At 68.3% G+C, this 115343-nt stretch carries 96 protein-coding genes, 5 tRNA genes and 1 pseudogene (1 of these 102 running past the window's edge); 65 read left to right on the top strand and 37 right to left on the bottom strand.

Features of this window, described 5'->3' with window-relative positions:
• Positions 1 to 115: 115 nt before the first annotated feature.
• The 6 genes from H9658_RS01735 to ykgO form a co-directional block, all read right to left on the bottom strand.
• The gene (locus H9658_RS01735; protein WP_191824130.1) at positions 116 to 1399 is read right to left on the bottom strand and encodes a TraB/GumN family protein; all 1284 of its coding nucleotides are present in this window, start codon (positions 1397 to 1399) and stop codon (positions 116 to 118) included.
• 4 nt (positions 1400 to 1403) lie between these two features.
• Positions 1404 to 1952, bottom strand: a complete 549-nt coding sequence (locus H9658_RS01740; RefSeq protein WP_225209665.1) for a GNAT family N-acetyltransferase — start codon at positions 1950 to 1952, stop codon at positions 1404 to 1406.
• Positions 1949 to 2851: a carbon-nitrogen hydrolase gene (locus H9658_RS01745; RefSeq protein ID WP_191824131.1), complete on the bottom strand. Its 903-nt coding sequence runs from the start codon at positions 2849 to 2851 to the stop codon at positions 1949 to 1951. Before H9658_RS01745 ends, H9658_RS01740 begins: the two co-directional genes overlap by 4 nt.
• A 314-nt stretch (positions 2852 to 3165) precedes the next feature.
• Positions 3166 to 4203, bottom strand: a complete 1038-nt coding sequence (locus H9658_RS01750) for an agmatine deiminase family protein (RefSeq protein ID WP_191824132.1) — start codon at positions 4201 to 4203, stop codon at positions 3166 to 3168.
• Positions 4204 to 4334: 131 nt separating this feature from the next.
• Positions 4335 to 4664, bottom strand: coding sequence for a hypothetical protein (locus H9658_RS01755; RefSeq protein WP_179564949.1), 330 nt, complete (start codon positions 4662 to 4664; stop codon positions 4335 to 4337).
• A gap of 128 nt (positions 4665 to 4792) precedes the next feature.
• Positions 4793 to 4918, bottom strand: coding sequence for a type B 50S ribosomal protein L36 (ykgO, locus tag H9658_RS01760; RefSeq protein WP_005913193.1), 126 nt, complete (start codon positions 4916 to 4918; stop codon positions 4793 to 4795).
• Between the two features lie 172 nt (positions 4919 to 5090).
• Between ykgO and cmk the strand changes: the two genes are divergently transcribed.
• The 8 genes from cmk to galU all read left to right on the top strand — a co-directional run bounded on the left by cmk (position 5091) and on the right by galU (position 13438).
• Complete coding sequence (gene cmk / locus H9658_RS01765) at positions 5091 to 5762, top strand: (d)CMP kinase (protein WP_179564948.1); 672 nt, start codon at positions 5091 to 5093, stop codon at positions 5760 to 5762.
• 237 nt (positions 5763 to 5999) lie between these two features.
• Entirely contained in the window at positions 6000 to 7679 is a 1680-nt protein-coding gene (gene rpsA / locus H9658_RS01770) for a 30S ribosomal protein S1 (protein ID WP_179564947.1), read from the top strand.
• Between the two features lie 78 nt (positions 7680 to 7757).
• Positions 7758 to 8063: an integration host factor subunit beta gene (locus H9658_RS01775; RefSeq protein ID WP_179564946.1), complete on the top strand. Its 306-nt coding sequence runs from the start codon at positions 7758 to 7760 to the stop codon at positions 8061 to 8063.
• Between the two features lie 91 nt (positions 8064 to 8154).
• Positions 8155 to 8454, top strand: a complete 300-nt coding sequence (locus H9658_RS01780) for a LapA family protein (protein ID WP_185816297.1) — start codon at positions 8155 to 8157, stop codon at positions 8452 to 8454.
• Between the two features lie 6 nt (positions 8455 to 8460).
• Positions 8461 to 9642: a lipopolysaccharide assembly protein LapB gene (gene lapB, locus H9658_RS01785; RefSeq protein WP_179564944.1), complete on the top strand. Its 1182-nt coding sequence runs from the start codon at positions 8461 to 8463 to the stop codon at positions 9640 to 9642.
• Positions 9643 to 10614: an MraY family glycosyltransferase gene (locus H9658_RS01790; protein WP_191824133.1), complete on the top strand. Its 972-nt coding sequence runs from the start codon at positions 9643 to 9645 to the stop codon at positions 10612 to 10614.
• Between the two features lie 17 nt (positions 10615 to 10631).
• A complete protein-coding gene (locus tag H9658_RS01795) occupies positions 10632 to 12542 on the top strand; it encodes a polysaccharide biosynthesis protein (RefSeq protein WP_191824134.1) in 1911 nt (636 codons plus the stop codon).
• The gene (gene galU, locus H9658_RS01800; protein ID WP_191824135.1) at positions 12542 to 13438 is read left to right on the top strand and encodes a UTP--glucose-1-phosphate uridylyltransferase GalU; all 897 of its coding nucleotides are present in this window, start codon (positions 12542 to 12544) and stop codon (positions 13436 to 13438) included. Before H9658_RS01795 ends, galU begins: the two co-directional genes overlap by 1 nt.
• A gap of 122 nt (positions 13439 to 13560) precedes the next feature.
• Here the strand turns inward: galU and H9658_RS01805 are convergent, their stop codons facing one another.
• From H9658_RS01805 to H9658_RS01815, 3 genes are all read right to left on the bottom strand, one after another.
• Positions 13561 to 14766 (bottom strand): acetyl-CoA C-acyltransferase, encoded by a 1206-nt coding sequence (locus H9658_RS01805; protein WP_179564937.1) that lies wholly within the window; start codon positions 14764 to 14766, stop codon positions 13561 to 13563.
• 161 nt (positions 14767 to 14927) lie between these two features.
• Positions 14928 to 17300 (bottom strand): 3-hydroxyacyl-CoA dehydrogenase/enoyl-CoA hydratase family protein, encoded by a 2373-nt coding sequence (locus tag H9658_RS01810; RefSeq protein WP_191824136.1) that lies wholly within the window; start codon positions 17298 to 17300, stop codon positions 14928 to 14930.
• Between the two features lie 59 nt (positions 17301 to 17359).
• On the bottom strand, positions 17360 to 17992 hold the full coding sequence (locus tag H9658_RS01815; RefSeq protein ID WP_179564933.1) for a TetR/AcrR family transcriptional regulator: 633 nt from the start codon (positions 17990 to 17992) through the stop codon (positions 17360 to 17362).
• Between the two features lie 222 nt (positions 17993 to 18214).
• Here H9658_RS01815 and ndk point away from each other — a divergent pair, with 222 nt between their 5' ends.
• The 11 genes from ndk (at position 18215) to H9658_RS01870 (ending at position 30588) form a co-directional block, all read left to right on the top strand.
• Positions 18215 to 18640, top strand: coding sequence for a nucleoside-diphosphate kinase (gene ndk, locus H9658_RS01820; protein WP_002812972.1), 426 nt, complete (start codon positions 18215 to 18217; stop codon positions 18638 to 18640).
• A 9-nt stretch (positions 18641 to 18649) separates the two neighbouring features.
• Positions 18650 to 19855, top strand: coding sequence for a 23S rRNA (adenine(2503)-C(2))-methyltransferase RlmN (gene rlmN / locus H9658_RS01825; protein ID WP_369916558.1), 1206 nt, complete (start codon positions 18650 to 18652; stop codon positions 19853 to 19855).
• A 22-nt stretch (positions 19856 to 19877) separates the two neighbouring features.
• A complete protein-coding gene (locus tag H9658_RS01830; RefSeq protein ID WP_191824272.1) occupies positions 19878 to 20660 on the top strand; it encodes a tetratricopeptide repeat protein in 783 nt (260 codons plus the stop codon).
• The gene (locus tag H9658_RS01835; RefSeq protein ID WP_179564931.1) at positions 20657 to 21520 is read left to right on the top strand and encodes a helix-turn-helix domain-containing protein; all 864 of its coding nucleotides are present in this window, start codon (positions 20657 to 20659) and stop codon (positions 21518 to 21520) included. Before H9658_RS01830 ends, H9658_RS01835 begins: the two co-directional genes overlap by 4 nt.
• A 64-nt stretch (positions 21521 to 21584) precedes the next feature.
• Complete coding sequence (locus tag H9658_RS01840; protein WP_179564929.1) at positions 21585 to 22223, top strand: YfgM family protein; 639 nt, start codon at positions 21585 to 21587, stop codon at positions 22221 to 22223.
• Positions 22223 to 23581: an outer membrane protein assembly factor BamB gene (bamB, locus tag H9658_RS01845; protein WP_406848091.1), complete on the top strand. Its 1359-nt coding sequence runs from the start codon at positions 22223 to 22225 to the stop codon at positions 23579 to 23581. The genes H9658_RS01840 and bamB overlap by 1 nt, the downstream gene beginning before the upstream one ends.
• Positions 23582 to 23597: 16 nt before the next feature.
• Positions 23598 to 24995, top strand: a complete 1398-nt coding sequence (gene der, locus H9658_RS01850) for a ribosome biogenesis GTPase Der (RefSeq protein WP_179564927.1) — start codon at positions 23598 to 23600, stop codon at positions 24993 to 24995.
• Between the two features lie 3 nt (positions 24996 to 24998).
• A complete protein-coding gene (gene mobA, locus H9658_RS01855; protein ID WP_179564925.1) occupies positions 24999 to 25604 on the top strand; it encodes a molybdenum cofactor guanylyltransferase in 606 nt (201 codons plus the stop codon).
• Positions 25601 to 26818, top strand: coding sequence for a molybdopterin molybdotransferase MoeA (locus H9658_RS01860; protein ID WP_191824137.1), 1218 nt, complete (start codon positions 25601 to 25603; stop codon positions 26816 to 26818). Before mobA ends, H9658_RS01860 begins: the two co-directional genes overlap by 4 nt.
• 394 nt (positions 26819 to 27212) lie before the next feature.
• The gene (gene moeB, locus H9658_RS01865) at positions 27213 to 28436 is read left to right on the top strand and encodes a molybdopterin-synthase adenylyltransferase MoeB (protein ID WP_406848092.1); all 1224 of its coding nucleotides are present in this window, start codon (positions 27213 to 27215) and stop codon (positions 28434 to 28436) included.
• 301 nt (positions 28437 to 28737) lie between these two features.
• Entirely contained in the window at positions 28738 to 30588 is a 1851-nt protein-coding gene (locus H9658_RS01870) for a monovalent cation:proton antiporter-2 (CPA2) family protein (RefSeq protein ID WP_179564919.1), read from the top strand.
• 119 nt (positions 30589 to 30707) lie between these two features.
• Here H9658_RS01870 and H9658_RS01875 read toward each other — a convergent pair whose 3' ends face one another.
• Together H9658_RS01875 and H9658_RS01880 are read right to left on the bottom strand one after the other, a co-directional pair.
• The gene (locus H9658_RS01875) at positions 30708 to 31481 is read right to left on the bottom strand and encodes an alpha/beta hydrolase (protein WP_191824139.1); all 774 of its coding nucleotides are present in this window, start codon (positions 31479 to 31481) and stop codon (positions 30708 to 30710) included.
• Positions 31482 to 31778: a DUF1244 domain-containing protein gene (locus H9658_RS01880; RefSeq protein ID WP_179564915.1), complete on the bottom strand. Its 297-nt coding sequence runs from the start codon at positions 31776 to 31778 to the stop codon at positions 31482 to 31484.
• A gap of 51 nt (positions 31779 to 31829) precedes the next feature.
• On the opposite strand from H9658_RS01880, the gene folD reads away from it, so the two are divergent.
• The 3 genes from folD to guaA all read left to right on the top strand — a co-directional run bounded on the left by folD (position 31830) and on the right by guaA (position 36084).
• Complete coding sequence (gene folD / locus H9658_RS01885; RefSeq protein ID WP_191824140.1) at positions 31830 to 32741, top strand: bifunctional methylenetetrahydrofolate dehydrogenase/methenyltetrahydrofolate cyclohydrolase FolD; 912 nt, start codon at positions 31830 to 31832, stop codon at positions 32739 to 32741.
• 189 nt (positions 32742 to 32930) lie between these two features.
• Positions 32931 to 34388 (top strand): IMP dehydrogenase, encoded by a 1458-nt coding sequence (guaB, locus tag H9658_RS01890; protein ID WP_191824141.1) that lies wholly within the window; start codon positions 32931 to 32933, stop codon positions 34386 to 34388.
• Positions 34389 to 34518: 130 nt separating this feature from the next.
• The gene (gene guaA, locus H9658_RS01895) at positions 34519 to 36084 is read left to right on the top strand and encodes a glutamine-hydrolyzing GMP synthase (protein WP_191824142.1); all 1566 of its coding nucleotides are present in this window, start codon (positions 34519 to 34521) and stop codon (positions 36082 to 36084) included.
• Positions 36085 to 36371: 287 nt separating this feature from the next.
• On the opposite strand, the gene H9658_RS01900 is transcribed toward guaA, so the two are convergent.
• Positions 36372 to 36839, bottom strand: coding sequence for a PaaI family thioesterase (locus tag H9658_RS01900; RefSeq protein ID WP_179564907.1), 468 nt, complete (start codon positions 36837 to 36839; stop codon positions 36372 to 36374).
• 138 nt (positions 36840 to 36977) lie between these two features.
• Between H9658_RS01900 and H9658_RS22810 the strand changes: the two genes are divergently transcribed.
• Positions 36978 to 37376, top strand: a complete 399-nt coding sequence (locus H9658_RS22810) for a hypothetical protein (protein WP_225209666.1) — start codon at positions 36978 to 36980, stop codon at positions 37374 to 37376.
• Here H9658_RS22810 and H9658_RS01910 read toward each other — a convergent pair whose 3' ends face one another.
• The 3 genes from H9658_RS01910 to H9658_RS01920 form a co-directional block, all read right to left on the bottom strand.
• Entirely contained in the window at positions 37377 to 40442 is a 3066-nt protein-coding gene (locus tag H9658_RS01910) for an efflux RND transporter permease subunit (RefSeq protein ID WP_191824143.1), read from the bottom strand.
• A complete protein-coding gene (locus H9658_RS01915; protein WP_191824144.1) occupies positions 40439 to 41545 on the bottom strand; it encodes an efflux RND transporter periplasmic adaptor subunit in 1107 nt (368 codons plus the stop codon). Before H9658_RS01915 ends, H9658_RS01910 begins: the two co-directional genes overlap by 4 nt.
• Positions 41546 to 41620: 75 nt before the next feature.
• Positions 41621 to 42238: a TetR/AcrR family transcriptional regulator gene (locus tag H9658_RS01920; protein WP_191824145.1), complete on the bottom strand. Its 618-nt coding sequence runs from the start codon at positions 42236 to 42238 to the stop codon at positions 41621 to 41623.
• A gap of 87 nt (positions 42239 to 42325) precedes the next feature.
• Here H9658_RS01920 and H9658_RS01925 point away from each other — a divergent pair, with 87 nt between their 5' ends.
• The 7 genes from H9658_RS01925 to H9658_RS01955 all read left to right on the top strand — a co-directional run bounded on the left by H9658_RS01925 (position 42326) and on the right by H9658_RS01955 (position 53724).
• Positions 42326 to 43792, top strand: a complete 1467-nt coding sequence (locus H9658_RS01925; protein WP_191824146.1) for an efflux transporter outer membrane subunit — start codon at positions 42326 to 42328, stop codon at positions 43790 to 43792.
• A 304-nt stretch (positions 43793 to 44096) separates the two neighbouring features.
• On the top strand, positions 44097 to 46940 hold the full coding sequence (locus H9658_RS01930; protein ID WP_191824147.1) for a glycoside hydrolase family 31 protein: 2844 nt from the start codon (positions 44097 to 44099) through the stop codon (positions 46938 to 46940).
• A 35-nt stretch (positions 46941 to 46975) separates the two neighbouring features.
• Complete coding sequence (locus tag H9658_RS01935; protein WP_191824148.1) at positions 46976 to 48361, top strand: glycoside hydrolase family 43 protein; 1386 nt, start codon at positions 46976 to 46978, stop codon at positions 48359 to 48361.
• 270 nt (positions 48362 to 48631) lie between these two features.
• Entirely contained in the window at positions 48632 to 49753 is a 1122-nt protein-coding gene (locus H9658_RS01940) for a PAS domain-containing sensor histidine kinase (RefSeq protein WP_191824149.1), read from the top strand.
• On the top strand, positions 49750 to 50109 hold the full coding sequence (locus H9658_RS01945; RefSeq protein WP_185823117.1) for a response regulator: 360 nt from the start codon (positions 49750 to 49752) through the stop codon (positions 50107 to 50109). Before H9658_RS01940 ends, H9658_RS01945 begins: the two co-directional genes overlap by 4 nt.
• Before the next feature lie 386 nt (positions 50110 to 50495).
• A complete protein-coding gene (locus H9658_RS01950) occupies positions 50496 to 52022 on the top strand; it encodes an ATPase domain-containing protein (RefSeq protein WP_179564894.1) in 1527 nt (508 codons plus the stop codon).
• Entirely contained in the window at positions 52009 to 53724 is a 1716-nt protein-coding gene (locus H9658_RS01955) for an ATP-binding protein (RefSeq protein ID WP_191824150.1), read from the top strand. The genes H9658_RS01950 and H9658_RS01955 overlap by 14 nt, the downstream gene beginning before the upstream one ends.
• Before the next feature lie 87 nt (positions 53725 to 53811).
• On the opposite strand, the gene H9658_RS01960 is transcribed toward H9658_RS01955, so the two are convergent.
• Entirely contained in the window at positions 53812 to 55164 is a 1353-nt protein-coding gene (locus tag H9658_RS01960) for an Nramp family divalent metal transporter (protein ID WP_225209667.1), read from the bottom strand.
• A gap of 148 nt (positions 55165 to 55312) precedes the next feature.
• Here H9658_RS01960 and mntR point away from each other — a divergent pair, with 148 nt between their 5' ends.
• The 3 genes from mntR (at position 55313) to orn (ending at position 56965) form a co-directional block, all read left to right on the top strand.
• Positions 55313 to 55777, top strand: coding sequence for a manganese-binding transcriptional regulator MntR (mntR, locus tag H9658_RS01965; RefSeq protein WP_191824151.1), 465 nt, complete (start codon positions 55313 to 55315; stop codon positions 55775 to 55777).
• Entirely contained in the window at positions 55774 to 56271 is a 498-nt protein-coding gene (gene tadA / locus H9658_RS01970) for a tRNA adenosine(34) deaminase TadA (protein WP_179564888.1), read from the top strand. Before mntR ends, tadA begins: the two co-directional genes overlap by 4 nt.
• Positions 56272 to 56386: 115 nt before the next feature.
• Entirely contained in the window at positions 56387 to 56965 is a 579-nt protein-coding gene (gene orn / locus H9658_RS01975) for an oligoribonuclease (RefSeq protein ID WP_179564886.1), read from the top strand.
• Between the two features lie 60 nt (positions 56966 to 57025).
• Here orn and H9658_RS01980 read toward each other — a convergent pair whose 3' ends face one another.
• Together H9658_RS01980 and ppsA are read right to left on the bottom strand one after the other, a co-directional pair.
• Complete coding sequence (locus H9658_RS01980) at positions 57026 to 57985, bottom strand: mechanosensitive ion channel family protein (RefSeq protein ID WP_191824152.1); 960 nt, start codon at positions 57983 to 57985, stop codon at positions 57026 to 57028.
• Positions 57985 to 60360, bottom strand: a complete 2376-nt coding sequence (gene ppsA / locus H9658_RS01985; RefSeq protein ID WP_191824153.1) for a phosphoenolpyruvate synthase — start codon at positions 60358 to 60360, stop codon at positions 57985 to 57987. The genes H9658_RS01980 and ppsA overlap by 1 nt, the downstream gene beginning before the upstream one ends.
• A 146-nt stretch (positions 60361 to 60506) precedes the next feature.
• On the opposite strand from ppsA, the gene ppsR reads away from it, so the two are divergent.
• The 3 genes from ppsR (at position 60507) to H9658_RS02000 (ending at position 62528) form a co-directional block, all read left to right on the top strand.
• On the top strand, positions 60507 to 61328 hold the full coding sequence (gene ppsR / locus H9658_RS01990; protein ID WP_003474590.1) for a posphoenolpyruvate synthetase regulatory kinase/phosphorylase PpsR: 822 nt from the start codon (positions 60507 to 60509) through the stop codon (positions 61326 to 61328).
• A 147-nt stretch (positions 61329 to 61475) separates the two neighbouring features.
• Positions 61476 to 61982, top strand: a complete 507-nt coding sequence (locus tag H9658_RS01995; RefSeq protein WP_191824154.1) for a DUF1249 domain-containing protein — start codon at positions 61476 to 61478, stop codon at positions 61980 to 61982.
• A 57-nt stretch (positions 61983 to 62039) separates the two neighbouring features.
• On the top strand, positions 62040 to 62528 hold the full coding sequence (locus tag H9658_RS02000) for an NUDIX hydrolase (protein ID WP_179564878.1): 489 nt from the start codon (positions 62040 to 62042) through the stop codon (positions 62526 to 62528).
• Positions 62529 to 62818: 290 nt separating this feature from the next.
• On the opposite strand, the gene H9658_RS02005 is transcribed toward H9658_RS02000, so the two are convergent.
• Positions 62819 to 63577 carry a 3-hydroxybutyrate dehydrogenase gene (locus H9658_RS02005; protein ID WP_191824155.1) on the bottom strand — a complete coding sequence of 253 codons (759 nt, stop codon included), beginning with the start codon at positions 63575 to 63577 and terminating at the stop codon, positions 62819 to 62821.
• A gap of 145 nt (positions 63578 to 63722) precedes the next feature.
• Here H9658_RS02005 and H9658_RS02010 point away from each other — a divergent pair, with 145 nt between their 5' ends.
• Genes H9658_RS02010 through H9658_RS02035 form a run of 6 tightly spaced genes read left to right on the top strand, consistent with a single transcriptional unit; the run spans position 63723 to position 67755 of the window.
• On the top strand, positions 63723 to 64337 hold the full coding sequence (locus H9658_RS02010) for a CDP-alcohol phosphatidyltransferase family protein (protein ID WP_191824156.1): 615 nt from the start codon (positions 63723 to 63725) through the stop codon (positions 64335 to 64337).
• A gap of 46 nt (positions 64338 to 64383) precedes the next feature.
• Positions 64384 to 65574: a class III poly(R)-hydroxyalkanoic acid synthase subunit PhaE gene (gene phaE, locus H9658_RS02015; protein ID WP_191824157.1), complete on the top strand. Its 1191-nt coding sequence runs from the start codon at positions 64384 to 64386 to the stop codon at positions 65572 to 65574.
• On the top strand, positions 65571 to 66647 hold the full coding sequence (locus H9658_RS02020) for a class III poly(R)-hydroxyalkanoic acid synthase subunit PhaC (protein ID WP_179564870.1): 1077 nt from the start codon (positions 65571 to 65573) through the stop codon (positions 66645 to 66647). Before phaE ends, H9658_RS02020 begins: the two co-directional genes overlap by 4 nt.
• A gap of 7 nt (positions 66648 to 66654) precedes the next feature.
• On the top strand, positions 66655 to 67071 hold the full coding sequence (locus H9658_RS02025) for a DUF5329 family protein (protein ID WP_191824275.1): 417 nt from the start codon (positions 66655 to 66657) through the stop codon (positions 67069 to 67071).
• Between the two features lie 28 nt (positions 67072 to 67099).
• The gene (locus H9658_RS02030; RefSeq protein ID WP_179564868.1) at positions 67100 to 67303 is read left to right on the top strand and encodes a PspC domain-containing protein; all 204 of its coding nucleotides are present in this window, start codon (positions 67100 to 67102) and stop codon (positions 67301 to 67303) included.
• Positions 67300 to 67755, top strand: coding sequence for a hypothetical protein (locus H9658_RS02035; protein ID WP_191824158.1), 456 nt, complete (start codon positions 67300 to 67302; stop codon positions 67753 to 67755). The genes H9658_RS02030 and H9658_RS02035 overlap by 4 nt, the downstream gene beginning before the upstream one ends.
• A gap of 3 nt (positions 67756 to 67758) precedes the next feature.
• Here the strand turns inward: H9658_RS02035 and H9658_RS02040 are convergent, their stop codons facing one another.
• A complete protein-coding gene (locus H9658_RS02040) occupies positions 67759 to 68970 on the bottom strand; it encodes an NAD(P)/FAD-dependent oxidoreductase (RefSeq protein WP_191824159.1) in 1212 nt (403 codons plus the stop codon).
• A 177-nt stretch (positions 68971 to 69147) separates the two neighbouring features.
• Between H9658_RS02040 and H9658_RS02045 the strand changes: the two genes are divergently transcribed.
• The 3 genes from H9658_RS02045 (at position 69148) to H9658_RS02055 (ending at position 73563) form a co-directional block, all read left to right on the top strand.
• Positions 69148 to 69363 carry a hypothetical protein gene (locus H9658_RS02045; RefSeq protein ID WP_179564862.1) on the top strand — a complete coding sequence of 72 codons (216 nt, stop codon included), beginning with the start codon at positions 69148 to 69150 and terminating at the stop codon, positions 69361 to 69363.
• Positions 69364 to 69438: 75 nt separating this feature from the next.
• Positions 69439 to 71067 (top strand): hybrid sensor histidine kinase/response regulator, encoded by a 1629-nt coding sequence (locus tag H9658_RS02050; protein ID WP_179564860.1) that lies wholly within the window; start codon positions 69439 to 69441, stop codon positions 71065 to 71067.
• 126 nt (positions 71068 to 71193) lie between these two features.
• Complete coding sequence (locus tag H9658_RS02055) at positions 71194 to 73563, top strand: Tex family protein (RefSeq protein ID WP_191824160.1); 2370 nt, start codon at positions 71194 to 71196, stop codon at positions 73561 to 73563.
• A gap of 57 nt (positions 73564 to 73620) precedes the next feature.
• Here H9658_RS02055 and H9658_RS02060 read toward each other — a convergent pair whose 3' ends face one another.
• Entirely contained in the window at positions 73621 to 77466 is a 3846-nt protein-coding gene (locus H9658_RS02060) for a PAS domain-containing protein (protein ID WP_191824161.1), read from the bottom strand.
• A gap of 115 nt (positions 77467 to 77581) precedes the next feature.
• Entirely contained in the window at positions 77582 to 77962 is a 381-nt protein-coding gene (locus tag H9658_RS02065) for a response regulator (protein ID WP_179564854.1), read from the bottom strand.
• Between the two features lie 134 nt (positions 77963 to 78096).
• Here H9658_RS02065 and H9658_RS02070 point away from each other — a divergent pair.
• From H9658_RS02070 to H9658_RS02090, 5 genes are all read left to right on the top strand, one after another.
• Positions 78097 to 78183, top strand: a tRNA-Leu gene (locus H9658_RS02070).
• Positions 78184 to 78717: 534 nt separating this feature from the next.
• Positions 78718 to 78793 (top strand) — tRNA-Ala (locus H9658_RS02075).
• A 48-nt stretch (positions 78794 to 78841) separates the two neighbouring features.
• Positions 78842 to 78917 (top strand) — tRNA-Glu (locus H9658_RS02080).
• 106 nt (positions 78918 to 79023) lie between these two features.
• Positions 79024 to 79099: transfer RNA gene (locus H9658_RS02085), tRNA-Ala, on the top strand.
• A 48-nt stretch (positions 79100 to 79147) separates the two neighbouring features.
• A tRNA-Glu gene (locus H9658_RS02090) sits at positions 79148 to 79223 on the top strand.
• A 97-nt stretch (positions 79224 to 79320) separates the two neighbouring features.
• Here H9658_RS02090 and H9658_RS02095 read toward each other — a convergent pair.
• From H9658_RS02095 to H9658_RS02115, 5 genes are read right to left on the bottom strand one after another with little or no spacing between them, the layout of a single operon-like run.
• Positions 79321 to 81201, bottom strand: a complete 1881-nt coding sequence (locus H9658_RS02095) for a lipase family alpha/beta hydrolase (RefSeq protein WP_225209669.1) — start codon at positions 81199 to 81201, stop codon at positions 79321 to 79323.
• Positions 81198 to 84287 carry an efflux RND transporter permease subunit gene (locus H9658_RS02100; protein ID WP_191824162.1) on the bottom strand — a complete coding sequence of 1030 codons (3090 nt, stop codon included), beginning with the start codon at positions 84285 to 84287 and terminating at the stop codon, positions 81198 to 81200. The genes H9658_RS02095 and H9658_RS02100 overlap by 4 nt, the downstream gene beginning before the upstream one ends.
• Positions 84284 to 85405, bottom strand: a complete 1122-nt coding sequence (locus H9658_RS02105) for an efflux RND transporter periplasmic adaptor subunit (protein ID WP_191824163.1) — start codon at positions 85403 to 85405, stop codon at positions 84284 to 84286. Before H9658_RS02105 ends, H9658_RS02100 begins: the two co-directional genes overlap by 4 nt.
• Before the next feature lie 13 nt (positions 85406 to 85418).
• Positions 85419 to 86222, bottom strand: a complete 804-nt coding sequence (locus H9658_RS02110) for a MipA/OmpV family protein (RefSeq protein ID WP_225209670.1) — start codon at positions 86220 to 86222, stop codon at positions 85419 to 85421.
• A gap of 25 nt (positions 86223 to 86247) precedes the next feature.
• Positions 86248 to 87705, bottom strand: a complete 1458-nt coding sequence (locus H9658_RS02115) for an efflux transporter outer membrane subunit (protein ID WP_191824164.1) — start codon at positions 87703 to 87705, stop codon at positions 86248 to 86250.
• 113 nt (positions 87706 to 87818) lie between these two features.
• Here H9658_RS02115 and H9658_RS02120 point away from each other — a divergent pair, with 113 nt between their 5' ends.
• The 5 genes from H9658_RS02120 (at position 87819) to H9658_RS02140 (ending at position 94738) form a co-directional block, all read left to right on the top strand.
• Positions 87819 to 88508 carry a response regulator gene (locus H9658_RS02120; protein WP_179564844.1) on the top strand — a complete coding sequence of 230 codons (690 nt, stop codon included), beginning with the start codon at positions 87819 to 87821 and terminating at the stop codon, positions 88506 to 88508.
• Positions 88505 to 89692, top strand: coding sequence for a sensor histidine kinase (locus H9658_RS02125; RefSeq protein ID WP_191824165.1), 1188 nt, complete (start codon positions 88505 to 88507; stop codon positions 89690 to 89692). The genes H9658_RS02120 and H9658_RS02125 overlap by 4 nt, the downstream gene beginning before the upstream one ends.
• A 107-nt stretch (positions 89693 to 89799) precedes the next feature.
• Entirely contained in the window at positions 89800 to 90489 is a 690-nt protein-coding gene (locus H9658_RS02130) for a TetR/AcrR family transcriptional regulator C-terminal domain-containing protein (RefSeq protein WP_191824166.1), read from the top strand.
• An 89-nt stretch (positions 90490 to 90578) separates the two neighbouring features.
• Complete coding sequence (locus H9658_RS02135) at positions 90579 to 91673, top strand: efflux RND transporter periplasmic adaptor subunit (RefSeq protein WP_191824167.1); 1095 nt, start codon at positions 90579 to 90581, stop codon at positions 91671 to 91673.
• Positions 91670 to 94738, top strand: coding sequence for an efflux RND transporter permease subunit (locus tag H9658_RS02140; RefSeq protein WP_179564836.1), 3069 nt, complete (start codon positions 91670 to 91672; stop codon positions 94736 to 94738). Before H9658_RS02135 ends, H9658_RS02140 begins: the two co-directional genes overlap by 4 nt.
• 497 nt (positions 94739 to 95235) lie before the next feature.
• On the opposite strand, the gene H9658_RS02145 is transcribed toward H9658_RS02140, so the two are convergent.
• The 4 genes from H9658_RS02145 to H9658_RS02160 all read right to left on the bottom strand — a co-directional run bounded on the left by H9658_RS02145 (position 95236) and on the right by H9658_RS02160 (position 98501).
• Positions 95236 to 95487, bottom strand: a complete 252-nt coding sequence (locus tag H9658_RS02145; protein ID WP_179564832.1) for a hypothetical protein — start codon at positions 95485 to 95487, stop codon at positions 95236 to 95238.
• Positions 95484 to 96821 (bottom strand): TFIIB-type zinc ribbon-containing protein, encoded by a 1338-nt coding sequence (locus tag H9658_RS02150; protein ID WP_191824168.1) that lies wholly within the window; start codon positions 96819 to 96821, stop codon positions 95484 to 95486. Before H9658_RS02150 ends, H9658_RS02145 begins: the two co-directional genes overlap by 4 nt.
• Positions 96822 to 96840: 19 nt before the next feature.
• Positions 96841 to 97992, bottom strand: coding sequence for an SPFH domain-containing protein (locus H9658_RS02155; protein ID WP_179564828.1), 1152 nt, complete (start codon positions 97990 to 97992; stop codon positions 96841 to 96843).
• Positions 97993 to 98225: 233 nt separating this feature from the next.
• Positions 98226 to 98501, bottom strand: a complete 276-nt coding sequence (locus tag H9658_RS02160) for a hypothetical protein (RefSeq protein WP_191824169.1) — start codon at positions 98499 to 98501, stop codon at positions 98226 to 98228.
• A gap of 520 nt (positions 98502 to 99021) precedes the next feature.
• Between H9658_RS02160 and H9658_RS23115 the strand changes: the two genes are divergently transcribed.
• The 6 genes from H9658_RS23115 (at position 99022) to H9658_RS02190 (ending at position 107749) form a co-directional block, all read left to right on the top strand.
• Positions 99022 to 100326, top strand: coding sequence for an SWIM zinc finger family protein (locus tag H9658_RS23115; RefSeq protein ID WP_318241163.1), 1305 nt, complete (start codon positions 99022 to 99024; stop codon positions 100324 to 100326).
• A complete protein-coding gene (locus H9658_RS02170; protein ID WP_191824171.1) occupies positions 100323 to 101849 on the top strand; it encodes a DUF5691 domain-containing protein in 1527 nt (508 codons plus the stop codon). Before H9658_RS23115 ends, H9658_RS02170 begins: the two co-directional genes overlap by 4 nt.
• 27 nt (positions 101850 to 101876) lie before the next feature.
• The gene (locus tag H9658_RS02175) at positions 101877 to 102959 is read left to right on the top strand and encodes an ATP-binding protein (RefSeq protein ID WP_191824172.1); all 1083 of its coding nucleotides are present in this window, start codon (positions 101877 to 101879) and stop codon (positions 102957 to 102959) included.
• A gap of 13 nt (positions 102960 to 102972) precedes the next feature.
• Positions 102973 to 105291, top strand: coding sequence for a DUF5682 family protein (locus H9658_RS02180; protein WP_191824173.1), 2319 nt, complete (start codon positions 102973 to 102975; stop codon positions 105289 to 105291).
• Complete coding sequence (locus H9658_RS02185; protein WP_191824174.1) at positions 105288 to 106469, top strand: vWA domain-containing protein; 1182 nt, start codon at positions 105288 to 105290, stop codon at positions 106467 to 106469. Before H9658_RS02180 ends, H9658_RS02185 begins: the two co-directional genes overlap by 4 nt.
• Before the next feature lie 488 nt (positions 106470 to 106957).
• Entirely contained in the window at positions 106958 to 107749 is a 792-nt protein-coding gene (locus H9658_RS02190; protein WP_191824175.1) for a CHAD domain-containing protein, read from the top strand.
• A 598-nt stretch (positions 107750 to 108347) separates the two neighbouring features.
• Here the strand turns inward: H9658_RS02190 and H9658_RS02195 are convergent.
• The 6 genes from H9658_RS02195 to H9658_RS02220 form a co-directional block, all read right to left on the bottom strand.
• The gene (locus H9658_RS02195; protein ID WP_191824176.1) at positions 108348 to 109628 is read right to left on the bottom strand and encodes a phospholipase D-like domain-containing protein; all 1281 of its coding nucleotides are present in this window, start codon (positions 109626 to 109628) and stop codon (positions 108348 to 108350) included.
• Between the two features lie 81 nt (positions 109629 to 109709).
• A complete protein-coding gene (locus H9658_RS02200; protein WP_191824177.1) occupies positions 109710 to 110699 on the bottom strand; it encodes a metal ABC transporter solute-binding protein, Zn/Mn family in 990 nt (329 codons plus the stop codon).
• A gap of 8 nt (positions 110700 to 110707) precedes the next feature.
• The gene (locus H9658_RS02205; RefSeq protein WP_191824178.1) at positions 110708 to 111565 is read right to left on the bottom strand and encodes a metal ABC transporter permease; all 858 of its coding nucleotides are present in this window, start codon (positions 111563 to 111565) and stop codon (positions 110708 to 110710) included.
• Positions 111562 to 112284: a metal ABC transporter ATP-binding protein gene (locus tag H9658_RS02210; RefSeq protein WP_191824179.1), complete on the bottom strand. Its 723-nt coding sequence runs from the start codon at positions 112282 to 112284 to the stop codon at positions 111562 to 111564. The genes H9658_RS02205 and H9658_RS02210 overlap by 4 nt, the downstream gene beginning before the upstream one ends.
• A complete protein-coding gene (locus H9658_RS02215; RefSeq protein WP_191824180.1) occupies positions 112281 to 112439 on the bottom strand; it encodes a hypothetical protein in 159 nt (52 codons plus the stop codon). The genes H9658_RS02210 and H9658_RS02215 overlap by 4 nt, the downstream gene beginning before the upstream one ends.
• The gene (locus tag H9658_RS02220) at positions 112436 to 112666 is read right to left on the bottom strand and encodes a hypothetical protein (protein WP_191824181.1); all 231 of its coding nucleotides are present in this window, start codon (positions 112664 to 112666) and stop codon (positions 112436 to 112438) included. The genes H9658_RS02215 and H9658_RS02220 overlap by 4 nt, the downstream gene beginning before the upstream one ends.
• A gap of 166 nt (positions 112667 to 112832) precedes the next feature.
• On the opposite strand from H9658_RS02220, the gene H9658_RS02225 reads away from it, so the two are divergent.
• The 4 genes and pseudogenes from H9658_RS02225 to H9658_RS02240 all read left to right on the top strand — a co-directional run.
• A complete protein-coding gene (locus tag H9658_RS02225) occupies positions 112833 to 113372 on the top strand; it encodes a ZrgA family zinc uptake protein (protein WP_225209671.1) in 540 nt (179 codons plus the stop codon).
• Positions 113369 to 114082: an ATP-binding cassette domain-containing protein gene (locus H9658_RS02230; RefSeq protein ID WP_191824182.1), complete on the top strand. Its 714-nt coding sequence runs from the start codon at positions 113369 to 113371 to the stop codon at positions 114080 to 114082. The genes H9658_RS02225 and H9658_RS02230 overlap by 4 nt, the downstream gene beginning before the upstream one ends.
• Before the next feature lie 2 nt (positions 114083 to 114084).
• Positions 114085 to 115337 (top strand): annotated as a pseudogene (locus H9658_RS23165) (ABC transporter permease).
• A gap of 2 nt (positions 115338 to 115339) precedes the next feature.
• On the top strand, positions 115340 to 115343 hold the beginning of the coding sequence (locus H9658_RS02240) for a DUF3299 domain-containing protein (RefSeq protein WP_191824183.1). Its footprint extends 566 nt past the window's final position; 4 of the gene's 570 nt are visible here — the first part of the coding sequence; the start codon lies at positions 115340 to 115342; the stop codon falls past the right edge of the window.

Consider the following 115343-nt stretch of genomic DNA (forward strand, 5'->3'; position numbering starts at 1 on the left):
CCGACGCCGTTATCGATAGCGCGTCGGGGCTGAAGCCCCTCCCACGACGGTTGACGACACGGCCGCCATACGCGATGGGGCAGGGCGCATGGCCCTGCCGCCGCGGCGCGCTAGCTCAACCGGCCAGCTTGCCGAAGATGCGGAATCCCGCCAGCCACACCCCGACCATGCTGCCGAGGTTGGTCAGCAGGAAGGTCAGCACCACCCGCGAGACGCGGTTGCGGTACCAGCCGCGCAGGTTCTGCGCGTCGTCGCGCAGCGCCAGGAAGTCGCCGTAGGCCGGCTTGCGCATGTGCACCTCGACCAGCGCGCTGAACGCACCGGCCGGCACGCCGGGCCGAAACGGCTTCAGCGGCGCGGCGATGGCGCCGGCGACGATGCTCAGCGGATGGCCGCCGGCCAGCAGGCAGCCGAGCCCGGCCAGGCCGCCGGTGAACAGCACCCACTGCAGCAGCAAGTCCGTGCCCAGCGCGAAGCCGCCGCGCCAGTAGCCCCAGGCCACGCCGCCCAGCACCAGCGCAGTCAGGGTCAGGGTGATCCACGGAACCTTTTTCTTGGTCGGCACGTCTTCCAGCGTCTTGCGCAGCGTGGCCGGATCGTCCTGATCGTCCTGCAGGTGCCTGGCCAGGCCGGCCAGATGACCGGCACCGACCACCGCCAGCACGTCGCGGATGCCGTCGGCACGTGCGCTGTCGAGATAGTCCAGGGTCGCGATCGGCGTCTGGCCGGGCGCGGCCCGCTGCGCGTGTTCCTCGCGCAGGCGGGTGGCCATGTAGCGGTCGCGCTCGGCGATGATGGTGTCGTACAGCGCCGGGCTTTCGCTGGCGAAGTCGCCGAAGCTGGCCTCGAGCATGTCGCCCTGCTTGAGCTTCTCGATCTCCGCCTCGCCGACCTCGTCGGAGGCGAACAGGCCGCCGAGCAGGCCGCTGCCGAGCTTGAGTTTGCCGAAGAAACCGAGCCGGCCGGAGGCGCGCTTGAAGGTCAGTCCGACCTCGCGGTCGATCAGGAACACCGGCAGCTGCCGCTCGCGCGCCAACAGCACTGCGCGCTTGAGTTCGGCGCCGGGTTCGATGCCCAACTGCTCGGCCAGGCGCCGCTGGTAGGCGGCCAGCGCCAGGTTCGCCGCGAACAGCGCCACCCGGCCCTTGCGGATCACCTGCACCAGGTCCAGCTTGGTCAGCGCGTCCGGGTCGGTCAGCGCCTGCAGCCGTTGCGGGTCCAGCTCCACCGCGACCGCATCGAAGCGGCCGCTGTCGATCGCCCGTTCCACGGCGGCGACGCTGGCCAGCGACACATGCGCGGTGCCGAGCAGGGTATAGCGCACGCCGTCGCGCTCGACGATGCGGTACGGCTGGCCAGCGAACAGGGCGTCGTCGCCGGCCTGGGAAAGTTCGTTCATTCCATCACTCATCGGAGGGCGCCTCGTCGGCGCCGGAGCCCAGCGGGCGTTGCATCTGTAGGGTGTCCAGCCAGCGGCCATGCTTGCGGCCGAGTCCGGTGAATACGCCGACCGGGATGAAGCCATGGCGTTCGTGCAGGCGGATCGAGGCCTGGTTGGTCGAGTCGCCGATCACCGCCACCATCTGCCGGAAGCCGCGCGCCTCGCAGTCCGCGATCAGCGCCTGCAGCAGCGCCGTACCGATCCCGCGGCCGTGCAGCGCCGGCGCCACGTAGATCGTGTCCTCCACCGTCCAGCGGTAGCCGATGCGAGCGCGGTAGCTGCTCGCGTAGGCATAGCCGGCGAGGCGGCCGTCGGCGGTCTGCGCGATCAGATAGGGGTAGCCGCGTGCGACGACGTCCTGCATCCGCCGCAGCATTTCCGCCTGGTCCGGCGCATCGTACTCGTAGGTATTGACGTTGCAGCGCACCTCGTCGGCGTACAGCGCGGCGATCGCGGCAATGTCGGCGGCCTCGGCGGCACGCAGCTGCAGGTCGTCCAAGAGGCGGCTCAATCGATGTAGCGCTTCAGCAGATCGCCATAGGCGTCGATGCGGCGGTCGCGCAGGAACGGCCAGATCCGCCGCACGTGCTCGCTGCGCTGCAGGTCCACGTCGCAGACCAGCACGGTCGGTTCGGCGCCGGCTTCGGCGATGAATTCGCCCTGCGGGCCGAGCACGTGGCTGTTGCCCCAGAACTGGATACCGGCCGCGCCCACCACGCCATCGGCAGCCAGCGGCGAGGCTTCGTGGCCGACCCGGTTGCAGCTGAGCACCGGCACGCCGTTGGCGACGGCATGGCCGCGATGGCTGAGGATCCAGGCGTCGCGCTGGCGCTCCTGCTCGGCCTGCGCGTCGCTGGGATCCCAGCCGATCGCGGTCGGATACAGCAGCAGTTCGGCACCGGCCAGCGCCATCAGCCGCGCCGCTTCCGGATACCACTGGTCCCAGCACACCAGCACGCCGAGGCGGCCGACCGAGGTCTGGATCGGGGCGAAGCCGAGATCGCCCGGGGTGAAGTAGAACTTCTCGTAGAAGCCCGGATCGTCCGGAATATGCATCTTGCGGTACTTGCCGAGCAGGCTGCCGTCCTTCTCGAACACCACCGCGGTGTTGTGGTACAGGCCGGCGGCGCGGCGCTCGAACAGCGAGGCGACCAGCACCACGCCATGGCGCCTGGCCAGCGCGCCGAGGCGCTCGGTGCTGGGGCCGGGAATCGGCTCGGCCAGATCGAATTCGTCCACCGACTCGTGCTGGCAGAAGTAGGCGCCGTTGTGCAGTTCCTGCAGCAGCACCAGCTGCGCGCCCTGCGCCGCGGCCTCGGCCACGCGCGATTCGATGACCGCCAGATTCGCCGCGGCATCGCCATGGTTGCGCTCCTGGATCAGCGCGACGGAAAGAGTGTTTCGGCTCATTGCGGAAGGATGGTCGGCGAAAGCGCGCATGGTAACGCGGATGGCGCCGCGGCAGGTTCCCGGCAGATGAATGCCGCCCGGCGCGGCGTGGCGATGTTCCCGGGCGGCATGGCGTGGAGGCGCGAGCGCCGTGCGGTGCCGAATGCGGTGCGTTGTCCAGGTTCCGCAGAGGGGGTATGAATGCCGGCGTTCTGTCGCCATCGCCGCCTCGGGAGCGGAGTCCTCCGGCGGCGCGGATGGCGATGCCTGCGGGGCGGTGCGACCTGGCGAAAGCCTGCAGTCGCTCCCGCGCGCCTTCGATCAGCGAACGCGGATCAGGCCGCCAGTACGCCCTCGGGCAGCTGCATGGTGATGCAGTGCAGGCTGCCGTTCTGCCAGATCAGCGCGCGGCACGGGATCGGCACGATGTCGTGCTGCGGGAACGCCTGCGCCATCACCGCCTGCGCCTGCGCATCGGCCGCATCGCCATAGGCCGGCATCAGCACCGCGCCGTTGACGATCAGGAAGTTGGCGTAGGACGCGGCCAGGCGCCGGCCGTGGTCGATCACCGGCTGCGCCCACGGCAGCGGGAACAGCCGGTACGGGCGACCGTCGGCGGTGCGCAGCGCCGCCAGTTCGGCGCCCATCGCCTGCAGTTCGGCGTAGTGCGAATCGCTCGCGTCGTCGCAGGCCTGGTAGACGATCGCGTCTTCGCTGGCGAAGCGGGCGAGGGTATCGATATGCGCGTCGGTGTCGTCGCCTTCCAGGTAGCCGTGGTCCAGCCACAGCACGCGCTGCTGCGCCAGCCAGTCGGCCAGGTCGCGGCTCAGCGATTCGCGCGAGCGCTGCGGATGGCGTTCGTGCAGGCACTGCCAGGTGGTCAGCAGGGTGCCGGCGCCGTCGCTGTCGATCGCGCCGCCTTCCAGCGCGAAATCGATGCTGCGCACATCGCTGTCCGCAAACAGCTGCTGCGCGGCGAGCGCGCTGACCAATTGGTCGTCGCGGCTGGCCTGGAACTTGCCGCCCCAGCCGGTGAAACGGAAGTCCAGCAAGCGGAAACCGCCGCCGGCGCGGGCCAGGGTGATCGGGCCGGAATCGCGCAGCCAGGTGTCGTCGTAGTCGGCCTCGACGAACTGCACGCGCTGCATGTCCACCCGCGCCGAGCGCAGCCGCGCCTCGGCATAGATCTGCAGGTCGGCATCGGCGACGCAGATCAGCACGCGCTGGTAGCGCACGATCGCCGCGACCAGCGCGATATAGGTCTCCTCGACCTCGGCCAGGCGCTCGGCCCAGTCGGTGCCGGCATGCGGCCAGGCGATCAGGATGGCGGACTGGGGCTCCCATTCCGCGGGAAGGCGAAGGCTGTCGCTCATTGCAGACCACTACTCACGTCGTACCGGACCGAAGCCAGGCTGTTATTTAAGTCCCCGCACATGGATGTGCGGGCTTTTGAAGGATTCGCAGACATCGGGCTCTTGCGAAGGGACTCGCATCCCGACTCGCATCACCGAATCGCAGGCTTGGGCCCAACCTCGTTGGCATCGGCCTGGTTGGCGACCACGTCCACCACCTTGTGCTTCTCGAAGTACACGGTGAAGGCCGGATACACCCAGCGGTTGATGGTCGGCCACTGCCGCTTCTGTCCGCCGCGCGGTTCCAGCTTCTGCTGCGGGGCGCCGTAGCGCGACTCGACCTCGCCCATGCTCAGCCCGCGCGCCGGCATCGCCGCCACGGGTTCCTGCTTGACCCGTTCGACCAGCAGGGTCTCGGCGTGGGCGCCCCCGGCCAGGCCCAGGACGACCAGCAGCGGCAGTACGGACAGACGGTGCTTCATCACGGTGTGCTCCCCAGAGGACGAACGGCGATTACAGCAAATTTCGGCAACAAAAAACCGCCCGAAGGCGGCTTTCGTCGATGACCCGCAACCGTGCGCGCGGTGCCGCAGGGCGGGCCGTCGTCGGATCAGCGCTGGCGAGCCTTGAAACGCGGGTTCGACTTGCAGATCACGAAAACCTTGCCGCGGCGGCGGACCACCTTGCAGTCGCGGTGACGGGTCTTCGCCGACTTCAGGGAGGACAGGACTTTCATGGCACACCTCGGCGTAAACTTGTGGATTAGAGAAGGAAACGGCGCGGCGAAACCACGTCGCTGGATCAGTAAGCCGGCGAGTATAGCCTGGTTTTCTTCATGGTTTCAACTGCTTGCGCCAGCCAGGCCGGCGCCGGGGCTACAATGCGCCGCCCCCCGTCCGAGGAACCGCATGAACGACCCCGCTCCCGTCCTGACCATCGATGGCCCTTCCGGGGCCGGCAAAGGCACCGTCAGTCGCATCGTCGCCGGCAAGCTGGGCTGGCATTACCTGGATTCGGGCGCACTGTACCGGGCGGTCGGCGTGGCCGCCAGCTGGGCGAACCTGGACATTTCCGACGCCGCGGCGCTGGTGCGCTGCACCTTCGATACCCATGTCACCTTCGAGGACGTGGCCGGTCGCGGCCTGCGGGTCAGGATCAACGAGGTCGACGCCACCGACGAGCTGCGGCTGGAGACCACCGGCGCGGTGGCCTCGGCGATCGCCGCGATTCCGGAGGTGCGCGCGGCGCTGAAGCAGCGCCAGCGCGCGTTCCGGCGCCCGCCGGGGCTGGTCGCCGACGGCCGCGACATGGGCACGGTGATTTTCCCGGACGCCCCGTACAAGGTGTTCCTGACCGCCAGTGCCGAGGAGCGCGCCATGCGCCGGCATAACCAGTTGAAGGAAAAAGGAGTTTCCGTTATATTCGACGACCTGCTGCGCGAGATCATGGCCCGCGACGCACGCGATGCCCAACGTTCGGTGGCGCCCCTGAAGCCGGCAGACGATGCCGTCCTCCTCGACACCACCGGCATGGACATCGAACAGGTGGTCGGCCGCGTCCTGGACTTGCTGCCCGCCTGAGGGTCGCGCCGGGAGTAGGGCAGCAGCACGGCGCCGCTTCCGCGGCGTGCAGGCGATGTACCCGCAATCCGCTTCACGTAATGCCGCAATACCGTTGTTCCACGCGCCGCCGCGCAATGTCGCGCTGCGGTTTTTCCCATTTCACACCCGGCCGCGGTTTGGGCCGACTAACCAGGTGGGCAGTCCGCCGTTTCCAGAAGAAACGCACTGTCCGTGTGTCCACGAGAGTAATTTCAAATGACCGAATCTTTTGCCGAACTGTTCGAAGCCAGTCAAACCAATCTGGCCAAGCTGAAGCCGGGCTCCATCGTCACCGGTACCGTCGTGGAAGTCCGCGGCGACGTGGTGGTGATCAACGCCGGCCTGAAGTCCGAAGGCATCGTGCCGATCGAACAGTTCCGTAACGACGCTGGCGAGATCGACGTCGCCGAAGGCGACCTGGTCAAGGTCGCCCTCGACTCGCTCGAGAACGGCTTCGGCGAAACCGTGTTGTCGCGCGAGAAGGCCAAGCGCGCGATGGTGTGGGACGAGCTGGAAGAAGCGTTGGAAAAGAACGAGACCATCACCGGCCGCATCAGCGGCAAGGTCAAGGGTGGTTTCACCGTGGACATCAAGGATGTCCGCGCGTTCCTGCCGGGTTCGCTGGTCGATGTGCGCCCCGTGCGCGACCCGGCCTACCTGGAAGGCAAGGAGCTGGAGTTCAAGCTCATCAAGCTGGACCGCAAGCGCAACAACGTGGTGGTCTCGCGTCGTGCCGTGGTCGAGAGCGAGCACTCGGAAGAGCGCGAGCAGCTGATGGACAAGCTGCAGGAAGGCGCGATCCTGAAGGGCGTGGTCAAGAACCTGACCGATTACGGCGCGTTCGTGGACCTGGGCGGCATCGACGGTCTGCTGCACATCACCGACATGGCCTGGAAGCGCGTGCGCCATCCGTCCGAAGTCGTCAACGTCGGCGACGAGCTGGACGTGCGCGTGCTGAAGTTCGACCGCGAGCGCAACCGCGTTTCGCTGGGTCTGAAGCAGCTGGGCGAGGATCCGTGGGACAACATCGCGCGTCGTTACCCGGCCAACAGCCGCGTGTACGGCAAGGTCTCCAACGTCACCGATTACGGCGCGTTCGTCGAGATCGAGCCGGGCGTGGAAGGCCTGGTGCACGTGTCGGAAATGGATTGGACCAACAAGAACGTCAACCCGTCCAAGGTCGTGCAGGTCGGCGACGAGGTCGAGGTCATGGTCCTGGACGTGGACGAGGAGCGTCGCCGCATCTCGCTGGGCATGAAGCAGGTCGCCGCCAATCCGTGGGAAACCTTCGCTGCCACCCACAAGAAGAACGACAAGGTGTCCGGCCAGATCAAGTCGATCACCGACTTCGGCATCTTCATCGGCCTGGACGGCGGCATCGACGGCCTGGTGCACCTGTCGGACATCAGCTGGAACACCACCGGCGAAGACATCGTGCGCAACTTCAAGAAGGGCGACACGCTGGAAGCGGTGGTGCTGGCGGTGGACCCGGAGCGCGAGCGCATCAGCCTGGGCGTCAAGCAGCTGGAGCAGGATCCGTTCGGCCAGTACATGGCGGCCAATCCGAAGGGTTCGAAGGTCGAGGGCGTGGTGCGTGAAGTGGACGCCAAGGGCGCCACCATCGACCTGGCCGACGGCATCGAGGGCTACGTCGCCGCGCGCGACATCGCCAACGAGCGCGTCGACGATGCGACCCAGCACCTGAAGGTCGGCGACAAGATCGAAGCCAAGTTCGTGGGCATGGACCGCAAGGGCCGCACCCTGCAGCTGTCGATCAAGGCCAAGGACGATGCCGAAATGCGCGAAGTGCTGGAGGAATACCAGTCCGCGTCGGGCGGCACCACCCAGCTGGGCGCGCTGCTGCGTGCGCAGTTGAACGGCAACAAGTCCGAGTAATCCGCCACACGCAGCGTTTCTGGCACGGCCCGGTCGATCCGGGCCGTGCCGGGTTGCGACCCCACCGCACGAATCCGAATGACCAAGTCCGAACTGATCGAAATCCTGGCGCGCAAGCAGGCGCATCTGAAGGCGGACGACGTCGATCTGGCGGTGAAATCGCTGTTGGAAATGATGGGCAGCGCGCTGTCCGGCGGAGACCGCATCGAGATCCGCGGTTTCGGCAGTTTTTCCCTGCATTACCGGCCGCCGCGCCTGGGACGCAATCCCAAGACCGGCGAATCCGTCGCGCTTCCCGGCAAGCACGTGCCGCATTTCAAGCCCGGCAAGGAATTGCGCGAACGCGTCAGCGGCGTCGTTCCGGTCGAGTCCGACACGCCCTGATACACCCCCGAGCCTGCGTCGTCGCGTCCGGACTTTCCCGGAACCCGCGCCTGTTCGGCTAATCTAGTGTCTCCCGACGCTGGAGAGCTTCATGAAAATTGCCCGTCTGCTGATATTGCTGGTGTTCCTGCTGGCCGGTCTGGTCATCGGATCGCTGAATTCGCAGCAGATCGTCATCAATTTCGGTGTCGCCGGCATCAACACCACCTCCGGCATCGCCATCATCGTTTCGCTGTTCGCCGGCGTGGTGATCGGCGCGGCGCTGGTGCTGGCCACGTTGGTGATCCCGCTGTACGCCAAGCTGCGCCGCGCCAACAAGGCCGCGATCGCTGCTGCCGCACCGGTCGTCGCACCGGTACCGACCTATACCCCGCCTGTGGACGGACGCTGATCTTCGATGGACTTCCTGACCGAGTGGTTCTGGTTCTTCCTGTTCCTGCCGCTGGCGGCGCTGAGCGGATGGGTGATCGGCCGCCGCGGTGGCCAGCGCCACGGCGACACGCAGGTCAGCCGGCTTTCCAGCACGTATTTCCGCGGCCTGAACTACCTGCTCAACGAAGAGCCGGACAAGGCGATCGAGCTGTTCCTGCACATCGCCGAGCTGGACAAGGAAACCTTCGAGACCCAGGTCGCGCTCGGTCACCTGTTCCGCCGCCGCGGTGAAGTCGACCGCGCGATCCGCCTGCACCAGGGGCTGGTGCAACGCGCCGATCTCAGCGATCCGCAGCGCGTGCAGGCCTTGCTGGCGCTGGGCGAGGACTATATGAAATCCGGCCTGCTGGACCGGGCCGAGACCGTGTTCACCGAGCTGGCGCAGATCGACCAGCGCGCGCCGCAGGCGCTCAAGCACCTGATCGGCATCTACCAGGCCGAGCGCGACTGGGAAAAGGCGATCGACAACGCCACCCGCTACGAAGACGTGACCGGCGAGCCGATGGGCAAGCTGATCGCGCAGTTCGAATGCGAGCTGGCCGATCGCTATCGCGCATCCGGCAAGCCCGAGCTGGCACGCTCGGCGATCGCGCGCGCCTACCAGGCCGACGCCACCTCGGTGCGCGCCGGCATCCTGGAAGGGCGCATCGACGTGGACGACGGCAACGACGAGGCCGCGATCCGCGCCTTCGAACGTGCCGCGCGGCACGATCCGGACTACCTGCCGGAGATCATGCCGGCGCTGATGGATTGCTATCGTCGCCGCGGCAACGATCTCAGCGGCGCGCGCGCCTTCCTGTCGGAAATGACCGAGCACTATCGCGGCATCGCCCCGGTGCTGGCGCTGACCCGGTTGATGGAGTCGCAGGAAGGCGTGTCTGCGGCGCGCGCCTATCTCGGGCGGCAGCTGAAGGATCGGCCGTCGGTCCGCGGCGAGTCGGCGTTGATCGACCTGACCCTGGCCGAGGGCGCCGATTCCACCGCCACCCTGCAGGACCTGAAGCACATCACCGACCAGTTGCTGGTGCGCAATCCCAGCTACCGCTGCACGCGCTGCGGCTTCGGCGCGCGCACCCATCACTGGCAATGCCCGAGCTGCAAGGAGTGGGGCACGGTCAAGCCCTTGCTCAACTACGCGGTGGTGTAGATGCAGCTGGCAGGGTGGGCGCCGCTCGCCGCGCTGGCGACGTTCAGCGCGGTCGCGACCTGGTTGTCGCGCCGCTATGCCCTCAAGCGCAAGCTGATGGACGCGCCCGGCGAGCGGCGCAGCCATACGGTGGCGACGCCGCGCGGCGGCGGCGTGGCGATCGTGGCCACGGTGCTGGCGGCGTGCGCGTATGCGGCGGCGCTTTGGCCGCAGCAGGGCATGGCCATCGCGGCGTTCGCTGCCGGACTGGCGCTGGTCGCCGGCATCGGCTGGTGGGACGATCACCGCCCGCTGTCGGCCGCACTGCGGCTGCTGGTGCATGCGCTGGCCGCCACGTTGCTGGCCGGACTTGTCTACCGATTGCACCAGAATCCCTGGCTGACCGCGTTGACCTGGCTGGCGACGATCTCGCTGATCAACATCTGGAACTTCATGGACGGCATCAATGGCTTGGCGACCAGCCAGGCGATGCTGGTGGCGCTGGGTTTCGCCGTCCTGTTGCCCGCGCCGCTGCGCTGGCCGTGCTGGGTGCTGATCGTGGCCTGTGCCGGCTTCCTGCCGTTCAACTATCCGCGGGCGCGTATCTTCCTCGGCGATGTCGGCAGTGGCGCGTTGGGGTATCTGGTCGCCACGCTGTTCGCGCTGTGCAATGTTGCGACCAAGCTCACGCCATGGTTGCTGTTGATACCAATATCCGCGTTCGCCATCGACGCAGGCTTCACGCTGCTGTCGCGCATGCTCGCCGGCGAACGCTGGTGGCAACCGCATGCGCAACATTTTTACCAGCGTTGGGTACATACAGGCAGGAGCCACACGGTTGTGACCTTCGCCTATGCCCTGTTCAGCATTGTCGCGATTACAATCGCCTGGTTCGGTGGAACGCTGCGCACCGGGGGGCAGGTGGGGTTGGCGTTTGCCTGGTACCTCTCGGCGAGCGCGCTTTGGCTGACTTTGCGCAAGGGATTGCGCTGAACTCTCATGGATAACTGATGCTTTCGATCCGCGACCGCTTTACCGAGCTGTTCCCCAAGGCCTCCGTGGTCGTGCACGATCTGGTGATCGTCTGGATCTGCTGGCAGCTGCTGCATGCGGCGCGCTACACGATGCTGCCCGGCGAGCATCCGCTGCCGTTCTGGAATCTCAATACCGCCATCGTGCTGTTGGCGCAGGGCCTGGTGTTCTGGAAGGTCGGGCTGTATCGCGGACTATGGCGCTTCGCCAGCGTTCCGGACTTGCTGAACATCTTCAAGGCCAGCTTCTATGGGCTGGTCGCGATCGTGCTGGGGCTGGCGTACAGCCGCTTCGACTCCATTCCGCTGTCGGTGCTGATGGTGTACCCGTTCGCGCTGTCGGCGCTGCTCGGCGCGCCGCGGTTGTTGTACCGCGCATGGAAGGACTACCAGATCGCGCATTCGGACGAGACCGCGCGGCGCGTGCTGATCGTCGGCGCCGGCCGTGCGGCCGAGGCGCTGGTGCGCGACCTGCGTCGTTCGGGCGCTTATAACCCGGTCGGCTACCTCGACGACGCCGGCCATCTGCATGGCGCCAAGCTGCAGGGCCTGCCGATTCTGGGCCGGATCGACGAAGCCGGCGCGATCGCCAAGGAAACCGCGGCCAAGCTGCTGGTCATCGCGATCCCGTCGCTGGACGCGGCCGGCATGCAGCGGGTGGTGGCGATCTGCGAAAGCACCGGGCTGCCGTTCCGCACCGTGCCGCGCCTGCTCGACGTGCTCGAAGGCCACTATCTGCCGGGCGAACTGAAGGAGGTCGCGATCGAGGACCTGCTCGGGCGCAAGCCGGTGACCCCGGACTGGAAGTTGATCAAGGGCTGGTTGTCCGGGCGCACGGTCATGGTGACCGGCGCCGGCGGTTCGATCGGTTCGGAGTTGTGCCGCCAGTGCGCGCGCCATGGCGCGCGCAAGGTGGTGCTGCTGGAGATCGACGAGCTGGCGCTGATCACCATCCATGCCGATCTGCACCGCACCTTCCCCGACCTGGAGATCGAGTGCGTGCTCGGCGACTGCGGCGATCCGGCCGTGACCCGCCATGCGATGCGCATCGCCGAGCCGGATGCGGTGTTCCATGCCGCGGCCTACAAGCAGGTGCCGCTGCTGGAGCGGCAGTTCCGCGAGGCGGTCCGCAACAACGTGCTGGCCACCGAGAACGTGGCCCGCGCCTGCGTCGCCGCCAAGGTCTCGACCTTCGTGTTCATCTCCACCGACAAGGCGGTGAATCCGGTCAACGTGCTCGGCGCCTCCAAGCGCTATGCCGAGATGGTGTGCCAGTCGCTGGACGACCAGACGGTGGGCACGCGCTTCGTCACCGTGCGCTTCGGCAATGTGCTCGATTCGGCCGGCAGCGTGGTGCCGTTGTTCCGCGAGCAGATCCGCCAGGGCGGCCCGGTCACCGTGACCGATCCGCAGGTGACCCGCTATTTCATGACCATTCCCGAGGCCTGCCAGCTGATCGTGCAGGCCGCTGCGTCGGCTTCGCACGGCGCGATCTACACGCTGGACATGGGCGAGCCGGTGCCGATCCGCCTGCTCGCCGAGCAGATGATCCGCCTGGCCGGCAAACAACCCGGCCGCGACATCGCGATCGTCTATACCGGGCTGCGCCCGGGCGAGAAGCTGCACGAGACCTTGTTCTACTCCGACGAGAACTATCGGCCCACCTCGCATCCGAAGATCCTGGAGGCCGGCGCGCGCAGTTTCTCGCGCGAGAACGTGCTGCAGGGACTGCAGCAGCTGCGCGCGGCGGTGGCCGAATACGACAGCGACGCGATCGAGAAATTGCTGCGCACCACCATGCCCGAATTCGCGCCGCTGCGACAACAAGCCGGTCAGGATAGCTCGGCTACAATCGTCCCATTCCCCGCACGCGAGGCCAGAAGGCTCTGATGAGCAAGAGAATCCGCAAAGCAGTTTTTCCGGTTGCAGGTCTGGGTACCCGCTTCCTTCCCGCCACCAAGACGGTGCCCAAGGAAATGCTGCCGATCATCGATCGGCCGTTGATCCAGTACGCGGTGGACGAGGCGATCGAGGCCGGTTGCGACACCCTGATCTTCGTCACCAACCGCTACAAGCACGCGGTTGCGGATTACTTCGACAAGGCCTACGAGCTGGAGCAGAAGCTCGAGCGCGCCGGCAAGCTCGAGCAGCTGGAACTGGTGCGCCATGTGCTGCCCAACGGCGTGCGCGCGATCTTCGTGACCCAGGCCGAAGCGCTCGGCCTCGGCCATGCGGTGCTGTGCGCCAAGCCGATCATCGGCGACGAGCCGTTCGCGGTGCTGCTGCCCGACGATCTGATCTGGAACCGCGGTCCGGGCGCGCTGGCGCAGATGGCCGACGTGGCCGAGCGCTCCGGCGCCAGCGTGATCGCGGTGCAGGACGTGCCGCACGAGAGCACCGGCAGCTATGGCATCGTCGCCACCGAGGCGTTCGACGGCAGCGAAGGCAAGATCACCGCGATCGTCGAGAAGCCCAAGCCGGCCGATGCGCCGAGCGACCTGGCCGTGGTCGGCCGCTACGTGCTCAGCTCCAAGATCTTCGATCTGCTGGAAAAGACCGTACCGGGCGCCGGCGGCGAGATCCAGTTGACCGATGCGATCGCCGCGCTGATCGAGAGCGATCCGGTGCATGCGTACCGTTTCGAGGGGACCCGCTTCGACTGCGGTACCCATATCGGCCTGATCGAGGCGACCATCCGCTATGCGCTGGACCACGAAAAGCTGAGCAAGCCGGCGCAGGACATGATGCGTCGCGCCCTGGCCGACGTGGACGCCGGCGGCAAGTAAACGCGGCAACGCTGCCGGAGCGCGCGGGTCTGCCGCGTCGCGTACGGGGTTCGGCAGCGCGAACCGCCGCGCAAGAAAAAGGGCAGCCTAGGCTGCCCTTTTTCGTGGTCGAGGCGAGGCGTTCAGAGCGCTTCGATGATGCCCGCCGCCCCCATGCCGGTGCCGATGCACATGGTGACCATGCCGTACTTCTGCTGGCGGCGGCGCAGGCCGTGCACCAACGTGGCGGTGCGGATCGCGCCGGTGGCGCCGAGCGGATGGCCGAGCGCGATCGCGCCGCCGAGCGGGTTGACCTTGGACGGGTCCAGGCCGCTGTCGCGGATCACCGCCAGCGACTGCGCGGCGAAGGCCTCGTTGAGCTCGATCCAGTCGATCTGGTCCTTGCTCAGCCCGGCCTGCTTGAGCGCCTTCGGAATCGCCGCGATCGGACCGATGCCCATCACTTCCGGGCGCACGCCGGCGACCGAGAAGCTGACGAAGCGGGCGAGGGGAGTCAGGCCGTAGTCCTTGATCGCCTGCTCGGAGGCCAGCAGCACCGCGCCGGCGCCGTCGCTCATCTGCGAGGAGTTGCCGGCGGTGACGCTGCCGCCGAACTGGCCGTTGCGGAACACCGGGCGCAGCTTGGCCAGGCCTTCGATCGAGCTGTCCGGGCGCGGGCCCTCGTCGGTGTCGACCAGGCGCTTGCGCAGCGCGATGACGTTGCCGGCCAGGTCGGGCTGGTGCGACAGGATCTCGTACGGGGTGATCTCGTCGCGGAACTCGCCGGCGGCGATCGCGGCGATGGCCTTCTGGTGCGAGGCGAGCGCGAACGCGTCCTGGTCCTCGCGCGACACCTTCCATTCCTCGGCCACCTTCTCGGCGGTGATGCCCATGCCGTAGGCGATGGCGACGTGGTCGTCGGCGAACACGCTCGGCGACAGCGCGACCTTGTTGCCCATCATCGGCACCATCGACATCGACTCGGTGCCGCCGGCCAGCATCAGGTCGGCGTTGCCCAGGCGGATCTGGTCCGCGGCCAGCGCCACGGCCTGGATGCCGGAGGAGCAGAAGCGGTTGATGGTCTGTCCGGCGACCGAATTCGGCAGCCCGGCCAGCAGCACGCCGATGCGCGCCACGTTCATGCCTTGCTCGCCCTCGGGCATCGCGCAGCCGATGATCGCATCGTCGATGCGCGAGGGGTCGATGCCCGGCGCCTGCGCGACCACTGCGCGCAACACGTGCGCCAGCATGTCGTCCGGACGGGTATTGCGGAACACGCCCTTGGGCGCCTTGCCGACCGGGGTACGGGTGGCGGCGACGATGTAGGCTTCCTGGATCTGTTTGCTCATGGCTTTCTCCGAAAGCCGGGATTGGGGATTCGGGATTGGGGATTCGTCAAAGCGAATCCCGGTGCCCGAATGTACTTGTGCCCGGCGGATGAATTGTTGGAGGGAATCGTTGGCGAGATGGGGAGTCGCTGTTGCGAATCCCCAATCCCAAATCCCGAATCTCAGTTCCTAAGCGGCTTACCCGTCTTGAGCATGTGCCCAATCCGCGCCTGGGTCTTTTCCTGCTGGGCCAGTTCGACGAAGTGCTTGCGCTCGAGCTTGAGCAGCCATTCCTCGTCCACCAGCGCGCCGCGGTCGACTTCGCCGCCGCACAGCACGGTGGCGATGCGGGTGGCGATCTCGTAGTCGTACTCGCTGATGAAGCGGCCTTCCAGCATGTTGACCAGCAGCATCTTGAAGGTGGCGATGCCGACGTCGCCGGCGACCTGGATGCGGCGGGCGGGCAGCGGCGGGCGGTAGCCGCTCTCGGCCAGCGCGCGCGCTTCGGCCTTGGCGATGTACAGCGCCTCGTAGCTGTTGAACACGACCTTGTCGGTGCCGCGCAGCAGGCCCAGTTCCTTGGCGTTGACCGCCGAGGTGGAGACCTTGGCCATCGCCACGGTCTCGAAGGTCTTCTTCAGCTCGGCGAACACGTCGCCGCCGGGGCCGGCCGCCTGCGAGGCGCGCACCGCGATCTCCTTCAGGCCGCCGCCGGCCGGCAGCAGGCCGACGCCGGCCTCGACCAGGCCGATGTAGCTCTCCAGCGCGGCCACGGTCTTGGCGCTGTGCATCTGGAATTCGCATCCGCCGCCCAGGGCCAGGCCGCGCACCGCCGCGACCACCGGCACCAGCGAATACTTGATGCGCTGGCTGGTGGCCTGGAAGTTGGCGACCATCGCCTCGAACGCATCGACCTTGCCGGCCTGCAGCAGGCCCAGCGCGCCGGCCAGGTCGGCGCCGGCGGAGAAGGGCTCCTTGTGCTGCCACAGCACCAGGCCCTTGAAGTCCTTCTCGGCGCGGCCGACCGCTTCCTGCAGGCCGTCGAGCACCTGGTCGGAGACGGTGTTCATCTTGGTCTTGAAGCTGACCACGGCGATGTCGTCGCCGTCGTGCCACAGGCGCAGGCCGTCGTTCTCGAACACGGTCTCGCCCGGGGCGAACTTCTCGCCCAGCAGCGGATCGGGGAAGCGCTGGCGCTGGTACACCGGCAGCGCCGAGCGCGGCAGTTTGGCGTTGCGCGCCGGGCTGTAGCTGCCCTCGGCGGCATGCATGCCGTCGCGGCCGTCGAACACCCAGTCCGGCAGCGGCGCGCTGGACATGGCCTTGCCGGCGACGATGTCGTCGGCGATCCACTGCGCCACCTGCTTCCAGCCGGCGGCCTGCCAGGTCTCGAACGGGCCCAGCGACCAGCCGTAGCCCCAGCGGATCGCCAGGTCCACGTCGCGCGCGGTCTCGGCGATGTCGGCCAGGTGGTAGGCGCTGTAGTGGAACAGGTCGCGGAATGTCGCCCACAGGAACTGCGCCTGCGGGTGCTGGCTCTCGCGCAGCTTGGCGAACTTCTCCGCCGGGTTCTTGATCTTCAGGATCTCGACCACTTCCGGCGCCGCGCTGCGGTCGGCCGGACGGTAGTCCTGCTTCTCCAGGTCCAGCACCACGATGTCCTTGCCGACCTTGCGGAAGATGCCGGCGCCGACCTTCTGGCCGAGCGCGCCCTTGGCGATCAGCGCGTCCAGCCACTTCGGCGAGGCGAAGTACTGGTGCCACGGATCGTCGGGCAGGGTGTCGGCCATGGTCTTGATGACGTGGGCCATGGTGTCCAGGCCGACCACGTCGGAGGTGCGGTAGGTCGCCGACTTCGGGCGGCCCACCAGCGGGCCGGTCAGCGCGTCCACTTCGTCGAAGCCCAGGCCGGACTGCGCGGTGTGGTGGATGGTGGACAGGATCGAGAACACGCCGATGCGGTTGCCGATGAAGTTCGGGGTGTCCTTGGCATAGACCACGCCCTTGCCCAGGGTGGTGACCAGGAACGCTTCCAGGCCTTCCAGCACCGCCGCATCGGTGCCCTTGGCCGGGATCAGCTCGGCCAGGTGCATGTAGCGCGGCGGGTTGAAGAAATGCACGCCGCAGAAGCGGTGGCGCAACTGCTCGGGCAGCACGTCGGACAGCGCATTGATGCCCAGGCCGGAGGTGTTGGAGGCCAGGACCGCGTGATCGGCCACGAACGGGGCGATCTTCTTGTACAGGTCCTGTTTCCAGTCCATGCGCTCGGCGATGGCTTCGATGATCAGGTCGCAGCCGCGCAGTTGCTCCAGGCCGGACGCGTAGTTGGCCGGCGTGATCGCCTCGGCCAGCGTGGCGCTGGCGAGCGGGGCGGGGCTCAGCTTGGTCAGGTTGGCGATGGCCTTGAGCACGATGCCGTCGGGGTGGCCGTCCTTGGCGGGAAGGTCGAACAGGACGGTGTCGACGCCGGCGTTGGTCAGGTGCGCAGCGATCTGCGCGCCCATCACGCCCGCGCCCAGGACGGCGGCACGGCGGACTAGCAGGGGGTTGGACATAGCGATCAGCCTCTGTGGGTCAACGATTGCGGGATGTGGACAGAACGGTTCTTGCGAAATTACGGCGCGGAGCGGGCCAGGAAGCCCGCCTCGGCGAAACGGATGAGTTCGCGCGCGGCGTGGGCGCGATGCGCGCCTTCGCTGACGCCGGCGGGGCGCTTGATCAGGCCGAAGTCGGCCATGGCATAGGTCAGGGCGCCGGCCAGGAAGTCCAGGCGCCAGTACAGTTCTTCCTTGCTCAGTTCGGGCACGCAGACGGCGATGGCCTTGCCGAACTCGCGCAGCACGTGGCCGTAGTGGTCGGACAGGAACTGGCGCAGGCTGTCGTTCTTCTCGGCGTAGGCGCGGGCGATCACGCGCACGAAGGCGCCGCCGCTCTGGCGGTCCTGGGCCATCGCCAGCGCCGGCTCCACGAACGCCGCCAGCACCGGGCCGAGCTGGCCGGGATGCTGCCGTTGCGCGGCTTCCAGCTGCGCCAGGCGCGCGGCGGTCATCTCGTCCATGCGCCGCCGGAACACCTCATTGACCAGGTTTTCCTTGGAGCCGAAGTGGTAGTTCACCGCGGCGATGTTGACGTCGGCCTGGCTGGTGACCTGGCGCAGCGAAGTGCCGGAAAAGCCGTGCTGGGCGAACAGTTCCTCGGCCGCGCTGAGGATGCGGTCCTTGGTGGAGAAGTGCGCTTGCTTTGCCATGCGGCCGCCGGAATCAATCAAACGATTGTTTGAGTCTAGGCCTGGCATCCGGTCGCGTCATGTTGCGATGCAGCATGATTCAGCCGGCGGCCGTGCAAAGCCCGCTGCGATTGGATAGAATTGTCCATCGCAATTCTGGCTAAGCCCGCGTTTTGACGCGGGTTTTTTTCATGCTAACCTCGGGCCATCCAGTCTAGTGGCCCGCCCAACGGAGAAATTCCCATGGCGCTGGAGCGCACCCTGTCCATCATCAAGCCCGATGCCGTCGCCAAGAACGTCATCGGCGAGATCTATTCCCGCTTCGAGAAGGCCGGCCTGAAGGTCGTGGCCGCCAAGTACAAGCAGCTGTCGCGCCGCGAGGCCGAGGGCTTCTACGCCGTGCACCGCGAGCGTCCGTTCTTCAACGCGCTGGTCGAGTTCATGATCTCCGGCCCGGTGATGATCCAGGCGCTGGAAGGCGAGAACGCCGTGGCCGCGCACCGCGACCTGCTCGGCGCCACCAACCCGAAGGATGCCGCACCGGGCACCATCCGCGCCGATTTCGCCGACTCGATCGACGCCAACGCCGCGCACGGTTCCGACTCGGTCGAGAACGCCGCCAACGAAGTGGCGTATTTCTTCGCCGCCACCGAAGTGGTTTCGCGCTAAGAGGTCATCGTGAACGAGGTCGTCCACACTCCGTTGGCGCTCGCCGATCCGATCCGGACCGGCGGCGCGACCAAGCAGAATCTGCTCGACCTCGATCGCGAGGGCCTGGAGCGTTTCTTCGCCGACACGCTCGGCGAAGCGCGCTACCGCGCCCACCAGGTGATGAAGTGGATCCACCATCGCTACGTCACCGACTTCGACCAGATGACCGACCTCGGCAAGGCGTTGCGCGCCAAGCTGCAACAGCATGCCGAGGTCGTCGTCCCCAACATCGTGTTCGACAAGCCTTCCGCCGACGGCACCCACAAGTGGCTGCTGGCCATGGGCACCGACGGCAAGAACGCGATCGAGGCCGTGTATATCCCGGACAAGGGCCGCGGCACGCTGTGCGTGTCCTCCCAGGTCGGCTGCGGGTTGAACTGCACGTTCTGCTCGACCGCCACCCAGGGCTTCAACCGCAACCTCTCCACCGCCGAGATCGTCGGTCAGGTGTGGGTCGCGGCGCGGCATCTGGGCAACGTGCCGCACCAGCAGCGCCGTCTCACCAACGTGGTGATGATGGGCATGGGCGAGCCGCTGATGAATTTCGACAACGTCGTGCGCGCGATGAGCGTGATGCGCGACGACCTGGGCTACGGCCTGGCCAACAAGCGGGTCACGCTGTCGACCTCCGGCCTGGTGCCGATGATCGATCGCCTGTCCACCGAGAGCGACGTGTCGCTGGCGGTCTCGCTGCATGCGGCCGACGACGCGCTGCGCGAGACGCTGGTGCCGCTGAACAAGAAATACCCGGTCGCCGAGCTGATGGCCGCGTGCGCGCGCTATCTGCGCGCCAACAAGCGCCGCGAATCGGTCACCTTCGAATACACGCTGATGAAGGGCATCAACGACCAGCCCGAACATGCGCGGCAACTGGCGCGGCTGATGCGCCAGTTCGACAACGCGGTGCAGGCCTCGAACGCGGGCAAGGTCAACCTGATCCCGTTCAATCCGTTCCCGGGCACGCGCTACGAGCGTTCCGGCGAAACGGAGATCCGCGCGTTCCAGAAGATCCTGCTCGATGCGCAGGTGCTGACCATGGTGCGGCGCACGCGCGGCGACGACATCGACGCGGCCTGCGGCCAGCTCAAGGGGCAGGTGCTGGACCGCACCCGGCGCCAGGCGGACTTCCAGCGCCAGTTGCAGACCCAGGCGGACCGGGATGCGGCGGCCTAAGCATCCTCTGGCCATCGTCGCGTTGGCCGCGGCGCTGCTGGCGTTGTCGGCGTGTGCCGGGCACGGTACCAAGTCCGGCAAGCTGCGCAACGTCGAGCAGGTGGCGCCGGACTACGATTTCCGCGACAGCGGCGAGGTCAAGGCGCGCTACGCGTTGCAGGAACAACTCGGCCTGGCCGGCAATCGGCTCAGCGGCGGCGATCTGGCCGGCGCCGAGGAGCATGCGCGCAAGGCGCTGGCGCTGGCCCCGGATTCGGTGCAGGCGCACACGCTGCTGGCGGTGGCTGCCGGCCGCCGCGGCGATACCGCCACTGCCGGCGAGCATTACCGCAAGGCCGCCGAACTGGCGCCGAACCGCGGCGAGGCCTTGAACAACTACGGTGCCTGGCTGTGCGCGAACGGTGCCGCGGCCGAGGCGCTGCAGTGGTTCGATCGTGCGCTGCAGGCGCCCGGCTACGCCACGCCGGCGTCGGCCCTGGCCAATGCCGGCGGTTGCGCGTTGCAGATCGGCCAGCGCGAGCGCGGTGAACGCGACCTACGCAAGGCGCTGGCGCTGGAGCCGGGCAATGCCTACGCGCTGGAAGCGATGGCGCGCGACGAAGCGGCGCATGCGCGCTTTTTCGAGGCGCGGGCCTTCTCGGAACGGCGTCTGGCGGCTGCGCCGGCCACTGTATCCGTGTTACAACTTGCTATTCAGATTGAACAAGGGCTTGGCGACATGGCTGCTGCCGGCCGTTACCAACAGCGGTTGCGCAAGGAGTTTCCCGATGCCGCGACCACGACTCCCGGGGCTAGTGCATTGTGATCAGTGATTCCAATCCGAACGCTTTCGACGGCGCCAAAGGTTGCGGGCAACAGCTCCGCGAAGCGCGCGAAGCGGCGGGCCTGAGCATCGACGAGGTCGGTAGCCGTTTGCGCATGCCGGTGCACGTGATCGGTGCGCTGGAAGCGGAGCAGTGGCAGCGCCTCGGCGCGCCGGTGTTCGTGCGCGGTCAGCTGCGCAGCTACGCGCGCCTGCTCGGGGTGGACCTGGAGCCGCTGCTGGCCAGCGCGCAGATCGCGCCGGTGCAGCCGGTGGAGCTGATCAGCCATACGCATACCCCGCCGCTGCGGCGCATGCTCGAGAGCGCGACCCGGCGCATGGTGTACGTGGTGATCACCGCCGGACTGGCGGTGCCGGTCTGGTACGCGACCCGCACCCATTTCGCCGACGACGGCCCGAGCACCGCGTCGCTGGACGTGGTGCCGGCGGCGCCGGGCGACGCGGCGCCGACCGCGACGGCGGGCACCGGCGGCAACCCGGCGCCCACCGCCGCGTCCGGCAATCGCCCCGCGCCGCCTGCGGCGCCGTACATCGCCTCGCTGACGCCGCTGCCGCGCGCCTCCAGCGAGGCGGAAAAGCCCGGCCTGAGCCTGTCGTTCCAGGGCGACAGCTGGGTCCAGATCATCGCCCCGGACGGCACGCCGCTGGAAAAGGCGCTGCTGAAAGCCGGCGAAAAGCGCGACTACGCGCCGGGTCAAGTGGGCCGCATCGTGCTCGGCAATGCGTCGGCGGTCCAGGTTCAGCAATCCGGTAGTACCGTGGATCTGACTCCGTACAAGCGCGCGAACGTGGCCCGCTTTGCGGTATCCTCTGACGGTTCCGTGGTGCCAGCGTCCGAGTGACGGCGGCGCGGTTCCTCAATCTCAACATTCCATGTCCCGCCGTTGCGGCGGGGCGAGAGTACGCATGGCGATCGACGACCTGCTCGACGAGCACGAACAAAGCGAACGCGTCCGCACTTGGCTCAGGAAAAACGGCGCCGGCCTGATCGGCGGCATTGCCCTGGGCATCGGCGCGATCATTGGCTGGCAGTGGTGGACCAAGCAGCATTCCAACGACCTGGCGCAGGCCAATTCCCACTACGACGCCGTGCTCAAGAGCATCCAGGCCAAGCAACTGGACAAGGCCAGCAAGGACATGGCGGCGCTGCAGCAGGGCCCGGCCAACATCTATGCCGAACTGGCCGCGCTGCGCCTGGCCAAGGCGCAAGCCGATGACGACAAGTACGACCAGGCCCTGGCCACGCTGCGCGGCCTCAAGGCCGAGGGCGAGCTGAAGCTGCTCATCGACCAGCGCGTGGCGCGGTTGCTGATCCAGACCGGCAAGAGCGACGAAGCGCTGAAGTTGCTGGCCGCGGCCGACGACAACCAGAGCCTGGAGATCCGTGGCGATGCGCTGATCGCGCAGGGCAAGCGCGATGCGGCACGCGAGGCGTACGCCAAGTCGTTGACCACCCTGGACGTGGCGGCGCCGCAACGGCGACTGCTGGAAACGAAGTTGATGGATGCGGGCGGCACCGTGCCGAATCCTGCGGAGCCGATCTGATGAAGGTAGTCATGTTCAAGCGCATCGCGACCATCGCGCTGCTGGGTCTGGCGCTGTCCGGTTGCAGCACGGTCAAGGGCTGGTTCGCAGGCAAGGACGCGGCCGCCAAGAAGGCCGCCGAGCCGGCCGAGCTGGTCGATTTCAAGCCGTCGGTGAAGATCGTCAAGCTGTGGTCCACCGATGCCGGCAAGGGCGAGAAGCGGATCGGCGTGCGCCAGCATCCAGCCGTGGCCGACGGCAAGGTGTACCTGGCCGCGGCTTCCGGTTCGGTCTACGCGCTGGACCTGCAGACCGGCAAGACGCTGTGGGAATACGACGCCAAGAAGGCGCGCAAGGAGCGCCTGTCGCAGGTGCAGGAGCAGCAGCCGGAGAGCCAGGTCGAGGGCGAATCCAGCAAGGGCCTGTCCAAGGACGAGCGTGCGGCCTACAAGCAGCGCCTGCGCAACGAGAAGCAGCAGGCCAAGGAGCGCAAGCGGCTGGAGAAGAACCGTCCGCTGCCGCGCTTCGCCGGTGGTCCTGGCGTGGGCGAGGGCCTGGTCGTGGTCGGCGGCCTGAATGGCGAAGTGATCGCGCTCGACGCCGCCAGCGGCACCGAGAAGTGGCGCGCCAAGGTGCCCAACGAAGTGATCGCCGCGCCGGTGGTCTCGCAGAACATGGTGTTCGTGCGCAGCAACGACGGCCACGTGACCGCGTTCGATGCGGGCACCGGGCAGCAGCGCTGGTTCCATGTGCAGGAACTGCCGACCCTGACCGTGCGCGGCAACGCGCCGGTGGTGTCCGGCCCGGGCGTGCTGTTCATCGGCAACGACGACGGCACGCTGGCGGCGCTGGCGATGCAGGACGGGCGCGTGCTGTGGGAGCAGACCATCGGCGTGCCGGAAGGCCGCACCGAACTGGAGCGCATGGCCGACGTGGACGGCGCGCCGGTGCTCGACGGCACCACCCTGTACGTGACCAGCTTCAAGAACCAGACCGTGGCGCTGGAAGGCCCGAGCGGGCGTCCGCTGTGGACCCGCGACCATGGCGGTGCCGGCGGTGTCGCGGTCAATTCCAGCAGCGTGGTGGTGGCCGACAATGCCGGTTCGGTGTGGGCGTTGGACAAGGCTTCCGGTTCGGCGACCTGGTCGCAGCCGGCGCTGGCGCGGCGTTCGCTGACCGGCGTGGCGATCCAGGGCGACTACGCCGTGGTCGGCGACTACAAGGGGTATCTGCATTGGTTGAAGCTCGACAACGGCGAGATCGCCGCACGCGAGCGGGTGGGACGCAAGGCGCTGGTAGCGCAGCCGGTGGTAGCCGATGGCATCCTGCTGGTCCAGAACACGAAAGGCGACCTGACCGCGTTCCGGTTGGGTCAATAAAGGAAGGGAATTCGCGATGCTGCCGCTGGTCGCCCTGGTTGGACGGCCGAATGTCGGCAAGTCCACGCTATTCAATGCGCTCACGCGCAGCCGCGACGCGCTGGTCCACGACCAGCCCGGCGTCACCCGCGATCGCAACTACGGCGTCTGCCGGCTGGAGCCGGACACCCCGTTCGTGATCGTCGACACCGGCGGCATTTCCGGCGAGGAAGAAGGCCTGGCCGGGGCGACCGCAGACCAGGCGCGCTCCGCTGCCGGCGAAGCCGATCTGGTGCTGTTCGTGGTCGATGGCCGCGAGGGGTCCTCCTCGCTCGACGACGAGATCCTGGCCTGGCTGCGCAAGCTGGCGCGGCCGACGCTGCTGCTGATCAACAAGATCGACGGCACCGACGAGGACCAGGTCCGCGCCGAGTTCGCGCGCTATGGCCTGGGCGAGGCGATCGCGGTGTCCGCGGCGCATCGCCACGGCATCGACGACCTGCTCGAGGAAGTGCTGTCGCGCTTGCCGGAAGAGGGCGCCGGCGAGACGCTGGACACCGATCCCAAGCGCATGCGCATCGCCTTCGTCGGCCGCCCCAACGTCGGCAAGTCGACGCTGGTCAACCGGCTGCTCGGCGAGGAGCGGATGATCGCGTCCGAAGTGCCGGGCACCACCCGCGATTCGATCGCGGTCGACCTGCAGCGCGACGACCGCCTGTACCGGCTGATCGACACCGCCGGCCTGCGCCGTCGCGGCCGGGTCGAGGAGGCGGTGGAGAAATTCAGCGTGTTCAAGACGCTGCAGGCGATCGAGCAATGCGAGGTCGCGGTGCTGCTGCTCGATGCCACCGAAGGCGTCACCGACCAGGACGCCAGCGTGCTCGGCGCGATCCTGGACGCCGGCCGCGCGCTGGTGGTGGCGGTCAACAAGTGGGACGGGCTGACCGACTACCAGCGCGAACAGGCCGAGGCGCTGCTGTCGCGCAAGCTCGGCTTCGTGCCCTGGGCCGAAGCGGTGCGGATCTCGGCCAAGCACGGCTCCGGCCTGCGCGAGCTGTTCCGCGCGATCCACAGCGCGCATGCCTCGGCGATCCGCGAATTCAGCACCAGCGAAGTCAACCAGGCGCTGGAAGTGGCCTACGAGACCAATCCGCCGCCGAGCATCCGCGGCCACGTCTCCAAGCTGCGCTACGTGCATCCGGGCGGCAGCAATCCGCCGACCTTCATCGTTCACGGCACGCGCCTGAAAGTGCTGCCGGAGTCGTACAAGCGCTACCTGGAGAATTTCTTCCGCAAGCGCTTCAAGCTGGTCGGCACGCCGGTGCGCTTCATGTTCCGCGAAGGCGCCAATCCGTACGAAGGCAAGAAGAACGTGCTGACCGAGCGCCAGATCGCCAAGAAGCGGCGCTTGATGAAACACGTCCGCGGCAAGTAGCCGATGGACGCGCGGCGCGAGGTCACGCTGGGCATCCTCGCCGGCGGCCGCGCGCAACGCCTGGGCGGTTGCGACAAGGCCTGGCTGCAACGCGACGGGCAAGCGCTGGTGCAGCGCCTGGCGCAGGCCTTGGCGCCGGCGGTCGCGGCGGTGCTGGTCAGCGCCAACCGCGACCTGCCGCGCTACGCCGCCGCCGGACTGCACGCGCTGCCCGACCGGATCGCCGCGCCGCCTGGCGCCGAGCGCTCGCTGGGGCCGATCGCCGGCCTGGACGCGCTGGCCGCGGCCTGCGCCACGCCGTGGCTGCTGACCTTGCCGGTGGACCTGTGCCGGCTTCCGCCTGCGCTGCTGGACAGGTTGATCGACGCCAGTGGCGATGCGGATGGCGCCTGTGCCGAGGACGACGACGGCGTACAGCCGCTGGTGGCGCTGTACCGCGTCGCCGCGCTGCGGCCTGCGTTGGCTTCGGCGCTAGATGCCGGTCGCTACGCGCCGCGCGCCTTGCAGCAGCAGTTGGCGATGGTCCGCGCACGCGTGCCCGGGGAGACCTTCGGCAACCTCAACACGCCGCAGGACCTGCGCGCAGCGGGTATCCTGCCGGCGCCATGAACGACTATCCCTCCCGTATTGCCTATTCCGAGGCGCTGGCCATCGTCGCCGCCGTCGCTCAGTCGCGCTCGTTGCCGGCCGAACGCCTGGCGCTGCCGCGCGCCGATGGCCGCATCCTGCTCGAACCGCTGGACGCGCCGATCGACCTGCCGCCGTTCGCCAACAGCGCGATGGACGGCTTCGCGCTGCGCCATGCCGACCTGCATCCGGATGCGCCGACCGTGTTGCGCCTGGCCGGCGAGCAGTTCGCCGGCGAGGACTTGCGCCAGGCGATCGGCGCCGGCGAATGCCTGCGCATCACCACCGGCGCGCCGTTGCCCGCGGGTGCCGATACGGTGGTGATCAAGGAAAACGTGGTCGAGCGCGACGGCCAGGTGCAGGTGCCGGCCGCGCCGGTCGCCGGCGCGCACGTGCGTGCGCGCGGCGAGGACGTGCGCGCCGGTGAGCGCGTGCTCGAAGCGGGCCTGGCGTTGACGCCGTCGCGGATCGGCCTGGCCGCCGCGCTCGGCGTGGCACAGGTGGCCGTGGCGGCGCGACCGACCGTGGCGGTGTTCGCCACCGGCGACGAACTGGTCGAGCCGGGCATGCCGCTCAAGCCGGGGCAGATCTACAACAGCAACCGCGACATGCTGATGGCGCAACTGCGCCTGCTCGGCCTGGAGCCGACCGCGTGGCCGACGCTGCCGGACGATCCGCAGCGGATCGAAAGCATGCTGACCGATGCGGCCTCGGCGTTCGACGTGGTGCTGACCTGCGGCGGCGTCTCCGCCGGCGAGAAGGACTACCTGCCGCGGCTGCTGGCCGAGCGCGGTCGCATCCATTTCTGGAAGGTGCGCATGCGTCCGGGCATGCCGCTGCTGTTCGGCGAGCTGGACCGCGCCCTGTTCCTGGGCCTGCCCGGCAATCCCGTGTCGGTGCTGGCCACCTTCATGGCGATCGGGCGGCCGCTGCTGGACGCGCTGCAGCAGCGCGCCGAGCCGCGCGCGCAATGGCGCGCGCGGCTGGCCTCGGGTTGGGACAAGCGCCACGAGCGCCTGGAGTTCCTGCGCGGGCGCATGCGCTGCGACGCGTACGGACAGCTGTGGGTGGAGCCGAACCCGGCCGACGGCTCGCACCGCCTGCGCGGCGCCGCCGACAGCGACGTGCTGCTGCGGCTGGACGAGGGTGCGCGCCGTTTCGATGCCGGCGACGTGGTCGAGGTGTTCGCGTACTGAGTGTTGCGGGCGCGTCCGTACACAGGTCGCGCGAACGTTCATGCGGGTCGGGCCGCACAGACCGCACGGCTGGAGCAGCTCGACTCAGGTTGCGGGCTGGTTGCACGCGCCGTCGGCCGCCGCCGCCGCAGGTCAAGGTGTTCTCGATCGCCGGAAGCCGGCCTGCGTTCCGCACTGGCGCCCGTCACGTCGCGCGATGTGCGCGGCAACCGGCGAGCGCTCAGGACTGCGTGGCGATCGCGAACTCGTCTCCGGGGAGTGTGTGGCCAGCCAGTCCCGGGCCTGGTCCGGTGAGTATTTCCTCGGTGAGTCGATCTACCGTCCTGGCCACCGCCGCGACCATGCTTGAATAGCGTTCCCTCTGCCGGATGCAGGCGTCGGCGATGCGTCGAAGATGCCGGATCCGACGCTGCCGACTCGGGAACCGGACGCCGCCCCCCGCGCGAAGGACGCGCTGCAAGTTTGCGCCGATAATGCGCGCATGAGCATTCGAGAACTGACCCCGCAGCAAGCCCGCGAGCGTGTGGCCCAGGGCGCGCGACTGATCGATGTGCGCGAGGAACACGAGCGCGCCGCCGGCATGGCCGAGGGCGCGCTCGGCGTGGCCCGCGCGCAGTTGCAGGACGACCCGGCCACGCATGTCGGCGCGGCCGACGCCGAGACGATCCTGATCTGCCAGAGCGGCAAGCGTTCGCACGAGGCTGCGCTGTTCCTGCAGCAGGCCGGTTATGCCGCGGTCGCGTCGGTGCTGGGCGGCACCACGCGCTGGCAGCGCGACGGATTGCCGCTGCAGCGGCCGGCGCTGGCGCCGGAGCAGCAGGATTTCTTCGAGCGCTATTCGCGCCACCTGCGCCTGCCCGAAGTCGGCATCGACGGCCAGCGGCGGCTGCAGGCGGCGCGCGTGCTGTTGGTCGGCGCCGGCGGGCTGGGTTCGCCGGCCGGCTTCTACCTGGCCGCGGCCGGGGTCGGCCAGCTGCGCATCGCCGACGACGATGTGGTCGATCGCAGCAACCTGCAGCGGCAGATCCTGCATACCGAAGCGCGGGTCGGGCAGCCCAAGGTGGCGTCGGCGGCCGCGGCGCTGGCCGCGCTGAATCCGGGCGTGCAGGTCGAGCCGGTACGCGAACGGGTGACTTCGGCCAATGTCGAACGCCTGTTGCAGGACGTGGACGTGGTGCTCGACGGTTCGGACAATTTCCCTGCCCGCTACCTGCTCAACGACGCCTGCGTGAAGCTGGGCAAGCCGCTGGTGTACGGCGCGGTGCAGCGCTTCGAGGGCCAGGTCAGCGTGTTCGACGCCGGCCGCCGGCGCGGGCAGGCACCGTGTTACCGCTGCCTGTTCCCGGAGCCGCCGCCGCCGGAGTTCGCGCCCAGTTGCGCCGAGGCCGGCGTGCTCGGCGTGCTGCCCGGCATCGTCGGCTTGCTGCAGGCCAACGAGGTGCTGAAGCTGCTGCTGGAGATCGGCGAGCCGCTGCGCGGACGCCTGCTGTACTTCGACGCGCTGGCGATGCGCTTCCGCGAAACCCGCCTGGCCGCCGATCCGCAGTGCCCGGTATGCGCGCCCGGGCTCGCGTTTCCCGGCTATATCGACTACGCGAAGTTCTGTGGCGCGGAGTAAGCCCCTCTCCCCTCGGGAGAGGGGGGTGGGGAGAGGGTCCGGAGCGAAGCGCTCGCGCTGTTCGATCGCCAGGCTTCGCCCGTCCCCTCATCCGCCGCTGCGGGGCACCTTCCCCCGAGAAGGGGGCCATGGTCCCGGCGGGAGAAGGAAAGGGCGATCGCTGCCGTCTTTGACGGCGCGGCGTCTGTCCATGCGTGATGCGTAACGCGCTACGACACTGCATGCGCGCGCCGTCGTGCTCCGTCGCCATGCCGCACACCGATGCATGGGGGCGCCCCGGCCTTGTGGGTAGAATCGGCGCATGACCAGTGCAGCCGACAGCAGTGAATTGATCAAGGTGGTGGCGTTGCTCGGCGCCGCGGTGGTGGCGGTACCGGTGTTCCGCCGCCTGGGCCTGGGCTCGGTGCTCGGCTATCTGGCCGCGGGCCTGGCGATCGGGCCGTTCGGATTCGGCTGGTTCGCCGATCCGCAGGCGATCCTGCACGTGGCCGAACTGGGCGTGGTGATGTTCCTGTTCGTGATCGGGCTGGAAATGCGGCCCTCGCACCTGTGGAGCCTGCGCAAGCAGATCTTCGGCCTGGGCACGGCGCAGATCGTAGTGTGCGCGACGGTGCTGACCGGGGTGGGGCTGGCGTTGGGGCTGTCCTTGCCGGTGGCGTTCATCGCCGCGTCCGGTTTCGTGCTCACCTCCACCGCGGTGGTGATGCAATTGCTCGGCGAGCGCGGCGACATCGCCTTGCCGGCGGGGCAGAAGATCGTCGCGATCCTGTTGTTCGAAGACCTGCTGATCGTGCCGTTGCTGGCCGTGGTGGCATGGATGGCGCCGGTGCCGGTCGCCGCCGATGCGCCCTCGCGCTGGATCGGCATCGGCATCGGCGCGGCGGCGATCGTCGGCCTGCTGGTGGCCGGGCGCTGGCTGCTGAATCCGCTGTTCCGGTTGCTGGCCGCAGCCAAGGCGCGCGAAGTGATGACCGCCGCTGCGCTGCTGGTGGTCCTGGGTGCGGCATTGCTGATGCAGCTCGGTGGGCTGTCGATGGCGATGGGCGCGTTCCTGGCCGGCGTGCTGCTGTCCGAATCCACCTTCCGCCACCAGATCGAGGCCGACATCGAGCCGTTCCGCGGCATCCTGCTGGGGCTGTTCTTCCTCGGCGTGGGCATGGCCCTGAACCTGGCAGTGGTGGCGGCGAACTGGACGCTGATCCTCAGCGGCGTGCTCGCGTTCATGGCGGCCAAGGCCGCGTGCATCTACCTGGTCGCGCGGCTCACCGGCAGCGGCCACGCGCAGGCGTTGGACCGCGGCGTGCTGATGGCGCAGGGCGGCGAGTTCGCGTTCGTGCTGTTCGCCGCCGCCGGCGCGGCCGGGGTCATCGATGCGCAGGTCAACGCCAACCTGACCGCGATCGTGGTGCTGTCGATGGCGCTGACCCCGCTGTTCGTGCTGCTGTACCGGCGCTGGGCGCCGGTGGAAGCGCCGTCGCTGGACGGCGTGGAGGCGGCCGACGGGCTCACCGGCAGCGTGCTGATCATCGGCTTCGGCCGTTTCGGCCAGGTCGCCAGCCAGTCGCTGCTGGCGCGCGACGTGGACGTGACCATCATCGACAACGACATCGAGATGATCCAGAGCGCGGCCGAATTCGGCTTCAAGATCTACTACGGCGACGGCACCCGCCTGGACGTGCTGCATGCCTCCGGCGCGCACAGCGTGCGCGCCATCGCGGTGTGCATCGACAACCGCGAGGCGGCCAACCGCATCGTCGAACTGGCCACGCAGGAATTCCCGCACGCCAAGCTGCTGGTGCGCTCCTACGACCGCGAGCATTCGCTGAAGCTGATCGCCGCCGGCGTGGACTACCAGATCCGCGAGACCTTCGAGTCGGCGGTGGAATTCGGCCAGGCCGCGCTGATCGAACTGGGCATGGCCGAGGACGAGGCCGCGAGCATCGCCCGCGAGATCCGCCGCCGCGACGCCGAGCGCCTGGAACTGGAGATCGCCGCAGGCGACGTGCGCGCCGGCAGCGGCCTGATGTACGGCAACATCGCCCCGGCGGTGCCCAAGCCGACTCCGTTCACTCCGCCGCGGCGCGAGAGCCGCACGCTCAATCCCGAAGCGGTGCCGGCGGCGGAGGCGGTGGACGAGCGCCGCAACGACTAAGCCACCGCCGCCCTGTAGGAGCGGCTTCAGCCGCGACCAGGCATCACCGGTGATGCCCGGTCGCGGCTGAAGCCGCTCCTGCAGTGGCTGCGGACTGCGAATGTCCTAGCTGAAACGCCTCAGCGCAGAAATGCGCGCAACGCCTGCGCATAACGCGGATCGGCGCTGATGTCGTCGTGTCCGGCGCGCGGCATCGCGACCACGCTGGGTGTCTGTGCCAGGGAATCGAGCAGCCGCTGCGTGCTCGACGCCGGCACCACCTGGTCGCGGCCGGCGCGCAGCACCAGCAACGGCCCGCGGTAGGCGCGCAGCGCGCTGGCCGAGTCGTAGCGGTCGCGCAGCAGCCAGCGCACCGGCGCCCACGGGTAATGCGCCTGCGCGGCCGAGGCCAGGCTGTCGAACGGGGTGACCAGCACCAGCCGCGCCAGCGGCCGCCGCGCCGCCAGCTGGCTGGCGACGCCGCTGCCCAGGCTGCGTCCGAGCACCGCGATCTCGGCCTGCGGCTGCGCGGCGCGCACGTGGTCGTACAGCGCCAGCGCGTCGCCGATCAGCGCCGCCTCGTTCGGCGTGCCGTCGCTGGCGCCGTAGCCGCGGTAGGCCAGCAGGTACACGCTGTAGTCGGGCAGCAGCGGCGCCAGCTGCGCGCGCGCCTGGCGCAGGTCCTCGGCGTTGCCGCCGAAGTACAGCAACACCTTGTCGCGGCCGGGATTGACCCGCCAGCCGCGCAGGCGCAGCACCGGGCTGCGCTGCAGGACGAAATCCGTCTGCGCCGCGGCCACCCGGGTCGCCTGCGGGAAATACAGCAGCTCGCGCTGGCCCAGGTAGAGCAGGGCGCAGACCACCAGGTAGGCGACGACCGCGATCGCCGCGACGATGCCCAGGTGGCGCAGCATCTATCCGTGCCGGCGCTGCGCGTCGGCGAAGGCCGCCAGTTGTTCCGGCGTGGCCTCGGCCTGGAACTGCGCCTTCCAGTCGGCGAACGGCATGCCGTAGACGCGTTCGCGCGCCTGATCCTTGCTCAGCGTCTCGCCTTCGGCGGCGGCCGCCTCGCGGTACCAGTCGGCCAGGCAGTTGCGGCAGAAGCCGGCCAGGATCATCAGATCGATGTTCTGTACGTCGCTGCGGTCCTGGTTGAGGTGCTGCAGCAGCCGCCGGAACGCGGCGGCCTCGATGCGGGTGGTGTCGGTCATGGCGGAATCGGGGACAATAGGGGTCCCCAGACTCTACACCCGCTCGCCTCGATGACCGATTCCGCGCCCGTCTCCTCCGTTCCGGCCCGCATCCTCGACGGGCGGCGCATCGCCGACGAACTGCTCGACCAGCTCAAGCTGCGGGTCGATGCGCGGCTGGCGGCCGGACAGCCGCGGCCGGGCCTGGCGGTGGTGCTGGTCGGCGGCGATCCGGCGTCCACGGTGTACGTGCGCAACAAGCGCCGCGCGGCGGAAAAGGTCGGCATCGAGGCGTTCGACTACGACCTGCCGGCCGGTACCGGCGAAGCCGACCTGCTGGCGCTGATCGACCGCCTCAATGCCGACCCCAAGGTGCACGGCATCCTGGTGCAGCTGCCGCTGCCGGGCATTCCCGATGCCAGCCGGCTGATCCATCGCATCGATCCGCGCAAGGATGTGGACGGTTTCCATCCGGAGAACGTCGGCCACCTGGCGCTGCGCGAATTCGGCCTGCGCCCGTGCACCCCGCGCGGCATCGTCACCCTGCTCGGGCATACCGACCAGCCGGTGCGCGGCCGCAACGCCACCATCGTCGGAGTCAGCAACCACGTCGGCCGGCCGATGGCGCTGGAACTGCTGATCGCCGGCTGCACGGTCAGCTGCTGCCACAAGTTCACCCCGCCGGACGTGCTGCAGGCGCGCGTGCGCGATGCCGACATCCTGGTGGTGGCGGTGGGCCGTCCCGGCCTGATCCCCGGCGAATGGGTCAAGCCCGGCGCGGTGGTGATCGACGTCGGCATCAACCGCCTCGACGACGGCCGCCTGGTCGGCGACGTCGGCTTCGACGCGGCCGCGCAACGCGCCAGCTGGATCACCCCGGTGCCGGGTGGAGTCGGGCCGATGACCGTGGCCACGCTGATGCAGAACACGATCGAGGCCGCTGATGCGGCCGGGATTCGGGATTCGGAATTCGGGATTCGTTAAAGGCAACGGCAAAGCGCGTGCGGCGGTCGATCGCTGTTACATCCGAGATCGGCCGGCTGTTGGCGTCCAGGCAAACATGCAAACGGCCGGCTGCGGAGGGCTTCGCCGTTGCGAATCCCTAATCCCGAATCCCCAATCCCGGCCCCAAATGCGTTAAAATGCCGCGCTTCCCCACATTCGGGTCCGCCGATGCTGCGCATCCAGGCTGAAGCTTTAACGTACGACGACGTTTCGCTCGTCCCCGCCCATTCGATCGTCCTGCCGAAGGACGTCAGCCTGGAAACCCGGCTGACCCGCGACCTGCGCCTGAAATTGCCGATCCTGTCGGCGGCGATGGACACGGTGACCGAACACCGCCTCGCGGTGGCCATGGCCCAGCTCGGCGGCATCGGCATCATCCACAAGAACCTGACCCCTGCGCAGCAAGCGGCGGAAGTGGCCAAGGTAAAGAAGTTCGAAGCCGGGGTGATCACCGAGCCGTTCACCGTCGGTCCGGAAACGACCATCGGCGAAGTGCTGAAACTGACCCGCGCGCGCAACATCTCCGGCGTGCCGGTGGTCGATGGCAGCGAACTGGTCGGCATCGTCACCAGCCGCGACATGCGCTTCGAGAAGAAGCTCGACGATCCGGTCCGCCACATCATGACCAAGAAGGATCGCCTGATCACCGTGCGCGAAGGCGCCAGTGACGAGGAAGTGCTGCAGCTGCTGCATCGCAACCGCATCGAGAAGATCCTGGTGGTCAACGACAGCTTCGAGCTGCGCGGCCTGATCACGGTCAAGGACATCCAGAAGAAGACCGACAACCCCAATGCCGCCAAGGACGCGGCCACGCGCCTGCTGGTCGGTGCGGCGGTCGGCGTCGGCGGCGACACCGAGCAGCGCATCGAACTGCTGGCCGCGGCGGGCGTGGACGTGGTCATCGTCGATACCGCGCACGGCCACTCGCAGGGCGTGATCGACCGCGTGGCCTGGGTCAAGAAGACCTATCCGCAGCTGCAGGTGATCGGCGGCAACATCGTTACCGGCGATGCCGCGCTGGCGCTGATGGACGCCGGCGCCGACGCGGTCAAGGTCGGCGTGGGTCCCGGCTCGATCTGCACCACGCGCGTGGTCGCCGGTGTCGGCGTACCGCAGATCACCGCGGTGGACATGGTCGCCGAGGCGCTGCAGGACCGCATCCCGCTGATCGCCGACGGCGGCATCCGCTATTCCGGCGACATCGGCAAGGCGCTGGTCGCCGGCGCCTCCACGGTGATGGTCGGCGGTCTGTTCGCCGGCACCGAGGAAGCCCCGGGCGAGGTCGAACTGTTCCAGGGCCGCAGCTACAAGAGCTACCGCGGCATGGGCAGCCTGGGCGCGATGGAGAAGGGCAGCAAGGACCGGTATTTCCAGGACGCCTCCGACGCCGACAAGCTGGTGCCGGAAGGCATCGAAGGCCGCGTGCCGTACCGCGGTCCGCTCAGCGGCATCATCCACCAGCTGATCGGCGGCCTGCGCGCCACGATGGGCTACGTGGGCTGCGCGACGATCGAGGACATGCGCACCAAGCCGAAGTTCGTCACCATCACCGGTGCCGGCCAGCGCGAGAGCCACGTCCACGACGTGCAGATCACCAAGGAACCGCCGAACTACCGCATGGGCTGACGCCCATGCGCGGGATTGGGGATTCGGGATTGGGGATTCGTAGTAGCCCGCCGCGTCTCCACCGGCAGTGCACATCGCCGCCATCCCGCTGTTGCGAATCCCCAATCCCGCATCCCCAATCCCGGCCCCAATGACCAACATCCACAGCGACAAAATCCTCATCCTCGATTTCGGCGCGCAGTACACGCAGCTGATCGCGCGCCGTATCCGCGAACTGGGGGTCTACTGCGAGATCTGGGCCTGGGACCACGATCCGGCCGAGATCGCCGGCTTCGGCGCCAAGGGCATCATCCTGTCCGGCGGCCCCGAATCGACCACGCTGCCGGGCGCGCCGGTCGCGCCGCAGGAAGTGTTCGACAGCGGCCTGCCGGTGTTCGGCATCTGCTACGGCATGCAGACCCTGGCCGCGCAGCTGGGTGGCGCCACCGAGGCCGCCGACCAGCGCGAGTTCGGCCATGCGGAAGTGGAGGTGATCGCGCCCGACGCGCTGTTCTCCGGCCTCAGCGACCATCCCGGCGCCGCGCGTTTGAACGTGTGGATGAGCCACGGCGACCACGTGTCCAAGGTGCCGCCGGGCTTCACCGTCACCGCCGTCACCGAGCGCATCCCGGTCGCGGCGATGGCCAACGCCGCCAAGCGCTGGTACGGCGTGCAGTTCCATCCGGAAGTCACCCACACCCTTCAGGGCCAGACCCTGTTGCGCCGCTTCGTGGTCGACGTCTGCGGCTGCGAGACCCTGTGGACCGCGGCCAACATCATCGACGACCAGATCGCGCGCGTGCGCGCCCAGGTCGGCGACGACGAGGTGATCCTGGGTCTGTCCGGCGGCGTCGATTCGTCGGTGGTCGCCGCGCTGCTGCACAAGGCGATCGGCGACAAGCTGACCTGCGTGTTCGTCGATACCGGCCTGCTGCGCTGGCAGGAAGGCGACCAGGTGATGGCGATGTTCGCCGAGCACATGGGCGTCAAGGTGATCCGGGTCAACGCCGCCGACCGCTATTTCGACGCGCTGGCCGGGGTCAGCGATCCGGAAGCCAAGCGCAAGATCATCGGCAACCTGTTCGTGGAGATCTTCGACGAAGAGTCGAACAAGCTGGCCAACGCCAAGTGGCTGGCGCAGGGCACGATCTATCCGGACGTGATCGAGTCGGCCGGTAGCAAGACCGGCAAGGCGCACGTGATCAAGAGCCATCACAACGTCGGCGGCCTGCCCGAGCACATGAAGCTGGGCCTGGTCGAGCCGCTGCGCGAACTGTTCAAGGACGAGGTGCGGCGCCTGGGCGTGGAGCTCGGCCTGCCGCGCAGCATGGTCTACCGCCATCCGTTCCCGGGTCCCGGGCTGGGCGTGCGCATCCTCGGCGAAGTGAAGCGCGAGTACGCCGAACTGCTGGCCAAGGCCGATGCGATCTTCATCGAAGAGCTGCGCAAGGCCGAACTGTACGACACCACCAGCCAGGCGTTCGCGGTGTTCCTGCCGGTCAAGTCGGTGGGCGTGGTCGGCGACGCGCGCGCCTACGAATGGGTGATCGCGCTGCGCGCGGTGGAAACCATCGACTTCATGACCGCGCACTGGGCGCACCTGCCGTACGACTTCCTCGGCACCGTGTCCAACCGCATCATCAACGAACTGCGCGGCGTCTCGCGCGTGGTCTACGACATCTCCGGCAAGCCGCCGGCGACGATCGAGTGGGAGTGATTTTTGCCGATCCGGGCGTATCCGACCTGCGCGACGGACCTCGCCCATATTGACCCGCCGCAAAATCGGAAGTGCCGTCAGGAGAGGTGAGCTCTTGACGGTTTCCTCGACATGAGTGTCTGAAGACGGTCATTTCCCGCCAAGACTCACTCAAGATCGTATTCCGGTACTTTTGCAGGCGACGCGCAAATGCAGCCGGATGCCGCGATCAAGGCTCTGAAGCCGCGAGACGACTGCGGATCTTCCGGCGTACCCGGACGAACTTTGCGGTTGCTGTGTTCTTCGGGTCAGGAGCGCTGCCGTTGCGGGCGCTCCATCACCAGCAGGGTCGAGGTCGCGCTGGCATAGATGCGCGCGTTGGCGTCCTTCAGCGTCGCCTCGGCAAAGGCGGCACGGCGGCCGACGGATAGGACGCGGCCTTCCGCGCGGAGCGGGCCGGTGTCGGCGGTGATCGGGCGCAGGTACGAAACCTTTAGTTCCAAGGTGGTGTAGGCCTGGTCCGCCGACAACTTGGAATGCACGGCGCATCCGCACGCCGAATCGAGCAGCGTCGCGGCATAGCCGCCATGGACCGTGCCGATCGGGTTGTAGGCGTGCACGCCGGGCGTGCCTGAGAAGACCGCCCATCCATCGCCGGCTTCGACGAAAGTGAAGTCCAGCGAATCGCCGATCGGCGGTCGGCCTCCGGCAGCGATCAGCGCCTGCAGGGTCTCAAGCCCGGAAAGGCCGGGGGCAATTTCGTCGACGAGATTCACTGGCATGTCTCCAATGTGGGCCGGCGCAGGGGCGCGGACGGCTTCAGCAAGATTGACGTCTGCGGGGCGCATCGTCTTTGCTGCTTATATGATGACCATAATATATGACCGTGCCAAGCGGCGGTCCTGACCGGGTGCGTGGCCGACATTTGTCGATACAAAAGCCGCGACCCGATCGCCGGTCAGCAGGGCAGGGCGGCGGTAGCGCTGGCGACAAGCAGCGGAGGCTGGATCATTTTTGACGCGGCGCCAGCAGCGTCCGCGGTCGATCCGGTTGCCCCGCGATCCGCTCCAGGGCGGGTAGCGCAACGTACCCTTGCCAAGGAGCCAGGCCGAGACAACGTCGAAGTCGTCTCGGCGGATCTCGTGGCGATGCCGGAGACGATACAGCCAGCGGATGTGCTGTGGCTGCACCTGTTCTACCCCGATCTCCATACCGCGCTGATCCAGGCCAGGGGCGCGACTGCGGCCCGCTTCAATCGAGCCGTCTACGAGCGGCTGCGGCATCGCTTCGCCTATCGGTTCGTGAAGCCTTGATCAGCGCGAAGGTTCCGGCCTGATCCGGAACCAGATGGAATACATCGCCGGCAGGAACACCAGGGTCAGGATCGTCCCGGCGAAGGTGCCGCCGATCAGCGTGTAGGCGAGGGTGCCCCAGAACACCGAGTGGGTCAGCGGGATGAATGCCAGGATCGCGGCCAGGGCGGTCAGGATCACCGGCCGCGCCCGCTGCACGGTGGCTTCGACGACCGCGTCGAACGGGCTCAGCCCTTCGCGTTCGTTGTGGTGGATCTGCCCGATCAGGATCAGCGTGTTGCGCATCAGGATGCCCGACAGCGCGATCAGGCCGACCAGGGCATTGATGCCGAAGGGCTGCTGGAACACGAGCAGCGTCGGCGCGACGCCGATCAGGCCGAGCGGACTGGTGGCGAACACCATGACCATGGCCGCGATCGAGCGCACCTGCAGGATGATGATGAGCAGGGTGAGCGCGACCATGATCGGGAACAGCGGCAGCATCGCCTTGGTGGCCTTGCCGGCCTCCTCGATCGAGCCCGCCTGTTCGATCCGGTAGCCGGGCGGAAGCGCGCCGATGATCGGCTGCAGCTGGGCCAGGATGGCGGTGGAAACGTCCGGGGGCTGTAGGCCTTCGGCGATGTCGCCGCGGACCGTGATGGTCGGCGTGCGATCGCGGCGGCGCAGGATGGGATCCTCCATGCGCACATCGACGGTGCCGGCCTGGGACAGCGGAATGCGCTGTCCCGCCGCTCCGACCAGCGTGAAGCCGCCGATCTTCGCAGGATCGAAACGGATCTCGCCGGCTGCGCGTCCCAGCACCTGCACCGAACGGATGTCCTCGCGCACCTCGGTCAGGGGCACGCCGCTCAACAGGAACTGCAGCTGCGAAGCCACGGCGCTGGAGGTCAGTCCGACGGCCTGGAGCCGGTCCTGGTCGAGCGTGAAGCGCAGGGTGGGGACGCGCGGTCCCCAATCCGTGTTGACCGTGCGCATCATCGGGCTGGCATGCATGACATCGGCGACGTCGCCTGCGATCTTGCGCAGCACGTCCGGGTCGGGGCCCATGACGCGATACGCCACCGGAAACGGCGAAGGCGGGCCGAACACGATCTGGGTGGCGCGCACCTGCGCCTCCGGCGCCAAGCCGTCGGCCACCGCCCGGCGCAGCCTGAACTTGAGCGCTTCGCGTTCCTTGTCGTCGCCCGCAAGGACCACGATCTTGGCGAACGACGGATCGGGCAGTTCGGGCGACATCGCCAGGAAGAAGCGTGGCGCGCCCTGGCCGATGTAGGACGTCACGATCCGCGCTTCCTTCTGTTTCGCCAGCCAGGCTTCGACCTTCGCCGTCGCGGCGCTGGTCTGCTCGATCGAGGTGCCGTAGGGCATCTGCACCTCGACCAGCACCTCGGGCCGGTCGGAGGTCGGGAAGAACTGCTTGTTGACCACGCCCATGCCGACGACGGACAGCGCGAACAGCCCGAGCACCGCGCCGGCGACCAGCCATTTGCGCGCGATGACGCGCCCGAGCACTTGCCGGAAGCGGTTGTAGTGGCGGGTGTCGTAGATGGCTGCGTGGCCGCCTTCGATCTTCTTGATGTCCGGCAGCAGCTTCACGCCCATGTAGGGAGTGAACGCCACCGCGACGACCCAGGATGCGATCAGGGCGATGCCGACGATCCAGAACATGTTGCTGGTGTATTCGCCGGCCGTGGAGCGCGCGAATCCGTTGGGCATGAAGCCCACGGCCGTGACCAGCGTGCCGGACAGCATGGGCGCCGCCGTATGGCTCCACGCATAGGCCGAGGCGGCGACGCGGCTGTAGCCTTCCTCCATCTTCACCACCATCATCTCGATGGCGATGATGGCGTCGTCCACCAGCAGGCCCAGTGCCAGGATCAGCGAGCCGAGCGTGATGCGGTCGAAGTTCTTGCCGCTCGCGGCCATGACCACGAACACCGCTGCCAGCGTCAGCGGCACCGCCGCCGCGACGACGATGCCGACACGCCAGCCCATGCTGACGAAGCACACCACCATCACCACGAGCAAGGCGACGAAGAACTTGACCATGAACTCGTCGACCGCCGAGCTGATGTTGACGGCCTGGTCGGTGACCTTGCTCAACGTCATGCCCAGCGGCAGCCCGGCGTTGACCTTGGTCACTTCCGCCTCCAGCGCCTTGCCCAGATCCAGGCCGTTCCAGTCGTCGCGCATCACCACGCCCAGCAGCAGCGCCGGTTCGCCGTTGTTGCGGACCAGGAAGGTGGCGGGATCCTCGTAGCCACGTTCCACGGTCGCCACATCCGACAGCTTCAGCGTCCGTCCCTGCGCGACGATCGGGGTCTGCCGGATCTTCTCCAGGCTGTCGAATGCGCCATCGACGCGCAGGAACACCTGCGGTCCCTTGGTCTCGATGGAGCCGGCGGGGGTCAGCACGTTCTGGCTGTTGAGCGCGGCGAAGATGTCCTGCGGCGCGACGCCCAGCGTGGCCAGGCGGTCGTGGGAGAAGGAGACGAAGATGCGCTCGGGCTGCTCGCCGATGATGTTGACCTTCTTCACGCCCGGAACGTGCAGCAATTGCTGGCGCAGGGTCTCGGCGTCGCGCACCAGCAGCCGTTGCGGTTCGCCCTTGGCCTTGAGCGCGAACAGCGCGAAGGTCACGTCCGCGTACTCGTCGTTGAGCATCGGGCCGATGACGCCGGCCGGCAGTTTCCTGGCCTCGTCGCCGAGTTTCTTGCGGGCCTGATAGAACTCCTCCTGCACCTGCGCAGGCGGGGTGCTGTCGAGCAGCGAAATCATGGTGAAGGCCAGGCCGGGGCGCGTATAGGTTTCCGCGCGGTCGTACCAGCGCAGTTCCTGCAGGCGTTTTTCCAGCGGTTCGGCGACCTGGTCCTGCATCTCCTGCGCGGTCGCGCCCGGCCAGGCGGTGACGACCGTCATCTGCTTGATCGTGAACGGCGGATCTTCCGCGCGTCCGAGCTGGAAGAACGCGAGAACACCGGCGACGGAGATCAGGAAGATCAGGAACAGCGTGATCGAACGCTCGCGCACCGCCAGCGCCGACAGATTGAAACGCCCCTCGCTCATGGACGCGCTCCGCCAGCCAGCGCCTGGCCCTGGCCGATCGGCCTGACCAGCTGGCCTTCGCGAAGCAGATGTGCGCCCAGCGACACCACCTGGTCGCCAGCCTCGAGATTGCCCTTCACCTGCGCTACCTCGTCGGTCAAGCCAAGCACCTGGACCGAGCGCCAGACAGCCTTGGCAGGCTTGCCCTCGACGGCCCACACGCCCGGGCCCTTGCCCGGATCGAACACGGCGCCGATCGGGACTTGCAGCGAAGCGGCGGCGTCCGTGCCGGTCGGGATCTCGACGGTGACGGTGGCGCCCAGCGGGGCGCGGGCCAACGCGCCGTCGAGCACGTACCTGGCTTCGTAGGTGCGGGTCAGCCGGTCAGCCGCATCGGACAGCTGCCGCAAGGTCGCCGGCATCGCGGTCTGGCGATCGCCGTACAGCCTGGCATGCGCCAGCGAACCCGCAGCCGGCCGCAGCGTCTCGGGCAGTTGCACGATGGCTTCGCGCTGGCCCGCATGCGCCAGGCGCATGACCGGCTGCCCGGCGCCGACCACTTGCCCCGGCTCGGCCAGCGTGTCCACGATCACGCCATCGGCGTCGGCGAGCAGGACGGCGTAGCCCGACGCGTTCCTGGCGACGCCGGCTTGCGCCTCGGCCGCCTTGAGTTGCGCCCGCGCCGTGTCGGCGGCGGCCTTGACCTGATCGTAGGCGGATGCCGAGACGGCCCCTTCGGCAACCAGGTCGCGATAGCGCGCCGCCTCGTCGGCGGTCTGCGTGGCGCGCGCCCGGGCTGCGGCGACCGTTTCCTGCTGCGCCTGTGCCTGCAGGCCCAGGTCGATCGGGTCCATGCGCATGAGCGCCTGGCCGCGTTTGACAGTCTGCCCGGTATCGACCAGGCGCTCGAGCACCTTGCCCGGCACGCGAAACGCCAGATCGCTTTGGATTCGAGCCGCGACGACGCCGGTGAACGACCGCGGTGCGTCGGCACCGCCCTGCACGGCCCCGACTCTGACCAGCGGCGCTTCCGTGCGCGGATCGGCGGCGTGTTTATCGCCGCATGCCGCTAAGACAAGAGGTAACAGGCAAATGGCATACGGGACACACTGGCGCCGAAACATGGGAACCCTTCCTGACGGGATAGGGCACCCATTCTATACTTGTGACCAAGATGTTCAATAGTCACAACGAAGGGCTCAGGGCGACAGGCTGCGCAGGATCAGGCCCGACAACTGGGCCGTCGCCTCGGCGGCGTTGTCCAGGTTGTGCTGCAGCAACAGCGGATTGATGAATGGGCGCATGACCAGATAGATGGCATTGGCTGTCTCGTCCAGCGGGGTCTTGCGCTCGAATTCGCCCGCTTCGCGACCGTCGCGCACGATCTGCAGGACCAGGGCCTTGACGTGCTCTTCGTAGGCGCGGGCGGAGGGCCAGGATTCGGCGGCCGAGGTCCTGGCGATGTCGTAGAGCTTGCGATCGTCGAAGAACAGTTCGCTACTGGACTCCACCAGGGCCTTGAAAACGCGTCTTAAGCGCTCGGGGGCGGAAGGCGCGCCGGCAACGGCCTCGCCAACCGCCGCCATGATCGCGCTGAGGCGATTGGAGCATATGACCTCGCCGATCGCCTGCTTGGAATCGAAGAACTTGTAGATGTAGGCCTTGGAAAAGCCGATCGCTTTCGCCAAGTCGGAAACGGTCGTCTTGTCGTAGCCGTACAGGCTGAAATATTCGGTCGCCGCCTCGACGATCTGGTCTCGGACATCGTGGTCCGAAGGTCCCCTGGGTTGGGGCGCGGGAGAAGGGGTCTTGGTCATTGTCACAGGGTACCGCGCCGCCCGTGGATTTGACAAAAAGTGACCATTTCGTAATATGGTCACAACAAGCCAGCTTTCAGGATCGCCATGCAGTTCCGTCGCTCTCTCGTCCTTTTGCTCTGCGCCAGCGTGACGGCCGGCTGCGCGGTCGGCCCCGACTACCGCCGGCCCGAGGCGCCGCTGCCCAGCCACTACCTCGGGCAGACACAGGCCGGGCAGGATGGCGGCCCGTCCGCGATCGACCTGGCGGCGTGGTGGCAAGGCTTCGACGATCCGCTGCTGACGCGGCTGGTGGCGTTGGCGCTCGAGCAGAACCTGGACCTGGCGCAGGCGGCCGCGCGCGTCGCCCAGGCACGCGCCGGGCTTGGCGCGGCCAATGCGGCCCTGCTGCCGTCGGCAGCCGTCAGCGGTTCGGCCGCGCGCGCCCGCCAATCGATAGAAACCCCGTTGGGGCAGGTGCTCGATGCCGCGCCCGGATACGACCGGTGGGGAAGCGCCTACGAGCTGGATCTGGAGGCAGGCTGGGAAGCGGACGTGTTCAGCGGTCTGCGGCGTGGTCGTGAGGCGGCATTGGCCGACTATCAAGCCTCGCAGGCCGGTGCCGGAGCAGTACGGCTGGCGGTAGCCGCGCAGACCGCCGACATCTACATCACCATTCGCGGCCTGCAGACGCGCCTCGCCATCGCCCGGCGCCAGGTCAGGACCCAGCAGGACCTGCTGGCGAAAGTGGGCCTGCTGTACAAAAGGGGATTGGCTGCCGAGTACGAAGTGCGGCAGACGGAAGGCGCGCTGTCGCAAGTGCAGGCGGCGGTTCCAGGCCTGCAGACGGGCCTCGATGCGGCAATGAATGCCTTGGATGTGATGCTGGGAGTCCCGCCTGGGACGCATCGGGCCGAACTCGACGCCGCCGCGCCGATTCCGGCGACGCCAGGAATCGCCGGGATGGGTTCCCCGGCCGACCTGCTGCAACGTCGCCCCGACCTCGTCGTCGCAGAACGCCGGCTTGCGGCGGCCAATGCCCGCATCGGCGAGGCGGTCGCGGAGTACTACCCGAAGTTCTCGTTGAGCGGCTTGCTGGGAAGCGCCACCGCGGTATCCAGCGGCAACCTGTTCACCAGCGGCGCGAGCCAGGCGGCAGGCGTGTTGGGACTGCGCTGGCGGCTTTTCGATTTCGGCCGCATCAATGCGCAGATCGATCTGGCCAAGGGTCAGGATGCCGAGGCCTTGGCCGCCTATCGCCAAGCGGTGCTGCGCGCGACCGAGGATGTCGAGAACGCCTTTTCGGCATTGGTCAACCGTCGGGACCAGGCCACGCTGTTGAAGCAGGGCGAGGCATCGCTGACTCGGGCCAGGGGATTGGCGTTTACCGCGTACCAGCGCGGGACCGCGAGCCTGATCGACGTGCTGCATGCCGACGCATCGCTGTTGAACGCGTCCGACGCGAGAGCGCAGGCGCAGACCGAATCGGCGCGAGCCGCCGTCGCCGCGTTCCGGGCGCTCGGTGGCGGCTGGCAGCCGCTGTCTTCCGACGCGGTGGCGGCTCGTGGATCGTGAGGCGCGAATGACTGCTTGACGGTCATGCCGTCGGGGTAGATCGCAGGCATGGTGCCGCCGCAGACCGATGCGATCCCATATGCCGAGCCCGCATGGATGCAGTTGCAACCTTCGGTTGATCGCGCGAGCGCAAGGCGTACACTTTTTTCGGAAAGCGAACGCCATGCGCCCGCGACGGGCGACGAGGGAGCGGCAGATGCGGATGGGGCGACAGAGGATTGTGGCGGCGGCGTTCCTGGCCTTCGGGCTTTCGGCATCCATCCCGGCATCGTTCGCTGCCGGTACGAAACAGGCCGCAAGCGCGATGGAGACCGGCCTGGATGCGCGCGGACACCTGCGCGCTGTCGCGACCGGACGCGGCGAGTCGTTCGCGTACACGCGGCTGCAGCAAGGCGTCCAGGTCCGCATCGGCCAGATCGCCAAGAACGTGATCTTCTACGGACCGCAGACCGTTCGCGTGAATGCGAACCTGGGAGAGAACTACTGGACCGCCCCCAGCCTGGCGGTGATCGGCACGCCGCAACCCATCGCCTTCGCCACCGGCGAGACCGAGGACACGCTGACGCTCAAAAGCGCCGCACTGCGCGTTGAAATCAGCAAGAGGACCGGCGCGGTGCGTTTCCTCGACGCTGCGGGCAAGCTCTATACGGAAGAGAACAGCGACGCACCGCAGACATTGAAGAAGGTCGTCGTGTCGGGCGCGCCGACGTTCGAGGCGGCCAACAGGTTGACCTTGCGCCCGGACGAAGCGATCTATGGCCTGGGTTTCCTCGGCGAGCAGAGCAGCAATCGGCGCGGCAAGGAACTGCTGCTGGTGCAGACCAACGTGGGCATCGTCATCCCCGTACTGATGTCCTCGCGCCGCTACGGGATCCTGTGGGACACGTACTCGCAGATGCGGTTCAAGGACGATGCGGACGGCGCCTCGATGTGGGCCGAAAGCGCGCCCGGCGGCGTCGATTACTACTTCATGGGCGGCGATACCCCGGATGCGGTGGTCGCGGCCTACCGGGCGCTGACCGGCCAGGCGCCGATGTATCCCAAGCAGGCGTTCGGCCTGTTCATGAGCAAGGAACGCTACAAGACCCAGGAGCAGCTGCTCGACGTCGCCCGCAGCTTCCGCAACGACGGATTTCCGCTCGACTACATCGTGCAGGACTGGCAGTACTGGGGATCGGACAAGGACGGCAGCTGGAGCGGCATGACCTGGGATCCGGTCCGCTATCCCGACCCTGCCGGCATGGCGCGCCAGGTGCACGACCTGCACATGAAGCTGATGGTGTCGATCTGGCCCTCGGTCGGCGACGATACCGCGCTGGCCCACGAACTGGACCAGCACCGGTTGCGTTTCGCGCCGCTGCACTGGATCTCCAAGCATGCGCGCGTGTACGACGCCTACAGTCCGCTGGGGCGGCAGATCTACTTCAAGCACATCAAGTCGGGCCTGCTCGACAAGGGCGTCGATGCGCTGTGGATGGACGGCACCGAGATCGAAGTCAGCAGCGCCATGTGGAACGCGCAGGACAATATCCGCGACACCAAGGCGCTGGGCTCCAACGCGCTGGGCGACTTCACGCGGTATCTCAATCCTTACTCGCTGCTCACCACGCAGGGCACGTACGACGGCCAGCGCGCCACCAGCGACAAGCGCGTTTTCACGCTGACCCGCTCGGCGTGGGCGGGCGCGCAGCGCACTGCCGCGGCGTCCTGGAGCGGCGACATCTACGCCAGTTGGAAGACGCTGAAACAGCAGGTCGCCGAAGGCGTCAATGTGACGGTGACCGGCAATCCCTACTGGACCCAGGACACGGGCGGCTTCTTCGTCGCCGATTTCCCCGGCGGCGAAAACAACCCGGCCTGGCGCGAACTCTATGCGCGCTGGCTGCAGTTCTCGGCGTTCAATCCGCTCATGCGGATCCACGGCACCAACGTCGAGCGCGAGCCGTACCGGTTCAAGTCGATGGACCCGGCGGTCTATGCCTCGCTGCTCAAGAGCACGCAACTGCGCTATCGCATGCTGCCCTACATCTACAGCCTCAGCTGGAAGGTGACCGCGGACGGCTACACGCTGATGCGGCCGCTGATGATGGATTTCCCCGACGATCGCGCCACCGACGCCATCGACGATACCTTCATGTTCGGCAACGCGTTCCTCGTCCATCCGGTGACGCGGGCGATGTACCACGTCGAACCGCCGCCGGCGACCACCATCCCGGGCGAGGTGCTGCGCACGCCGGACGGGAAGCCGGGCCTGGCCGGCCAGTATTTCGAAGGCGAGCATTTCCAGACGCCCAGGAGCCGCTTCGTCGATCCGAAGGTGGACCACACCTGGCCCGATCCGCCGCTGGCCGAGGTGCCGGCCGGCCTTTCCGGACTGATGCACTTCTCCGCACGTTGGCAGGGCACACTGACCGCGCCTGAAGAAGGGGAATACGAGATCGGGGTCGAGGGCGACGACGGCTTCCGGCTGATGCTCGACGGCAAGACCGTCGTGCAGGACTGGGACGCCGGCGCTGCGCGGTACAAGGCGACGACGGTCGCGCTGCGCAAGGGCCAGGTCGTCAAGCTCGGGCTCGAGTACTACCAGGGCGATGCCGAGCGCATGCTGCGCCTGGCGTGGAGAACGCCGAGCGAGCGGCAGGCGCTCAGCGCGCCGCGCGGCGCTCTCGACGACAATGTCGACACCTATCTGCCCAAGGGCGCGGACTGGTACGACTTCTGGACCAACCAGCGCTTCGATGGCGGCCGCCACGTCGTCCGGCGCGCGCCGCTGGATCTGCTGCCGCTCTACGTGCGGGCCGGATCGATCGTGCCGATGGGGCCGCAGGTGCAATACGCCACGCAGGCGCCGCAGGCGCCCTACGAAGTCCGCGTCTATCCGGGCGCGAACGCGCGCTTCACCCTGTACGAGGACGACAACGAGACCTATGCCTATGAAAAGGGCGCCTATGCCACCTACGATCTGGTCTGGAACGATGCGGCCAGAACGCTGCGCATCGGTCCGCGGCGAGGCGGCTTTCCCGGCATGACCGCGCAGCGCGAGCTCGACGTCGTACTCGTGGATGGCGCCGCCGGCGGCGGCATGGAGCCGGCGCCGGTCACCAAGCGTATTTCCTATACCGGAAAACCTGTCACGGTCCGGTTCTGAAATCCCGCGTCGTCGTTGTCCGCAGGAGTACAGCCTTGTCGAAGCCTGCCTTTTTCGCCGCGCTGGTCCTCGCCGTCGGCCTGCCGCTCGCTGCAGCGCGCGCCGACAATCCCATCGTGCAGACGCGGTTTACCGCGGACCCGGCGCCGCTGGTCCACGACGGCGTGGTGTATCTCTACACCAGCCACGACGAGGACGATGCCGAAGGCTTCAAGATGCTCGACTGGCGGCTGTACCGGTCCACCGATCTGGTCAACTGGACCGACCGCGGCGTGGTCGCCTCGCTCAAGACCTTTCCGTGGGCGGTGCAGAGCAACGATGCCTGGGCGCCGCAGGTGGTCGCGCGCGGCGGCAGGTTCTATCTCTATGTGCCGATCAGCGTGGCCGGTTCGCCCAAGAACGTCATCGCGGTCGCCGTGGCCGACACGCCCGACGGGCCATTCCGCGATGCGCTGGGCAAGCCGCTGATCGCACCGGCGGAGGGCTTCTTCGACCCGACCGTGTGGATCGACGACGACGGCCAGGCCTACCTGTACTGGGGCAACCCGGACCTGTGGTACGTCAAGCTCAACCCGGACATGGTGTCCTATTCCGGGCCGATCACCAAAGTGCAGAGCAAGCCGGCGGACTACCAGGAGGGGCCGTGGTTCTACAAGCGCGGCGGCCACTACTACATGGCCTACGCATCGACCTGTTGCCCGGAGGGGATCGGCTATGCGATGAGCGACGGCCCGACCGGCCCCTGGGTGCACAAGGGCAAGATCATGGATCCGAACCAGGGCTCCACCGGCAACCATCCCGGCATCGTCGACTACAAGGGCGGCTCCTATCTGTTCGGCTTCAACTACTGGCTCAACTTCGAAACGACGCCGATCCATCACGAACGCCGCTCGGTCACCCTCACCAGGTTCCAGTACCGGCCAGACGGCACCATTCCCAAGCAGCCGTGGTGGGACCGCAAAGGGGTGGCGCAGCTCGGCACCGTCGATCCGTACACGCGGGTGGAGGCCGAGACGATCGCGTGGACGTCGCGGCTCAAGCGCGACCGCGACCGGCCGTACGACTGGGCGCCGGGTGTCAGCACCGCCGGTGAGGCGCGCAGCGGCGTGTATGTCACGCGCATCGTCGACCGCAGCTACATCAAGGTCGCCGGCGTCGACTTCGGCACGCCGGGCGCCAAGCGCTTTGTCGCCAGCGTGGCCAACGCGGTTGCGCCGTCGTCGATCGAACTGCGGCTCGACGGCGTGGACGGTCCGCTGATCGGCACGCTGCAGGTTGGTGCGAACGATGCCGTGGGTCGGTGGCAGGAACGCACGGCGTCCGTGTCCGGCGCTGTCGGCACGCACGATCTGTACATGCTGTTCAAAGGCGGCGCGGAGCCGTCGCTGTTCGATTTCGACGATTGGCGTTTCGCGCGTTGAAGCCCGCCCAGGGCGGCACCGGCGTTGGACGGTCCGCGCCATTTGCTATCCGACTGGACGCGCGCGCAGCAGTCGCAGTCGCCAGCGGCCGCCGGGTGCGGACGTCCGGACCGGGCGTCACCGGAACCTCGCCGTGTGAGTCGCGCAACGACTGAACCGCGGGCCGCAGCGAGGTGCTCGGCGCCACGCAGCGAGAGGACCGCGCAGTCCACAAAAAACTAACAATTGGCTGGCTATTTTTGGCCGACTTCACCGCCTCATCTGGCTTGAATGCGCACTCCGCTCGCAACCGAAGCAGACCGTCTGCTCCTGCAGAGCGTGACTGACTACGCGATCTACATGCTCGACCCGGAAGGCTTCATCCTCAGCTGGAACACCGGCGGCCGCCACATCAAGGGCTACGAAGAAGCCGAGATCGTTGGCCAGCACTTTTCCAGGTTCTATACGCCGCAGGACGCCGCCGCCGGCTTGCCGCGCAAGGGGCTGGACGCGGCCAGGCGCGAAGGCCGCTACGAGGCCGAAGGCTGGCGGGTGCGGAAGGACGGTTCGCAGTTCCGTGCCAGCGTGGTCATCGATCCGGTCTGGAAGGATGGCGCGCTGGTCGGCTATGCCAAGGTCACCCGCGATGTCACCGAGCAGTTCAATGCCGCGGAAGACCTGCGCAAGGCCGAACGCGCCCTGGCGCAGGCGCAGAAGGTGCAGGCCATCGGCCGCCTGACGCTGGGCATCGCCCACGATTTCAACAATCTGCTGGCGGTCATCGTCGGCAGCCTGGACCTGCTGGCCAAGACCCAACACGACGCGCGCAGCAAACTGCTGATCGGGGCGGCGACCGATGCGGCCGAGCGGGGCAGCAGGTTGTCGCAGCAGATGCTGGCCTTCGCCCGCGGGCAGGACCTGGTCCCCGAACCCAACGACGTCAATGCGCTGATCGTCGGGGCCGCCGAGCTGTACCGGCGCGTGGCCGGCGATGCCATGACCTGCGAGTTCGCGTTCGCCGATGCGTTGCCGCCGGTCGTGGTCGACGCCAGCCAGTTCGAAGCGGCGCTGATGAATCTGGTCGCGAACGCGCGCGACGCGGTGCGGCAGGGCCGGATCGTGATCTCCACGCGGCTGTGCCGCTCCGACCTGTCCCTGCACGCGGAAGCCAGGCCCGATCACGACTACGTGTGCGTGGCGGTGCAGGACGACGGCCCGGGCATGTCCGAGGAGGTGCGGCTGCGCGCCATGGAGCCGTTCTTCACCACCAAGGATGTCGGCAATGGCAGCGGCCTGGGATTGAGCCAGGTGTTTGGCTTCGCCGGCCAGTCCGGCGGGTTCGCGACCATCGACAGCGGGCAAGGGCAGGGAACCCTGGTCACCATGTACATTCCGGTTGCGATGACGCCATGACCACGAGAAGGATCCTCTATGTCGAGGACGATGCGCTGCTGCGGATGGTGACGGTCCTCGCCCTGAAGGATGCCGGGTTCGACGTCCTCGAAGCGGTCAACGGCATCCAGGCGCAGGCGGAACTGGCCAGTGGGCGGTTCGACTGCGTGATCAGCGACATCAGCATGCCTGGCGGCGTCAGCGGCATCGAGGTCGTGCGCACCGCGCAGGCGATGAATCCGGCCTGCGTGGCGATCCTGCTGTCCGGCTATGCGCTGTCGCAGTTGCCGCCCTTGCCGCCCACGGCGCGTTTCCTGTCCAAGCCGTATCGCATGCACGAACTGCTGGGGACGCTGGATCCAGAAGGCCACGCATGAACGCCGCCAGCCCAGGGCCGCGCACGCCGGGCTTCCCGGGTCTTGGCGAACCGCCAACCGGCTCGGGCGGGGCGGTTTCGGGACCCGGCGAGGCATTCGTGGTATTGGGCTTGGCCGTCGCTCGACGATGTTCGCGACCCGTTTTTCCGCCCTGCAAGACGCAGGCTGTGCCTACACAACAACATCACTTTGCCGAACGTAGTGTGTTTTGGCGTCACTGAACCGTGAGCGTTGAGGCACGCCCAGGTGAGCGGGCGCCGGTCGCGACATCCATGCAAGGCGTGCTGGCGAAAGGGAGACTGCTGATGCGAGTTGCTGCGCGCGGTCCTTAGCAAGACAGCTGCAACACATTACGTTCGATCCACACGCAACCTTCAAGGACACCTATGACCCCCCACCGGCAACCCGATCACGCGCACGGCGACGACCTGCCGCGCATCTCGACCGGCAGTGCGGGCCTGGACAATATCCTCGGCGGTGGCGTCGACCCCAACCGCCTCTATCTCTACGAAGGCCGCCCAGGCACCGGCAAGACCACGATCGCCTTGCAGTTCCTGCTGGAAGGCGCCCGGCATGGCGAGCGGGTGCTGTACATCACCTTGTCCGAGACCCAGCGCGAACTGCATCTGGTGGCTGCCCGCCACGGCTGGAGCATGAACCAGGTCGACGTGTTCGAACTGGTGCCGCCGGAGATCGTGCTGGATCCGGAACGCGAACTCACCGTGTTCCATCCTGCGGAAATGGAGCTGACCGAGACCACCAAGCTGATCTTCGACAAGGTCGAACAGCTCAATCCCACGCGGGTGGTCCTGGACAGTCTCTCCGAACTGCGCCTGCTCGCGCAGAGCCCGCTGCGCTATCGCCGCCAGGTGTTGGCGCTGAAGCATTTCTTCGCCAGCCGGCAATGCACGGTGATCCTGCTCGACGACCTGTCCTCGCAGGAAAACGATCTGCAGTTGCACTCCATCACCCATGGCGTGGTGTTGCTGGAACAGCTGGCCATCGACTACGGCGCCGAACGCCGGCGCCTGCGCGTGGTCAAGATGCGCGGCATCCAGTTCCGCGGCGGCTATCACGACTTCACCATCGAGAAGGGCGGGCTGGAAATCTACCCGCGCCTGATCGCGGGGGAATACAAGCACCACCATATCGAGGAGGTCGCTCCCAGCGGCAACGCCGAACTGGACCGGCTGCTCGGCGGCGGACTGGAGCGCGGCACCAACGCCTTGCTGTTGGGCGCGGCCGGCGTGGGCAAGTCCTCGCTGGCGTTGACCTATGCCATCGCCGCGGCCGAGCGTGGCGAACACAGCGTGTTCTTCGCCTTCGACGAGGGGCGCAGCACCGTCGAGGCGCGCGCTCGCACGCTGGGCTTGCCGCTCGACGAAAAGCTCGACAACGGCCTGATCCGTTTCCAGCAGATCGATCCGGCGGAGATGTCGCCGGGCCAGTTCGCGGCCAACGTGCGCCGCAGCGTGGAAGTGGACGGCGCGCGGGTGATCGTCATCGACAGCCTCAACGGCTATCTCAACGCGATGCCGGACGAACGCTTCCTGATCCTGCAGATGCACGAACTGCTCAGCTATCTGGGCCAGCAGGGCGTGCTGACCATCCTGGTCCTGGCGCAGCACGGACTGGTCGGGCCGATGGAAACCCCGCTGGACCTCAGCTATCTGAGCGATTCGGTGCTGATGCTGCGCTATTTCGAAGTGGACGGCACGGTGCGCCGGGCGCTGTCGGTGGTGAAGAAACGCAGCGGCAGCCACGAGACCACCATCCGCGAGTTCCGGCTCAGCGGCAACGGCCTGGATATCGGCTCGCCGATCAAGCAGTTCAGCGCGATCTTCAGCGGCACGCCGCGCTACGGCGGAAACGATCTGCCTTTCATGGATTCCGCTGCGCATGAGCAGCAGTGACGCCATCGAAAGCCGGGTCCTGGTCTACGCTCCGATCGGGCGCGATGGCAATGCGTCGGTAGAACTGCTGCGGCGTGGCGGCGTGGTGGCATGCAACTGCGCCGACCTGGGCAGCGTGGTGCGCGAACTGAACATCGGTGCCGCTGCGGTGTTCATCGCCGAAGAAGGCCTGTTCGGCAAGGATGCGAGCGCGCTGTTCGCCTGGGCCGACGCGCAGCCGCCATGGTCCGATCTGCCGTTCGTGGTGCTGACCAGCCATCAGGAACAACCGTCCGTGGTGACCTGGCGGCGCAAGCTCGTGGCCTCGCTGCGCAACGTCGCCCTGCTCGAGCGGCCGGTGCAGGCGATCACCTTGACCAGCACCATCAAGGCCGCGCTGCGCGCCCGTACCCGTCAATACGAAGTGCGCTCGCTGTTGCGCGAACAGGCGTCGGCGGCGCAGAAGCTGGAGGCGCAGGTGGTGGCGCGCACGCGCGAGCTGGAGCAGGCCAATCGCCTGCTGCGCACGCAGATGGACGAGCGCGCGCGGGTCGAGGAAACCCTGCGCCACGCGCAGAAGATCGAGGCCATCGGGCAATTGACCGGCGGCGTCGCGCACGATTTCAACAATTTGCTGATGGTGATCTCCGGCGGCCTGGCGATGCTCGACACCCAGGCCGATCCGGCCGTGCGCAAGCGGCTGATGGATGGCATGCAGAAGGCCGCGCAGCGCGGCGCCGGGCTGACCCGGCAGTTGCTGGCGTTCTCGCGGCGGCAGGAGCTCAAGCCGGAGCCGGTCGACCTGACCCGGCAGATCGGCGGCATGCGCGAACTGCTGGACCGCAGCCTGCGCGGCGACGTGCACGTGGATTTCGATTTCGCCGACGGCCTGTGGCCGATCGAAGTGGATCCGGGCGAGCTGGAACTGGTGGTGCTCAATCTGGCGGTCAACGCGCGCGATGCGATGCCCAATGGCGGCACGATCGTGGTGCGGGCGCAGAACGTGCCGGGCGCGGGCAAGACCGATCCGGACTTCATCCGCCTGTCGATCGTCGATACCGGCGTCGGCATGGCGCCGGAAGTGAAGGCGCGGGTGTTCGAACCGTTCTACACCACCAAGGACATCGGCAAGGGCTCGGGCCTGGGCCTGGCGCAGGTGCACGGGTTCGTGCAGCAATCCGGCGGTTCCATCCACATCGACAGCGAACCCGGACAGGGCACCGCGATCCATCTGCTGTTGCCGCGCTCGTTCCGCGCGCCGGCGCCGGACGAACGGCATCTGGTGGACCTGCAACAAGTGGCGCGCCGCGCCCCGGGCGACGCCGGCTACGTGCTGCTGGTCGAGGACGACGACGAAGTCGCCGCCCTGGTCGGCGAAATGCTGCGCCAGCTCGGCTACCAGGTCACCCGCGTGGCCAGCGCCGCTGCCGCGCTGGGTGCGTTGGCCAACGAGCGCGTGGTGGACATCGTGTTCTCCGACATCATGATGCCCGGCGGCATGAACGGCCTGGAGCTGGTCCACGAGATCCGCCTGCGGCGCCAGAAACTGCCGATCCTGCTCACCAGCGGCTACGCGGAAGCGGCGAAATCCGCGGCCGAGGCTGAGGGCGTGCAGATCCTGTCCAAGCCCTACCGGCTGGACGAACTGGCCACCGCGTTGCAGCAGGTGCGGGCCAATCCCGGCGCCCAGGACAAACCGGAAGCGGCGCCCCTGTATTCGTAAGCGCAGGCATCGTTGGCCCGGCCAGCGCGCCTGCGCCGAGTCGCCGCGGCGGCCGCGTCAGCGCGGTGCCCGGGTTCTTGCGCCGGCTCAGTGCAGCAGGGTATCGCCGAGCAGCTTCACGTTCAGCGCCACGATCAGCGCGGCGATGATCCACGACAGCCAGATCAGCCAGCGCGGCGCGACCAGTGCGCCCATCTTGCGTTTGTCGGCGACGAAGCGCACCAGCGGGATCACCGCGAACGGCAGCTGCATCGACAGCAGCACCTGGCTCAGCACCAGCAGCTTGGCGGTGCCCTGCTCACCGTACAGCCAGGTCACCACCACCACCGGCACGATCGCCAGGCTACGGGTCAGCAGGCGCCGCGCCCAGGCCGGGATGCGCAGGTGCAGGAAGCCTTCCATGACGATCTGCCCGGCCAGCGTCGCGGTCACCGTGGAGTTGATGCCCGAGGCCAGCAGCGCCACCGCGAACAGGGTCGAGGCCACGCCGACGCCGAGCATCGGCGCCAGCAGCTCGTAGGCCTGCTCGATCTCCTCCACGTCGGTACGGCCGTGCGCATGGAACACCGCGGCGGCCAGCACCAGGATCGCGGCGTTGACGAACAGCGCCAGGCTCAACGCGATGGTGCTGTCGGCCAGCGCCCAGCGCAGCGCCGAGCGGCGGCCGTTGTCGTTGCGCTCGTAGGCGCGGGTCTGCACGATCGATGAATGCAGGTACAGGTTGTGCGGCATCACCGTCGCGCCGATGATGCCGATCGCCAGGTACAGCGCGGCCGGGTTGGTCACCACCTCGGCGCGCGGGATGAAGCCGGCCAGCACCTCGTGCAGCGGCGGCGCGGCCATCGCGATCTGCACCACGAAGCAGGCGAAGATCACCAGCAGCAGCGCGATCACGAATGCCTCCAGGGTGCGGAAGCCGCGCCGCATCAGGTACAGCACCAGCAGCGCATCGATCGCGGTGATGATCGCGCCCAGGGTCAGCGGGATGCCGAACAGCAGCTTCAGCGCGATCGCGGTGCCGATCACCTCGGCCAGGTCGCAGGCCACGATCGCCGCCTCGCAGGCCAGCCACAGCAGGAAGTTGACCGGCCGGGAATAGTGCTCGCGGCAGGCCTGCGCCAGGTCGCGGCCGGTGGCGATGCCCAGCCGCGCCGCCAGGCCCTGCAGCACGATCGCCATCAGGTTCGACAGCAGGATCACCGACAGCAACAGGTAGCCGAAGTGCGAGCCGCCGGCGATGTCGGTGGCCCAGTTGCCCGGATCCATGTAGCCCACCGAGACCATGTAACCCGGCCCCAGGAAGGCCAGGAAGCGGCGCCAGCCGAGCCCGCCGCTGGGCACGGCGACGCTGCCGTTCATGCGCCCGAGGCTGCGCCGCGGCGGCTCGCTGGCCTGCGGCCAGGCGGCATTGGAATCGGGCAGGGGCAGGGGATCGGCCATGGCGGAAACGTGCGTGGGAGGAGCGCGATCCAGTATATAGCACTTGCTATTCTGTTTAGCATTGGCAAATCGGATCGCTGCGATAGGCGCGATTTCGGCCAGAATAGGCAGCGGCCGGCGTTCGCCGGCACCGGACAAGGGCGTTGCGATGCAGAAAAGCGGGAAGTTGACGGCACCGGGGGCGGTGCTGCTCGACGCCGAAGTGCAGGTCGAGAGCTTCCGCCAGGTGCGCGAGGCGCACCGCCTGGAGCTGATCGAGGACTATGTGGAGCTGATTTCCGACCTGCTGGCCGACGGCGGCGAGGCGCGGCAGGTGGACATCGCCGCGCGCCTGGGCGTGGCCCAGCCGACCGTGGCGAAGATGCTCAAGCGGCTGGTCAAGGGCGGCTGGGTGATCCAGCGGCCGTATCGCGGCGTGTTCCTGACCCCGGACGGCGAAGCGCTGGCGGCGGCCAGCCGGCAGCGGCACCAGACCGTGGAGCAGTTCCTGCTGGCGCTGGGCATCGACGAGGACATCGCGCGGCGCGATGCCGAGGGCATCGAGCACCATGTCAGCGAAGCCACGCTGGCGGTGTTCGCCGAGTTCGTGCGCAAGCACGCCGCGACGCGATGAACGGCGACAGCGACACCGCCGCGCGCGACGAGCGCTGGATGCTGCACGCGCTGGCCCTGGCCGACCGCGCCGAGCGCGAGTTCGACGAGATTCCGGTCGGCGCGGTGCTGGTCTCGGCGCAGGACGAGGTGCTGGGCGAGGGCTGGAACCTCAACATCGCCGAGCACGATCCCAGCGCGCACGCCGAGATCGTGGCGCTGCGCCAGGCCGGGCGCCGGCTCGGCAACCACCGCCTGGTCGGCAGCACCCTGTACGTGACCCTGGAGCCGTGCGCGATGTGCGCGATGGCGGTGGTGCATGCGCGCGTGGCGCAGCTGGTGTTCGCGGCCGCCGATCCGAAGACCGGCGCCTGCGGCAGCGTGTTCGATCTGCTCGCCGATCCGCGCCACAATCACCGCGTGCAGGTGCGCGGCGGCGTGCTGGCGGCGCCGGCCGGGCTGCGCCTGACCAACTATTTCCGCGCCAAACGCGGCAAGCCGCTGCTCGGCGGTTGAGCGCCGCGGTGCGGCGCTGGCGGGACGTGAACCCGCCGGGTCACGCGCGGTATCATGCACGACCGATACGAAACCCCCGCGCCGGCAGCGCCGCCGCGAACGACTGGATGGTGATATGGCGGAACCGCACGTGGACAACGATCGTCTGATCTGGATCGACCTGGAAATGACCGGATTGGACACGGACAAGGATTCGATCATCGAGATCGCCACGGTGGTCACCGACAGTCAGCTCAACGTGCTGGCCGAGGGCCCGGAATTCGCCATCGCGCATCCGCTGCAGACGCTGCAGGCGATGGACGAGTGGAACCGCAACCAGCACCGGCATTCCGGACTGTGGCAGCGCGTGCTCGACAGCCAGGTCACCCTGGGCCAGGCCGAGGCGCAGACCGTTTCGTTCCTGGCGCAGTGGTGCAAGCCGGGCGCGTCGCCGATGTGCGGCAACTCGATCTGCCAGGACCGGCGCTTCCTGCACCGGCAGATGCCGCGGCTGGAGCGCTTCTTCCACTACCGCAACCTGGACGTGTCCACGCTGAAGGAACTGGCGCGGCGCTGGGCGCCGTCGGTCGCGTCGGGATTGAACAAGACCTCCTCGCACACCGCGCTCAGCGACGTGCACGATTCGATCGACGAACTGCGCTACTACCGCCCGTTCATGGGTGCGCTGGGCGGGCAGGGCAACGGCGCACGCTGAGTCGCGCTGCGCGACACGCAGGCCGCGCCTGCACGGCGCGGCCTTGCGGCAAGGCCAGCGTCACCGGGCCAGCGGCGGCCCTTGCTTGGTCTCGCCGTCGTCGGTCACGCCCTTCAGCAGCAGCTCGGCGATCGGACGCCCATCGGCGTCGTGGTGGTACACGTGCAGATCGCGCTGCGGGTAGGGAATGCTGAGTCCGTTCTCCAGCAACTGGTTGCGGATGTTCTCCAGCGTGCTGCTCTTGGCCGCGCCGAAGTCGCCGTTCCTGGCGTAGGCGAACAGCATCAGGTCCACCGTGCTCTCGCCCAGGTTGGTGACCTGCACGAACGGCGCCGGCGTCTCCAGGATGTTCGGATTGTCCTGGGCGATCTGCAGCAGCAACTGCTGCGCCTTCTTCAGATCGTCGCCATAGCCCACGCCCACCGTGATCTCCAGGCGCCGGTTGGGCAGGGTGCTGTAGTTGACGATCGGCGCGGTGGTGATGGTGCTGTTGGGCAGGGTGATCATGCGCTCGTCGAAGCTGCGGATGCGGGTCTGGAAGATCCGGATCTCGTCGACGATGCCTTCCTGGCCCGCCACCACCACGTGGTCGCCGTCGCGCATCGGCCGCAGCACGATCAGCATGACCCCCGAGGCGATGTTGGACAGCGAATCCTTCAGCGCCAGGCCGACCGCCAGCCCGGCCGCGCCGAGCACGGCGAACAGCGAGGTCGGCGGCACGCCGATCTTCTGCAGCGCGGTGACGAACACCAGCACCAGCAGCAACGCATAGGCGACGTTGCGCAGGAAGTTGCTGAGCGTGGTCTCCACCCGGGCGCGGACCAGCGCGCGCTGCAGCCACAGGCTCAGGCGCTTGGCGATCCACATCCCGAGCACCAGGATGATCAGCGCCACGCCCCAGTTGAGCGCGTATTGCGCCCAATCCAGGTCTCTCCAGTTGAACGGCTGCTGTGTCCGCGCCGCCGGTGCGGCGGAAGTCGCCGTCGCGACCGCCGCCAGCAACGTCGTTGCCGTGCCCATCAGCCGGCGGCTTTCAGCTTGGCCAGGCGCAGCCAGGTGTCGACCACGGTGTCAGGATTCAGCGACACCGACTCGATGCCTTCCTGCATCAGCCATTCGGCCAGGTCCGGATGGTCCGACGGCCCCTGGCCGCAGATGCCGACGTACTTGCCCTTGGCGCGCGCGGCCTTGATCGCCATCGACAGCAGCTTCTTGACCGCCGCGTTGCGCTCGTCGAACAGGTGCGCCACGATCGACGAATCGCGGTCCAGGCCCAGGGTCAGCTGGGTCAGGTCGTTGGAGCCGATCGAGAAGCCGTCGAAGATCTCCAGGAACTCGTCGGCCAGCAGCGCGTTGGACGGCAGCTCGCACATCATGATGATCTTCAGGCCGTTCTCGCCCTGCTTGAGCCCGTTCTTCTCCAGCACCTCGATGACCTTGCGGCCTTCTTCCAGGGTGCGCACGAACGGGATCATCACCCACATGTTGTCCAGGCCCATCTCGTTGCGGACCTTGAGCACGGCCTTGCACTCCAGCGCGAACGCGGCCGAGAAGCTCGGGTCGACGTAGCGGCTGGCGCCGCGGAAGCCGATCATCGGGTTCTCTTCGTGCGGCTCGTAGTTGCTGCCGCCGATCAGGTTGGCGTACTCGTTGGACTTGAAGTCGGACAGGCGCACGATCACCGGGTTCGGCGCCACCGACGCGGTCAGCGTGGCGATGCCTTCGGCCAGGCGGTTGACGTAGAAGCTGACCGGATCGGCATAACCGGCGATCTTCTCGTCGATCTTCTTCCTGGTCGCCGCGTCCTGCTTGGCGTATTCCAGCAGCGCGTTGGGATGGATGCCGATGTGCGCGGCGATGATCATCTCCAGCCGCGCCAGGCCGATGCCGGCATTGGGCAGCTGGCCGAAGTCGAACGCGCGCTCCGGATTGGCCACGTTCATCATGATCTTCAGCGGCGCCGGCGGCATGTTGCCCAGATCGGTGGTGGTGCGGTCGAACGGCAGCAGGTCGGCGTAGATGAAGCCGGTGTCGCCTTCGGCGCAACTCACCGTCACCTCGCGGCCGTCCTCGATCAGCTCCATCGCGTTGCCGGTGCCGACCACCGCCGGCACGCCCAGCTCGCGGGCGATGATCGCCGCGTGGCAGGTGCGGCCGCCGCGGTTGGTGACGATCGCCGAGGCGCGCTTCATCACCGGCTCCCAATCCGGATCGGTCATGTCCGCGACCAGCACGTCGCCGGGCTGCACCCGGCTCATGTCGTCCAGGCTGCGCACCACGCGGGCGACGCCGGCGCCGATCTTCTGGCCGATGGCGCGGCCTTCGGCGATCACCGTGCCGCGCTGTTCCAGCGCGAAACGCTCGATCTGGGTGGCGTGGCCACGCGATTTCACCGTCTCCGGGCGCGCCTGCACGATGAACAGCTTGCCGCTGACGCCGTCCTTCGCCCATTCGATGTCCATCGGCCGCTGGTAGTGCTTCTCGATCACCAGCGCCTGCTTGGACAGTTCCTGCACGTCCTCGTCGCTGATCGAGAAGGTGTTGCGCAGTTCGGCGGGGGTGTCTTCGATACGCACGCGCTCGCCGGGCACGTCCGAATACACCATGCGGATCATCTTGCTGCCCAGCGAACGGCGCAGGATCGCCGGCTTGCCGGCGGCGAGGGTGGGCTTGTAGACGTAGAACTCGTCGGGATTGACCGCGCCCTGCACGACCATTTCGCCGAGGCCGAAGCTCGAGGTAACGAACACCACGTCGCGGAAACCGGATTCGGTGTCGAGCGTGAACAGCACGCCGGCGGCGCCGACGCCCGAGCGCACCATCAGCTGCACGCCGGCCGACAGGAACACGTCCTCGTGCTTGAAGCCGTGGTGCACGCGATAGGCGATGGCGCGGTCGTTGTACAGGCTGGCGAAGACTTCCTTGACCTTGTGCAGCACGTCGTCGGCGCCGGTCACGTTGAGGAAGGTCTCCTGCTGGCCGGCGAAGCTGGCGTCGGGCAGGTCTTCGGCGGTGGCCGAGGAGCGCACCGCCACCGCGACGTCGCCGCCGCCGTTCTCGGCGCACAGCTGCGCGTAGGCCTCGCGGATCGCCTGGTCCAGCTCGGGCTGCAGCGGCGCATCGATGACCCAGCCGCGGATTTCCTTGCCGGCCAGGGTCAGCGCGCCGACGTCTTCCACGTCCAGCGTCGCCAGCTTGTCGAAGATGCGCTGATAGAGATTGTTGTGGGCGACGAACGCCTTGAACGCTTCGGCGGTGGTGGCGAAGCCGCCGGGTACCGAGACTCCCAAACCCGCCAGGTTGCCGATCATTTCGCCGAGGGAGGAGTTTTTGCCACCGACGCGGGCCAGGTCGGTCAGGCGCAACTCGTGCAACCAAAGGATGTTCTCGTTCAAGCGCGATGCTCCGTTGGGCCATCGCCCGAGGCGGGCAGAGTGGCCGCGTCCGTGGGGGAAGAAGCCGATATCATGCAGTGCGCACCCGAGTCGGCACAAGCTCGGCGGGGTGCATCCGTTGGGTTTCAGCAAGGAGAATCCAGGCAATGTCGACGATCCGACCGGTGTTCTACGTGTCCGATGGAACCGGTATCACCGCTGAAACCATTGGGCATAGCCTGCTCACCCAGTTCAGCGGTTTCAGCTTCGTCACCGACCGCATGTCGTTCGTAGACGATCCGGAAAAAGCGCGCGAGGCGGCGCAGCGCATCCATGCCGCGGGCGAGCGCTATCAGGTGCGGCCGATCGTGGTCAACTCCTGCGTCGATCCGCAGCTGAGCATGCTGCTGTCGGAAAGCGGGGCCTTGATGCTCGACGTGTTCGCGCCGTTCATCGAGCCGCTGGAGCGCGAATTGAACGCGCCGCGGCATTCGCGGGTGGGGCAGGCGCACGGCCTGGTCGATTTCGAGACCTACCACCGCCGCATCAACGCGATGAATTTCGCGCTGACCCACGACGACGGCATCGCGATCAACTACGACGAGGCCGACCTGATCCTGGTCGCCGTCTCGCGCGCCGGCAAGACGCCGACCTGCATCTACCTGGCGCTGCACTACGGCGTGCGTGCGGCCAACTATCCGCTGACCGAGGAGGATCTGGAGCACGACCGGCTGCCGCCGCGGTTGCGACCGTATCGCAACAAGCTGTTCGGGCTGACCATCGATCCGGATCGGCTGCAGCAGATCCGCCAGGAGCGGCGGCCGAATTCGCGCTATTCCAACCTGGAGACGTGCCGGCGCGAGGTGTCCGCGGCCGAGACCATGTTCAGGATGGAACGGATCCCGACCCTGAGCACCACGCATACCTCGATCGAGGAGATTTCCAGCAAGGTGCTGGCGACGCTGGGGCTGCAGCGCGAGATGTTCTGAAACGCCGCGGGGCGGAGCGGGCCGCCTGCGTGGAATCGGCAGAACGGCGGGGCGGTCGCACCGCCGCGCCGAGACTTCCAAGGTAGGCCGGCGCGGGCGATCCGTCAATGCTGCCGCGCCGGCGTTGCAACGTGTAGCATCGGCTCCATGCAGCACGCCCTGACCCGCAGCGAACGCATCCCCCGGCTGAGCCGATTCGGCTGGCTGATGGGGCTGTACGCCGAGAACTTCGTGCACCTGAACCGGCTGTTCGTGCCGTCCGACCTGGCCGTGGGCAGCTACCTGTCCTCGATCGGCGACGGCCTGGACCTGCGCCTGGACGTGATCGAGCACCACCGCTACACGGTGGAACTGCGCCTCACCTACGACCTGTGCGACCCGCTCACCGGCGAGCCGGATCCGTCGGCCTATGTGCGCCTGTACCGCGACGCGCGCCAGGCCGAGACCACGCATTGCTACGTCGGCCGCCGCTGGCAGGACGTGATGGGGCTGTATCCGCCGCCGGCGGAACTGATCAGCCACCGCATGCGCATGAACACCTTCCTCAGCAAGTGGCTGGAATACCTGGCCGAGCGCGGCCACGGCGTGGCCACGCTGAAGCCGGCCGGCCCGCTGCGGCGCCCGGCCGAGAACGCGACGCCAGCCGCGCCCTGACCGTTGGCCGCGGCGGATGCGGCATACTGCGCGCCCGCCGACTCGCCCGCCCGCCGCATGCCCTACACCCCGATCGTCGCCACGCTGGGCTACGTGCTGTCGCCCGACCGCTCCAAGGTGCTGCTGATCCATCGCAATGCGCGGCCCGGCGACCACCACCTGGGCAAGTACAACGGCCTGGGCGGCAAGGTCGAGGCGGACGAGGACGTGCTGGACGGCATGCGCCGCGAAATCCGCGAAGAAGCCGGCATCGAATGCGACGCGCTGCAACTGCGCGGCACGATCAGCTGGCCCGGCTTCGGCAAGCATGGCGAGGACTGGCTGGGCTTCCTGTTCCTGATCAGCGCCTACAGCGGCGAACCGTTCACCGAGAACGCCGAGGGCACGTTGGCCTGGGTGCCGGTGGCGGACATGGAAGCGCTGCCGCTGTGGGAGGGCGATCGCCACTTCCTGCCGCTGGTGTTCGACGGCGATCCGCGCCCGTTCCACGGGGTGATGCCGTACCGCGACGGGCGCATGCTGTCGTGGCGCTATTCGCGGGTCTGAGCACGCTCGCGCCTGCGCCCGGCTTGTCCACAGCGGCTGTGGATCGATCCTGCACAAGCCTGTGGGCAAGCACGGCAAGTCGCTGAAACTGCTGCTGCATTTTTCCGGCTGGCGAAAATTTCACCATTGCCGCCACGCTTCTCCACAGCGGGTGTGGATGGAACTGGCCGAACGCTGTGGATAAGGCCGCGATCGCGTTGCAGCGCAACGCCGGTCACCAGGCTGGCGAAAATTTCGCCAGCATCGAGCGCTGTTCCGAGCGGCGTCCATCTCGCCGAACGCGCCGCACGCTACTGCGCGGTCCAGCCGCCGTCGATGGCGATGGTCTGCGCAGTGATGTTGCGCGCCGCCGGCGAGGCCAGGAACGCGACGCAGCCGGCCAGTTCGTCGTAGTCGATGAACACGCCCTTGGGCATCGGCCTGAGCATCACCTGCGCGATCACGTCGGCTTCGGAAATGCCGCGGGTGCGCGCCTGGTCGGCGATCTGCTTGTCCACCAGCGGGGTTTTCACGTAGCTGGGGCACAGCGTATTGATGGTGATGTCGGTGTCGGCGGTTTCCAGCGCCACGGCCTTGGAGAACCCGACCAGGCCGTGCTTGGCGGCGACGTAGGCGCTCTTGTACGGGCTGGCCACCAGCGAGTGGATGCTGCCGATGTTGACGATGCGGCCGAAGCCGCGCTCACGCATGCCCGGCAGCACGGCCTGGGTCAGGCGCGCCACGCCGGTCAGCATCACCTCGATCAGCAGGCTCCATCTGGCCATCGGGAAGTCCTGCAGCGGCGCCACGTGCTGCAGCCCTGCGTTGTTGACCAGCACGTCCACAGGCCGCGAGATCGCCGCCAGCGCCGCGCCGATGCTGGCCTCGCTGGCTACGTCCAGCACCACCGCCTCGGCCGAGCCGCCGGCTTCGCGCAGCTGCGCGGCCACTGCCGCGGCCGCGTCCGCGTCCAAGTCGCTGACGACGATGTGGCGGCCGCCGGCGGCCAGTTCGCGGGCGATGCCGGCGCCGATGCCGCTGGCGGCACCGGTGATCAGGACGGTCTGCATGGGAAGCACCTGTCGGGAAGGGAAGGTGCGCAGCGTAGCAGCGCGGGGCGAGGGCGCCATGGCACCGGTCCTCGCCAGTGCGGTGGCGCCACGCTACCCTGTGCCGGTCGCACCCTTCTCACGCCGGATCCGCCACGCTATGCCGATGAAACGCCACTTTTCGATGCTGCGCGAATTCCAGTTGGCCGACTGGTTCACCCTGGCCAATGCCTTCTGCGGCACCGGCGCGGTGTTCGCGTCGATGCGCTTCCTGCAGGAGGGACGGCGCAGCGACCTGCTGATCGGCATGGCGCTGATCCCGCTGGCGTTCGTGTTCGATGCGCTGGACGGGCGCGTGGCGCGCTGGCGCAAGTCCTCGTCCACGCTCGGCCGCGAACTGGATTCGCTGGCCGACGTGATTTCCTTCGGCGTCGCCCCGGCGGCGCTGGCCTACGCCTGCGGCATGCAGGGCGGCTGGGACTGGCTGGTGCTGAGTTTCTTCGTGTGCTGCGGGGTCAGCCGCCTGGCGCGCTACAACGTCACCGCCGAGCAACTGGCCGGCGACGGCGACAAGGTGCCGTATTTCGAGGGCACGCCGATCCCGAGCAGCCTGGCGCTGGTGATCGTGCTCGCGGTCGCCGCGCACCTGGGCCATCTCGGCGATGCGCTGTGGTGGGGCGAATGGCGGCTGGGACCGTGGCTGCTGCACCCGCTGGTGCTGCTGTTCGCGCTGTCCGGTTCGCTGATGATCAGCAAGACCCTGCGCATTCCCAAGCCTTGAGCGGCGGCAGGTTGCTATCATCCCCGCCTGACCTGGGAGGGTGGCGATGAAGGCTAGCGGCGGCAGCGGTGCCGGCGATTTCGAAGCGTTGGCGCGGCAGTACTGGGGCGCGTGGAGCGATGCGTTGCGCCAGAGCGGCGCTGCGGCCGCGCAACAGCCCGCCGATGGTGCCGGCCACGGGTCGTGGCGCGAGGCGATCGACACCTGGGCGCAGTGGTTGCCGCGCGGCACCGGGGCGCAGGCCGAGGACGCGGTGTCGCAGTTGCAGCAGCAGGCCGGCGAGTGGTTCGGCGCGATGCAGCAGGTGGCCGCGCAGTTCGCCGGGCGCGATGCCAGCAGTGCCGACGTGGCCGAGGCCTGGAAGCAGCAGGTGCAGGGCCAGCGCGAGCAGATGCTGCAATGGCTGCTCGGCACCGCGCGCGGCGCCGGCCAGGCCGGCGTGGATCCCTGGCTGCAGCAGGCGGCGCAATGGCTGCAGGGCTGGCAGCGCGACAGCGGGCCGTGGCTGCAGATGCCGGGTTTCGGTCCGGGCCGCAACCACCATGCGCGCTGGCGCGCGCTGGCCAAGGCGCAGCAGGACTACCAGGCGCAGTTGCAGGCGTACATGGGCCAGTTGCAGGGCGCGATCGATCGCGCCTTCGGCGTGTTCGAGGCCAAGCTGCGCGAGCACGAGGATCCGGGCCGCCAGCTGACCAACGCGCGGGCGATGTTCGACCTGTGGATCGACGCCGCCGAAGAGGCCTACGCCGCGTCCGCGTTGTCGGAAGAATTCCGCGAGGTCTACGCCGGCTTCGCCAATGCGCAGATGCGCCTGCGTGCGCTGCTGCAACGCGAGACCGAGCAGCTGTGCGAGCAGTTGGGCCTGCCCACCCGCACCGAGCTGGATGCCGCGCATCGGCATATCGCCGATCTGGAGCGGCGGCTGCGCCGGCTGGAGCGGGGCGCTGCGCCGGCCGCCGCGGCGGCGCCATCGGAACGAACCGCGAGCGGTAAGGCAGCGTCGCGTCCGCCGTTGCGATCCAGGCCTGCGCCCGCTGCGCCGTCCAAGGCGGCTGGCACGAGGACCAGAGCCGCTGCCAAGCCCTCCGTTGCGCGCGCCGCTTCAACGTCCAAGCCACCGGCCAAGTCCAAGCCCGTTGCGAAGCCGAAGTCCAGGCCCGCCGCGAAACCCAAACCCGCTGCGCCCAAGCCGGCACGCGGCAAGTCGGGCGCCGCGCCGCGCCGGAGCCGCGCATGAAAGGGCCATTGAGCTTCAGCAGCGACGACCTGCTGCAGGAAACCCTGGAGCTGCAGCGCAAGCTGATGGAAGGGCTGCGCGTGCTGCCGGGGCTGGACGACGTGCAGTACGGCGTCACCGAGCGGCAGGAGGTGTGGCGCGACGGCAAGGTGGTGCTGTACCGCTTCGTCGGCGAGCGGCCGCCCACCGCGAAGGTGCCGCTGCTGATCGTCTATGCGCTGGTCAACCGTCCGTACATGGTCGACCTGCAGGCCGACCGCTCGCTGGTCAAGGGCCTGCTGGCGCTGGGCGAGGACGTCTACGTGCTGGACTGGGGCTATCCCGACCGTTCCGAGCGCTACCTGACCCTGGAAGACTATCTGCTGCGCTACATCGACGGCGCGGTCGATCACCTGCGCGAGGCCGCTGCCGGTGCGCCGGTCAACGTGCTCGGCATCTGCCAGGGCGGCACCTTCTCGCTGTGCTACGCGGCGCTGCAGCCGCACAAGGTCCGCAACCTGGTGACGATGGTGACGCCGGTGGATTTCCACACCCCGGACAACATGCTGTCCAACTGGGCACGGCAGGTGGACGTGGACCTGTTCGTGGACACGCTGGGCAACGTGCCGGCGGACCTGATGAACGCCAGCTACCTGATGCTCAAGCCTTTCCGGCTGAACCTGCAGAAGTACGTGGGGCTGCTGGACATCCTCGACGATCCGCGTGCGTTGGAGGATTTCCTGCGCATGGAGAAATGGATCTTCGATTCGCCCGACCTGGCCGGCGAGACCTTCCGCGAGTTCGTCAAGCAGTTCTACCAGGACAACGCGCTGGTGCACGGCCGCGCGCGCATCGGCGAGCACGCGGTGGACCTGGCCAAGGTCGCCATGCCGGTGCTCAACATCTACGCCGAACAGGACCATCTAGTGCCGCCGGACGCCTCGCGCGCGCTGCGCGGCCTGGTCGGCAGCGACGACTATGCCGAACTCAGTTTCCGCGGCGGCCACATCGGCATCTACGTGTCCGGCCGCGCGCAGCGCGAAGTGCCGGCGGCGCTGCATCGCTGGCTGGCCGAGCGCGATGGTGGCGAGTGAAGGCGTGATGCGGCGCGCCGCGCCATGTCCGCGCAGGCTCGGTGCGCGCCTGCTGGCGTTCGGCCTGGTCTGCGTCTGCGCGGTCGCCGCGGCCGCGCCGTCGCCGGTCGCCGAACGCGAAATCGACGCGCTGCTGGCGGCCTTTCAGGCCTCGCCGTGCCGGTTCCAGCGCAACGGCAGCTGGTATCCGGCGGCGGAGGCCAAGGCGCATCTGCAGCGCAAGTACGACTACCTGCGCAAGCGCGACCTGGCCGCCAGCGCGGAGCAGTTCATCGAGCGCGGCGCGAGCCGCAGCAGCAGCAGCGGCAAGGCCTACCGGGTGGCCTGTCCGGGCCAGCCGGAGCAGGACGCGGCGAACTGGTTCGCACAGCAGTTGGCCGCGCTGCGCCGTCACGCCGCATCCGCGCCGCCGCGCCCAGACTGAGCGCGCATTCGTCGCAGGAGCCGCCGCCATGTCCCAGTCCACCCCAACCCTGTCGCGCTCGCTCAACGACCGCATGCTCGCCGGCGTGATCGGCGGCATCGCGCACCGCTTCGGCTGGAGCGCGACGCTGCTGCGCGTGGTCTACGTGGTCGGTTCGATCGCCTCGGCCGCGTTCCCCGGCATCCTGGTGTATCTGATCCTGTGGCTGCTGATTCCCAACGAAGCCGATTGACGCGGCAGGCGCTGGCCGCGCTGCGCCTGGCCGGTTTCGCGCTCGGCGCGCTGTGGACCTCGCCCAATACGCTGCTCGGCCTGGTCGCCGGCGTCGCCGGCATGCCGTTCGGCGCGCGCGCGCGGATCAGCCGGCGCGAGCTGGCGCTGGTGTTCGACCGCTTCCCCTGGGGACCGCGCGGCGCGTTGACGCTCGGCACCGTGATCCTGGTCAGCGCCGACGACCTGGACGTGGCCTGCGCCACCTACGAACATGCCGCCGGCCGCTGCCGGCATCCGAACGTGCGCCTGGGCGACCACGAGCGCGCCCACGTGCTGCAATATCTGCTGCTCGGTCCCTTGTTCCTGCCGGTGTACTTCGCCTGCGGCGGGATCGGCGTACGCAACCCGTTCGAACGCGCCGCCGACCGCTACGCCTTGCGCGGCCGCGGCTGGTGGCCGGGACGGCGCTGAGGCTCAGTCGAGCCGGCCGAAGCCGAACAATCGCTTGAGCGGATGCGCGCGGCGCTCGATCTGCGCGCGCAGCAGGCCGGCGCCGAGCATGCTGTAGGTGATGCCGTTGCCGCCATAGGCCATCGCGAACTGCATGCGCGGCCCGTGTTGCGGGTGCGGGCCGAAGAACGGCAGGCCATCGGCGGTCTCGGCGAAGGTGCCGGCCCAGGCGAAGGTCGGCTGCAGTTCCAGCCCCGGCATCGCCTTGGCGATCTTGCGGCACAGCGTGCGCGCCTTGCTGTCCACGCGTGCATCGCGGCGCGCGGGAATGTCCACGCTGTCGTCCTCGCCACCGGCGACGATGCGGCCGTTGCCGGTGCTGCGCAGGTACAGATAGGGGCGCGCGCTTTCCCACACCATGGTGTCCTTCAGCGCACCGAGCTGGGCGTCGTCCAGCGGATCGCTGACGAAGGCGTAGCTGCTGCGGTTCCTGGCCACGCGCTGGTCCAGCCAGCCCTGGCTGGCATAACCGGCCGCCATCACCACGTGCCCGGCGCGCACCTGCACGCCTTGCTCGGTGCGCAGGGTGGCGCCGCGGCCGTTCACCTGGATATCGGCGATGCGCGTGCGGTCGTAGACGCCGGCGCCGCGCTTGTGTGCGCGGCCGAGCAGGCGGTAGGTGAGGCGATACGGATCGACGCGCGCGGCCTGGTGGCTGAGGATCGCGCCGTGCGCCTCGACCCCGTACACGCTGCGCAACGCCTGCGCATCCAGCCATTCCACCTCCAGGCCATGGCGCGCGCGCAGCTGCAGTTCCTGCTGCAGCACGCGCACGTGGCGACGGCGGCTGGCGTAGTACAGGCTGTCGTTCCAGCCGAAGTCGACGTCGCGCAGCGGCCGCACCAGCGCACGCAGCTGTTCCAGCGCCTGCGCGCAGGACCGGTAGGCGAGGGCGGCGGCGTCCTCGTCGTAGCGCTTGGCCAGGTCGAGCATGTGCGTGTCGATCTCGTACTGCAGCAGCGCGGTGCTGGCCGCGGTGCTGCCCCAGCCGATGTCGCGTTGCTCCAGCACCGCGACATCATGGCCATGCGCGACCAGTTCGTCGGCGATCAAGGCCGCAGTGATGCCGCCGCCGACGATCGCCACGTCGCAGCGCAGTTCGCTGCGCAACTGCGGGAAGCTCTGCATCAGGCCGTTGCGCACCGACCAGAAGGGGTAGCCGCTCTTGAGATCCATACATGCCGATTGCGGTGGGAGGTGCGCGACTAACGCTCAGATTCGGTTAAACCGGCGTGAGGCCGGCGTAAGTCATGTGCGGGCAAACAGCCGCGATTAACCTGCGTGGAGAAAGTCCTCACGATGCGCTGTGTAGGCTGCGCGCCAGTTCCACGAATTCCCAGCAGAGGAAGTGTCATGTCGGTCGTTCTGTATATCGGTGGCAGCAAGGATGGCCAGAAGGGCGTGATGCCCTATGGCTTCAGCAAATCGATGAAGGAAACCGACGAGGGGCCGGAGATCTATGTCGAGCGCGTGCTCGCGCTGAGCGATCGCCGGGTCCGGATCATGGCGCTGGAATCGCTGCAGGAGGAGATCGTGGTGGAACGCTTGCACCAGTACTATTCGCGTTGACGCCGGCATGCGAACCCCGGTGTGGTCGCCCGCCTAGCAGGGCCAGCAGCGGTTCGCATCGATCTTTTCTCGACCATGCCCGCACCTGACTCCAGCAATCTGCCGCGCGTCACCGTCCACGAAAGCACCACGGCCGATCTGTCCGAGCACCGTAGCGACATCTTCTTCGCCGCCGTGGAAACCACGCGGATGCCGATGATCGTCACCGATCCGCGGCAGGCGGACAATCCCATCGTGTTCGTCAACCGCGCCTTTCTGGAAATGACCGGCTACAGCAGCGAAGAGCTGCTCGGCAACAACTGTCGCTTCCTGCAGGGGCCGGACACCGATCGCGACACCGTGGACAGCGTGCGCGAGGCGATCGCCGCGCGCAACGAAGTGGCGGTGGAGATCCTCAACTACCGCAAGGACGGTTCCAGCTTCTGGAACGCGTTGTTCATCTCGCCGGTCTACAACGAGCACGGCGAGCTGGTCTATTATTTCGGCTCGCAGCTGGACGTCAGCCGCCGCCGCGATACCGAGGACGCGTTGCGCCAGGCGCAGAAGATGGAGGCGCTGGGCCAGCTGACCGGCGGCATCGCGCACGACTTCAACAACCTGCTGCAGGTCATGTCCGGCTACCTGGAATTGATCGAGCATGGCCTGGAGCGCGAGCCGCTGGATCCGGCGCGGCTGCGCAAGAGCGTGGAGCGCGCGCGCGACGCGTCCGGCCAGGCCGCAAGGCTGACCCAGCAACTGCTGGCCTTCGCGCGCAAGCAGAAGCTGGAAGGGCGCGTGCTCAACCTCAATACGCTGGTCGCCGGCATGAGCGACGTCGCCGAGCGCACCTTGGGCGACGGCATCGCGTTCGCGCTGGACCTGGCGCCGGACCTGCGCAACTGCCGCATCGATCCGACCCAGGCCGAAGTGGCGCTGCTGAACATCCTGATCAACGCGCGCGATGCGATGGCCGAGCAACCTGCGCGGCGCTTAGTGATCCAGACCCGCAACGTCACGATCCGCGCCGACGAGCCCACCACCTACGACAATCTGCTGCCCGGTCACTACGTCTGCGTGTCGGTCACCGACAACGGCAGCGGCATGTCCGCGGACGTGCTGGCCCACGTGCTGGATCCGTTCTTCACCACCAAGGACGAGGGCAAGGGCACCGGCCTGGGCCTGTCGATGGTCTACGGCTTCGCCAAACAGTCCGGCGGCGCGGTGCGGCTGTATTCGGAGGAGGGCCACGGCACCACGGTGCGGCTGTACTTCCCGATCGACGACAACGTCGAGAACCTGGCGCCGCGCGACGCGCGCGCCCGCCGCGCCTCCGACCGGCAGGGCAACGAGACGATCCTGATCGTGGAGGACCGGCCGGACATCGCCGAGCTGGCGCGGCTGTTCCTGGAGGACCAGGGCTACGCCACCCACGTCGTGCACAACGCGCGCGAAGCGCTGGAACTGGTCGACAACGGGCTGCAGGTGGACCTGCTGTATTCGGACCTGATCATGCCCGGCGGCCTCAACGGGGTGATGCTGGCGCGCGAAGTGCGGCGGCGCCGGCCCAAGATCAAGGTGCTGCTGACCACCGGCTATGCGGAGACCTCGATCGAGCGTACCGATGCCGGCGGCACCGAATTCGACGTGCTGTCCAAGCCGTACAACCGCCAGGAGCTGATCCGCAAGGTGCGCATCGTGCTGGACGGCCCCACTGGCGTGAGCTGATGCGGACAAGTCGGCCCGCGGCGTGAGCTGACGCCGACAGGTCGGCGCGCCCCTGTCAACGGGTTCCCGGACGGCGCCGGCACTGCGAAAATGGCGTTTTCCGCAAGGCGGCTTCGGCCGGATGCAATGCACGACACTCAGCTCGCCCAGCAGATCGCCAAGACCATCGCCGCCGAGATCGGCGCGCAGCCGGCCCAGGCCCGCGCCGCCATCGCCCTGCTCGACGAAGGCGCCAGCGTTCCGTTCATCGCGCGCTACCGCAAGGAAGTCACCGGCGGCCTCGACGACACCCAGCTGCGCAACCTGGAAACCCGCCTGACCTATCTGCGCGAGCTGGAAGACCGCCGCGCCGCGGTGCTGGCCAGCATCGACGAGCAGGGCAAGCTCAGCGCCGAATTGCGCGCGGAGATCGTCGCCGCCGATACCAAGTCGCGGCTGGAAGATCTGTACCTGCCGTACAAGCCCAAGCGCCGCACCCGTGCGCAGATCGCGCGCGAAGCCGGCCTGGAGCCGCTGGCCGACGGCCTGCTGGCCGATCCGTCGCTGACGCCGGACAGTTTCGCCGCCGGCTTCGTCGATGCCGACAAGGGCGTGGCCGACGTCAAGGCGGCACTGGAAGGCGCGCGCGCGATTCTGATGGAGCGCTGGGGCGAAGACGCGGCGCTGGTCGGCGAACTGCGCGGCTGGCTCGCCGAGGTCGGCGTGATCCGCGCGCGCGTGGCCGAAGGCAAGGAGCAGGAAGGCGCCAAGTACCGCGACTACTTCGACCACGCCGAGGCGCTGGGCAAGATTCCCTCGCACCGGCTGCTGGCGCTGTTCCGCGCGCGCCGCGAGGAAATCGTGTACCTGGAGCTGGACCCGGGCAGCGATGCCGAGGCCGGCCACCAGTACGCCGAAGGCCGTGTCGCCGTGCGCGCCGGCATCGCCAACCAGGGCCGTCCCGGCGATCGCTGGCTGCTCGACGCGTGCCGCCTGACCTGGCGCGCCAAGCTGCACATGCACCTGCTGCTGGACCTGTTCAACCAGGCGCGCGAGAAGGCCGAGGCCGAGGCGATCGCGGTGTTCGGCGACAACCTGCAGGACCTGATGCTGGCCGCGCCGGCCGGCGCGCGGGTGACCCTGGGCCTGGATCCGGGCATCCGCACCGGCTGCAAGATCGCGGTGGTCGACGCCACCGGCAAGCTGCTGGCCACCGACACCATCTATCCGCACGAGCCGCGCAAGCAGTGGGACCAGTCGCTGCACACGCTCCGGCAGCTGTGCACGCAGCACGGCGTGGAGCTGATCGCGATCGGCAACGGCACCGCCAGCCGCGAGACCGACAAGCTCGCCGCCGACCTGATCAAGCAGAACCCGCAGCTGACGCTGGAGAAGATCGTGGTCAGCGAGGCCGGCGCGTCGGTGTATTCGGCGTCCGAATTCGCGGCCAGGGAATTCCCGCAACTGGACGTGTCGCTGCGCGGCGCGGTGTCGATCGCGCGGCGCCTGCAGGATCCGCTGGCCGAGCTGGTCAAGATCGAGCCGAAGGCGATCGGCGTGGGCCAGTACCAGCACGACGTGGACCAGTACCGCCTGGCGCGGGCGCTGGATGCGCGGGTGGAGGACTGCGTCAACGCGGTCGGCGTCCACGTCAACACCGCTTCGGCGGCGCTGCTGTCGCGCGTGTCCGGGCTGTCGGCCAGCGTGGCCGAGAACATCGTCCGCCACCGCGACGACAATGGCCCGTTCAAGCGCCGCAAGGATCTGCTGAAGGTGCCGCGGCTGGGCGACAAGGCCTTCGAGCAATGCGCCGGCTTCCTGCGCATCGCCGATGGCGACGAGCCGCTGGACGCCTCGTCGGTGCATCCGGAAGCGTATCCGGTGGTGGAGCGCATCGTCGGCGCCACCGGCAAGCCGATCAAGGCGTTGATCGGCGACGGCGGTTTCCTGCGCGCGCTCAAGCCGGACCAGTTCACCGACGAAAAGTTCGGCGTGCCGACCGTGCGCGACATCCTCAAGGAACTGGAGAAGCCGGGCCGCGATCCGCGCCCGGAGTTCAAGGCCGCGCGCTTCGCCGACGGCGTGGAGGACATCAAGGACCTCAAGCCGGGCATGGTGCTGGAAGGCGTGGTCAGCAACGTGGCCGCGTTCGGCGCCTTCGTCGACATCGGCGTGCACCAGGACGGCCTGGTGCACATCTCCGCGTTGTCCGACAGCTACGTCAAGGACCCGCGCGATGTGGTCAAGGCCGGCGATATCGTCAAGGTCAAGGTGCTGGAAGTGGATGTGGCGCGCAAGCGCATCGCGCTGACCCGGCGCCTGGACGATGCGCCGGCAGCGGCATCGGCGCGTGGCGGCGAGCGCGATGGCGGCGCGCGTCCGGCGCCGGGCGCGCCGCGTCGCGAGCGCGATGCGCGCGGCGGCAATGGCGGCGGCAACGGCAAGCCGCGTGCACCCGCTGCGCCGCCGTTGAACAGCGCCTTGGCCGACGCGTTCGCCCGCGCCAAGCGCACCTGAGCGGACGCGCGCCGCGGCGGCCGCGGCACGCGTTCGGCGTCGCGGCGTCGCGCCGGCTCAGGCCGGTTCGGCCTGCGCGTTCGGGTCCTGTTCGGTGGTGCTGTGCGGCTGCGCCAGCGAGGCGGCCAGCGCGATCAGTTTGACCGGATCCACCGGCTTGCCCAGATGCGCGTTGAAGCCGGCATCCAGCGCCAGCGAGCGATCCTCGCCGCGCACGTAGGCGGTCAGCGCGATCGCCGGAATGCGGCTGACCGCGCCGGCGCCGCGCGCGCGCACGCTGCGGATCAGGCTGTGTCCGTCGCGGCGCGGCATGCCCACGTCGCTGACCAGTAGATCGTACGGGCGCTCGCGCAGCAGCGATTCGGCATCGTCGGCGGACACCGCGGTCTCGACCACCGCACCGGCTTCCTGCAGAAAACGCTGGGTGACCCCGCGCGAGTCCATGTCGTCGTCGACCACCAGCACGCGCACGCCGTTCAGGCGGATCCCGCCGCGCTGCAACGCCGCGGCGGCGTTCGCCGCGCCATCGTTGCGCCGCGCCGGATCGAGTCGCTGCAGATCGTTGCGCGGCAGCAGCAGGGTGAAGGTGGCGCCCATGCCGATGCCTTCGCTGCTGACCGACAGCTGGCCGTGGTGCATTTCGGCCAATTGCTTGGCGATCGCCAGGCCCAGGCCCAGGCCGCCGGCGCTGCGTGTGCTGCTGGCGTCGGCCTGGCGAAACCGGTCGAACACGTGCGGCAGGAACAGCGGATCGATGCCGACGCCGCTGTCGCTGACGCTGACGCGCAGATGGGTGGTGCTGTTGTCGAGCGTCACCGTGATCTTGCCCGCGCTGGGGGTGAACTTGATCGCATTGCCGATCAGGTTGGTCAGAACCTGCTGCAAGCGTACCGCGTCGCCGAGATAGGGCAGCACGGGGGCGTCGCTGCACGGGGTCAGCGCGATGTCGATGCCTTTGCTCTCGGCGCCGGGCCGCGCTGCATCGATCGCTTCGCCGACCAGCGCGCACAGATCCAGTTCGGTGGCTTCCAGCCGCACCTTGCCGGACAGGATCGCGCTCATGTCCAGCAGGTCGTCGATGATCTGCGCCTGCGCATGGGCGCTGCGCTCGATCACTTCCAGGCCGCGGCTCAGGTCCTTCTCGCGCACCGCCTCGCCCTGCATCAGCCGCGACCAGCCCAGGATCGCGTTGAGCGGGGTGCGCAGTTCGTGGCTCAGCGTGGCCAGGAATTCGTCCTTCATGCGGCTGGCGCGCTCGGCCTCGCCGCGCGCGCTCTGCTCGGCGGCGAGCAGCTGCTGCAGGCGCTGGTCGGTTTCGCGGCGTTCGATGATGATGCCGGCCAGGTGCGAGGCCGAGCGCGCCAGGTCCTGCTCGTGCACGGTGGGGTAGTGCACGAACGGGTGGTACAGCGCGACCACGCCCAGCACCTGGCCGTCGCTGGCCAGGATCGGCGTGGAGCAGCAGGCGACGATGTCCGCTTCGGCGGCCGCGACCAGATACTCCTGCCAGTTCGGATCCACGCGCACGTCGCTGCACAGCACCTGCCGGCGCAGGAACGCGGCGCGCCCGCAACAGCCGCTGCGCTCGCCGATCGGCAAGCGGTGCACCATCTTGCGGAACGCGGCGGGCATGCTCGGCGCGGCGCCTTCCAGCAGGCACTGGCGGTGTTCGTCGACCAGCATGATGGTGCAGCGCAGGCCCGCGTCGCTCTGCGCCTCGATGCCGCGCGCGATCGCTTCGAGCACCGCGGTCAGCGGCTTGCCGGTGGTGATCATCTCCAGCGCCGCACGCTCGGCGGCGGTGGCGTTCTCGATGCGCTTGCGCTCGGCGATGTCCAGCAGCGAGCCGATGAAGCCGAGGAACTGGCCCGACGAGCTGAACCGCGGCGAGGCGGTGTCCACGCACCAGCGGTACTCGCCGTCGTGGCGGCGCAGCCGGTATTCGATGGTGAAGGCGCGGCGATCGGCGGCGGCGCGGGCCAGCGTACGCCCGACCGCCGCGGCGTCGTCGGGATGGATCTTCTCCATCCAGCCCGAGCCCATCGCCTCCTGTTCGGTCTGTCCGGTGAACAGGTACCACTGGCGGCTGACGTATTCGCAATCGCCATCGGCGTTGGCCATCCAGATCAGCACCGGCGCGTTGTCGCACAGGTTGCGGAAGCGCAGTTCGCTTTCCTGCAGGCGCTGTTCGACCACGCGGCGATCGTGGATGTCGGTATTGGTGCCGATCCAGCGCACGATCCGGCCGCCGCCATCGCGGATCGGAAGCGCGCGGCCCAGGTGCCAGCGATAGCTGCCGTCGTGGCGGCGCAACGGGTATTCGATCTCGTAGGGCTGGCCGCTGCGCACGGCGTCCGGCCAGGCCTGCATCGCCCGCGCCAGCCCATCCTCGGTATGCACCTTGCGCCAGCTGTCGTAGCCGGATTCGCCGACCGGCAGGCCGGTGTATTCGTACCAGCGCCGGTTGAAATAGTCGACGTTGCCGTCGGGCGTGGCGGTGAACACGATCTGCGGCATCGCGTCGGCCAACTCGCGCAGGCGCGCCTCGCTGCGCGCCAGGTCCGATTGCGCGCCGGCGCGCTCCATCGACTCCCAGCAGCGCGCCGCGACCAGCCGCACCAGTTCGATCTCCGCCGAGGTCCACACCCGCGGCCGCAACTGGTGCACGCCGATCACGGCGACCAGGCGGCCGGCCTTGTGCAGCGGCGCACTGAGCATCGCGCGCATGCCCAGGCGCCGGTAGCCGGGGTCGTCGACATGCAGCGGCGGCGCATACGCCTCGGTGTCCTGCACCACCCACGGCCGGTTCTCGCGCATGCATTCCAGCAGGTCGCTGCCGAACTCGCTGAAGCGCGCGCGCCCGGTCAGATGCGCGGTGCCGTCGACATAGTCGGCGCGCACGTCGAAGGCATCTTCGTCGGCATCGACGATCGCATACGCGCAGCGGTTCGCCTGCAGGTGCCGGCCGAGCAGTGCGGCGCCGGTCTCGCAGATGGCCTCAGCGCTGTCGAGGTTCTGCAGCGCGTCCTCCAGCATCAGCAGGAAGCTGTCGTGGGCCTGCGCGCGGGTCTGCTCGGTGCGGTCGATGCCGTGGACCAGCACGCCGGTGACCTTGCCTTCGGCGTCGCGCATCGGCTGGTAGACGCATTCCAGCGTGGTTTCGGAGACCGTCTCGTGCGGCGTGCGGCGCAGGTTGAAGGTCATCGACTCGCCGGTGAAGGGCAGGCCGCTGGCGCGCACGTTGTCGAGCAGGCGGATGAAACCCTGCTGCTGGATCTCCGGGATCGCCTCGGCCAGCGGCTTGCCGACCACCTCGCGCGGCCCGACCAGTTGCTGGTAGCGCCGGTTGACGCTTTCGACCACGTAGTCCGGGCCGCGCAGGATCGCCAGCGCCGCCGGCGACTGCTCGAACGCGTCGGCCATCTGCGTGCGCTGCGCATCCAGCGCCTTCAGCAACGCATCGCGCTCGCGTTCCAGCTTGATCCGGGCGGTGTCCTCGGTGCAGACGCACAGCACGCCGCCGATGCCGCCCTGGTCGTCGAACAGCGGGCTGTAGGAAAAGGTGAAATACACCTCTTCGCTGTAGCCGTTGCGCAGCATCACGAACGGGACGTGCTCGTTCCAGGTCGATTCGCCGGTGGCCATCACCTGTTCGGCCTGCGCGCCGACCGTCGGCCACACGTCGGGCCACACCTCGGCCACCGCGCGCCCGAAGGCGAAGGGGTGGCGCATCCCCAGGATCGGAATGTAGGCGTCGTTGTAGAGGTTGATCAGCCGCGCGCCCCAGCGGATCACCATCGGGAAGCGCGAGCTCAGGCAGATCGACAGCGCCGAACGCAGACTCTGCGGCCATTCGTGCAGCGGTCCCAACTCGTGGCCGGACCAATCGATGGCGCGCAGCAACTCTCCCGTGACGCTGTTGGCGGGCAGCCAGACAGGAGGGGGCGATCGGTCATGAGCGTTGATGGCGATATCCCTCGAATCGATCCCTGCAGGGCAGGCTCCTGATCCGGGATTCTCAAGGGCGAGCGGTCATTTTCGCGTGAGCATCGCCCAGCGCCTTGATCAGCTGTTCCGACAGATACGGCTTGGTCAGCACCACTCCGGCGGCGAAACCGGCAGGAAGCGATTCGGCCGCCACGCCGGTGGCCAGCACATACGGGATCGCACGCTCGGTCAGCATCCGCGCGACCGCCTCGCTGGTCTCGCCGGCGGCCAGGCGGAAGTCGAGCACCGCCCGATCCGGCCGTTCCTGGTCGATCAGCAAAAGCGCTTCCCGCACCGACTCGGCCGGGCCGATGACGTCTGCCCCGGCCTGGGCAAGCTGCAATTCCAGCAGCGTGGCGTTCATTTCGTCGTTCTCGACCACCAGGATACGCAGGCCCCGCAATGCCGACATCGCTTGCTCGTTAAGGTTTGGGAACGGAAATTATAGCGGCAGCCGCGATGGCGCTTGTTGGATCGCGATCCCAACGAAGATGAAGGGTTTACCCCTGTCGCAGGCCGTTGCGGTCGGCTATACTTCGCGGCCGCGCCGAAGTGGCGGAATCGGTAGACGCAGCGGACTCAAAATCCGCCGCCCTTAAAAGCGTGTGGGTTCGAGTCCCACCTTCGGCACCAGGAACCTACGGCAGCTTCGGCTGCCGTTTGTTTTTTTGCGCGATGGGTCGTGGGTGCTCTGCACCGACCTGCGCTTGTGCCGATGGCGCTGGTCCGCGACGAGCGCATCGACACCATGGCTTCTGGAAGGGTGGCGCCGGCCGTTTGCGCTTGCGAAGGCGAGCGGGGCATCTGTCCGCTCCTCACCGGGGCGGACCCTGGATCCGGATTGCCACCAGTGCCTCGACCCATGCCGCGGACGCGAACTCCCGCGGGACGCCGATACGAAGTTCGTCTTACACATCTCTAGGTGTGCGATGGACGAGGCAGTGCTTCGCTGTCGGCCCGGCATGTCTGGTCATGCACGCCGATGTCGCCTGGCTGCTGGCGATCGAATGCGATCGAAGGGCAGTGCATCGAGCCGATGGACGCATGCGGTCGGCGCTTGCGCCAGCCGATCGCCTAAATCGCGCGCTCCGCCGCGTTAAAAAACTTCAAAAAACGCTTGCGCAGGCAGGACGCCGTCGCTAATATTCCGCTCCTCGCAGCACACGTGGGGCCATAGCTCAGCTGGGAGAGCGCTTGCATGGCATGCAAGAGGTCGCCGGTTCGATCCCGGCTGGCTCCACCAACTTTTTCGGGCACTAGGCCTGTCCGCAGAAGCTACATCGTTATCAGCGTCCCCATCGTCTAGAGGCCTAGGACATCACCCTTTCACGGTGGCGACCGGGGTTCGAATCCCCGTGGGGACGCCATTTTTATTTGCAAGAAACCTGAAGTCCGGCGATGCCGGACTTTTTTTGTGCGGGGTTTGTACATGCCGCCGGAATCGAGTAAGATTCCGCTTCTGCCAGTACACGTGGGGCCATAGCTCAGCTGGGAGAGCGCTTGCATGGCATGCAAGAGGTCGCCGGTTCGATCCCGGCTGGCTCCACCAACTTTTTCGGGCACTAGGCCTGTCCGCAGAAGCTACATCGTTATCAGCGTCCCCATCGTCTAGAGGCCTAGGACATCACCCTTTCACGGTGGCGACCGGGGTTCGAATCCCCGTGGGGACGCCATCTACACCAAGACACCCGGCATGGCCGGGTGTTTTTTTGTCTGCGTTTCGCGCGCCGCCGGCACCCGGTCGGCGGCGTTGTCGCTCGCCGCTGCGGTTCAGCGCAGCAGCTTGCGGATCTGCAGGATGGCCTGCGGGGTTTCCTGCACGCTGTGGCCGGAGGCGATCACGGTTTCCGACGCCGCACCGTCCAGGTGCGCGCTCCAGTAGGGCACGAAGCCGTCGTCCGATTGCGCCAGCGGCACGCGCGGATCGCGGCGGGCGATGATCGAGTGATAGCTCACCTTCGGCGAGATCTTCAGCTGCGCCGCGGCTTCGACGAAATCGTCGTGGTCGTCGAGGTTGTCCATGCTGGTCGGCAGCTTGCCGACCAGGCCGGTGCCGGTGATGTCCTTGAACTGGTCGAGAACGCGCGCGGGCAGGCCGATCAGGCGTCCCACCAGGCTGCCGAGCATGCCGGTGGCATGCGGGGTGCCGCGATGCGGCGAGGCCAGGAAAATCGCCTCGGAGACTTCCGGCATCGGCTCGAAGTGCAGCATCGGCGACAGTGTGTCGCGCAGCGTCCGCATCGCCTGCGGCGCGAGCGTCGCGTTGCCGAACAGGCGCTGCCAAAGCCGGTCGCCGTCGCTGGAGGACACCATCAAGCGTGCCAGCACGCCGCCCATGCTGTGCCCGACCAGCACCATGTCGTGCGCCGAGGCGCTGCGCCGTTGCGGATCGAAATGGTTCAGCGCCTGCTCCAGGCCGTTGCGGATTTCCATCTGGTTGTAGGCGATCGGCAGGTTGGTCGGGTAGTAGACCAGCCAGATCTGATAGCGGGCGCGCAGCTGTTCGTCGCCGAGCAGTTCGTTGGCCAGGTTCACCCAGGCCTCGGGACTGCTGGCCAGGCCGTGCAGCAGCACCAGCACCCGGCGGTCGGGATCGTAGGGTTGGGTCAGGAAGATGTGCGGCCGGTCGATGCCATGGGCCATGCCGAACAGCGTGCGCAGCGATTGCTCGGCGAAACCCGAGCGCGCCATCCAGACCCCGTAGCCGGCACTGAAGTCGCCGGCCAGCGGTACCGCGTAGCCGCCCAGCGTGGCGCGGGCGCTCAGGTACGGATCGTAGGCTTCCACCCGCACCGCGCGGCTGGCCAGTACCTTGGCCAGCGTGTCGCCATCGAAGCGCAGCAGCACGGTCAGGCTCGGCGTCGGCATTTCGCTGTAGACCGGGCTCGTCGCGTCCGACGCGCTCGCCTCGTTCCGCAGCGACGTCGCGTCCGGCAGCACCGCGACCATCTCCGCGCCGAATCCGTCGCGCCGGTAGACGCTGCGCAGCCCGGTGAAGCGCAGGCCGCTGGCCGGCAACATCGCATCCGGCATCGGCATGTCCTGCAAGGCGCCCAACCGGCTCACGTCCAGCGCGATCCTCCAGCCGGGCAGGGCCGACAGTTCGGCTGCGCTGTCGGCCCGCTGGCCCTGTTGCTGGAAGCGCACGAACAGCGCCGACACCGCCTGTTGCACCGCATAGTTGTAGTAGTCGCGGACCTGGGTCTGGCGGTCCTCGAAGGTGCGCTCGCCAGGCGCGCGCTCGCTGAAGAACAGGTAGGCGTAGGCATAACGCGCGGTCTCCAGCCAGGCGCTCAGTGCCGCGTCGCTGCGCGGCTGGCGCTTGGCCAACCGCAGCGAGGCCTGCAGCCACAGCTCGGCGACGGTCGCCAGTTTGCGTTCCTGGACCACGCCGTCGTTGTCGAGCAACTGCTCGGCGCATTGCCGGGTTCGGGTGCTGCATGCGCTTTCGCTCAGGCCGATCACCGCGAGCGTCTCGATCGCCGGGGTGCTGAGGTGGCCGTTGCCGAGCGGGTCGCCGCGCCTGGCCTGGATGTACTCCGCCGCGCTCACCGGTTTCAGCGTGACCATGGCGCAGCCGCTGGCGCCCGACGCCAGGCACAGCGCGGCGAACATGCGCCAGGCCAGGCGGCGGCTGCGCTGGCCGATCATGCCGCGGCCGTCCGCAGTGCGCTGCGGCCGGTGCGCAGCGAGAACAGCAGGTCGTACAGCACCGGGATCACGCCCAGCGTGACCAGCGTGCCCAGCGCCAGCCCGCCGATCATGGTGATCGCCATGCCGGTCCACAGCGGGCCGGCGAACAGCATCAGCGGGACCAGGCCGACGATGCAGGTCAGCTTGGTCATCACGATCGGGCGCAGGCGCTTGACCGCGGCCGCGACCACCGCGTCGTGCCGGTCCAGGCCGTCGGCCAGTTCGGCATCGATGCGCTCCAGCAGCAGCACCGCGTTGTTGACGATGATGCCGGCCAGCGCGAGCAGGCCGAAGGTGGCCATGAAGCCGAACGGGTAGCCGGTGACGAGCAGCGCCAGCGCCGCGCCGATCAGCACGAACGGAACGCTGGCGACGACGATGAACAGCTTGCGGAACGAGTTGAATTGCCAGATGAACAACAGCAGGATCGCGCCCAGCGCATGCGGCATGTACTGCAGCAAGGCCTGGTTGGCCTCGGCCGAATCCTCCAGTTCCCCGCCCATCTCGATGCGGTAGCCCGGCGGCAGGCGCAGCGCGGCGACCTTGCCGGCCAGCGCGGTCACCACTTCGTCGGTGGTCATGCTCGGGTTGTGCCCGGTGACGGTGATGGCGCGGCTCAGGTTGCGGCGCTGGATCGCCGACGGCTCGGAGGACAGGGTGATCTCGGCGATCGCCGACAGCGGCACGGCGGCGGCGCCGGACGCGGGATAGAGCAGGGTGCTGCCCGGATCGCTGGTCGCGACGCGTTCGTCGGCGCCGCCGCGCAGCACGATCGGCACGTTGACGCTGTCGTCGCGGATCACCGAGGCGTCGATGCCGCTGTAGCGCAGTTGCAGGGCCTGGGCGATGTCGTCGCTGCCGACCCCGGCGCGGCGCGCCTTGACCTGGTCGACGCGGACCTCGTAGCGCGGAATGCGGATCTCCCAGTCGTCGCTGACATCGATGGTGCCCGGCAGCTGGCGCAGCGCCTGGGCGATCCCGGCGGCGATGCGGCGCAACTGCGCTTCGTCCGAGCCGACCACCCGATAGATCGCCACGCCGGATTCGGTCGAGCCCATCGAGAAGCGCTTGGGCTCGGCGCGCACGGCGGGATAGCCCTGGCGGATGTGCTGGCGGACGCGCGCGATGACCGCGTCGAGGTCGGTGCCGGGGCGCACGCTGACGGTGAAGTAGGCGATGTTGGCCGCGGCCTGGGGCGGATTCAGGCCGAGCACGATGCGCGGTCCGCCGTCGGCGACGTAGCCGATGCTGTCCACGATCTCGGGATTGCGCTTGCGATCGGCCAGCCAGCGGCTGATCGATTGCACGGTGCGCAGGGTTTCGCGCGAATCGCTGCCCGGCTGCAGGGTCACCGGCATCTGGAACTGCAGGCGATCGGACTTGGGCAGGAAGCTGTACGGAATCGAGCCCAGGATGGTGGCCGCCACCGCCAACAGCAGCAGCATGCTGCCCAGGAACAGCGCCTTGTGCCCGAGCAGGGTTTCGATGATGCGCCGGTAGCCGCGGTACAGCCTGGAATCGTAGTGGTCGGCGCCATCGGCACCTTCGGCATGCGCGCTGCGGTGCGCGCGCGCGAAGTACATGCACAGCAGCGGGGTCACGGTGACGCTGAGCAGCCACGAGCCGAGCAGGGTCACCGCCAGCACGATCGCCAGCGAACGCATGTACTCGTTGGTGCTGGTCTGGCCGAAGAAGAACGGCGAGAACGCGAGCACGATGACCAGCGAGGAGGTCAGCAACGGCAGCGCCAGCGTGCGCCCGGCGGCTTCGCAGGCCTGCCGGCGTTCCTCGCCGGCGGCCAGGCGGCGCTCGATGTCCTCGGCGATGACGATGCCGTTGTCCACCAGCAGCCCCAGCGCCAGGATGATCGCGGCGATGGAGACGGTCTGCAGTTCCACGTCCAGCGCCCGCATCACGATCAGCGTGCCGAGGATGGTCAGCGGCACGATCGCGCCGACGATCAGGCCGGTGCGCCAGCCCAGGAACAGCATCACCACCGCCATCACGATGAGCACGGTCTCGCCCATGACGTGATGCATCTTGCCCATTTCGCGTTCGACCACGTCGGCCTGGAAGGTGACCACGTGCTGGGAAAAGCCGACCGGCAGCATCCGCGCGGTCTCGCCGAGCTTCTGCCGCAGCGCCTGGCCGACTTGCGCGATGTTGTAGCCGGGCGCCATCGACACCGCCACCACGACGGCCGGCTGGCCCTGGTAGATCGCGGCGCTCTCCGGCGGATCGGCCGGCATCAGCGCGATGCGGGCCAGCTGCGACAGCGGGATCTGGCGCGCGCCATCGGCGCCGGAAACCGAGATCGGCGTATTGCGCAGCTCGTCCAGGGTGCGGATTTCGCCGGAAGTGGTGACGGTCATCGCCAGCCCGGACGCGGCGATCTGGCCGCCGCTGGCGACCACGTTCTGGGTGCGCAGCTGTTGCGCGACCGCGCTGGGCGTCAGGCCGGCCTCGCTCAGCCGGGTCCGCTCGAAGGCGACGTAGATGCGGTCCTCGCGCAGCCCGTGGAAGCTGACGCGTTCCACCCCGGGCACGGTGTACAGCTGTTCGCGCATCTGCCGCAGCGGCGCGCGCATCTCGCTGGTGGCGAAGCCGGGTGCGGTCACCGCGATCGAGGCGATCGCGACACGGCCGAAATCGTCGTCGACGAACGGCCCCTGCGTGCCCGGTGGCAACTCGGCGCTGGCATCGGCCGCTTTGGTGCGCACCCGCTGCCACAGCGCGGGCAGATCGGCGACGTCGTCGCGCGCGGTCAGCTGTACGATCGCGCTGCCGGGCCGCACCGTGGTGACGATCTTCTTGATGCCGGTCAGTTCGCGCAGGTGTTCCTCGAGCGGGCGCGCGATCATGTTCTCGACGCGCTCGCTGGGCATGCCGGGAAACGCGACCTGCACCACCGCATCGCGGACGGTGACGCTGGGTTCCTCCTGCGACGGAAAGCCCAGGAAGGTGACGATGCCGCCGATCAGGATCAGCGCGGCGGTGAACAGCGCGAAGCGGCTGGAAGCGAGGGTGGCGCGGGTCAGGTTCATGGCGAGGCGGTGCCGGTCAGGCGCGTAGCGGGATGGAAAGGGACGACGGTCTGTCCGTCGCTGAGGAAGGCCGCGCCGGCGGCGACGATGCGTTCGCCGGCGCGCAGTCCCTGGCGGACCTGCACGCGGTCGCCTTCGGCATTCCCGGTCACGATCTGGCGCCGGCGCACGCTGGCGTTGCTGTCCTGGTAGACGAACACCATCGGCTTGCCATTGCCCATGCTCGGCACCAGCGCGCTGAGCGGGACGCTCAATGGCTGCGTTTCGGCGTGGGGCAGGGCCAGCAGCAGGTTCTCGCCGCTTCGCAAGCCAGCGGCGGGATCCGCGGCACTTTCGAACAGCGCCTGCACGGTGGCGCCGCCGTCCAGGCGATCGGACACGCTGCGCAGCCGCAGCGGCAGCGCCTGCTCGGGCGCGCCGGCCCGATACGCCGTCGCCGCCTGGCCGGGATGCAGCGTCGCTGCCAATGCCGACGGCAGCGCGACCGTCACCTGCGCACGCCCGCGGCCTTCCAGTTGCAGCACCGGCTGGCCCGCTGCCACGTTGGCGTCGGGCTGCTGCAGCCGCGCCACCACGCTGCCGTCGAACGGCGCACGCAGCTCGGCCTGGCGCAGGCCGCGGCGCGCCAGCGCCAGGTCCGACTGCGCGCTGCGCACGCGCGCCTGTGCGCTGGCGAAGGCGGTCTTGGCGGCGGTCAAGGTGGTGGCGGACGCGGCGCCGTCCTCGAACATGGCCTGCTGCTGGGCGAGCTGGGTCTGCTGCTGTTGCAGATCCGCCGCCGCGATACGCAGGTTGGCCTCGGCCTGCTCGGCACGCAGGCGGATCGGTTCCGGATCCAGCCGCGCCAGGACCTGGCCCTGGCGCACGCTGTCGCCGACATCCACCGCGACCGAGGCGATGCGGCCGCCGCCTTCGAAGCCCAGTTCGGCGCGCTGCTCCTGGCGCACCTGGGCCACGAGGCGATCGTCGGTGCCGGCGCTGCTGCCGACGGCCTCCAGCTTCACCGCGCGCGGGGCTTCCGCAGGCGGCGTCGGGTCGCGGCTGCAGGCGGTCAACGCCACTGCCGCCAGCGGCACGCAGACGCAGAGAAACATCGCAAGACTCGGTTTCATGGGCATTCTATGTGGCGGGTCAGAAGGTGTAGGTCACGGCGCCGATGGCGCTGGCGAAGGCGCGGCGCTGCACGATCGGGCTGCCGTCGGCGTTGTCGACATAGCGCGTACCGGCGACCGTCAGCGAGGTGCTCCAGTGCTTGGACAGCGCGTGGTCCCAGTTGGCGCCGACCGAATAGGCGTACAGGCCGGAGCCGGCGCTGTAGGCGGCAAACCCGCTACGCGCGCTCTGCGCATCGGTGACCCCGAAATAGGCCTGGTTGTAGCGGCGGTCGCCCCAGTGCGCGTCCAGGTTCATGGTCAGCGTGTCGCGGTCGTTCTGCAGCAGGGTGAACTTGGCCCCGGCGCGATAGTTGTTGCGACGCGCACCGTCCTTCAGGGCGAATTCGGCTTCGGCATCCAGCATCAGATACGAGGTGAACTGCTGCGCGATCATGGTGCGGCTGGTGATCGAACCGGGCACGTCGCCCATGCCGGCCAGGGTTCTGGAGCCCGGGCGCCAGCTGCTGTTGCGGTCCAGCCGGCCGAGGTCGTAGCCGAACGACTGGCTGACGTAGAAGCCGCCATCGCTCTGGAATTGCGCGCCTAGGCCACGCACGCTGTCGAAGAACAGCAGGCCGCTCTGCGCCGCGAGCACCGGGGCGAATTGCACGCGGTCGTCCCTGGAGCCGAAGTAGCGCGGCGCCGCCACTGCGGCGGCGCCGATGCTGAGTTCGGTCTGATGGCCGAACAGGCGGAAGCCGGATGCGTCCGCATCGGCGGCGTTGGCCACCAGCGGCGATACGGCGCAGGCCAGGAGCGGGAACAAGGCGATCATTTTCATGGACGTTCTCTTCGACGTGGAGGGATCAGGAGGCGTGCGGCAGTTGCACGCCATAGAACGCGCGGAACAGCGCGATACGGTTGAGGATCAGGTCCTGGCGGGCCTGCAGGTGATCCAGGGCGGCCTGCTCGGCGGCGATGCGTTCGCCGAGCAGCGCGGGGCGATCCTGCAGGCCCTGCGCGACGCGGCGCTGCATGCGTTGGATGCGTTGCCGTTCGCGATCGCGGTTGGCCCGCTCGCGCTGTTCGCGTTGCTGCAGGACAGGGCCGGCATCGAGCGCATCGGCCACTTCGCGGAACGCCGATTCGATCGCCTTCTCGTAGTCGGCGACGCCGGCCTGCTTGCGCAGCTGCGCGATGTCCAGGTTGGCGCGGTTGCGGCCGAAGTCGAAGATCGGCATGGTCAGTTGCGGAACGAAACTCCAGGTGCGGCTGCCGGCGGCGAACAGGCCGCTGAGCACATCGCTGGCGGTTCCCAGCGAGGTGCTGAGCTTGATCGACGGGAAGAATGCGGCGCGCGCAGCGCCGATGTCGGCATTGCGCGCGCGCAACTCGGCTTCGGCCTGCTGGATGTCCGGACGCTGCAGCAAGACCGCCGAGTCCAGGTCGCGCAGCGCCATGCTGCCCGCGTCGGTCGGCAGCACGTCCTCGAGATCGCCGGCGCTGGCCGGTGCGTCGTAGCCGGCGACCAGTTGCAGCGCGCGGCGCGCGGCGGCGTGGTCGCTGGCCGCCTGCATCGCGCGGAATTGGGCCTGGTCGGTCTGATGGCGCTGGCGGTCGAGCGCGTCGGTGGAGATCAGCCCGACATCGTGCTGGTCGTCGGCGACTGCCAACAGCGCGTTGCTGTCGTCGGCGATGGCCTGGAAACGCGCCTGCGCCTGGGCGGCGGCGCGTTCCAGCGTGTAGGTGCGCAACACCTCGGCGACCAGCGCGCCGCGCGCGGCCTGCTGGCCGGCGCTGGACGCCAGATAGCGCTGCTGCGCGGCAGCGGACAACGCGGCCAGCTTGCCGAACAGATCCAGTTCGAAATCGTCGATGCCGACCGCGGCGGTGACCAGCTTCTGCCCGTAACGCTCCTGCTGCCGCGGATCGTCGTAGCTCTGCCGGGCCTGCTGCGCATCGATGCCGAGCTGCGGCAGCTGCTGCGACCGCTCGATCCGGTATTGCGCGCGGGCCTGCTGCACTTGCAGGACGGTGTTGCGGAAGTCCGGATTGTGCGCCAGCGCCTGCTGCACCAGCGGCGCGAGGTCGTGGGCCGGCGAGAATGCGCGCAGGAACCGCCGTTCCTGCTCCGACAGCGCGACCGCGGGCGCCGCGCTCGCTTGCGGCAGCGGTGGCGCCGCTGCGCCGCCCAGCGTGCTCGGCACGGTGGCCTGCGGGCGCTCGTAGACCGGCGCCAGCGAGCAGCCGCCGAGCAGCGCCGCCAGCGCGGCGACGAGGAGGCGAGGGCGGTACGGACGCTTGCCTGCGGGCGATACAATCATGGGGGTCAGTCGGGGTGGCCAATCTCGAGTGATAGAGTCGGCCGGCAAGTTCAAGCTGGCTTCTAGGAATCTTCAAGATTCCGTCAAGACGCGCGACCAGGGCGGCACAGGGCATGAGTTCCAAGAAGATTCTTGTCGTCGAGGACGACGCCGACAGCGCCAGCATCCTTGAGGCGTATCTGCGCCGCGACGGATTCGACGTCGCCATCGCCGGCGACGGCGCGCGCGCGATCCAGCTGCATGCGCAGTGGAAACCGGACCTGGTGCTGCTGGACGTGATGCTGCCCAAGCTGAGCGGCACCGAAGTGCTGTCGACGATCCGCCGCAGCGGCGACACGCCGGTGATCATGGTGACCGCGATGGGCGACGAGCCGGAGAAGCTCGGCGCGCTGCGCTATGGCGCCGACGACTACGTGGTCAAGCCCTACAGCCCGAAGGAGGTGGTCGCGCGCGTGTACGCGGTGCTGCGCCGCGCCGGGCCGGCCAGGACGAGCGAGGAACCGCTGAAGTACGAGCGGCTTACCGTCGACACCAACGCGGTGCTGGCCACGGTGCAGGACGCCGACGGCCACGACGTACCGCTGGATCTGACCCCGACCGAATTCAACATCCTGGCCACCTTGCTGAAGACGCCGTTCAAGGCCTATACGCGCAGCGAACTGCTGGAAATCTGCCTGCCGGAAAGCGACGCGCTGGAGCGGGTGGTGGACGCTCACGTGCACAACCTGCGCAAGAAGCTGGAGAGCGAACGCATCACCGATGTGCTGGTGACAGTGCGCGCGATCGGCTATCGCTTCCGATGAAATGGCCGTTCGCCCGGCGCAAGGCACACACGCCGCTGTGGCGATGGGCGGGCCTGCGCATGAGCGCGCTGGCGGTGGTCGCCATCCTGGCGATCGTGTTCGGCATGTGGCTGCGCTTCGCGATCTGGGACATCCTGACCCTGCACCAGATGCCACCGGCGGCGCGCCAGGAGATGATGGAACTGCGCGAGGATCCGCACAGCAACGAGCAGCGCCTGTGGCAGCTGTTCGCACGCTACTACGACGTCGCCGATTTCCTGCCTGGCTTGGCCAGCCGCGACTGGCTGCTGCTGGCGGTGCTGGTCATCGCGTCGATTCCGGTCATCGTGGTGTGCGGATTGCTCGCGTCGCGGCCGTTGTCGCGCCAGTTCTCCAATGTGGCCGAGGCCGCCCGGCGCATCAGCGAGGGCGACTTTTCCGCGCGCGCCAAGGTGATCCCCTCGGCGCCGGACGAACTGGCCAGCTTCGCGATGGACTTCAACGGCATGACCGCGCAGCTGCAGCAGTACGAGCGCGAGGTGCGCGATTCCAGCGCGATGCTGGCGCACGAACTGCGCACGCCGTTGAACGCGGCGATGGGCCGGGTGCAGGGCATGCTGGACCAGGTCTTCCCGTGCAGCGACGAACAGCTGCAGATGGTCCATCGCCAGCTGGAACAGATCAATCGCCTGGTCGGCGACCTGCATCTGCTGTCGATGGCGCGCGCCAATCAGCTGATGCTGGAGCCGCACACCTTTCCGCTCGATGTGCTGATCCGCGAGCGCCTGGCCTGGCTGGCGCAGCCGCTGCAGGCGGCGCAGATGGAGGTGGAGGTGCGCCTGCCGGGCGGCGTATCGATCAGCGCCGACCGCGACCGCATCGGCCAGGTGCTGTCGGTGCTGATCGACAACGCGCTGCGCTATGCCGCGGCCGGCAAGCATCTGCTGATCGAAGTGAGCGCCGGCGCCAACGACATGCTGATCTGCGTCTGCGACCGCGGCCCGGGCGTGACGCCGGAACTGTTGCCGCGGATGGTCGATCGCTTCTGGCGCGCCGAGGATTCGCGTGCCCGGCACTCGGGCGGCAGCGGCCTGGGCCTGTCCATCGCCGCGGCGATCTGCCATGCCCACGGCGGCGCGCTGGAATTCGGCAACCGCGACGGCGGCGGCTTGTGCGCGCGGGTGCGGTTGCCGCGAGTGGCGTAAATCCGACTCGGCAACCCCGGACACTGCGGTCGTGCCGTGCTGCAGCAGCCCTTGTTCGTGTCCCCTAACACTGTTAGATTTCGCCAACTAACAGCGTTAGGCTAGGCATGCGCAAGACCCTCGGGCGCGAACAGATCGTCGACGCGGCCTTCCAACTCCTGGACGCAGCCGGCATCGAAGGCGTGAGCCTGCGCAAGGTGGCCTGCCAGTTGGGCATCCGCGCGCCGTCGCTGTATTGGCACTTCAAGAGCAAGCAGGCGCTGATCGATGCCATGGCCGATGCCTTGATCGAGGACGTGGCCCGCGACATCCCGGCCGGCCAACCCTGGCGGGCGACCCTGCGCCAGGTCGCGCATGAATTCCGGCTCGGATTGAAGGCGCACCGCGACGGCGCGCGCGTCTATGCGGGCACCTACATCGCAAGCGATAACGTGCTGCGCCTGGGCGAAGCCATGATCAAGGCACTGGCCGAGGCCGGTGCGCCGGTCGGCTTCGCCGCCACTGCGGCGATGGACCTGGCCTATTACGTCATGGGCTTCGTCATCGAGGAACAGGCAATGCCCGACTATCGCCACCTCGAGGACGTGGGCAAGGCGTTCCTGGCGTTGTCCCAGGCGCGCTTTCCCTACTGCTGGCAGGCCAGGCATCTGCTGACCGAGCCGGATTTCGATCGGCGCTTCGAACAGGGCCTGGGATTGATGCTGGACGGCATCGAACACTGGCTGGCCCAGGCCGACGCGCAACCCGACCAGCACGGCGACCTCCCTGCCCAGGCACGGGCCGCCGTTGCGCCATGACCGCCATCGCGTCCCGCTTCCCCTCCCGCCAGCCATCGCCAGCGTCCACTCTTTCAGCGCCCTTTCACTGTGGGCTACAGGCGTCCTCCATGCGTATCCAGATTCTGCGTTGTGCTTCCCTGATCCTGATCGGCGTGCTGCTGTCGGCCTGCGGCGGCACGGACAAGAAGGCCGATGAGGCGGGCGCTGCGTCCGCGCTTGCGGTCACCGTGGCGGCCGCGCAGACGCAGACGCTGGCACGCACGGTGGTCGTGTCCGGCCCGGTCTCGGCCTACGAGGAAATGCAGCTCGGGGTCGAACTGTCGGGCCAGCGGGTGACGGCGTTGAAGGTGGACGTGGGCGAATGGGTCAAGCAGGGCCAGGTGCTGCTGGAACTGGACCACCGCACGCTGGACAGCGAGCTGGCGCAGGCGGACGCCGCGCTGCACCAGGCGCAGACCGCGCAGGAGCTGGCGCGGCTCAACTACGAACGCGGCGCGAAGCTGGCGGCCGAGCGGCTGGTCAGCGCCAGCAGCCTGGACGAACTGCGCGCCACGCGCGTGGACGCCGAGGCGCAGACCGCCACCGCCCGCGCCAGGCGCCAGGCGGCGCAACTGCAGCGCGACTTCGCGCAATTGCGCGCGCCCGCCGACGGCGTGATCTCCAAACGGCTGGTGCAGGCGGGGCAGGTGGTCGCGGCGGGCAACGAACTGCTGCGCTTGATCCGCGATGGCCGGCTGGAATGGCGCGCGGAACTGTCCGAGGCGCAGCTTGCCGGCGTGGCCGTCGGCAACAGCGTCGAACTGCCGTATGCCGGGCAGATCATCGCCGGCCGCATTCGCGCGGTCAGCCCCGGCGTGGACGCGCAGACGCGCACCGGCACCATCTATGCGGATCTGCCCGCGCCCGGCCCGCTCAAGCAGGGCATCTACGTGGAAGGACGCATCGTCACCGGCGATGGCCGGGCGCTGACCATTCCCAGCGCCGCGATCGTGCAGCGCGACGGGCACAGCTACGTGTTCACCGTGGATGCCAGGCAGCACGTGCAGCGCCTGCGCGTGCGCAGCGGCCAGACCGTGCAGGGGCGCACCGAGATCGTGGAAGGATTGAAGGAAGGCGACCGGGTGGTGGTGGATGGCGCCGGTTTCCTGGGCGAGGGCGACCGCGTGCGCGTGGTGGCCGAGGCGAAGGCGGCCGCGCGATGAATATCTCCGCCTGGGCGATCAACCGCCCGCTGCCTGCGATCCTGGTCTTCTTCGTGCTGTGCGTGGCCGGCCTGTGGGGCTTCCACCAATTGCCGGTGGCGCGCTTCCCGGACATCGCCTTTCCGATGACCACGGTCACGGTCACCCAGCCGGGTGCCTCGCCCAGCCAGCTGGAGGCCGAGGTCACGCGCAAGATCGAGGATTCCGTGGCCACGGTGACCAACGTCAAGCGGGTGATGTCCACCGTCAGCGAAGGCGTCAGCACCACCACCATCGAGTTCCAGCTCGAGGCCGACCTGGCCACCGCGCTGGACGACACCCGCGATGCGGTGACGCGCATCCGCACCGACCTGCCGCAGGACATCCAGGAACCGGTGATCTCCAAGGTCGACATCGGCGGCTCGCTGATGACCTATGCGCTGGTGGCGCCGCGGATGACGCCCGACGAGGCCAGCTGGTTCGTCGATCGCGAGATCGCGCGCGCCATGTACGGCGTACCAGGCGTGGCCCGGGTCACCCGGGTGGGCGGCGTGCAGCGCCAGGTGCGCGTGGACCTGGATCCCAACGCCTTGCTCGCCTTCGGCATCACCGCCGGCGACGTGTCCAAGCAGCTGGCGCAGATCCAGGTGGAGCGGGCAGGCGGCAAGGCCGAACTCGGCGGCGCGCAGCAGACCATCCGCACCCTGGGCACCGTGGGCGACGCGCAGGCCCTGCGCGATTTCTCGATCAGCCTGCCCGACGGGCGCGCGGCGCGCTTGTCCACGCTGGCGCGGATCACCGATGCCGCCGCCGATCCCAGCGAAGCCGCCTTGCTGGACGGGCGCGACGTGGTCGCCTTCTCGATGTCGCGCACCCGCGGCTCCAGCGAGGTCGAGGTGGAGGCGGGCGTGCACAAGGCGCTGGACGCCATCAAGGCCGCGCACCCGGGGATCGACTTCCGCCTGGTCACCACCGCCATCGACGAGACCCACCGCTCCTACGAATCGTCGATGACCATGCTCTACGAAGGCGCCGCGCTGGCGCTGCTGGTGGTGTGGCTGTTCCTGCGCAACTGGCGCGCGACCTGGGTCTCCGCGCTGGCGCTGCCGCTGTCGATCATTCCGACCTTCGCGGTGATGCATCTGTTCGGCTTCACCCTGAACATGATCACCTTGCTGGCGCTGTCGGTGGTGGTCGGCATCCTGGTCGACGACGCCATCGTGGAAATCGAGAACATCGTGCGCCATCTGCGCATGGGCAAGCCGCCGTTGCAAGCGGCGCGCGACGCCGCCGGCGAGATCGGCAACGCGGTGATCGCCACCTCGCTGACCCTGGCCGCGGTGTTCGTGCCGGTGGCGTTCATGCCCGGCATCGCCGGCAAGTTCTTCCGCGAATTCGGCTGGACCGCGGCTACCGCGGTGCTGTTCTCGCTGCTGGTGGCGCGCCTGCTGACGCCGATGATGGCCGCCTACCTGCTCAAGCCGCATGGCGAAGAGCAGGCCGATTCGCGGCTGATGCGCTGGTACCTGGGCTGGGTCGACGCGGCGTTGCGCCATCGTGCGCGCACCTTGTGGATCGCCACCGGCCTGTTCGCGGCCTCGCTGGCGCTGGTGCCGCTGATCCCGGCCACCTTCATCCCGCAATCGGACCTGGGCCGCAGCAATTTGAACCTGGAACTGCCGCCCGGCACCCGGCTGCAGGAAACCGTCGCCGTCGCCGAGCGCGCGCGCGCGTTGCTCAAGGACATTCCCGAACTCAAACAGGTCTACACCGCGGTCGGCAGCGTGCTCGACCTCGGCGATCCGAACGCCACCGGCGTGGGCGAGGCGCGCAAGGCCACGCTGGTGCTGGACTGGGGCGTTGCCGACCACCGCGAGCGCGATCAGCGCGTGCTCGAGCGCGAGGCGCGCGCGCGCCTGGCGGACATGCCCGGCGTACGCGTGAGCTACGTGAGCTCGGAACCGGGCAATCTGTTGCAGCTGGTCCTGGCCGGCGACGACCCGCAGCACCTGCAGGACGCCTCCACCGCCCTGGAGCGCGACCTGCGCGGCATCTCCGGACTGGGCAGCGTCACCTCCACCGCGTCGCTGCTGCGGCCGGAGATCCAGATCGTCCCCGATCCCGCGCGGGCCGCGGACATGGGCGTGGCCACGGCCACCATCGCCGAGGCCGCGCGCATCGCCACCGCCGGCGATTACGAGCAGCGCCTGGCCAAGCTCAACCTGCCCGACCGCCAGGTCCCGATCCGGGTCGGCTTCGCCGAATCCACCCTCGCCAACCCGGCCCTGATCGGCCAGTTGCGCGTGCCGGGCCGCTATGGGCCGGTGCCGCTGGCCGCGGTGGCGGAGATCCGCATGGGCAGCGGCCCGTCGCAGATCTCGCGCTACCAGCGCCAGCGCAACGTCACCCTCACCGCCGAACTCAACGGCCGGCCGCTGGGCGAGGTGATGGAACAGGTGCAGCAGCTGCCCAGCGTGAAGCAACTGCCGCCGGGGGTGAGCTTTCTCAACACCGGCGATGCCGAAGTGTTCGTGGAGCTGTTCGTCGGCTTCATGCTGGCGATGGCCGCCGGCCTGGTCTGCATCTACATGGTGCTGTTGCTGCTGTTCAACCATGCGCTGATGCCGATCACCATCCTGGTCGCGGTGCCGCTGTGCGCCGGCGGCGCGTTCGGGGCCTTGCTGCTGACCCAGAATATGCTCTCGCTGCCGGCGCTGATCGGCTTGCTGATGCTGATCGGCATCGCCACCAAGAATTCCATCCTGCTGGTGGACTACGCGGTGATGGCCGAGGACGAGCACGGCATGAGCCAGCACGACGCGCTGATCGACGCCTGCCGCAAGCGCGCCCAGCCCATCGTCATGACCACCCTGGCGATGGGCGCCGGCATGATGCCGATCGCGCTGGGCTTCTCCGGCGATTCCAGCTTCCGCGCGCCGATGGCGATCGCGGTGATCGGCGGCCTGATCACGTCCACGCTGCTGAGCCTGATCGTGATCCCGGCCGCGTTCACCCTGGTCGACGATCTCGGCGAGTGGATGTCGCGGCGCTTCCGCCACCGGTCGTCGCATTCGGCTGCCGGTTGAGCAAGGCTGCCCAGGTGCGCGCGACGTGCGCGCGCGCTCGCGTGGCCGCAACGGCGGTGCGCGACGCGGGCGTCGACGGCGGCCCGATCGTGGCGGATTTGGCGGTAAAGTTGTGCCTGGCCGTTGCAACCGGCCAACCTGGATCTCCATGACCGGACAAACGCATTGACTGCAAAGCGCCCAGCCGGCCCGACCGGCACGACCCGTTCACAGTGGCAGGCGATCGAGCGAGCTGCGGAAGAGGAACTGCAGCGCCGCACGCGCGAGGCGCACGCGGCGATCCTCGCATTGCTTCAGCGCCATGCCCAGGATTTCAGCCCGCGGCAGATCGCGGGGCTTCGGCGACGCTTGCGCAAAGGGCGTTGAGCGCAGGAACGGGCGTGCGAACCGATCGGCGCGGAAGCATCGCGCAATGGATGGATCGTCGCGTCGAAGCGGTGCATCTCGGGCCTGCCCGCTGCCCGGCCCCTTGGCCGGGCATGGAGCTGGACAGCGCCTCAGCCCGTCTCCCGCTGCACGCGCGCCCGGTACGCGCGCACGTTGTCGCCGCGGATGCGCCGGTCCTGCGTACCCGTCACCGTGCCGACCTTGCTGTCCGAGCCGGTCACCGGCTTGGCCTCCACGCTCGTCTCCCGCTCGAAGGCATGCGATTTGTCGGTGTTGCGGTAGTACCGGTACAGGGCCCAGTACAACGCGCTCGCGCCGGCCGGGCCGGCCAGCAGCAACCAGAGTCCACTGTCGTCGCTCATGAGGTGGTCACCACGATCCAGAGGGCGATGGCTTCGATGACGCTGCCGGCGGTGAGCGCGGCCAGCAGCAGCTTCCACTGCTGCACCGGCACGCTGCCCATGGTCTCGCCGGTGCGGCCGTTCACCGCGATGTAGTGCAGCATGCCGCCGTTGCGGCCGGGCTGGTGGTACGAATACAGCCACACCGGCAGGTACATCGACACCCAGCGCGTGCCGTGGACCTCAAGCCGCTCCTGCTCCCAGCGCACGCCGCGGTCGTAGCGGTCGACGGAGTCCTCGACCTGGGCGCGGGCGATCGACAGCAACTGGTCTTCCAGCCGCGGCCGCAGGTGTTCGACGTCGCGGTTGCGCTTTTCCGAGGTGAAGCCCGCCAGGTACGACGCGTTCCACTGCACCGCGTTCTTGGTGTCGAACGGCAGGATGGTGTTGATGATGTTGTTGGTGTTGGCCTGGGCATCCAGGTTGCCGCGTTCGGAAGACGATTCCAGCGGCAGGTCGTCCACGGTGAAATCCACGTGCCGTTGCACCTGGTACACGTCGGCGTCGTAATACGTGGTCTTGTTCTTCTCGGTGCCGCGCGTGTATTCGCGGGTCTTGATCTCGCCCTTGCCGGCCACGCTGGCGCTCACGTTGCCGTCGACGATCATGTAAGGCAGGTACACGCCGACCACGTTCGCGGGCGTGAACTGCTCCTTGAAGGCCTTCAGCGCGAACAGGCGCCGCTTGTCCACGAACTGGCGGATGCGCGCGACCGCATCCTCCTTCTTGATGTGGAAGGGCAGCACCGCGTCGGGCACCGCGCCGTTGGCGACCTGCTCGTTGACGCCGAACACGTGCCGGCACCAGTGGCAGCGTGCGGTCATCGTGCTCTCGGTATTGACCGTGACCTCGGCACCGCAGCCGCTGCACTTGAAGCTCATCAGGCTGGCGGCGTCGGCGGCGATATCGCGCGCGCCGGAGGCGATGACGGTGCCGCGCAGCTCGCCGATGCCGGCGCCGAACCCGAAGACCTCCTCGACCCGCGCGCCATGCCATTCGTTGCGGCAGTACTGGCAGACCAGCAGGTCGGTGCCGAGCTTGGGACGGATGTCGGTGGCGCCGCATTTCGGGCAGCGGTTGAGGCCGTCCTTCAGCTCGTTGGCGGCGGTGTCGATGGCGAGCGGATCGGGCGCCTGCAGTTCGTCGCGGATCGGCGCGGGCAGGGTGGCCGGATCGAGCGGAAAGCTGCCGGGCAGGGGCGGCACGTCCTGCGGCGAGCCGGGACCGGTCACGGCCGCCGCAGGCAAGGTCGGCGGCACCGGCGGCACCGGCGGCGGGGTTCTGGAGTCGGACATGATCGCGGCGTCCGGCGGCTTACAGGCCCAGCGCCTTGGCCTTGGCCGCGTCGTAGTCGCTTTGGGTGATCAGGCCCAGGTCCAGCATCTCCTTGGCCTTCTTCAGCTTGGCCACCGCATCGTCGGCGGCCGGCGCGGCGGGCGCGACCGGCTGCTGCAGACCGCCCACGCCGCCGACCATGCCCGTGGCCATGCCGACCCCGACCAGACCCGCGGCGCCGCCATGCTCGCCCGCCGACTGGATGCCCTGGGCGACGCTCGCCTGCAGGTTGGAGTTGCCGCGCGCGCCGGCCAGCGCGTCGGCGCGCTGCACGGTCTTGAGCAGTTCCCGCGTGTTCGCGTCGTACTCGATCGACACGATCGCGGTCTTGACGATGGCCAGGCCGCGCTCGGAGCGCCACTGGTACGCCTGCTCGACCGCATCGGACAGGCTCTTGGCGAAGCCGAGCGAATCCTGCTGCAGCTTGGTGATGCGGTTGCCCTTGCCCGGGTCGTTCGTGTACAGGCTGAAGGCCGGCGCCAGCGACCCAATCACCTCGTTGAACAACTGGTTGGCGGCGGCGTTGTCGAGGTCGGTGAAGTCGAACACCTGGCCCGGCTGCAGATAGCGCGCCGGCACGAAGTTCTTCACGAACAGGATCGGGTCGACGATCTTCAGCGTATACGCGCCGCGCGTCACCGCGCCGACCTGGGTGCCGAGGAAACCGTCGTCCCAGTAGATCTCGGACTGCGTGCCGAAGCGATTGTCGGGCAGTTCCTTCAGCGAGACGAAGAACGCGGCCTGCTGCGACCCCGGCTGGCCACCGAACTTGAAGCGCTCCCAGCTCTGCCGGATGAGCGGCGCGACCAGGCCGTCGCCGGCGAAGATCGACTGCGAATTCGGATCGTCGGAGCGCCATTCGTAACCGCCCGGCTCGGCGACGAAACCGGTGATCGCACCGTCCTGGATCAGCAGCAGCCCGTAGCCCTCGGGCACCACGATCTTCGACCCGTTGCTGATGATGTTCGACGACGCGCCGGTGTTGGAACCGCGCCCGGCATTGGTGCCGTGCGGCACCGCGGCAAACAGCGCCGCCGTCGCCGGCAGGCCGGCCGGCACGGTGTAGAAGTCCTTCCACTGATCGGCGAGAACGCCGCCGACCGCACCTGACACTGCCTGGACGAGACCCATGACAACTCCGTTTGATTCGTGGACGGGCACCATGCCCATCGTGCTCGCCGGACTATATCAGCAGCGGGCACCGGGCGAGGGAGGGCGCGGGTCTGGCGCCGGGGTGTCGCTGGCTTTGTGCCGAAGAGGCTATCGCGGTATGCGGCACGCCAAAAACAAGGCCCCGCGCGAGCGGGGCCTTGTTCGAGGAACGGGGCTTCAAGGCGCGGACCGGTGCAGCGCCGGTATCGGCCTTACGGCAGATTGCACTTGAGCTTGCCGTCCACGTAGTAGGGCTTGGGAACATCCGGGTTCTGGCTGGTCTTCTCGAACACCACCTCGAACGATTCGAGATCCGGCGTGCCCTTGCGCGACGTGCAGGCCTCCTGCAGCTTCTTTTTCACCGCGGCGATGCCGGCGTCGCGATTGGCGCCATCGGCGCTGTTGGTCAGATTGACGACCTCCGCGGATGCCAGCGGGCTCAGGCCGAGCAGGCATCCGGCGAACACGAGTACGTGCAGCTTCTTCATGGAGTCTCCTTTGCGATGTCGATGTCCGTTGGTGGCCGGCGACGTGGTGTGTGCTCCACGATCCACGCGAGGACGTGGCGGGCGTCGTGCGGCGCGTCGGTAGGATAGGGGGTGGGAGTTAAGGCTTCGTGGGCATGGGAAGGCGCCCTGGTATTTCCGCTTGCGTCACACGCCAGGTATGCGTATCGGATCAATGAGCGGGATCTGGTGATCGTGTGTGCGGTCGGGCGGATAGATGCGACTGAGGAGGTCTATCGGGAGTAGATGGATCCGGGCAAACAGACTGGAACTAGGGATCATTGTCGGAGTAGCGGTGTGTCTGCTTTGCTCGGAAGCGAACAGATCGCGCGAATGACATTTCTTCCTGGGAACTCTGCCGCGAAAACGTTGCAACTCGCTGGAGGGACGTCTTCACCAGCACCCTCAACAGCCATGATTTCTGCAGCTGTCCAACCTCGGCTATCATCCTCCGCAATCTGATGTGAGTACGGATATGGAAGTGCGACTCACGCGCGAGCAGGTGCTCGCGCTTGCGCCTGATGCATCGTCAAGCAAGGCGGCCGGTGGTCTGGCCACAGACGGAAAGTGGGGCCTGCTCGGCGCCGACGCCGAAGCCCTGTGGGGTGAATGCCAAGGCAGCGGCGCCAAGCCATACCAGACCCAGGTGGAGCTGACCACGCTGGTGAGCCGTTGCTCGTGTCCCAGCCGCAAGTTCCCTTGCAAGCATGGCCTGGCCTTGATGCTGCTGTATGCCGCCGGCAACCCGCGCTGCGTGCCGAGCGAGCGCCCGGCCTGGGTGGACGAGTGGATGCAGGGCCGCCGTGCCCGTGCGGTCCGGAAGGAGGAAGCTGCCGCCAGCGTGTCCCCGCCGGATCCGCAGGCGCAGGCGGCCGCTGCCGCCAAGCGCGAACAGGCACGCTGGTCGCGCATGGAAACCGGCGCGGCAGAACTGCAGCGCTGGGTGGCCGACCAGTTCCGCCAGGGGCTGGCCAACCTGGGCGCGGGCTTCGAGCAGGAAGCCCAGCGCATGATGGCGCGCATGGTGGATGCCCAGGCCCCGGGACTGGCCAGCCAACTGGAACGAGCGCTGGGCGGGGGCGGGCGCGACCTCGCCCAGCTGGCCGAACTGGGCGAATGCCTGGGGCTGTTGCAGCTGCTCACCCAGGCGGTGCCCCGCATGGAAACCTTCAGCGCTGCGCGTCAGGCGGACCTGCGCACTGCACTGGGCTGGCCGATGGAGCGCGACGCGGTGCAGCGGGAAGGCGAGACCGTGCGCGACCGTTGGCACGTGCAGGGCCAACACATGATCGAACATCCGGGCAACTTGATGGAACGCCGCGTGTGGCTGCACGGGCTGGAAAGCGGGCGGGCCGCGCTGCTGCAGGACTACAGCCACGGTGGGCGTGGTTGGGAGCAGCATTGGCGCAACGGCCACGTTCATGCGGGCACGCTGCATTTCCACGCGGGCACGGTACCGCTGCGCGCGGTGCCGGGCGAAGTGGAAGCGGGGATGGACGCCGCTACGGCGCCGCCGCGCGAAGACACGCTGGACGCCGCCGCGCAGGCGTACGCCACCAACCCATGGCTGCCGCAGGTGCCCATGCGCCTGGGAGTCGCGCATGTGGCACACGATGGCCGCAACGCCTGGGTACAGCACGCCGAAGGCACGCTGCCGCTTCGGCTGCCGCCGATGCAGGGCTGGGCGCTGATGGCATTTGCCGGTGGCCACCCGCTGTGCCTGATGGGCGAGTGGGATGGCCAGGCGCTGCTGCCACTTGCCGCGTGGAACGCGCCGGGCGAGCGCTGGGAAAGGAGCGGGGCATGAACGAGGCATGGTTGAAGCCGGCCCTGCTGGGCATAGACCGCGCGCAGGCCATCCCCGCCGAAGGCGCGCTGGGCGAAGTGCTCGCCGCCGTGGCCACGCAGGAAGACGCCGCACTGGGCTACAGCCGGCAGGTGGGCGTCCTGGCTGCCTGCCGGCGCGCCGCCTTGCGCATGGCCGCGCCGGTGGCCCTGCCGCCGCCTGCGGAGGTCGATCCTCTGGTGCTGCCCGCCGGTCACGCCTGGGCGCCGCTGTTGAAGGGACTATTCAGCGCTGCACAGCCGTCGCCGTGGATGAAGCGCGCCCGTTACGAGGCCTGCGCGCAGCTGGCCGCACGCAACCGGCACCTGCCGGTGGCAGTGCTGCCGCAGGCGCTGGAAGCCGGTGCGCGCCTGAGCGCGTTGCGTCCCGGCCTGCGCCCGGTGCTGGGTGTACGCGGCCGCTGGCTGGCGGCCTGCAATGCAGACTGGGCCTACGCGGCAGAGACGGCGGTCGAAGCGGATGCACCGGCGGACCTGGAGCAGATGTGGAACGAAGGCGCGTTTGATGCGCGCCTGCTGGCCTTCCGGCAACTGCGTGCGCACAACCCCGAGGACGCCCGCGCGCGCCTGCAGGGCACGTTGAAAGACCTCTCCGCGCGCGAGCGGGTGGACTTCGTCGCTGCGCTGCAGCCGCAGCTGAGCGAGGCCGACGCGCCGCTGCTGCAGCCGCTGTTGAAGGACCGCAGCCGCGAGGTGCGCCTGCTGGCGGGCCCGATGCTGGCCCGGCTGCCGTCCACGCCGCACGCGCAGTACGTGCAGGCGCAGATGCGCGCTTTGCTGCGGCACCAGCCCGGCGGGCTGATGCGCCGTACGACCTGGACGCTGGAAGCCCCCGCGGCGGCCGATGCCGGCTGGGCCGACGCCGCCATCGACAGCAAACGCCCCAACAACGACCTGCTGGGTGAGCGTGCCTGGTGGCTCTATCAACTGGCGCGCCAGCTGCCGCTGGCCTGGTGGTGCCATACCCTGGAAAAAGCGCCAGCGCAGGTACTGGCCTGGGCGCGCAGCACGGACTGGTACGACGCGCTGTTGCGCGCCTGGCTGGAGCGTGTGGACGCCAGCGAACCAGAATGGGTGGAAGCCCTCATCGGTGTGGAGCAACGGCACATGAGCCTGGGCGACCTGCTGGCCATGCTCCCGCCGACGCAACGCGAACGGCATTGGCCCACCAGTGCGACCGAACTTCAACAAAAGCGCCTGTTCGGCGAAGTGCTGGACAGCACGGGCCTTGGCCAGACTCTCAGCGCGGCCTACTCGCGGCAATTGGCTGCCGGGCTGGGCGCGCTGTTTGGCGAAGAGTTCCTGCGTCATGACTACACCCTGCGCGACGCGCTGCTGGAGCTGTTGGCGGTGCTCGACCCCTCCGCGCTGTCGCAGGTGCAGGTGGCCGACGCACCGGCCGACGCCACCGAGGCCATGCGCGACTGCGTGCACCAGGCACGCCAACTTCTGGCCTTGCGCCAGGCCCTGCGTTCCGCTTTCTAATCATCACGACCTTTCATTGGAGCCAACATGAGCACTGCCGTCCTGCGCCAGCACGCCGAACAGCAATACGCGGAAGAATTGGAAGAACTGCGTCGCCAGGACACCCGCCAGCGCCCGGCCAACTGGATCCTCTCGCCGTGGGCGGTGGTGACCTATCTGTTGGGCGGCACGCTGGAAAACGGCTTTGTGGTCAGCCCCAAGTACATCGGCGACCGGCGCCTGATGGAAGTGGCCGTGGCCACCATCGCCACCGACCGCGCCCTGTTGCTGTTCGGGGTGCCGGGCACGGCCAAGTCGTGGGTGTCCGAGCACATGACCGCGGCCATCAGCGGCGATTCCACCCTGCTGGTGCAAGGCACGGCCGGTACCAGCGAAGAGCAGATCCGCTACGGCTGGAACTACGCGCAACTGTTGGCCAATGGCCCCAGCGAGAAGGCGCTGGTGCCCAGCCCGCTGATGAACGCCATGCGCCTTGGCAAGATCGCGCGCATCGAAGAACTCACCCGCATTCCGGCGGATGTGCAGGACGCGCTGATCACCGTGCTTTCCGAAAAGACCCTGCCGGTGCCGGAGCTGGGCAGCGAAGTGCAGGCCGTGCGCGGCTTCAGCGTGATTGCCACGGCCAACAACCGCGACAAGGGCGTGAACGAGCTTTCCAGCGCGCTCAAGCGCCGCTTCAACACGGTGATCCTGCCGGTGCCCTCCAGCGAGGAGGACGAAGTGGCCATCGTGGTCAAGCGCGTGGCCGAAATGGGCGTGGCGCTGGAGCTGCCGGCCGAACCGCCGGCGCTGCAGGAAGTCGCGCGGGTGGTACGCATTTTCCGCGAGCTGCGCAACGGCGTTACCGAAGACGGCAAGGCCAAGCTGAAGAGTCCCACCGCCACGCTTTCGACCGCCGAGGTCATTTCGGTGATCAACAACGGCATGGCCCTGGCCGGCCACTTCGGCGACGGCGTGCTGCGCCCGGGCGACATGGCCGCCGGCATGATCGGTGCCATCGTCAAGGATCCGGTGCAGGACGCGCTGGTGTGGAAGGAGTATCTGGAAACCGTGGTGAAGGAACGCGACGACTGGAAAGACCTGTACCGCGCGTTCCGCGAGCACGTCTGAGCGGCCCGCGCCAATGAGCGAAGGCATCTCCCTTTTCGGCATCCGCCACCACGGCCCGGGCTGCGCACGCAGCCTGCTGGCCGCGCTGGAGGCGCTGCAGCCGGACTGCGTGTTGATTGAAGGCCCGGCGGGTACCGAGGCGCTGCTGCCGCACGTGTTGGAGGCGGGGATGCAGCCGCCGGTGGCGTTGCTTTCCTATAGCGTGGACGACCCGCAGCTGGCGGTGTTCCATCCCTATGCCTTGTACTCGCCGGAATGGCAGGCCATGCGCTGGGCGCTGCGCAACGGCGTGCCGGTGCGCTTCATGGACGTGCCCCCGGCGCTGACACTGGAATGGCAGGCGCAGGCCCGCGCGGACCGCACGGTGCCGGAGGCGGCCGATGCGCTGGACACAGCGGATGGAGCAGCGGTGCAGCCCCACGGCGACGCCGGATCTGCCGCTGAAGAAGACGCCGAAGCGCGCCCGGCCGATCCACTGGACTGGCTGGCGCGCGCCGCCGGCCATTCCGACGGCGAGGCCTGGTGGAACCACATGGTGGAAGAGCGGGGCAACGGGCGGGGGCTGTTCGACGCCATTGCCGAGGCCATGGCCGCCGTGCGCGAGCACGCGCCGGAACACCCCGGCCTGCGCGGCGAGCACGAGGCCGTGCGCGAGGCGCACATGCGCACCGCCTTGCGCAGCGCCAGCAAGGAATTCGCGCGCGTTGCCGTCGTGTGCGGGGCCTGGCACGTGCCGGCCCTGCAGCCGGCCGCCCTGCGCGCCAACAGCGCCACCGCAGACAACCGCCTGCTCAAGGGCATGCCCAAGCGCAAGACGCAGAGCACCTGGGTGCCGTGGACCTACCGCCATCTGAGTGCCGAAAGCGGCTACGGTGCCGGCGTGGACGCGCCAGGCTGGTACGACTACCTGTGGCGCAACGCCGGCGCGCACGACCAGCGCAGCGTGGGCTGGTACGCCCGCGTGGGCCGGTTGCTGCGCGAGCACGGGCTGGATTGCTCCCCGGCCCATCTCATTGAAGCCACGCGCCTGGCCGACACCCTGGCCGCGCTTCGCGGCCATCCTTCGCCGGGGCTGGAAGACATTGCCGAAGCCAGCCGCGCCGTCATCTGCAATGGCGACGACGCGCCCATGCGGCTCATCCGCGAACGCCTCATGGTGGGCGACGCGCTGGGCCAGGTGCCCGAAAGCGTGCCGGTGGTACCGCTGCAGCGCGACCTGGAAGCCCAGCAGAAACGCCTGCGCCTGAAACCCGAGGCGCTGGAAAAAACCCTGGATCTGGACCTGCGCAAGGAGAACGACCTGGCGCGAAGCCACCTGCTGCACCGCCTGCGACTGATCGGCGTCGAATGGGGCAGGCTTGCGCGCACGGGGCATTCCGCACGCGGCACCTTCCACGAGGTCTGGCAGTTGGCATGGCAGCCGCACTTCCTGGTCGATCTGGTGGAGGCCAGCCGCCACGGACAGACCCTGCGGGACGCCGCTTCCAGCAAGGCCATCGCGCAGGCGCGCAAGGCCGAAGCGTTGCCGGAACTTTCCGGACTGGTGGACCAGGTGCTGCTGGCCGATCTGCCGCAGGCGGTGCGCGCCATTGCCGCCGAGCTGGAGGCGCGCGCAGCCACGGATGCCGATCCGCTGGCCCTGCTCGGCGCACTGCCGCCGCTGGCCAACATCCACCGCTACGGCAATGTGCGTCAGACCGAGGGCGTGCAGGTGGCGCACCTGTTCGACAGCATGCTGGAACGTGCGGTCATCGGCCTGACGCTGGCCCTTTCCAGCCTGGACGAAGCGCGCGCCGAACAGGCCCGCACCGTGGTGCTGGACGCCGACCGCGCCATTGGACTGCGTGACGACGCAGACGGCAGCGCCGGTTGGCAGCATGCATTGCTGCGGGTGGCGCTGTCGTCTTCGTGCAGCGCGCTGCTGCGCGGCGTTGCGCTGCGCTTGCTGTTCGACACCCAGGCGGTGGAGGCCGAACTGGTGCACGTGCAGCTGCAGCAACAGTTGTCGCCGGGTGCCGAGCCGCTGCAAGCCGCGCAGTGGCTGGATGGCTTCCTCAACCGAAACGCCACCGTGCTGCTGCACGACGATGCGGTGTGGCGGATGATCGACGCATGGGTGGTGGCGCTGGACGAGGCGCAGCTGGTGCGCGTGCTGCCGCTGGTACGGCGTACCTTCGCGGCCTTCGAGGCCGCCGATCGCCGTGACCTGGGCACCCGCGTGAAGCGGGCCCCGGTGCAGAAATCCGTGGCCGTGCTGGCCCCGGATTGGGATGCGGCACGCGCCGAACGCGCGTTGCCGATGCTGCGTGAACTGCTCGGGCTGCCCGCATGACCGATACCACCGACGCACTGGACACCCCCACCTCGCGCGAGCAGCGCTGGCGATTGATTCTGGGCCAGGAGGCCGATCGCAGCTGCGGCGCGTTGCCACAGAGCCTGCAGGGCATCGACCAGGCCCTGGCCGCGCTGTACGAGCCCGATGGCCCCGGCGGCCTGGGTCGCCGCGGTGGGCGTGGGGCGTCCTCCCCGAACGTGGCCCGCTGGCTGGGCGACATCCGCCGCTATTTCCCGTCATCCGTGGTCCAGGTGATGCAGCGCGACGCCCTGCAGCGGCTGGACCTCACCCAGATGCTGCTGGAAAAGGAAATGCTGGAGCAGGTGCAGCCGGACGTGCACATGGTGGCCAACCTGATCGGCCTGAGCCGGGTGATTCCGACAGAGACCAAGGAAACCGCACGCATGGTGGTGCGCAAGGTGGTGGACGACCTGCTGCGCCAACTCGAGGAACCCATGCGCTCCGCAGTGACCGGTGCGCTGGACCGCGCCCGCCGCAACCGCCGCCCGCGCCTGGCCGAGATCGACTGGCACCGCACCATCCGCAGCAACCTGCGCCACTGGCAGCCGGAACTGCGCACCGTGGTACCGCAGGAGTTGGTGGGCTATGGCCGCAAGGCAAGGAAGCCGCAGCGGGAAGTGCTGCTGTGCATCGACCAGAGCGGTTCCATGGCGGCATCGGTGGTGTATTCGAGCATCTTCGGCGCGGTGATGGCCTCGTTGCCGGCGGTGGCCACCCGCCTGGTGGTGTTCGACACCGAAGTGGTGGACATGAGCGAGCAGCTGGACGATCCGGTGGATCTGCTGTTCGGCGTGCAGCTGGGCGGCGGCACCGACATCCACCGCGCGGTGAGCTACTGCCAGGGCATCATCCGTGAACCGCACAACGCCATCCTGGTGCTCATTTCCGACCTGTACGAGGGCGGGGTGGAAGACAACCTGATGGCCCGCGCCCGCGAGCTGCTGGAGGCCGGCGTGCAGTTCATCGTGCTGCTGGCACTCAGCGACGAGGGTGCGCCGTCCTACGATCGAACCTTGGCCGGCAAGCTGGCGACGCTGGGCGTCCCGTCGTTCGCCTGCACGCCGGATGCATTTCCGGGGCTGATGGCCGCTGCGATCCGCTGCGATGACATCAACCAATGGGCAGGCGGGCAGGGGCTGTTGACGACGCGTTGAGGTCTTCACTGGATCGCGCAGCGAGGCATGGCGCACAGACGGAGCAGGGCAGCGCGAACGCAGTACGATTAGGAAGGTCTATCGGGGTAATGAGGAGCCAGATGCCGGATGCCAGTCATGAGCGATTGCGCCGCTTGGCCATGTAGCCGCCCGGCGAGACGCCCAGCGCCTTGCCGAACGTCGTGACGCAGCTGCCTGCGCTTGCGTAGCCGAAGTCATCGACGATCTGCTGTGCCGAGCCCCCGTGCTCAACGATTTGACGGCGAGCATCAGGGCAAGCTGCTGGCGCCAACACCGAAGCTCATGCCGGTCTGGTGCATGAGCAGGTATGCCAGAGTATGCTCGTTCATGCCCGCGCGTCGCGCCCAAGTCTCACCGTTCCGCGTCCCCTGCACGATCTTGCGAAGCCGGGTATCGGTCGGCATCGGCAAGCGCAGGAGGAATGGGGTTGGAACTACTGTTTCTGAAAGGTCTCCGGAGAGGTAGAGATGCCAGTCAGAGGCGTTGGCGCCAAAGCGCTGGAGTTGGCGCACCAGGAATGCTCGGACATCGTTGCAGCGCTGATCCCGGGGACCGACGTCCACGAAGGAGTGCATACCGCGCGCAAAGGCATCCGGCGCCTGCGGGCTCTGTTACGGCTTTTCGATGGCACCGCTCTGGATTTGGCGACAGAGGACCAACGCCTCCGTAGGATTGGAAAGGGCCTTTCGGCGTTGCGGGACAGCCACGTGGTGGTCGATTCGGCGCGATGGATGGAGAAGAAGCGTCAAGGCTTGCCGTGGGGAGCGCTGTTGCGGCGGCTGGAGGTTCGACGTGAGCACGTGCTTGCCGCTGAACTTCTCAAGGATCCGGGCTTCTCCCGTCGTCGGACCGCGGTTCAGAAGGTGGCTGAGCTGCTGAGGATGCAACCTTGGGCCGAGGTTAAAGCCGATGCGATCTGGGCTGGTTACAAACGCAGTGCACGACGGCTGGTGAAGGCGCAAAAGAAAGCAGCTGGCTCGGAGGACGCGGAAGTCCTCCATCGATGGCGAAGGACGGTTCGCCGGCTGCGTATGCAGATAGAAGCGATGCAACGCCTCGGCATGGATGTGTCCTCGGCTGGCAAGGCCAAGAAGGCCGTCGGCAATGCCAAAGTGCTTCGTCAGCTGAGCGACAGCCTGGGACGACGCCAGGATCTGCGGATGCTACGCAACCTGGTCAGAGGGATGACCGGCATTGAGCAGCGAAAGCTGCTCCTCGCTGCCATTGACGAAGAACTGGACCGCGCTCTGCCCAAGTGAGTTCCAGCCCAGCTCTTCGATGTTTCCACTCAATCCATGCCAGCAGTACCTGGAGCGTTCCGCCGAGCGCTAGGCGTTCGGGTTTTTGGGGACTTGAAGCGGCGTTATGGCGTGAAGCAAGCGCCTTGGACTGCCGAGCAACAGGGCGTCCGGCTCGCCTACATCCAGTATCTCCTCGCTGGCAAGACGTCCGGCCACTGGCTACTGAATCCACTGGACTGCACGTCAGCGCGCATGGTGTCGCGTGCCTGGATTACTACAGGGCCTGCACAGACGGGGCAGGGTAGAGCGAACGCAGATGTTTACCGAGGGCAGGCCGGTCCGCGCGAATAGGCGCGGATTCCGGATGTCTATTGCAGGTAAGAGATTCTGAAGAGCGTTTCGGATGACGCATACCCCTTCGGACCACACTGGATGCTCGGCAGGTCGCAGCGCTGCCGACACTGCGCGCCGCAGCGCGCTCGCCTTGATCGACACGTTGACTGCGTGGAAGCAGGCGCTCGACCCGCCCATGACGTGATGGAACGCGGACCTTCCGAAAAACTCTTCTCGAGCCCTGAAGGCACGCGCCTTCCGGGCGATGCCAGGGCGCAAGGGACTACTCGGTGCGCGGCGCCTTGTAGTCCTGGCCCGGCTGCAGCGTAGTGACATAGGGGCCGTTCCAGTCGCGGTCGAAGATGTGCGTCAGCGTGTCGGCCGGGCCCTTGCCCTTGACGAACACCGAGGCGTCCACGGCGGTGTTGAAGTAGCTCCATTCCCAGTTGCCGGTGCCGATGAAGCTGCTGCGGTCGTCGGCCACCGCGTACTTGGCATGCTCGACGCGCGCATACGCAATGAAGCCTTCCGGTGCTGGCGGCAGGCTGCTGAACTTCACCGTGATGTTCGGGAGTACCGCCAGGCTTTTCAGATACGCCTGCATCGGTTCGCGCAGCGCCCAGTCGGCGACGACGATGTGCACCTGCACGCCGCGCGCGGCGGCATCGCGCATGGCGCTGTCGACCGGCGCCCACCAGCCCTCGGGCCCGAAGCTGCGGATCGCCGAGAGTGTCATCACCTGGATGCGCAGCGCATGCCGGCTGGAGCGGATCATGTCGACCAGGGCCGGCTCCTCGGCAGTGACCCATGCGGGCTGCAGCGTCGGCGGGCTGAAGGCAGGGAAGGCGATCAATGGCGCGTCGCTGCCGGCATCCAGCAGCACCGGATCGCTGGCGGTGGCCGGGGCGAAGTCCGGCGGCTGCACGCCGCGCGCCTGCGCCTTGGCTAGCTTGCCTTCGTCGGCCAGGCGCCAGCTGAAATCGAAGCTGGCGGCGAAGGTTTTGGCGAAGCGTGCATCGTCGATGCGCGCACCGATCTCGTGGATCTGCTCCAGCGCACGCCAGTCCCAGTTCTGGCTGCCGACGAACACGCTGGCGTCGTCGACGACCATGTACTTGGCGTGCAGCACGCCGCCGGCCAGCGTATCGACCGGCAGCACACGCACCGTGATGCCCGGCACCTTGCCCAGCCAGGCGACGCTGTCCGGGTTCTTGGCCAGGAAGCTGTGGTCGACCAGCAGGTGCACCGTCACCCCGGCGCGGGCGCGGGCGGCCAGTGCGTCGAGCACCGGGGTCAGGCCGGTACCGGGTTTTTCGGAGAGATAGAACGCGGCGATGTCGATGCGGCGCTTGGCACCGTTGATCATCGCCAGCCAGGTCTGCTGGGTGCGCGGCACACCGGGCTCGCCGTAGAGGCTGGCTTCGGGCACGCTTTCGACGATCTGGAACTGCGAGGGCTGCGGCCGGGCCTCGATGCCGGTCGTTGCCGACAGCAGCAGGCAGGCCAGGGCGGCGTGCAGGGAGCGGCGCGCGGGACGCGCGCGAACAGGGGACGAAAGAGGCACGTTTGGAGTCCTTGCGATGACTGGGGAAGTGGACGCCATGCGGCTGTGCGCTCGCACGCTGCCGGCGTCGTGGGGACTGGCCTAGCGCACCGGTGGCTGCAGCGCGTCGGCCAGTGCGGTGGCGTTGTAACGCATGAGCTCCAGATAGGTCGGTGCGAGCCCGTCCCCGGCCGACAGCGCATCCGAGTACAGCGTGCCGCCGATGCGCGCACCGGTCTCGGCGGCGATGCGGTCGAGCAGGCGCGGATCGCTGATGTTCTCCAGGAACAGGGCGTCCACGCGCTGCTCGCGCGCCAGGGTGATCAGCGCGGCCACGTCGCGTGCCGAGGGCTCGGATTGCGTGGACAGCCCGCGCGGGGACAGGAAGCTCAGTCCATAGGCCTGGCCGAGATAGGCGAAGGCATCGTGTGCGCAGATCACGGTGCGGCGATCGCGCGGCACTGCGTCCATGCGCGCGGCGAGCTGCCGCTGCAGCGCGTCCAAGCGTTGCTGGTAGGCGCGGGCGTTGGCGGCGTACACGGCGGCGCCGGCCGGGTCGGCGGCGGCGAAGGCACGGGCGATGTTGCCGACATAGATGCGGGCGTTGTCCAGGCGCTGCCAGGCGTGCGGGTCGGGCGTGTCTGCGGCGTGGTCATGCGTGGCGCGGCCGTCGTCGTCGTGTGCGTGCGCATGCGCGCTTACGTTGGCCGCCAGCGGCGTGATGCCGGCCGTGGCGACGACCACCGGGCCGCGGTAGCCGGAGGCCTCGATCAGGCGGTCGATCCACCCCTCGAAGCCGAGGCCGTTGACCAGCACCACGTCGGCGGCGGCGACTGCGCGCGCATCGGCCGGCGTGGGCTCGTAGGCATGGCTGTCGCCGCCGGGGCCGACCAGCGTGGTCAGCGCGATGCGTTCGCCGCCGACATTGGCGGCGATGTCGGCGAGGATCGAGAAGCTGGCGACCACCTTCAGCCGCGCGGGTACGGCGTTGGCCGGCGGCGGGGCGTCTTCGTGGCAGGCCGAGACGGAAAACAGCAGCAACAGCGCCAGCACGGCTGCGGCGCCCTTGGAGAGGAGACGGAAAGCGGACATGGGAGCGATCAGCAGGAAGCGTAGTGGAAACGCCGCAGGGCCAGCCCACCGACCGGGCCGATTACCAACGAGGCCAGGTAGCACAGGCCTGCGGCCAGGATGATGGCTGGGCCGGATGGCAGACCTAGCCGATAGGAAACGAGCAGCCCGGCGACCGAGGCGAGCACCGCGATGACCATCGCCAGCACCAGCTGCGCGGCCAACCGGCGCACCCAGAAGCGCGCCGCCGCCGCCGGCAGGATCATGATGCCGACCGCCATCAGCGTCCCAAGCGCCTGGAAGCCGCCGACCAGGTTCAACACCACCAGGGCGAGGAACACCAGGTGCACCGGCATGCTCCAGCGGCTCATCGTGCGCAGGAACATCGGGTCCACGCATTCGAGCACCAGTGGGCGGTACAGCAGCGCCAAGGTCAGCAGGGTGATCGCGCTGATCGCGCACAGCAGCGCCAGCGCGGCATCGTCCAGCGCCAGGACCGAGCCGAACAGCACGTGCATCAGGTCGATGTTGGAGCCTTTCGACGAGACCAGCAGCACGCCCAGCGCCAGCGAGATCAGGTAGAACGCGGCTAGCGCCGAATCCTCGCGCTGGCGTGTGGCGCGCGACACCGCACCGGTGAGCAGCGCCACGGTCATGCCGGCCAGCATGCCGCCGAGGGTCATCGCGCCCAACGAAAGGCCGCAGACCAGGAAGCCGACCGCCGCGCCGGGCAGGATCGCGTGCGCCATCGCATCGCCGGTCAGGCTCATCCGCCGCAGCTGCAGGAATACGCCGACCGGCGTGGCGCCCAGGCTGATCGCCAGGCAGCCGAGCAGGGCACGCTGCATGAAGGCGAATTCGGCGAACGGGTGCCACAGCGCGCTCATGCCGGCGCTCCATCCGCGGCGAGTGCGTTGTCCGGATCGCGGGCCATGCCGGCGCGCTGCAGCTGCGGTGCCGCCAGCACCTCGGCGGTGGGGCCGTAGAGGACGAGGTCGCCGGACAGCAGCAGCGTGCGCGGGAAGTGGCGACGCACCAGCCGCAGGTCGTGCAGCACCACCAGTTGGGTGCGGCCGTCGGCATGCCAACCGTCGATCAGCGCAAGCAGGTCGGCCGCGGTGCTGGCATCGATCGCCGTGAACGGCTCGTCCATCAGGATCAGCGCGGCGTCCTGCAGCCACAGCCGCGCGAACAGCACGCGCTGCATCTGCCCGCCGGACAGCGCACCGATCGGCTGGCGCCCGAGCGCACGCAGTCCGACCACATCCAGTGCGCGGTCCACGCGCGCCCTGTCGTCACGATCGAGGCGGCGGAAGGCGCCGATGCGCGACCACAGCCCCATCGCCACGAACGTCTGCACATCGATCGGAAAACTGCGGTCGACTGCAGCCAGCTGCGACAACCAGGCCAGCCCGGCGGCACGCACCACTTGCCCCGCCTGCGGCCGCAGTTCGCCGGCGATGGTGCGCAGCAGCGTGGTCTTGCCCGCACCGTTGGGGCCGACCACCGCGACCAGGCTGCCGCGCGCGATGTCCAGGTCCAGCGCGGACAGCACCGCGCGCCGGTCGTAGCAGACGCTGACACCTTGCAGACTGAGCGCGGTCATCGGATCAGGGCGTAGCCCATCCACAGCAGCAGCGACACCGCCGCGGCCAGCGCGACCCGCGGCACTGCGCCCAGCAGCAGCGGGTCGCCGGCGTTCGACGGCTCAGGCGGCGTGGCGACGGGCACGGCGGCCGCGGGCGGCGAGGGATGGCTCACGCGCGACCGTCGGCGCGTTCGGCGTGCGCCTGCGCGAACCACTGCAGCACCTGCTGGCGAAGCGGTTCCCCCCAGCAGCGCACGAACTGCTGGGTGTGGTGGTCGTTGTGGTCGTTCAGCGCGGCGATGCGTTGCTCGATATAGGCCTGGTGCAGGCTCAGGCCGCATTCGACCTCGATGCAGTGGCGCCAGGCGGCGTAGCTGTCCGGGATGATGAGAAGAGACATGGGATGTCCTGTGCTTGCGGCGCCAAACGAGGGGCATGCGCCCGCCGTGCGGTGGGGTCTGTTGGTGGCCGGAGGCGAACCGCGGCTGACTGAGGGCAGCGTCAGGCTTGCATCGCCGGCCTGTTTTTCAATAGTGTAATATTATAACTTAACCCGCGTGGTCCGTATGCGACATCCCATTCCGTTGTTCCTGCTGGTCGCCTCGGCCAGCCTGCCCGTCGCTGCCAACGCGGTCCGTCATCACGGCCCGCACGTGCACGGCCAGGCCAACCTGGATGTCGCCGTGGATGGCACGGCCTTGGAGGTTCAGCTCAGCGCGCCGGGCATCGGCATCCTCGATTTCGAGCATCCGGCGCGCGATGCCGACGAGCGCCAGCGCCTGGATGCCGCAGTCGCCACGCTGCGCGGTGCCCGCTGGCTGCAGTTCCCGGTCGCTGCGGCCTGTTCCTTGCGCAGTGCGCAGGTGAACACCGAGGGCTATGACGTGGCGATGGCGGATCCGGACGAACCCGGCCATAGCCATGCCGAGTTCCACGCTTACTACGCGTTCCAGTGCGCGCATCCGGCCCGGCTCGATCACCTGCAGGTGCTGCTGCCGCAGCGCTTCGCGGGGCTGCACAAGGTGGTGGTGAACGTCGCCACCGCGGCGGGCCAGGACCGCACCGAGGCGGTGGCCGGGCAGACCCGGGTGAACCTGCCGGGATGAGCCTGCACCACGTCGTCGAACTGAGTGATGTGCGCTTCGGCTATCCCGGCGCCGCCGCCCCGGTGCTGGAGATTGCCGCGTTCGCGCTGCCGCGCGGGCAGCAGTTGTTGCTGCGCGGCGCCAGCGGATCGGGCAAGAGCACCTTGCTGGCGCTGATTGCCGGTGTGCTGCAGCCCGATGCCGGTTGGGTGCGCGTCGCCGGGCAGGACCTGGCGGCGTTGCGCAAGGCGGCGCGCGACCGTTTCCGTGCCGACCACTGCGGCGTGGTGTTCCAGCAATTCAACCTGCTGCCGTTCCTGAGCACGCGCGACAACATCGCACTGGGCCTGCAGTTCTCCGCGCGCCGCGGCCGGCTGGCGACCGGCACCCAGGCGCTGGACGCGGAGATCGAACGGCTGATGGTCGCGCTGGGGCTGGACGTGGCGGCGCTGTGGTCGCGGCCTGCCAGCCGCCTCAGCGTCGGCCAGCAGCAGCGGGTGGCCGCCGCGCGCGCGTTGATCGCACGGCCGCCGTTGCTGCTCGCCGACGAGCCGACCTCGGCGCTCGATCCGGTCGCGGCGCAGGCCTTCCTGCAGCTGCTGTTCGCCGAATGCCGGCATGGCGGCACCAGTTCGATCGTGGTCAGCCACGATCCGTCGATCGCGCCGCTGTTCGACGTCCAGGCCGACCTGGCCACGCTCAACCGCGCCAGCGCCGGAGGTGCGCGATGACCCTGTTGAAGCTGTCCCTGGCCAGCCTGCGCAGCCGGCGCCTGGGCGTGGCGTTGACCGTGCTGGTGATCACCCTGAGCGTGACGCTGCTGCTGGGCGTGGAGCGCATCCGCGCGCAAGCGCACGAGGGCTTCGCCAGCACGGTGTCGGGCACCGACCTGATCGTCGGCGCGCGCTCGGGGCCGGTGAACCTGTTGCTGTATTCGGTGTTCCACATCGGCGACGCCACCAACAACGTGTCGTGGAAGAGCTACCAGGACCTGGCCGCGATGCCCGAAGTGAAGTGGGCGGTGCCGCTGTCGCTGGGCGATTCCTACCGGGGCTACCGGGTGGTCGGCACCAGCACCGGCTTCTTCGCGCACTACCACTACGGCGCGCGGCATGCGCTGGCGTTCGCGCAGGGCAGGGCGTTCGACGATCTCTACGATGCGGTGATCGGCGCCGGGGGGGGGGGGGGGGGGGCCGGCACGTCGGCGACGAGATCGTGCTGACACATGGCACCGGACGGATCAGCCTGGCCACCCACGCCGACAAGCCGTTCCGGATCGTCGGCCTTCTGCGCCGCACGGGCACGCCCGTTGACTCCAGCGTGCTGGTGTCGCTGCAGGCGATCGAGGCGATCCATATCGACTGGCATTCCGGCGTGCGCCTGCCAGGCCAGCACGTCAGCGCCGAGCAGGCGCGGACGATGAACCTGACCCCAGACAACATCACCGCCTTCATGCTCGGCCTGAAGACCCGCATCGCCACCTTCTCGGTGCAGCGGCAGATCAACGAATACCCGGAGGAGGCGATGCTGGCGATCATGCCGGGCGTGACCCTACAGCAGCTGTGGAGCACGCTGGGCACCGCCGAAGGCGCGCTGCGCATGATCGCCTCGCTGGTCGTGCTGCTCGGCCTGGTGTCGATGGTCGCGCTGCTGGTGGCCACGCTGCAGGAGCGCCGGCGCGAGATGGCGATCCTGCGCGCGGTCGGCGCGCGGCCGCGCGACATCGCCGGGCTGCTTCTGTTCGAGGCCGGCCTGGTCACCGTGGTGTCGTGCGCACTGGCGCTGCTGGTGGTGAGCACGGCCAGCTGGCTGGCGCGCGGCTGGGTGCTCGACCATTTCGGCCTGGCGATCAACCGCATCGCGCCCAGCGCGGTGGAATGGGGCTGGCTTGGCTGCGTGCTGCTGGCCGGCGTGCTCGCCGGCATCGTGCCGGCCCTGCTGGCCTATCGCCGCACCTTGGCCGATGGCCTGTCGCCGGAGCTGTGACCATGC

The sequence above is a fragment of the Xanthomonas bonasiae genome (assembly GCF_014836395.1).
In the GTDB taxonomy this organism is placed as follows: Bacteria; Pseudomonadota; Gammaproteobacteria; order Xanthomonadales; family Xanthomonadaceae; genus Xanthomonas_A; species Xanthomonas_A bonasiae.

Coding starts and splice junctions, on each gene's coding strand:
- H9658_RS01735 (WP_191824130.1), bottom strand. CDS start 1,399: ATGAACGAACTTTCCCAGGCCGGCGACGACGCCCTGTTCGCTGGCCAG.
- H9658_RS01745 (WP_191824131.1), bottom strand. CDS start 2,851: ATGAGCCGAAACACTCTTTCCGTCGCGCTGATCCAGGAGCGCAACCAT.
- H9658_RS01750 (WP_191824132.1), bottom strand. CDS start 4,203: ATGAGCGACAGCCTTCGCCTTCCCGCGGAATGGGAGCCCCAGTCCGCC.
- H9658_RS01755 (WP_179564949.1), bottom strand. CDS start 4,664: ATGAAGCACCGTCTGTCCGTACTGCCGCTGCTGGTCGTCCTGGGCCTG.
- ykgO (WP_005913193.1), bottom strand. CDS start 4,918: ATGAAAGTCCTGTCCTCCCTGAAGTCGGCGAAGACCCGTCACCGCGAC.
- cmk (WP_179564948.1), top strand. CDS start 5,091: ATGAACGACCCCGCTCCCGTCCTGACCATCGATGGCCCTTCCGGGGCC.
- rpsA (WP_179564947.1), top strand. CDS start 6,000: ATGACCGAATCTTTTGCCGAACTGTTCGAAGCCAGTCAAACCAATCTG.
- H9658_RS01775 (WP_179564946.1), top strand. CDS start 7,758: ATGACCAAGTCCGAACTGATCGAAATCCTGGCGCGCAAGCAGGCGCAT.
- H9658_RS01780 (WP_185816297.1), top strand. CDS start 8,155: ATGAAAATTGCCCGTCTGCTGATATTGCTGGTGTTCCTGCTGGCCGGT.
- lapB (WP_179564944.1), top strand. CDS start 8,461: ATGGACTTCCTGACCGAGTGGTTCTGGTTCTTCCTGTTCCTGCCGCTG.
- H9658_RS01790 (WP_191824133.1), top strand. CDS start 9,643: ATGCAGCTGGCAGGGTGGGCGCCGCTCGCCGCGCTGGCGACGTTCAGC.
- H9658_RS01795 (WP_191824134.1), top strand. CDS start 10,632: ATGCTTTCGATCCGCGACCGCTTTACCGAGCTGTTCCCCAAGGCCTCC.
- galU (WP_191824135.1), top strand. CDS start 12,542: ATGAGCAAGAGAATCCGCAAAGCAGTTTTTCCGGTTGCAGGTCTGGGT.
- H9658_RS01805 (WP_179564937.1), bottom strand. CDS start 14,766: ATGAGCAAACAGATCCAGGAAGCCTACATCGTCGCCGCCACCCGTACC.
- H9658_RS01810 (WP_191824136.1), bottom strand. CDS start 17,300: ATGTCCAACCCCCTGCTAGTCCGCCGTGCCGCCGTCCTGGGCGCGGGC.
- H9658_RS01815 (WP_179564933.1), bottom strand. CDS start 17,992: ATGGCAAAGCAAGCGCACTTCTCCACCAAGGACCGCATCCTCAGCGCG.
- ndk (WP_002812972.1), top strand. CDS start 18,215: ATGGCGCTGGAGCGCACCCTGTCCATCATCAAGCCCGATGCCGTCGCC.
- H9658_RS01840 (WP_179564929.1), top strand. CDS start 21,585: ATGGCGATCGACGACCTGCTCGACGAGCACGAACAAAGCGAACGCGTC.
- bamB (WP_406848091.1), top strand. CDS start 22,223: ATGAAGGTAGTCATGTTCAAGCGCATCGCGACCATCGCGCTGCTGGGT.
- der (WP_179564927.1), top strand. CDS start 23,598: ATGCTGCCGCTGGTCGCCCTGGTTGGACGGCCGAATGTCGGCAAGTCC.
- mobA (WP_179564925.1), top strand. CDS start 24,999: ATGGACGCGCGGCGCGAGGTCACGCTGGGCATCCTCGCCGGCGGCCGC.
- H9658_RS01860 (WP_191824137.1), top strand. CDS start 25,601: ATGAACGACTATCCCTCCCGTATTGCCTATTCCGAGGCGCTGGCCATC.
- moeB (WP_406848092.1), top strand. CDS start 27,213: ATGCCGGATCCGACGCTGCCGACTCGGGAACCGGACGCCGCCCCCCGC.
- H9658_RS01870 (WP_179564919.1), top strand. CDS start 28,738: ATGACCAGTGCAGCCGACAGCAGTGAATTGATCAAGGTGGTGGCGTTG.
- H9658_RS01875 (WP_191824139.1), bottom strand. CDS start 31,481: ATGCTGCGCCACCTGGGCATCGTCGCGGCGATCGCGGTCGTCGCCTAC.
- H9658_RS01880 (WP_179564915.1), bottom strand. CDS start 31,778: ATGACCGACACCACCCGCATCGAGGCCGCCGCGTTCCGGCGGCTGCTG.
- folD (WP_191824140.1), top strand. CDS start 31,830: ATGACCGATTCCGCGCCCGTCTCCTCCGTTCCGGCCCGCATCCTCGAC.
- guaB (WP_191824141.1), top strand. CDS start 32,931: ATGCTGCGCATCCAGGCTGAAGCTTTAACGTACGACGACGTTTCGCTC.
- guaA (WP_191824142.1), top strand. CDS start 34,519: ATGACCAACATCCACAGCGACAAAATCCTCATCCTCGATTTCGGCGCG.
- H9658_RS01910 (WP_191824143.1), bottom strand. CDS start 40,442: ATGAGCGAGGGGCGTTTCAATCTGTCGGCGCTGGCGGTGCGCGAGCGT.
- H9658_RS01915 (WP_191824144.1), bottom strand. CDS start 41,545: ATGTTTCGGCGCCAGTGTGTCCCGTATGCCATTTGCCTGTTACCTCTT.
- H9658_RS01920 (WP_191824145.1), bottom strand. CDS start 42,238: ATGACCAAGACCCCTTCTCCCGCGCCCCAACCCAGGGGACCTTCGGAC.
- H9658_RS01925 (WP_191824146.1), top strand. CDS start 42,326: ATGCAGTTCCGTCGCTCTCTCGTCCTTTTGCTCTGCGCCAGCGTGACG.
- H9658_RS01930 (WP_191824147.1), top strand. CDS start 44,097: ATGGAGACCGGCCTGGATGCGCGCGGACACCTGCGCGCTGTCGCGACC.
- H9658_RS01940 (WP_191824149.1), top strand. CDS start 48,632: ATGCGCACTCCGCTCGCAACCGAAGCAGACCGTCTGCTCCTGCAGAGC.
- H9658_RS01945 (WP_185823117.1), top strand. CDS start 49,750: ATGACCACGAGAAGGATCCTCTATGTCGAGGACGATGCGCTGCTGCGG.
- H9658_RS01950 (WP_179564894.1), top strand. CDS start 50,496: ATGACCCCCCACCGGCAACCCGATCACGCGCACGGCGACGACCTGCCG.
- H9658_RS01955 (WP_191824150.1), top strand. CDS start 52,009: ATGAGCAGCAGTGACGCCATCGAAAGCCGGGTCCTGGTCTACGCTCCG.
- H9658_RS01960 (WP_225209667.1), bottom strand. CDS start 55,164: ATGGCCGATCCCCTGCCCCTGCCCGATTCCAATGCCGCCTGGCCGCAG.
- mntR (WP_191824151.1), top strand. CDS start 55,313: ATGCAGAAAAGCGGGAAGTTGACGGCACCGGGGGCGGTGCTGCTCGAC.
- tadA (WP_179564888.1), top strand. CDS start 55,774: ATGAACGGCGACAGCGACACCGCCGCGCGCGACGAGCGCTGGATGCTG.
- orn (WP_179564886.1), top strand. CDS start 56,387: ATGGCGGAACCGCACGTGGACAACGATCGTCTGATCTGGATCGACCTG.
- H9658_RS01980 (WP_191824152.1), bottom strand. CDS start 57,985: ATGGGCACGGCAACGACGTTGCTGGCGGCGGTCGCGACGGCGACTTCC.
- ppsR (WP_003474590.1), top strand. CDS start 60,507: ATGTCGACGATCCGACCGGTGTTCTACGTGTCCGATGGAACCGGTATC.
- H9658_RS01995 (WP_191824154.1), top strand. CDS start 61,476: ATGCAGCACGCCCTGACCCGCAGCGAACGCATCCCCCGGCTGAGCCGA.
- H9658_RS02000 (WP_179564878.1), top strand. CDS start 62,040: ATGCCCTACACCCCGATCGTCGCCACGCTGGGCTACGTGCTGTCGCCC.
- H9658_RS02005 (WP_191824155.1), bottom strand. CDS start 63,577: ATGCAGACCGTCCTGATCACCGGTGCCGCCAGCGGCATCGGCGCCGGC.
- H9658_RS02010 (WP_191824156.1), top strand. CDS start 63,723: ATGAAACGCCACTTTTCGATGCTGCGCGAATTCCAGTTGGCCGACTGG.
- phaE (WP_191824157.1), top strand. CDS start 64,384: ATGAAGGCTAGCGGCGGCAGCGGTGCCGGCGATTTCGAAGCGTTGGCG.
- H9658_RS02020 (WP_179564870.1), top strand. CDS start 65,571: ATGAAAGGGCCATTGAGCTTCAGCAGCGACGACCTGCTGCAGGAAACC.
- H9658_RS02025 (WP_191824275.1), top strand. CDS start 66,655: ATGCGGCGCGCCGCGCCATGTCCGCGCAGGCTCGGTGCGCGCCTGCTG.
- H9658_RS02030 (WP_179564868.1), top strand. CDS start 67,100: ATGTCCCAGTCCACCCCAACCCTGTCGCGCTCGCTCAACGACCGCATG.
- H9658_RS02040 (WP_191824159.1), bottom strand. CDS start 68,970: ATGGATCTCAAGAGCGGCTACCCCTTCTGGTCGGTGCGCAACGGCCTG.
- H9658_RS02045 (WP_179564862.1), top strand. CDS start 69,148: ATGTCGGTCGTTCTGTATATCGGTGGCAGCAAGGATGGCCAGAAGGGC.
- H9658_RS02050 (WP_179564860.1), top strand. CDS start 69,439: ATGCCCGCACCTGACTCCAGCAATCTGCCGCGCGTCACCGTCCACGAA.
- H9658_RS02055 (WP_191824160.1), top strand. CDS start 71,194: ATGCACGACACTCAGCTCGCCCAGCAGATCGCCAAGACCATCGCCGCC.
- H9658_RS02065 (WP_179564854.1), bottom strand. CDS start 77,962: ATGTCGGCATTGCGGGGCCTGCGTATCCTGGTGGTCGAGAACGACGAA.
- H9658_RS02095 (WP_225209669.1), bottom strand. CDS start 81,201: ATGATCGGCCAGCGCAGCCGCCGCCTGGCCTGGCGCATGTTCGCCGCG.
- H9658_RS02100 (WP_191824162.1), bottom strand. CDS start 84,287: ATGAACCTGACCCGCGCCACCCTCGCTTCCAGCCGCTTCGCGCTGTTC.
- H9658_RS02105 (WP_191824163.1), bottom strand. CDS start 85,405: ATGCCCATGAAACCGAGTCTTGCGATGTTTCTCTGCGTCTGCGTGCCG.
- H9658_RS02110 (WP_225209670.1), bottom strand. CDS start 86,222: ATGAAAATGATCGCCTTGTTCCCGCTCCTGGCCTGCGCCGTATCGCCG.
- H9658_RS02115 (WP_191824164.1), bottom strand. CDS start 87,705: ATGATTGTATCGCCCGCAGGCAAGCGTCCGTACCGCCCTCGCCTCCTC.
- H9658_RS02120 (WP_179564844.1), top strand. CDS start 87,819: ATGAGTTCCAAGAAGATTCTTGTCGTCGAGGACGACGCCGACAGCGCC.
- H9658_RS02125 (WP_191824165.1), top strand. CDS start 88,505: ATGAAATGGCCGTTCGCCCGGCGCAAGGCACACACGCCGCTGTGGCGA.
- H9658_RS02130 (WP_191824166.1), top strand. CDS start 89,800: ATGCGCAAGACCCTCGGGCGCGAACAGATCGTCGACGCGGCCTTCCAA.
- H9658_RS02135 (WP_191824167.1), top strand. CDS start 90,579: ATGCGTATCCAGATTCTGCGTTGTGCTTCCCTGATCCTGATCGGCGTG.
- H9658_RS02140 (WP_179564836.1), top strand. CDS start 91,670: ATGAATATCTCCGCCTGGGCGATCAACCGCCCGCTGCCTGCGATCCTG.
- H9658_RS02145 (WP_179564832.1), bottom strand. CDS start 95,487: ATGAGCGACGACAGTGGACTCTGGTTGCTGCTGGCCGGCCCGGCCGGC.
- H9658_RS02150 (WP_191824168.1), bottom strand. CDS start 96,821: ATGTCCGACTCCAGAACCCCGCCGCCGGTGCCGCCGGTGCCGCCGACC.
- H9658_RS02155 (WP_179564828.1), bottom strand. CDS start 97,992: ATGGGTCTCGTCCAGGCAGTGTCAGGTGCGGTCGGCGGCGTTCTCGCC.
- H9658_RS02160 (WP_191824169.1), bottom strand. CDS start 98,501: ATGAAGAAGCTGCACGTACTCGTGTTCGCCGGATGCCTGCTCGGCCTG.
- H9658_RS02170 (WP_191824171.1), top strand. CDS start 100,323: ATGAACGAGGCATGGTTGAAGCCGGCCCTGCTGGGCATAGACCGCGCG.
- H9658_RS02175 (WP_191824172.1), top strand. CDS start 101,877: ATGAGCACTGCCGTCCTGCGCCAGCACGCCGAACAGCAATACGCGGAA.
- H9658_RS02180 (WP_191824173.1), top strand. CDS start 102,973: ATGAGCGAAGGCATCTCCCTTTTCGGCATCCGCCACCACGGCCCGGGC.
- H9658_RS02185 (WP_191824174.1), top strand. CDS start 105,288: ATGACCGATACCACCGACGCACTGGACACCCCCACCTCGCGCGAGCAG.
- H9658_RS02190 (WP_191824175.1), top strand. CDS start 106,958: ATGCCAGTCAGAGGCGTTGGCGCCAAAGCGCTGGAGTTGGCGCACCAG.
- H9658_RS02200 (WP_191824177.1), bottom strand. CDS start 110,699: ATGTCCGCTTTCCGTCTCCTCTCCAAGGGCGCCGCAGCCGTGCTGGCG.
- H9658_RS02205 (WP_191824178.1), bottom strand. CDS start 111,565: ATGAGCGCGCTGTGGCACCCGTTCGCCGAATTCGCCTTCATGCAGCGT.
- H9658_RS02210 (WP_191824179.1), bottom strand. CDS start 112,284: ATGACCGCGCTCAGTCTGCAAGGTGTCAGCGTCTGCTACGACCGGCGC.
- H9658_RS02220 (WP_191824181.1), bottom strand. CDS start 112,666: ATGTCTCTTCTCATCATCCCGGACAGCTACGCCGCCTGGCGCCACTGC.
- H9658_RS02225 (WP_225209671.1), top strand. CDS start 112,833: ATGCGACATCCCATTCCGTTGTTCCTGCTGGTCGCCTCGGCCAGCCTG.
- H9658_RS02230 (WP_191824182.1), top strand. CDS start 113,369: ATGAGCCTGCACCACGTCGTCGAACTGAGTGATGTGCGCTTCGGCTAT.